The 115,343-nt window shown below is 72.4% G+C and carries 98 protein-coding genes and 1 tRNA gene (2 of these 99 running past the window's edge); 51 read left to right on the plus strand and 48 right to left on the minus strand.

Annotation, left to right across the window (positions count from 1 at the left end; genetic code table 11):
* On the minus strand, nucleotides 1–409 hold the 5' portion of the coding sequence (locus ACQPXD_RS03760) for a hypothetical protein (RefSeq protein WP_432834824.1). It extends 1,400 nt beyond the left edge of the window; only the first 409 of its 1,809 coding nucleotides appear in the window; the start codon lies at nucleotides 407–409; its stop codon lies beyond the left edge, outside the window.
* Between the two features lie 190 nt (nucleotides 410–599).
* On the opposite strand from ACQPXD_RS03760, the gene ACQPXD_RS03765 reads away from it, so the two are divergent.
* The 3 genes from ACQPXD_RS03765 (at nucleotide 600) to ACQPXD_RS03775 (ending at nucleotide 4,756) form a co-directional block, all read left to right on the plus strand.
* Nucleotides 600–1,301 carry a glycosyltransferase family 2 protein gene (locus ACQPXD_RS03765; protein ID WP_432834826.1) on the plus strand — a complete coding sequence of 234 codons (702 nt, stop codon included), beginning with the start codon at nucleotides 600–602 and terminating at the stop codon, nucleotides 1,299–1,301.
* 178 nt (nucleotides 1,302–1,479) lie between these two features.
* Entirely contained in the window at nucleotides 1,480–3,597 is a 2,118-nt protein-coding gene (locus ACQPXD_RS03770) for a S8 family serine peptidase (protein WP_432834828.1), read from the plus strand.
* 58 nt (nucleotides 3,598–3,655) lie between these two features.
* Nucleotides 3,656–4,756, plus strand: coding sequence for a Clp protease N-terminal domain-containing protein (locus ACQPXD_RS03775; RefSeq protein WP_432834830.1), 1,101 nt, complete (start codon nucleotides 3,656–3,658; stop codon nucleotides 4,754–4,756).
* A gap of 14 nt (nucleotides 4,757–4,770) precedes the next feature.
* Here the strand turns inward: ACQPXD_RS03775 and ACQPXD_RS03780 are convergent, their stop codons facing one another.
* From ACQPXD_RS03780 to ACQPXD_RS03825, 10 genes are all read right to left on the minus strand, one after another.
* Nucleotides 4,771–5,232, minus strand: a complete 462-nt coding sequence (locus ACQPXD_RS03780) for a hypothetical protein (protein WP_432834831.1) — start codon at nucleotides 5,230–5,232, stop codon at nucleotides 4,771–4,773.
* Between the two features lie 117 nt (nucleotides 5,233–5,349).
* Nucleotides 5,350–6,780, minus strand: coding sequence for a S28 family serine protease (locus ACQPXD_RS03785; RefSeq protein ID WP_432834833.1), 1,431 nt, complete (start codon nucleotides 6,778–6,780; stop codon nucleotides 5,350–5,352).
* Between the two features lie 42 nt (nucleotides 6,781–6,822).
* Nucleotides 6,823–7,932, minus strand: coding sequence for an aromatic ring-hydroxylating oxygenase subunit alpha (locus tag ACQPXD_RS03790; RefSeq protein WP_432834835.1), 1,110 nt, complete (start codon nucleotides 7,930–7,932; stop codon nucleotides 6,823–6,825).
* Nucleotides 7,933–7,948: 16 nt separating this feature from the next.
* Complete coding sequence (solA, locus tag ACQPXD_RS03795) at nucleotides 7,949–9,085, minus strand: N-methyl-L-tryptophan oxidase (RefSeq protein WP_432834837.1); 1,137 nt, start codon at nucleotides 9,083–9,085, stop codon at nucleotides 7,949–7,951.
* A 12-nt stretch (nucleotides 9,086–9,097) separates the two neighbouring features.
* Nucleotides 9,098–11,404 carry a GcvT family protein gene (locus ACQPXD_RS03800; protein ID WP_432834839.1) on the minus strand — a complete coding sequence of 769 codons (2,307 nt, stop codon included), beginning with the start codon at nucleotides 11,402–11,404 and terminating at the stop codon, nucleotides 9,098–9,100.
* Nucleotides 11,401–12,348, minus strand: a complete 948-nt coding sequence (locus ACQPXD_RS03805) for an ABC transporter substrate-binding protein (protein WP_432834841.1) — start codon at nucleotides 12,346–12,348, stop codon at nucleotides 11,401–11,403. Before ACQPXD_RS03805 ends, ACQPXD_RS03800 begins: the two co-directional genes overlap by 4 nt.
* Nucleotides 12,345–14,210, minus strand: a complete 1,866-nt coding sequence (locus tag ACQPXD_RS03810) for an ABC transporter permease (protein ID WP_432834843.1) — start codon at nucleotides 14,208–14,210, stop codon at nucleotides 12,345–12,347. The genes ACQPXD_RS03805 and ACQPXD_RS03810 overlap by 4 nt, the downstream gene beginning before the upstream one ends.
* Nucleotides 14,207–15,205 (minus strand): quaternary amine ABC transporter ATP-binding protein, encoded by a 999-nt coding sequence (locus ACQPXD_RS03815; RefSeq protein WP_432834845.1) that lies wholly within the window; start codon nucleotides 15,203–15,205, stop codon nucleotides 14,207–14,209. Before ACQPXD_RS03815 ends, ACQPXD_RS03810 begins: the two co-directional genes overlap by 4 nt.
* A 12-nt stretch (nucleotides 15,206–15,217) precedes the next feature.
* A complete protein-coding gene (locus ACQPXD_RS03820; RefSeq protein ID WP_432834847.1) occupies nucleotides 15,218–16,696 on the minus strand; it encodes a GMC family oxidoreductase in 1,479 nt (492 codons plus the stop codon).
* Between the two features lie 125 nt (nucleotides 16,697–16,821).
* On the minus strand, nucleotides 16,822–17,589 hold the full coding sequence (locus ACQPXD_RS03825; protein WP_432834849.1) for an IclR family transcriptional regulator: 768 nt from the start codon (nucleotides 17,587–17,589) through the stop codon (nucleotides 16,822–16,824).
* A 114-nt stretch (nucleotides 17,590–17,703) separates the two neighbouring features.
* Between ACQPXD_RS03825 and ACQPXD_RS03830 the strand changes: the two genes are divergently transcribed.
* The 4 genes from ACQPXD_RS03830 to ACQPXD_RS03845 all read left to right on the plus strand — a co-directional run bounded on the left by ACQPXD_RS03830 (nucleotide 17,704) and on the right by ACQPXD_RS03845 (nucleotide 22,741).
* Complete coding sequence (locus ACQPXD_RS03830) at nucleotides 17,704–21,033, plus strand: family 78 glycoside hydrolase catalytic domain (protein WP_432834851.1); 3,330 nt, start codon at nucleotides 17,704–17,706, stop codon at nucleotides 21,031–21,033.
* A 362-nt stretch (nucleotides 21,034–21,395) separates the two neighbouring features.
* A complete protein-coding gene (locus tag ACQPXD_RS03835) occupies nucleotides 21,396–21,758 on the plus strand; it encodes a metalloregulator ArsR/SmtB family transcription factor (protein ID WP_432834853.1) in 363 nt (120 codons plus the stop codon).
* Nucleotides 21,755–22,234 (plus strand): SRPBCC family protein, encoded by a 480-nt coding sequence (locus ACQPXD_RS03840; protein ID WP_432834855.1) that lies wholly within the window; start codon nucleotides 21,755–21,757, stop codon nucleotides 22,232–22,234. The genes ACQPXD_RS03835 and ACQPXD_RS03840 overlap by 4 nt, the downstream gene beginning before the upstream one ends.
* A 114-nt stretch (nucleotides 22,235–22,348) precedes the next feature.
* Nucleotides 22,349–22,741, plus strand: a complete 393-nt coding sequence (locus ACQPXD_RS03845; protein WP_432834857.1) for a hypothetical protein — start codon at nucleotides 22,349–22,351, stop codon at nucleotides 22,739–22,741.
* 80 nt (nucleotides 22,742–22,821) lie between these two features.
* Here ACQPXD_RS03845 and ACQPXD_RS03850 read toward each other — a convergent pair whose 3' ends face one another.
* Nucleotides 22,822–23,316: a universal stress protein gene (locus ACQPXD_RS03850; RefSeq protein ID WP_432834859.1), complete on the minus strand. Its 495-nt coding sequence runs from the start codon at nucleotides 23,314–23,316 to the stop codon at nucleotides 22,822–22,824.
* A 98-nt stretch (nucleotides 23,317–23,414) separates the two neighbouring features.
* Between ACQPXD_RS03850 and ACQPXD_RS03855 the strand changes: the two genes are divergently transcribed.
* Both ACQPXD_RS03855 and ACQPXD_RS03860 read left to right on the plus strand, forming a co-directional pair.
* The gene (locus ACQPXD_RS03855) at nucleotides 23,415–24,170 is read left to right on the plus strand and encodes a DUF2267 domain-containing protein (protein WP_432834861.1); all 756 of its coding nucleotides are present in this window, start codon (nucleotides 23,415–23,417) and stop codon (nucleotides 24,168–24,170) included.
* Between the two features lie 233 nt (nucleotides 24,171–24,403).
* Complete coding sequence (locus ACQPXD_RS03860; RefSeq protein WP_432834863.1) at nucleotides 24,404–25,030, plus strand: hypothetical protein; 627 nt, start codon at nucleotides 24,404–24,406, stop codon at nucleotides 25,028–25,030.
* On the opposite strand, the gene ACQPXD_RS03865 is transcribed toward ACQPXD_RS03860, so the two are convergent.
* Nucleotides 25,021–26,391, minus strand: coding sequence for a serine/threonine-protein kinase (locus tag ACQPXD_RS03865; protein WP_432834865.1), 1,371 nt, complete (start codon nucleotides 26,389–26,391; stop codon nucleotides 25,021–25,023). The two genes, ACQPXD_RS03860 and ACQPXD_RS03865, sit on opposite strands and share 10 nt — an antisense overlap.
* A gap of 17 nt (nucleotides 26,392–26,408) precedes the next feature.
* On the opposite strand from ACQPXD_RS03865, the gene ACQPXD_RS03870 reads away from it, so the two are divergent.
* Nucleotides 26,409–26,957 (plus strand): RNA polymerase sigma factor, encoded by a 549-nt coding sequence (locus tag ACQPXD_RS03870; protein ID WP_432834867.1) that lies wholly within the window; start codon nucleotides 26,409–26,411, stop codon nucleotides 26,955–26,957.
* Between the two features lie 9 nt (nucleotides 26,958–26,966).
* Here ACQPXD_RS03870 and rpsD read toward each other — a convergent pair whose 3' ends face one another.
* Nucleotides 26,967–27,575, minus strand: coding sequence for a 30S ribosomal protein S4 (gene rpsD, locus ACQPXD_RS03875; RefSeq protein WP_432834869.1), 609 nt, complete (start codon nucleotides 27,573–27,575; stop codon nucleotides 26,967–26,969).
* Nucleotides 27,576–27,618: 43 nt separating this feature from the next.
* On the opposite strand from rpsD, the gene ACQPXD_RS03880 reads away from it, so the two are divergent.
* The gene (locus tag ACQPXD_RS03880; protein ID WP_432834871.1) at nucleotides 27,619–28,281 is read left to right on the plus strand and encodes a DUF2470 domain-containing protein; all 663 of its coding nucleotides are present in this window, start codon (nucleotides 27,619–27,621) and stop codon (nucleotides 28,279–28,281) included.
* Nucleotides 28,282–28,346: 65 nt separating this feature from the next.
* Here ACQPXD_RS03880 and ACQPXD_RS03885 read toward each other — a convergent pair whose 3' ends face one another.
* The 4 genes from ACQPXD_RS03885 to ACQPXD_RS03900 all read right to left on the minus strand — a co-directional run bounded on the left by ACQPXD_RS03885 (nucleotide 28,347) and on the right by ACQPXD_RS03900 (nucleotide 33,136).
* On the minus strand, nucleotides 28,347–29,738 hold the full coding sequence (locus tag ACQPXD_RS03885; protein ID WP_432834873.1) for a chitinase: 1,392 nt from the start codon (nucleotides 29,736–29,738) through the stop codon (nucleotides 28,347–28,349).
* Nucleotides 29,739–29,827: 89 nt separating this feature from the next.
* On the minus strand, nucleotides 29,828–30,325 hold the full coding sequence (locus ACQPXD_RS03890; protein WP_432834875.1) for an endonuclease V: 498 nt from the start codon (nucleotides 30,323–30,325) through the stop codon (nucleotides 29,828–29,830).
* Nucleotides 30,322–32,859, minus strand: coding sequence for an ATP-binding protein (locus ACQPXD_RS03895; protein ID WP_432834877.1), 2,538 nt, complete (start codon nucleotides 32,857–32,859; stop codon nucleotides 30,322–30,324). Before ACQPXD_RS03895 ends, ACQPXD_RS03890 begins: the two co-directional genes overlap by 4 nt.
* 4 nt (nucleotides 32,860–32,863) lie before the next feature.
* A complete protein-coding gene (locus tag ACQPXD_RS03900; RefSeq protein ID WP_432834879.1) occupies nucleotides 32,864–33,136 on the minus strand; it encodes a helix-turn-helix domain-containing protein in 273 nt (90 codons plus the stop codon).
* Between the two features lie 36 nt (nucleotides 33,137–33,172).
* Here ACQPXD_RS03900 and map point away from each other — a divergent pair, with 36 nt between their 5' ends.
* Nucleotides 33,173–33,940: a type I methionyl aminopeptidase gene (gene map / locus ACQPXD_RS03905; RefSeq protein ID WP_432834881.1), complete on the plus strand. Its 768-nt coding sequence runs from the start codon at nucleotides 33,173–33,175 to the stop codon at nucleotides 33,938–33,940.
* Here the strand turns inward: map and ACQPXD_RS03910 are convergent.
* The gene (locus ACQPXD_RS03910; RefSeq protein ID WP_432834883.1) at nucleotides 33,921–34,493 is read right to left on the minus strand and encodes a TetR family transcriptional regulator; all 573 of its coding nucleotides are present in this window, start codon (nucleotides 34,491–34,493) and stop codon (nucleotides 33,921–33,923) included. The two genes, map and ACQPXD_RS03910, sit on opposite strands and share 20 nt — an antisense overlap.
* A gap of 75 nt (nucleotides 34,494–34,568) precedes the next feature.
* On the opposite strand from ACQPXD_RS03910, the gene ACQPXD_RS03915 reads away from it, so the two are divergent.
* Nucleotides 34,569–35,552, plus strand: a complete 984-nt coding sequence (locus ACQPXD_RS03915) for an amidohydrolase family protein (protein ID WP_432834885.1) — start codon at nucleotides 34,569–34,571, stop codon at nucleotides 35,550–35,552.
* Between the two features lie 81 nt (nucleotides 35,553–35,633).
* On the opposite strand, the gene ACQPXD_RS03920 is transcribed toward ACQPXD_RS03915, so the two are convergent.
* From ACQPXD_RS03920 to ACQPXD_RS03960, 9 genes are all read right to left on the minus strand, one after another.
* Nucleotides 35,634–36,026 (minus strand): hypothetical protein, encoded by a 393-nt coding sequence (locus ACQPXD_RS03920; RefSeq protein WP_432834857.1) that lies wholly within the window; start codon nucleotides 36,024–36,026, stop codon nucleotides 35,634–35,636.
* Nucleotides 36,027–36,338: 312 nt separating this feature from the next.
* A complete protein-coding gene (locus ACQPXD_RS03925) occupies nucleotides 36,339–36,764 on the minus strand; it encodes a DUF4259 domain-containing protein (protein ID WP_432834887.1) in 426 nt (141 codons plus the stop codon).
* A 68-nt stretch (nucleotides 36,765–36,832) separates the two neighbouring features.
* The gene (locus tag ACQPXD_RS03930) at nucleotides 36,833–37,402 is read right to left on the minus strand and encodes a hypothetical protein (RefSeq protein WP_432834889.1); all 570 of its coding nucleotides are present in this window, start codon (nucleotides 37,400–37,402) and stop codon (nucleotides 36,833–36,835) included.
* A 59-nt stretch (nucleotides 37,403–37,461) separates the two neighbouring features.
* Complete coding sequence (locus tag ACQPXD_RS03935) at nucleotides 37,462–39,300, minus strand: sensor histidine kinase (protein ID WP_432834891.1); 1,839 nt, start codon at nucleotides 39,298–39,300, stop codon at nucleotides 37,462–37,464.
* A gap of 86 nt (nucleotides 39,301–39,386) precedes the next feature.
* Nucleotides 39,387–41,126, minus strand: a complete 1,740-nt coding sequence (locus ACQPXD_RS03940) for a potassium channel family protein (protein WP_432834893.1) — start codon at nucleotides 41,124–41,126, stop codon at nucleotides 39,387–39,389.
* A gap of 27 nt (nucleotides 41,127–41,153) precedes the next feature.
* Nucleotides 41,154–42,704, minus strand: coding sequence for a hypothetical protein (locus ACQPXD_RS03945; RefSeq protein WP_432834895.1), 1,551 nt, complete (start codon nucleotides 42,702–42,704; stop codon nucleotides 41,154–41,156).
* 27 nt (nucleotides 42,705–42,731) lie between these two features.
* Nucleotides 42,732–43,571: a hypothetical protein gene (locus tag ACQPXD_RS03950; RefSeq protein WP_432834897.1), complete on the minus strand. Its 840-nt coding sequence runs from the start codon at nucleotides 43,569–43,571 to the stop codon at nucleotides 42,732–42,734.
* Entirely contained in the window at nucleotides 43,568–44,047 is a 480-nt protein-coding gene (locus tag ACQPXD_RS03955; RefSeq protein ID WP_432834899.1) for a hypothetical protein, read from the minus strand. Before ACQPXD_RS03955 ends, ACQPXD_RS03950 begins: the two co-directional genes overlap by 4 nt.
* 20 nt (nucleotides 44,048–44,067) lie before the next feature.
* Nucleotides 44,068–46,653, minus strand: coding sequence for a LuxR C-terminal-related transcriptional regulator (locus ACQPXD_RS03960; protein ID WP_432834901.1), 2,586 nt, complete (start codon nucleotides 46,651–46,653; stop codon nucleotides 44,068–44,070).
* A 306-nt stretch (nucleotides 46,654–46,959) separates the two neighbouring features.
* Here ACQPXD_RS03960 and ACQPXD_RS03965 point away from each other — a divergent pair, with 306 nt between their 5' ends.
* Nucleotides 46,960–47,601 (plus strand): DivIVA domain-containing protein, encoded by a 642-nt coding sequence (locus ACQPXD_RS03965; protein ID WP_432834903.1) that lies wholly within the window; start codon nucleotides 46,960–46,962, stop codon nucleotides 47,599–47,601.
* Nucleotides 47,602–48,127: 526 nt separating this feature from the next.
* On the opposite strand, the gene ACQPXD_RS03970 is transcribed toward ACQPXD_RS03965, so the two are convergent.
* The gene (locus ACQPXD_RS03970) at nucleotides 48,128–48,688 is read right to left on the minus strand and encodes a DUF7144 family membrane protein (RefSeq protein ID WP_432834904.1); all 561 of its coding nucleotides are present in this window, start codon (nucleotides 48,686–48,688) and stop codon (nucleotides 48,128–48,130) included.
* A gap of 394 nt (nucleotides 48,689–49,082) precedes the next feature.
* On the opposite strand from ACQPXD_RS03970, the gene ACQPXD_RS03975 reads away from it, so the two are divergent.
* Both ACQPXD_RS03975 and ACQPXD_RS03980 read left to right on the plus strand, forming a co-directional pair.
* The gene (locus tag ACQPXD_RS03975) at nucleotides 49,083–49,946 is read left to right on the plus strand and encodes a formylglycine-generating enzyme family protein (protein WP_432843622.1); all 864 of its coding nucleotides are present in this window, start codon (nucleotides 49,083–49,085) and stop codon (nucleotides 49,944–49,946) included.
* Between the two features lie 229 nt (nucleotides 49,947–50,175).
* The gene (locus tag ACQPXD_RS03980; protein WP_432834906.1) at nucleotides 50,176–52,689 is read left to right on the plus strand and encodes a LuxR C-terminal-related transcriptional regulator; all 2,514 of its coding nucleotides are present in this window, start codon (nucleotides 50,176–50,178) and stop codon (nucleotides 52,687–52,689) included.
* Nucleotides 52,690–53,302: 613 nt separating this feature from the next.
* Here ACQPXD_RS03980 and ACQPXD_RS03985 read toward each other — a convergent pair.
* The 6 genes from ACQPXD_RS03985 to ACQPXD_RS04010 form a co-directional block, all read right to left on the minus strand.
* Nucleotides 53,303–54,175, minus strand: a complete 873-nt coding sequence (locus ACQPXD_RS03985; RefSeq protein ID WP_432834908.1) for a DUF7144 family membrane protein — start codon at nucleotides 54,173–54,175, stop codon at nucleotides 53,303–53,305.
* Nucleotides 54,176–54,655: 480 nt separating this feature from the next.
* A complete protein-coding gene (locus ACQPXD_RS03990) occupies nucleotides 54,656–55,330 on the minus strand; it encodes a PP2C family protein-serine/threonine phosphatase (protein WP_432834910.1) in 675 nt (224 codons plus the stop codon).
* Between the two features lie 74 nt (nucleotides 55,331–55,404).
* Nucleotides 55,405–58,125: a LuxR C-terminal-related transcriptional regulator gene (locus ACQPXD_RS03995; protein WP_432834912.1), complete on the minus strand. Its 2,721-nt coding sequence runs from the start codon at nucleotides 58,123–58,125 to the stop codon at nucleotides 55,405–55,407.
* A gap of 1,197 nt (nucleotides 58,126–59,322) precedes the next feature.
* On the minus strand, nucleotides 59,323–59,817 hold the full coding sequence (locus ACQPXD_RS04000; RefSeq protein ID WP_432834914.1) for a MarR family winged helix-turn-helix transcriptional regulator: 495 nt from the start codon (nucleotides 59,815–59,817) through the stop codon (nucleotides 59,323–59,325).
* 24 nt (nucleotides 59,818–59,841) lie between these two features.
* Nucleotides 59,842–60,969 (minus strand): PP2C family protein-serine/threonine phosphatase, encoded by a 1,128-nt coding sequence (locus tag ACQPXD_RS04005; protein ID WP_432834916.1) that lies wholly within the window; start codon nucleotides 60,967–60,969, stop codon nucleotides 59,842–59,844.
* A 145-nt stretch (nucleotides 60,970–61,114) separates the two neighbouring features.
* Nucleotides 61,115–62,716, minus strand: coding sequence for a dolichyl-phosphate-mannose--protein mannosyltransferase (locus ACQPXD_RS04010; protein WP_432834918.1), 1,602 nt, complete (start codon nucleotides 62,714–62,716; stop codon nucleotides 61,115–61,117).
* Here ACQPXD_RS04010 and rsmI point away from each other — a divergent pair.
* Nucleotides 62,671–63,537, plus strand: coding sequence for a 16S rRNA (cytidine(1402)-2'-O)-methyltransferase (gene rsmI / locus ACQPXD_RS04015; RefSeq protein ID WP_432834920.1), 867 nt, complete (start codon nucleotides 62,671–62,673; stop codon nucleotides 63,535–63,537). The two genes, ACQPXD_RS04010 and rsmI, sit on opposite strands and share 46 nt — an antisense overlap.
* Nucleotides 63,538–63,636: 99 nt before the next feature.
* Here the strand turns inward: rsmI and ACQPXD_RS04020 are convergent, their stop codons facing one another.
* Nucleotides 63,637–64,434, minus strand: coding sequence for a hypothetical protein (locus tag ACQPXD_RS04020; protein ID WP_432834922.1), 798 nt, complete (start codon nucleotides 64,432–64,434; stop codon nucleotides 63,637–63,639).
* Nucleotides 64,435–64,541: 107 nt separating this feature from the next.
* Between ACQPXD_RS04020 and metG the strand changes: the two genes are divergently transcribed.
* A complete protein-coding gene (gene metG, locus ACQPXD_RS04025; RefSeq protein ID WP_432834924.1) occupies nucleotides 64,542–66,305 on the plus strand; it encodes a methionine--tRNA ligase in 1,764 nt (587 codons plus the stop codon).
* 1,001 nt (nucleotides 66,306–67,306) lie between these two features.
* On the opposite strand, the gene ACQPXD_RS04030 is transcribed toward metG, so the two are convergent.
* Nucleotides 67,307–68,488, minus strand: a complete 1,182-nt coding sequence (locus tag ACQPXD_RS04030) for a hypothetical protein (protein WP_432834926.1) — start codon at nucleotides 68,486–68,488, stop codon at nucleotides 67,307–67,309.
* An 81-nt stretch (nucleotides 68,489–68,569) separates the two neighbouring features.
* Between ACQPXD_RS04030 and ACQPXD_RS04035 the strand changes: the two genes are divergently transcribed.
* Genes ACQPXD_RS04035 through ACQPXD_RS04060 form a run of 6 tightly spaced genes read left to right on the plus strand, consistent with a single transcriptional unit; the run spans nucleotide 68,570 to nucleotide 74,613 of the window.
* Nucleotides 68,570–69,430, plus strand: coding sequence for a TatD family hydrolase (locus ACQPXD_RS04035; protein WP_432834928.1), 861 nt, complete (start codon nucleotides 68,570–68,572; stop codon nucleotides 69,428–69,430).
* Nucleotides 69,427–70,275 carry a 16S rRNA (adenine(1518)-N(6)/adenine(1519)-N(6))-dimethyltransferase RsmA gene (gene rsmA, locus ACQPXD_RS04040; protein WP_432834930.1) on the plus strand — a complete coding sequence of 283 codons (849 nt, stop codon included), beginning with the start codon at nucleotides 69,427–69,429 and terminating at the stop codon, nucleotides 70,273–70,275. Before ACQPXD_RS04035 ends, rsmA begins: the two co-directional genes overlap by 4 nt.
* A 9-nt stretch (nucleotides 70,276–70,284) precedes the next feature.
* Complete coding sequence (locus tag ACQPXD_RS04045) at nucleotides 70,285–71,232, plus strand: 4-(cytidine 5'-diphospho)-2-C-methyl-D-erythritol kinase (RefSeq protein WP_432834933.1); 948 nt, start codon at nucleotides 70,285–70,287, stop codon at nucleotides 71,230–71,232.
* On the plus strand, nucleotides 71,232–73,028 hold the full coding sequence (locus ACQPXD_RS04050; RefSeq protein ID WP_432834935.1) for an ABC-F family ATP-binding cassette domain-containing protein: 1,797 nt from the start codon (nucleotides 71,232–71,234) through the stop codon (nucleotides 73,026–73,028). The genes ACQPXD_RS04045 and ACQPXD_RS04050 overlap by 1 nt, the downstream gene beginning before the upstream one ends.
* Nucleotides 73,029–73,049: 21 nt before the next feature.
* Nucleotides 73,050–73,502 carry a DUF4383 domain-containing protein gene (locus ACQPXD_RS04055; RefSeq protein ID WP_432834937.1) on the plus strand — a complete coding sequence of 151 codons (453 nt, stop codon included), beginning with the start codon at nucleotides 73,050–73,052 and terminating at the stop codon, nucleotides 73,500–73,502.
* Between the two features lie 16 nt (nucleotides 73,503–73,518).
* Complete coding sequence (locus ACQPXD_RS04060) at nucleotides 73,519–74,613, plus strand: CehA/McbA family metallohydrolase (protein WP_432834939.1); 1,095 nt, start codon at nucleotides 73,519–73,521, stop codon at nucleotides 74,611–74,613.
* On the opposite strand, the gene ACQPXD_RS04065 is transcribed toward ACQPXD_RS04060, so the two are convergent.
* Together ACQPXD_RS04065 and ACQPXD_RS04070 are read right to left on the minus strand one after the other, a co-directional pair.
* Nucleotides 74,594–75,235, minus strand: coding sequence for a TetR family transcriptional regulator (locus ACQPXD_RS04065; RefSeq protein ID WP_432843624.1), 642 nt, complete (start codon nucleotides 75,233–75,235; stop codon nucleotides 74,594–74,596). The genes ACQPXD_RS04060 and ACQPXD_RS04065 overlap by 20 nt on opposite strands.
* Nucleotides 75,236–75,273: 38 nt before the next feature.
* Entirely contained in the window at nucleotides 75,274–76,251 is a 978-nt protein-coding gene (locus ACQPXD_RS04070; protein ID WP_432834941.1) for an acyl-CoA desaturase, read from the minus strand.
* A gap of 229 nt (nucleotides 76,252–76,480) precedes the next feature.
* Between ACQPXD_RS04070 and ACQPXD_RS04075 the strand changes: the two genes are divergently transcribed.
* From ACQPXD_RS04075 to cysN, 9 genes are all read left to right on the plus strand, one after another.
* Nucleotides 76,481–76,555 (plus strand) — tRNA-Gln (locus ACQPXD_RS04075).
* A gap of 13 nt (nucleotides 76,556–76,568) precedes the next feature.
* Nucleotides 76,569–78,080: a bifunctional UDP-N-acetylglucosamine diphosphorylase/glucosamine-1-phosphate N-acetyltransferase GlmU gene (gene glmU, locus ACQPXD_RS04080; RefSeq protein ID WP_432843626.1), complete on the plus strand. Its 1,512-nt coding sequence runs from the start codon at nucleotides 76,569–76,571 to the stop codon at nucleotides 78,078–78,080.
* 32 nt (nucleotides 78,081–78,112) lie between these two features.
* Entirely contained in the window at nucleotides 78,113–79,093 is a 981-nt protein-coding gene (locus ACQPXD_RS04085) for a ribose-phosphate diphosphokinase (protein WP_432834943.1), read from the plus strand.
* 366 nt (nucleotides 79,094–79,459) lie between these two features.
* Nucleotides 79,460–80,071, plus strand: coding sequence for a 50S ribosomal protein L25/general stress protein Ctc (locus ACQPXD_RS04090; RefSeq protein WP_432834945.1), 612 nt, complete (start codon nucleotides 79,460–79,462; stop codon nucleotides 80,069–80,071).
* Between the two features lie 81 nt (nucleotides 80,072–80,152).
* Nucleotides 80,153–80,740, plus strand: coding sequence for an aminoacyl-tRNA hydrolase (gene pth / locus ACQPXD_RS04095; protein ID WP_432834947.1), 588 nt, complete (start codon nucleotides 80,153–80,155; stop codon nucleotides 80,738–80,740).
* Between the two features lie 135 nt (nucleotides 80,741–80,875).
* Nucleotides 80,876–82,906, plus strand: coding sequence for an exopolysaccharide biosynthesis polyprenyl glycosylphosphotransferase (locus ACQPXD_RS04100; protein ID WP_432834949.1), 2,031 nt, complete (start codon nucleotides 80,876–80,878; stop codon nucleotides 82,904–82,906).
* 1 nt (nucleotide 82,907) lies between these two features.
* Entirely contained in the window at nucleotides 82,908–83,666 is a 759-nt protein-coding gene (locus ACQPXD_RS04105; RefSeq protein WP_432834951.1) for a 3'(2'),5'-bisphosphate nucleotidase CysQ, read from the plus strand.
* Between the two features lie 15 nt (nucleotides 83,667–83,681).
* Entirely contained in the window at nucleotides 83,682–84,590 is a 909-nt protein-coding gene (gene cysD / locus ACQPXD_RS04110) for a sulfate adenylyltransferase subunit CysD (RefSeq protein WP_432834953.1), read from the plus strand.
* On the plus strand, nucleotides 84,590–85,867 hold the full coding sequence (gene cysN, locus ACQPXD_RS04115; protein WP_432834955.1) for a sulfate adenylyltransferase subunit CysN: 1,278 nt from the start codon (nucleotides 84,590–84,592) through the stop codon (nucleotides 85,865–85,867). The genes cysD and cysN overlap by 1 nt, the downstream gene beginning before the upstream one ends.
* An 8-nt stretch (nucleotides 85,868–85,875) precedes the next feature.
* Here the strand turns inward: cysN and ACQPXD_RS04120 are convergent, their stop codons facing one another.
* Nucleotides 85,876–86,637 (minus strand): hemolysin family protein, encoded by a 762-nt coding sequence (locus tag ACQPXD_RS04120; RefSeq protein WP_432834957.1) that lies wholly within the window; start codon nucleotides 86,635–86,637, stop codon nucleotides 85,876–85,878.
* Nucleotides 86,638–86,802: 165 nt separating this feature from the next.
* Between ACQPXD_RS04120 and galE the strand changes: the two genes are divergently transcribed.
* Complete coding sequence (galE, locus tag ACQPXD_RS04125) at nucleotides 86,803–87,774, plus strand: UDP-glucose 4-epimerase GalE (protein WP_432834959.1); 972 nt, start codon at nucleotides 86,803–86,805, stop codon at nucleotides 87,772–87,774.
* A 34-nt stretch (nucleotides 87,775–87,808) separates the two neighbouring features.
* Here the strand turns inward: galE and ACQPXD_RS04130 are convergent, their stop codons facing one another.
* The 4 genes from ACQPXD_RS04130 to ACQPXD_RS04145 are packed head-to-tail and all read right to left on the minus strand — an operon-like array spanning nucleotide 87,809 to nucleotide 91,449.
* Nucleotides 87,809–89,026: a sialidase family protein gene (locus ACQPXD_RS04130; RefSeq protein WP_432834961.1), complete on the minus strand. Its 1,218-nt coding sequence runs from the start codon at nucleotides 89,024–89,026 to the stop codon at nucleotides 87,809–87,811.
* A gap of 38 nt (nucleotides 89,027–89,064) precedes the next feature.
* Nucleotides 89,065–89,556, minus strand: coding sequence for an RNA polymerase sigma factor (locus ACQPXD_RS04135; protein WP_432834963.1), 492 nt, complete (start codon nucleotides 89,554–89,556; stop codon nucleotides 89,065–89,067).
* A gap of 47 nt (nucleotides 89,557–89,603) precedes the next feature.
* Nucleotides 89,604–90,884, minus strand: a complete 1,281-nt coding sequence (locus tag ACQPXD_RS04140) for a hypothetical protein (RefSeq protein WP_432834965.1) — start codon at nucleotides 90,882–90,884, stop codon at nucleotides 89,604–89,606.
* Entirely contained in the window at nucleotides 90,874–91,449 is a 576-nt protein-coding gene (locus ACQPXD_RS04145; RefSeq protein ID WP_432834967.1) for an RNA polymerase sigma factor, read from the minus strand. The genes ACQPXD_RS04140 and ACQPXD_RS04145 overlap by 11 nt, the downstream gene beginning before the upstream one ends.
* A gap of 84 nt (nucleotides 91,450–91,533) precedes the next feature.
* Between ACQPXD_RS04145 and trpS the strand changes: the two genes are divergently transcribed.
* Genes trpS through ACQPXD_RS04165 form a run of 4 tightly spaced genes read left to right on the plus strand, consistent with a single transcriptional unit; the run spans nucleotide 91,534 to nucleotide 94,587 of the window.
* On the plus strand, nucleotides 91,534–92,559 hold the full coding sequence (trpS, locus tag ACQPXD_RS04150; protein ID WP_432834969.1) for a tryptophan--tRNA ligase: 1,026 nt from the start codon (nucleotides 91,534–91,536) through the stop codon (nucleotides 92,557–92,559).
* A 1-nt stretch (nucleotide 92,560) separates the two neighbouring features.
* Nucleotides 92,561–93,091, plus strand: coding sequence for a 2'-5' RNA ligase family protein (locus ACQPXD_RS04155; RefSeq protein WP_432834971.1), 531 nt, complete (start codon nucleotides 92,561–92,563; stop codon nucleotides 93,089–93,091).
* A gap of 3 nt (nucleotides 93,092–93,094) precedes the next feature.
* On the plus strand, nucleotides 93,095–94,159 hold the full coding sequence (locus tag ACQPXD_RS04160; protein ID WP_432834973.1) for a YihY/virulence factor BrkB family protein: 1,065 nt from the start codon (nucleotides 93,095–93,097) through the stop codon (nucleotides 94,157–94,159).
* Between the two features lie 8 nt (nucleotides 94,160–94,167).
* Nucleotides 94,168–94,587 (plus strand): hypothetical protein, encoded by a 420-nt coding sequence (locus ACQPXD_RS04165; protein ID WP_432834975.1) that lies wholly within the window; start codon nucleotides 94,168–94,170, stop codon nucleotides 94,585–94,587.
* Between the two features lie 175 nt (nucleotides 94,588–94,762).
* Here the strand turns inward: ACQPXD_RS04165 and ACQPXD_RS04170 are convergent, their stop codons facing one another.
* Together ACQPXD_RS04170 and ACQPXD_RS04175 are read right to left on the minus strand one after the other, a co-directional pair.
* Complete coding sequence (locus ACQPXD_RS04170; RefSeq protein WP_432834977.1) at nucleotides 94,763–96,226, minus strand: glycoside hydrolase family 13 protein; 1,464 nt, start codon at nucleotides 96,224–96,226, stop codon at nucleotides 94,763–94,765.
* A 1-nt stretch (nucleotide 96,227) separates the two neighbouring features.
* On the minus strand, nucleotides 96,228–97,160 hold the full coding sequence (locus tag ACQPXD_RS04175) for a MerR family transcriptional regulator (protein ID WP_432834979.1): 933 nt from the start codon (nucleotides 97,158–97,160) through the stop codon (nucleotides 96,228–96,230).
* Between the two features lie 57 nt (nucleotides 97,161–97,217).
* On the opposite strand from ACQPXD_RS04175, the gene ACQPXD_RS04180 reads away from it, so the two are divergent.
* The 8 genes from ACQPXD_RS04180 to ACQPXD_RS04215 all read left to right on the plus strand — a co-directional run bounded on the left by ACQPXD_RS04180 (nucleotide 97,218) and on the right by ACQPXD_RS04215 (nucleotide 105,540).
* A complete protein-coding gene (locus ACQPXD_RS04180) occupies nucleotides 97,218–97,565 on the plus strand; it encodes a hypothetical protein (RefSeq protein ID WP_432834981.1) in 348 nt (115 codons plus the stop codon).
* A 192-nt stretch (nucleotides 97,566–97,757) separates the two neighbouring features.
* The gene (locus ACQPXD_RS04185) at nucleotides 97,758–98,813 is read left to right on the plus strand and encodes a BMP family lipoprotein (protein ID WP_432834983.1); all 1,056 of its coding nucleotides are present in this window, start codon (nucleotides 97,758–97,760) and stop codon (nucleotides 98,811–98,813) included.
* A 68-nt stretch (nucleotides 98,814–98,881) separates the two neighbouring features.
* Nucleotides 98,882–100,405, plus strand: a complete 1,524-nt coding sequence (locus tag ACQPXD_RS04190; protein ID WP_432834985.1) for an ABC transporter ATP-binding protein — start codon at nucleotides 98,882–98,884, stop codon at nucleotides 100,403–100,405.
* Nucleotides 100,402–101,574, plus strand: a complete 1,173-nt coding sequence (locus tag ACQPXD_RS04195; protein WP_432834987.1) for an ABC transporter permease — start codon at nucleotides 100,402–100,404, stop codon at nucleotides 101,572–101,574. Before ACQPXD_RS04190 ends, ACQPXD_RS04195 begins: the two co-directional genes overlap by 4 nt.
* Nucleotides 101,571–102,830: an ABC transporter permease gene (locus ACQPXD_RS04200; protein WP_432834989.1), complete on the plus strand. Its 1,260-nt coding sequence runs from the start codon at nucleotides 101,571–101,573 to the stop codon at nucleotides 102,828–102,830. The genes ACQPXD_RS04195 and ACQPXD_RS04200 overlap by 4 nt, the downstream gene beginning before the upstream one ends.
* Nucleotides 102,831–102,852: 22 nt before the next feature.
* The gene (locus ACQPXD_RS04205) at nucleotides 102,853–103,560 is read left to right on the plus strand and encodes a cytidine deaminase (protein ID WP_432834991.1); all 708 of its coding nucleotides are present in this window, start codon (nucleotides 102,853–102,855) and stop codon (nucleotides 103,558–103,560) included.
* Nucleotides 103,557–104,834: a thymidine phosphorylase gene (locus tag ACQPXD_RS04210; protein WP_432834993.1), complete on the plus strand. Its 1,278-nt coding sequence runs from the start codon at nucleotides 103,557–103,559 to the stop codon at nucleotides 104,832–104,834. Before ACQPXD_RS04205 ends, ACQPXD_RS04210 begins: the two co-directional genes overlap by 4 nt.
* 37 nt (nucleotides 104,835–104,871) lie before the next feature.
* Nucleotides 104,872–105,540 carry a DUF4272 domain-containing protein gene (locus tag ACQPXD_RS04215; RefSeq protein WP_432834995.1) on the plus strand — a complete coding sequence of 223 codons (669 nt, stop codon included), beginning with the start codon at nucleotides 104,872–104,874 and terminating at the stop codon, nucleotides 105,538–105,540.
* Between the two features lie 2 nt (nucleotides 105,541–105,542).
* Here the strand turns inward: ACQPXD_RS04215 and ACQPXD_RS04220 are convergent, their stop codons facing one another.
* Entirely contained in the window at nucleotides 105,543–106,376 is an 834-nt protein-coding gene (locus ACQPXD_RS04220; RefSeq protein ID WP_432834997.1) for a putative RNA methyltransferase, read from the minus strand.
* 17 nt (nucleotides 106,377–106,393) lie between these two features.
* Here ACQPXD_RS04220 and ACQPXD_RS04225 point away from each other — a divergent pair, with 17 nt between their 5' ends.
* The 5 genes from ACQPXD_RS04225 (at nucleotide 106,394) to ACQPXD_RS04245 (ending at nucleotide 112,764) form a co-directional block, all read left to right on the plus strand.
* Nucleotides 106,394–107,461 carry an adenosine deaminase gene (locus ACQPXD_RS04225; RefSeq protein ID WP_432834999.1) on the plus strand — a complete coding sequence of 356 codons (1,068 nt, stop codon included), beginning with the start codon at nucleotides 106,394–106,396 and terminating at the stop codon, nucleotides 107,459–107,461.
* A gap of 243 nt (nucleotides 107,462–107,704) precedes the next feature.
* Nucleotides 107,705–111,310: a sensor histidine kinase gene (locus ACQPXD_RS04230; protein WP_432835001.1), complete on the plus strand. Its 3,606-nt coding sequence runs from the start codon at nucleotides 107,705–107,707 to the stop codon at nucleotides 111,308–111,310.
* Nucleotides 111,307–111,711 (plus strand): roadblock/LC7 domain-containing protein, encoded by a 405-nt coding sequence (locus tag ACQPXD_RS04235; protein ID WP_033358336.1) that lies wholly within the window; start codon nucleotides 111,307–111,309, stop codon nucleotides 111,709–111,711. The genes ACQPXD_RS04230 and ACQPXD_RS04235 overlap by 4 nt, the downstream gene beginning before the upstream one ends.
* A gap of 92 nt (nucleotides 111,712–111,803) precedes the next feature.
* Entirely contained in the window at nucleotides 111,804–112,181 is a 378-nt protein-coding gene (locus ACQPXD_RS04240) for a DUF742 domain-containing protein (RefSeq protein ID WP_432835003.1), read from the plus strand.
* Complete coding sequence (locus ACQPXD_RS04245; RefSeq protein ID WP_432835005.1) at nucleotides 112,162–112,764, plus strand: GTP-binding protein; 603 nt, start codon at nucleotides 112,162–112,164, stop codon at nucleotides 112,762–112,764. The genes ACQPXD_RS04240 and ACQPXD_RS04245 overlap by 20 nt, the downstream gene beginning before the upstream one ends.
* A 655-nt stretch (nucleotides 112,765–113,419) precedes the next feature.
* Here the strand turns inward: ACQPXD_RS04245 and ACQPXD_RS04250 are convergent.
* Nucleotides 113,420–115,343 carry the 3' portion of a hypothetical protein gene (locus ACQPXD_RS04250; RefSeq protein ID WP_432835007.1) on the minus strand. It continues 1,511 nt past the right edge of the window, so only the last 1,924 of its 3,435 coding nucleotides appear in the window; its start codon lies off the right edge, out of view; the stop codon is at nucleotides 113,420–113,422.

Raw genomic sequence — 115,343 nt, forward strand, 5'->3', positions numbered from 1 at the left:
GCGCCCACCGCGCGCCGTAGACGAGCCGGGCCAGCAGGTAGCTGCTGACCAGGAAGGCCGCGAACATCAGGACCAGGCCGAAGCGCAGCATGAACAGCGACTCGCCGAACAGCCGGAACAGGACCGCACCCACCACGGCCTCGTGGGGGCCCATGTAGTTCTGGCCCGGGTAGAAGATCGGGCGCTCGTGGCGGTAGGCGATGTGCCGGGCCATCACGCCCAGGAAGCCCTCGTCGCTGTTGGTGGCCGGCCAGCCCTGGCCGATGAGGCCGATGCGGATCAGGCAGCCCAGCACGACCAGCCCGGCGGCCGTCCAGATGGAGGTGGCGCCGGCGAATCTGCCCCGCCGTGCTCCCGGAGCGGCGGACGGCGCCTCCCGAGCGGGATCCGCGACGGTGTCGGTCTGCAACTCTGCCCCTCCGATGACTACCGGCGGAATATATACCGAGCCCGGGCGACCGGCCGAAAGGGACGTCATCCTACCTGACGGAAGCGGCCCGGGGGCCGATTCGATGGAATTGGATGCCGGGCGCGGGTGACCCCGGCGTTGGAACAGCGTAGTGTGAGCCGGACTTTGTCACCAACCGCTGGAGTTCCCCGTGAAGCTCTCCATCCTCATGCCGGTGTACAACGAGGAGGCGCGGCTCCCTGATGCCCTGAAGCAGGCGCTGGCCGTCGACTACCCGTGCGAGATCGAGCTCGTGGTTGTCGACGACGGCAGCAAGGACCGCACGCCGGAGATCCTGGCCGGGGCGGACGACGCCCGGCTGCGCCCGGTGACGCATCCGCGAAACCAGGGCAAGGGCGCGGCGATCAAGACCGCCGTCGCCTCGGCGACCGGCGACTACATGGTGATCCTGGACGCGGACCTCGAGTACGACCCCAACGACATCCCCCGGCTGCTGGACCCGGTGCTCGACGGGCGCGCCGAGGTGGTCTACGGCAACCGCACGTTCGGTTCGCACAGCTCCTTCTCGTTCTGGTATGTGATGGGCAACAAGGCCGTCACCACCGCGGCCAACATGCTCTACAACTGCTACCTCGGTGACCTGGAGACCTGCTTCAAGCTCATGCCCCTGGAGCTGTACCGCTCGCTGGACGTCCGTTCGCGCGGGTTCGGCATGGAGGCGGAGGTCACCGGCAAGCTGCTGCGCCGGCGGGTGCGCCCGTTCGAGGTGCCGATCAGCTACCGGGCCCGGTCCCGCGAGGAAGGCAAGAAGATCACGTGGAAGGACGGCGTCGAGGCGCTGTGGATCCTGACCCGCGAGCGCATCCGGAAGCCCCCCGTGTCCGCCCGGTGACTCTGGAGCGAACGGTCCACATAGGACTTACGTGGCTCGGCGACCCGGGTCACAAAATCTGACGGATCGATTGAGTTTCGGGGGAAAACCGTTGAGGATCATAACTGTGTTGTGACCCATCCCTCGTCCGCTTCGGACCTGGGTCTCACTCAACGGGGAGAAGTAAACAGTGACTGCAATGCGCCCGTTCGGGCGCACCACCACCGTGCGCCTCGCCGCTATCGGCGTCGCCGCAACCGCTCTGATCGCCGCCTTCGCCACTCCGGCGCTCGCCGGGCCGGGCGGCTCCTCCGGCCGATCGGCCGACTCGCTCCTCCACCGGCCCCTCGCCTTCGACGCCGCGCCCGGCAAGTTCCGGGCCGCCGCCGCGGGTGCGGTGGCGAACAGCTACATCGTCGTCCTGAAGGACACCAAGGCGACGCCGACCGACGTCACCGACAGCGCCGACCGCCTCACGAGGGCGCACCGCGGCAAGGTCGGCAAGGTCTACTCGAAGGCGCTGCGCGGTTTCACGGCCACCCTGACCGAGGCCGACGCGAAGCAACTGGCCGCCGATCCCGGCGTCGCCTACGTCGAGCAGAACCGCTACGTCACCGCGGCCGAAACGCAGAACACCGTCACCACCTCGGCCAACGGGCTCAACCTGTGGGCTCTGGACCGGCTCGACCAGCCGTTCCTGCCGCTCAACCACCGGTACAGCTACCCGGTCAACACGACGAACGTCAACGTCTACGTGCTCGACACCGGTATCAACGCCGGCGCGGCCGATCTTCAGGGCAACCCCGGCCTGAAGCACGGCTGGTCCGCGACATTCCCGGCGGACCCGTCGTGCGCGCCCAACACCGACGGCCATGACGACAACGGCCACGGCACCTTCGTCGCCGCCGAGATCGCCGGCACCACCTACGGCGTGGCGAAGCAGGCGCCGCTCGAGTCGGTGAAGGTCCTCGACTGCAACGGCACCGGCACCGACGCCGAGGTCATCGAGGGCATCGAGCATGTCACCGCGACCGCGGTGAAGCCGGCCGTGGCCAACATGAGCCTCGGCGGTTCGGTCAGCACGGCGATCGACGATGCGGTCAAGGCGTCCATCGCCAGCGGCATCACCTACGTCGTCGCCGCGGGCAACGAGGGCGTCGACGCCTGTACCGTGTCGCCGGCCCGGGTGCCCCAGGCGATCACCGTGGGTGCCACCGATCACACCGACTTCCGGGCCAGCTTCTCCAACTACGGCACCTGCCTCGACATCTTCGCGCCGGGCGTGGATGTCCAGGGCTCGTACCAGGGGGGATACGCGTACGCCAGCGGTACCTCGATGGCCGCGCCGCTCGCCGCCGGGGACGCGGTGCTGCTGCTGCACGCTCACCCCACCTGGACACCGGCACAGGTCCAGGACGCGATCGTCAGGGTCGGCATCACCGGCACCGTGCACAACGCCGGCGCCGGATCGACCAGCAAGCTGCTGCGCGCCGGCGAGCCCACGCCCCCGAACACCTTCGGGCTGCGCTCGCACGCCAACAACCTCATCGTCACCGCCGATGGGGGCGGCGCCCGCCCGTTGATCGCCAACCGGTACAACGTCGGCGGCTGGGAGAACCTCACCGTCGTGGACGCCGGCGACGGCAGCCACGTGGCGCTTCGCTCCAGCTCCAACAACCTGTATGTCACCGCTGACAACGCCGGTGCCTCCCCGCTGATCGCCAGCCGCACCACGATCGGCGCCTGGGAGAAGTTCACGCTCATCCGCAACGCCGACGGCAGCGTCAGCCTGCAGGCGGCGATCAACGGCAAGTATGTGACGGCCGACAACGGCGGCAGCTCGGCGCTGATCGCCAACCGCGCGACCATCGGCCCGTGGGAAGAGTTCGACCTGACCGGCCAGGCGGCCGCCATCTTCCTGATCTCGCTGGCCAACGGGGAAATCGTCACCGCCGACAACGGCGGCAACTCCCCGCTCATCGCCAACCGGGACGATATCGGCGCCTGGGAGCAGTTCGACATCGTCGACGCGGGCGGCGGCTACGCGGCCATCGTCGCGCACGCCAACGGCAAGTTCGTCACCGCCGACAACGGTGGCGCATCGCCGCTGATCGCCAACCGCACCTCGGTCGGCCCCTGGGAGAAGTTCAAGCTCGTCAACAACCCCGACCTGACCCTGAGCTTCCTCGCCAACGCCAACAACCGGTATGTCACCGCTGACAACGCCGGTGCCTCCCCGCTGATCGCCAACCGCACGGTCATCGGCGGCGACTGGGAAGAGTTCGTCTACGCCACCACCGACGAGCTGAACCCGTAGCTCCGGCGCCGTCCCCTGCCGGTCGGGTGACCGGCAGGGGACGCGTACGGTGGGCTGCGTGGGGTCGCGGTGTGTGCTGGCGTCGCTGGAGGTCGTGGTCGGGCTGGCCGAGGCGGCCAGCCGGGCGTGGCGGCGGCAGGATGGGCTGATCAGCGCCGAGTGCGTGGCCGGCGTGCTGCTCGAGCGGCTCGGCGCCGAGCGCGTCCGCTGGGAGGCGGCGCCCGGGTTCGGGGCCTCCGGCGAAGGGGTGCCGGACGAGGTCGAGGACGAGGTCGAGGCCACGGTCCGGCAGGCGTCCTGGACCGCGCGGCGGTGGCTGCACCAGGACGGCTACGTCCCCGGGCCGATGTGGGACCAGCGGGTGCGGGTGGCGGTCGGCCGGGCGCTGGCCGCGGCCGAGGCCGGGCCCGAGATCCGGTATCTGGGGTTCAAGCTGTTCCTGCGGGCCCTGCTGGCCGAGTGCGCCTCACCCGGGGAGTGGATGGAGTTCGTGCGCCGCTTTCACCTGCGGCCCGACGCGGAGTTCCTGGCCGACGGCACGCCCGACGCGGCGGTCTCCCTCGCCATGCTGCGGACCTTCAAGGTGGTCGATGGCGGCGAGGCGGGCGGGCTCGCCGCGCTGGCCGCGAGGTCCCTGGTGCGGGCCGAGCGCGGCCGGGACGACGGGCCCATGGTGCCCGTGCTGCGGGCCGAGGCGACCCGGCAGGCGGTGCGCGGCGGCTGCGCGCTGGTCGGGCAGGCGCACCTGGTGATGGCCGTGTGCGCGGTCGACTTCGCTCTGGCGCAGACCGGGAGCCGGCTCAACGCCGCCGCCGCGCCGGTCAACGCCGCCGCCGGGGTGCTGGCCGAGCTCGGCATCTCCTACCCCGTGATCAAGGACTTCGCGGAGGACCTGGCGGCCGTGCCGGGCGATCCGCCGCCGGGCGAGCGCTCCTGGCGCCAGGACCGGGCCGACCCGCCGTGGGGCGCCGACCTGGTGCAGGCCTTCACCGAGGCGAAGCGGCTCGCGGTGGACCTCGGCCACCGGTTCCCCGGCACCTCGCACGTGCTCTACGCGGTGGCCGCCGACGGGGCCGGCACCGGCGCCCGGATGCTGCGCGCCTACGGCGTCGACCCGGCCGCCCTCGCCGTCCGGCTGGGCCGGCAGCTGGCGCCGTAACCGGCCGGCCGGCGCTACGCGTCGTAGCGGTGGATCCAGCCCTCCAGGCGCTTGACCAGCGGGGCCAGGCCGGGCAGATCGGCCACGTCGTTCGTGGTGACCTTGTGGCCGCCGTAGTGCACGACATACGTCTGCAGGTCGGCACCCGGCTGCATCCGGTGGGCCGGCAGGTGATCGAAGTCGGCCGAGCGCAGCTCCGCGCGCAGCGCCGCCAGCTCGTCGGCGGCCAGCGTGGCCCGCACCGTGCCGTGCTTGCGGGTCTCGATGCGCAGGCCGCCGTCGTCGCCGACCTCGACCCGCACCGTGCCGCCCGCCACCCCGCCGCTGCGCTCCATCGTGACGAGCCCGCCCCCGACCGCCCGCCAGACCAGCCAGCCGGCGACGAGCACGACGACCAGGGCGGCGGCCCCCACCCCGATCCGGACCCGCGGCGACATCCGCGCCAGCGCGGGCGGCACCCGCAGCGACCTCGACATGCCCCGGGACGATAGCCGAGCCGCGCAACGCCGCAAAGACACCCGCCGCGCATCGGGTGCCCCCACGCCCGCCCGGGCGGCCGGGGCCCGGGTGATCGGGCCCCGGCCGCGCCGGGACTAGCGGTTGAAGCGGCGGTCGAGGGCCAGGTTGTGGTCGTCGAGCGACGGGATGTAGGACGGCGCCGCCGAGGCGGTGAGCGCCGCCGCGGGGGTGGGCACGCCGGCCCAGCGCTGCACGGCCGCCGTGGCGGTCGCGGTCTCGGCGGGTTTGAGCAGGCCGATGTTCGCGCCGTGGTTGGCGCCGGCGGCGACATACCACAGCGAGTCGCGGGTGCCCGGCCCGAGGCGGAACGGCTCCGCGCCCCACGGGTCGTTCTGGCCGTAGACGAACAGCAGTTGCCGGCCGGCGAACTTCACCCAGGCGTCGACGTCCAGCATGGCCAGCGGCTGGAAGTGCGGCACCAGCTCGCGCGGGATGTAGGATTGCGCCCGGTCCTGGCCGCGGTAGTGCTGCAGCCGGGCGATGTTGGGCAGCTTGATGTCGGGGTAGCCCAGCTGGTAGGAGGCCTGGAAGTAGTACGGGAAGTATGGCTCCAGGCCCTGGTCGGTGTTGGAGTCCAGGCCGTAGATCAGGTCGATCCACGCCCAGATCTCGTCGCTGGACGCCGAGGCCGGCGGCACGTCCGCGCAGTCGCTCTCGTCGCTGTACTGCCAGAATGCCCACGTCGTGCCGTTGACCATGAACTCGAAGGCCCGGTCGGCATTGCCCACGATGGTGAAGGTCCGGCCGTTCTCGCTCGCCCACGCCTGGTAGCGCGCGACGAACTCCTTCCGCCGGTGCAGCGCCTCGACCTGGATGCCGTCCAGGGCCGCCCGGCACTGCGGCCCCCCAACCTTGGTGAAGAAGCGGTCGTAGGCCGAGTCCTCGTCGTTGACCACGTCCTGCGGCGCCACGTAGGCGACCGTGCCGGCCACGTCGTCGGGGTAGAAGCGGCGGTGGTAGATCGAGGTCATGCCGCCCTTGCTCGCCCCGGTGGAGATCCACTTCTGCGAGTAGATCGGTTTGAGGGCCTGCACGATCCGGTGGTGGTCGGTCGCCGCCTGCCAGATGGTGAGCTGCTGGTCCCAGTTCGGGGCCGCGGGCCGCGACGGGGTGAAGAAGCGCTGCTCGACCGAGATCTGGTTGCCGTCGACGAGCCGGGTCGGCTCGGACCGGAAGGCGTACTCCGGCACGTTGTAGCCGGTGGTGTGCAGCACCATCGGCCGGTCGGTGCCGCGGTGCAGCAGCGTGAACCGCTGCTGGAAGGTGCCCTTGCGCGGGTTGGTGTGGTCGACCGGCTGAGTGATGCTGAGGATGAAGAACCGGTACGGCGCGGCGACCGGCTGCTCGGAGAGCACGGTCAGCCCGGGCACCGCCTCCAACCGGGCCAGGATGTCGGTGCCGGTCGCGGTGGCCGCCGCGGCGGGCCCGGCCACCCCCACGGCGCCAGCGGTGGCTATGCCGGCCGTCAGCGCCACCGCGAGCAGCGCCCGTCGGAGTCGGATCATGCGGTACCTCCCCATTGAGACCTGTATCTGTCTCGATGGAACCTACCGGAGGTCCTGCATGCGCCGCACCCAGTCGTGGAAGCCGCGGATGTGGTGCTCGCTGGGCACCAGCACGCCGCCCGCGGCGTAGGCGCGCGAGGCCATCGCCGGCTGGCAGCGCTCGCACGCGTCGAAGTCCTGGCGGTTGACCCGGTCGAACAGCTCCACCGAGCGGTCGATGTCCGGGTCGCCGGCCAGCACCGAGGGCAGGTAGAGCCAGTCGCACTCGACCAGCGTGCGGTCGGCCGCGATCGGGAACATCCGGTGCAGGATGACGTGGTCCGGCACCAGGTTGATGAACACCTGCGGGCGGATGGTGATCGCGAAGTAGCGGCGGTCCTGGGCGTCGGCCAGGCCGGGCAGGCGCTCGACCCCGGCGGAGCCGTCGACGGTGAAGCCCTGCACGTCCGGGCCGAACTCGGCGCCGTGGCCGACGTAGTACTGCGCCGCGTAGCCCAGCGCGAACTCGGGCAGCACCCGGACCAGCTCCGGGTGGATCGTGGCGCAGTGGTAGCACTCCATGAAGTTCTCGACGATGAGCTTCCAGTTGGCCTTGACGTCATAGGAGATCCGCCGGCCGATGTGGAGGCCTTCGATGTGGTACCGCTCGATCGCCGCCGGATCGCCGAGGCGCTCGGTGGCCGCGCCGATCACGGTCTCGGTGAACGACGGCGGCTCGGCCGCCAGGCACACCCAGACGTAGCCGAGCCACTCCCGCACGTGCACCCGGTGCAGCCCGTAGCCGGCCCGGTCCACGTCGGGCAGGTCCTTGAGGTTCGGCGCCGCCACCAGCGAGCCGTCCAGCGCGTACGTCCACGCGTGGTACGGGCAGCGCAGGTTGCGCCGGGTCCGCCCGGCCGGCTCCGTGCACAGCAGCGCCCCGCGGTGCCGGCACACGTTGAGGAGGGCGTGGACCGCCCCGTCGAGATCCCGGGTGATCAGCACGCTCTCCCGGCCGATCGGCACGGTGCGGAACTGCCCGGGCTCGGCGATCTCGGAGGCGTGGACCGCGCAGAACCACAGCCGCTCGAAGATGCGCTCCTGCTCGACGGCGAACCGCTCCGCCGAGGTGTACGCCTCCCCGGGCAGCGTGGGTAGCAGGCTCGACGTCATCGGGGTACCACCTTTTCTACCAGGCCCGCGCCGGGTCGAACAGCGCGATGGGATGGCCGGTCGCGCCGGTCAGCACGAGGTCGGCGAGGATCTCCCCGACGACGGGGACGAACTTGAAGCCGTGCCCGGAGAACCCGCACGCGACGGTGACCCGCTCGTGCGCCGGGTGCCGGGCGATGACGAAGTGCTCGTCGGGCGTGTTGGTGTACAGGCACGTCTTGCCGCGCAGGAAGCGCCCCGCCCCGGCCGGCACCCGGGTGGCCAGGTGCGCGGCGATGACCTCGACCTCCTCCGCCCGGATGCTCCGGTCGATCGTGTCGGCGGTGGTCGGCTCGCCGCGGCGGAAGAACGCGAACTTGACCCCGTCGTCCGCCCCGTCCAGCGCGGGGAAGCCGTACACCTGCGTGCCGGGCGGCCCCTCCCAGATGAAGATCGGCTGCCGGTCCGGCCGGAACGGCTCGATGCCGCCGGTCGGGGCGAACCAGAACTGCACCTGCCGCTCCACGACCAGCGGCACGCCCAGATCGGCGAGCAGCTGCGGGGCCCAGGCGCCCGGGCAGATCACGAGCGCGTCCGCGCGGTACGTCCCGGCCTCGGTGCGGACCGTGACCCCGTCGCCGCCGGCCGACCACTCGGCGACCGGCTCGTGGAAGCGCAGCTCGGCGCCGAGCCGGGTGGCCAGGCCCAGGTTCGCCCCGACCGTTTTCTCCGGGCGCACCAGCCCGGCCTTGGCCTCGTAGAGCGCCACCTCGTCGTCGCGGGGCGTGAACAGCGGGAAGCGCCGGCGGATCTCGGCCGCGTCGAGCATCTCGTGCGGCAGCCCCCACCGCTCGGCGCTGCGCCGGCTGCCGTCGACGGTCCGCGAGTCCGGGGTGCCCATCATCAGCCCGCCGGTGAGCGTGATCAGGTCCTGGCCGGAGTCGTGGGCGAGCTTGTCCCACAGCTCGTAGGCGCGCAGCAGCAGTGGCACGTAGGCCGGGTCCTCGAAGTAGGACTGCCGGGTGATCCGCGAGCCGCCGTGGCTCGCCCCCAGGTCGTGGGCGGGGCCGAACCGCTCCAGGCCGAGCACCCGCTGCCCGCGGGCGGCCAGGTGGTAGGCGGCCGAGCTGCCCATGCCGCCCAGCCCGGCCACGATCACGTCGTAGGACTCCACTGCGAACCTCGCTTACCGTCGGATTCTGGTGCCTTTCGGGTCGAACAGCGGATCCGCCCGTACCGTCGCGGCAACCCGTTGATCGAAATAGGCAATGTCCACCCGTTCGCCCGGCGTGGCAAGAGCCGCCGGCAGCCACGCATACGCGATCGGGGTCCCGACGGTGTACCCATAGGCGGCGCTCGTCACGTAGCCGACCGCCGTCCCGGCCGACAGCACCGGCTCGCGGCCCATGGGCACGGTCCGGCCGTCGTCGACGGTGAGGCAGGCGAGGCGGCGCTCGGTGCCCCGGCGCAGCGCGGGCCGGCCGAAGAAGTCGCCGTGGTCGGCGTTGACCGCGAAGCCCAGCCCGGCCGAGTAGGGGTCGTCCTCGGCGGTCATGTCCACGCCCCAGGCCCGGTAGCCCTTCTCCAGGCGCAGGCTGTTGAAGGCGCTGCGCCCGGCGGCCACCGCGCCGTGCGGCCGGCCCGCCGCCCACAGCGTGTCCCACAGCCGCAGGCCCAGCTCGGCGCTCGTGTAGACCTCCCAGCCGAGCTCGCCGACGTAGGAGACGCGCAGCATGGTGACCGGCACGGTGTCCAGGTAGGTGCGGCGGGCCTTGAAGTAGCCGAACGCCTCGTGCGACAGGTCGAGCCCGGTCAGCGGCCGCAGCAGGTCGCGGGCGGCCGGCCCCCACACCCCGACGCAGCAGGTGCCGCCGGTGATGTCGGCGACGTGGACGCCGGCCGGCGCGTGGGCGCGCAGCCAGGCCAGGTCGAGGTTGCCGTTGACGCCGACCTGGAACTCCTCGGGGCCGAGCCGGGCCACCGTGACGTCGCTGCGCACCCCGCCGCCCGCGTCGAGCAGCAGCGCGTAGACCACGCTGCCCACCGGCCGGTCGACGTGGTTGGAGCACATGCGCTGCAGGAACGCGGCCGCGCCCGGGCCGGTCACCGACAGCCGCTTGAGCGGCGTCATGTCGAACAGCCCGGCCCGCTCCCGGGTGGCCAGGGCCTCGGCGGCCGCGATCGGCGACCAGTGCCGGGCCGCCCAGGCGTCCCGGGGCGGCAGGTCCGGCATCGGCAGGCCCGCGTTGGCCTCGAACCACAGCGGCCGCTCCCACCCGGCGCCCTCGGTGAACCGGGCGCCCAGCTGCAGCTGCCGGGCGTAGAACGGGCTCACCCGCAGCGGCCGCGGGTCGCGGACCGGATCGAGCGGGTGGATGATGTCGTACACCTCGACGAACGCGCGCTGCCCGCGGGCGTCCACATAGGACGGCGAGAGCTGCGCCTCCTCGAAGCGCTGCGCGTCGCACTCGTGCAGGTCCACTGTGGAGTGTCCGTCGACCAGCCACTGCGCGACCGCGCGGGCGACGCCGGCGGAGTGGGTGACCCAGACCGCCTCGGCCAGCCACAGCCCGGGCCGGCCGGCGGCCGGGCCGAGCAGCGGGAAGCCGTCTGGGGTGAACGAGAAGATGCCGTTGAGGCCGTGCTCGACGTCCGGCAGGCCGGGCAGCAGCGCGCGGGCGTCGGCGAGCGACGCGGCGAACTGGCCGGGCTCGAACGGCGGCTCGACCGCGGTCGGCATCGGGTCGTGCGAGTACGAGCCGATGCCGATGCCGCCGGCGGTCTGCCGGAAGTACAGATCCCGATCCTGATGGCGCAGGATGGGCATCCCCGCCGGCAGCCCGGCCAGCTCGCCGGTGACCGCGTACTGGTGCGCCAGCGGCAGCAGGGGGACCGGCGCCAGCCGGGGCCCCCAGTAGCCGGCGCAGCAGACGACGACGTCGGCCGGGACCTCCCGCCCGTTGACGTGGACCCGGCCGTCCTCGATCGCGGTCACCTCCTGGTGGCCGTGGAACACCGCGCCGCGGGCGATCGCCGCCTGCGCCTGGGCCTGGGCGGCGTCCACGGCCCGGGCCAGGCCGTCGGTGGGCACGTGCAGGCCGCCCAGCACGACGTCCGGGTCCAGCAGCGGGAACCGCTCCCGGCACTCCCGCGGGGTCAGGATCGACGCCCCGATGCCCCACGCGGTGGCGAAGCCGTGCCGCCGGTGCAGCTCGGCCAGCCGCTCGGGGCTCGTCGCCACCTCGATGCTCCCGACCTGGTCGAAGCAGCCGAGGCGCAGATATTTTTCGACGGTGTACCGCGCGAAGCCGGCCATGGTCTTCGACGGGTTCACCTGGAACACCAGCCCGGGCGCGTGCGACGTCGAGCCACCGGTGCGAAACAGCGGGCCGCGGTCGAACACGGTCACGTCCGTCCAGCCGCGCCCGGTCAGCTCGTCGGCCAGCGCGCACCCGACGATGCCCGCACCGATGATCACGACGCGCGGGCTCATGCCGGGATCCACGCCTTCCAGGTCGCCTCGTGCTCCTTGGCCCACTTCTCGGCGGCCTTGTCCGCGGCCATGCCGTCGACCGAGATGTAGGCCGAGACCGTGTTCTGGTCGTCGTTGGTCCAGGTGAAGTTCTTGATCAGCTGGTAGGCCTTGCCGCCGGTGTCGGCGAACTTCTTGCTGGCGATCTTGTCCAGCACGTAGTCCGGGTAGTCGCAGGCGACCTGCTTGGGGTCGGCGTCGCAGCCGGCGGTGTAGGCCGGGAGCTTGACCCGCACGTACTTCTCCTTGGCGAACAGCCACTGCGGCTCGTAGAAGTAGAACAGCAGCGGCGCCTTCTGCGCCGTGGCCTGCTGGGCGGCCTTGATCAGCGCCGCCTCGCTGCCGGAGTAGACCACCTTGTAGTCCAGCTTCAGGTTGCCGACCAGCGCCTCGTCGTTGGTGACGTAGGACGGGTCGCCGTCCAGCAACTGGCCCTTGCCGCCGGACTCGGAGGTCTTGAACAGGTTGGCGTACTTGTTGAGGTTGGCGCTGTCGGTGATGTCCGGGTACTGCTCGGTCATCCACTGCGGGACGTACCACCCGATGACGCCCTTGTTCCCGGTCGGGCCGACCTCGACGGCGACCTTCTTGTCCTTGATGTAGGTCTGCTTCAGGTCGTCGTGGCCCCAGTTCTCCACGATGACGTCGACCTCGCCGGTCTCGAAGCCCTGCCAGGAGACCTCCTCCTTGAGGTTCTTCTCCTCGACGTCGTAGTGCAGCTCGTTCTTGAGCAGGTAGGCGAGCACGGCCGCGTTGGCCTCGTAGCCGACCCACGGGTTGATGGCGAGCTTCACCGTGCCCGCCTTCGCCGCGCCGCCGGTACCGGCGTCGGACTTGACTCCGCCGCAGGCCGCGGTCGTGAGCAGCGTCAGGGCGAGACAGGCGGCGATGGATCTGGTTCTCATGACGCAGACTCCCTCCAGGTGTGCCTCCGCCGGCCAGCGCCCTGCGTGAGGCGGTCCAGCACCACGCCGAGCAGCACGATGGCGATGCCGGCGGCGAAGCCCTTGCCGAAGTCCTCCCGCTGGGAGAACCCGGCGACCACGTCGTAGCCGAGCGCGCCGGCCCCGACCAGGCCGCCCACCACGACCATCGCCAAGACCATGACGATGCCCTGGTTGGCGGCGAGCAGCAGGCCCTCGCGGGCCACCGGCAGCTGCACCTTCCACAGCAGCTGCCGGGACGTGGAGCCGGCCGAGACGGCCGCCTCGACGACGTCGGCCGGCACGGCGCGCACGCCGTCCTGGACCAGGCGGACCACCGGCGGGGTGGCGTAGATGACGGCGGCGGCGATGGCGGTGAACCGGCTCGCGCCGAACAGGGCGACGGCCGGCAGCAGGTAGACGAACGACGGCATGGTCTGGGCCGCGTCCAGCAGCGGGCGCAGCACGGCGGCGAAGCGCGCGTGCCGGGCGGCGAGCACGCCCAGCACGATCCCGGCCAGCACCGACAGGGCGGTCGCGACGAGCACCGTGCCGAGGGTCTCCATGGCGTGCTCCCACAGGCCGAGGGCGGCGACGCCCAGCAGCGCGGCCCCGGCGACGGCGGCCGCCCGCACCCCGCTGACCGCCGCCCCGGCCAGCACCACGAGCGCCACGATCAGCCACCACGGCGCCGCCGTGAGCCCGTCCTGCAGCGGGTTGAGCACGGCGGTGGTGACGGCGTTCTTGAGCGGGTCGGTGAACTGGTAGAGATTGAGCTCCATCCAGTGCACCAGCTGGTTTACCGGCCGGGCGAACGCGTAGTGGACGCCTTCCGGGAAGTCTTTGCCCCATGGCAGAAAGGCCGCTACAGCCGAGATAACTAGACTTACCGCGATAAGTCCGATTCCTGGGCGTCTCGTGGCGTTGGTGGTCAGGCGGTCCAAGGCGATGGCCAGGATCACGATGGCGAGGCCGGCGTCGAAGGCGGCGCCGACGTTCACCCGCTCCAGCGCCCGGACGATGGTCTCGCCCAGCCCGGGTGCGTCGATGAGCGCGGTGACCACCACCATCGACAGCGCCATCATCAGCGTCTGGTTCGCCGCCAGCCGCAGGGCGGAGCGGGCCATCGGCAGCCGGACCTTGCGCAGCGTCTGCCAGCGGGTGGAGCCCAGCGAGCGGGCCGCCTCGACGGTCTCCACCGGCACCTCGCGGATGCCCAGCGCGGTGATGCGGATCGCCGGCGGGATCGCGTAGACGAGGGTGGCGATCGTCGCCGACGGCGCGCCGATGAGGAACAGCAGGGTCATCGGCGCCAGGTACGCGAACGTCGGCATGATCTGCATGACGTCCAGCAGCGGGTTGAGCGCCGCGCGGACCCAGCGCACCGAGCCGGCCAGCACGCCCAGCGGCACCCCGATCAGCAGCACCAGCAGGACGGCGGCGACGGTGAGCGCGAGCGTGTCGGCGCTCTCGGGCCACAGTCCCAGCACCCCGAGCGCGGCGAATGCCACCGCGACGCCGAGCGCGGTGCGCCAGCCGGCGAAGGCGAGCCCGGCCGTGCTCAGCACGCCGGTCACGCCCAGCCAGCCGAGCGCGGCGACGGCGGCCTGCACGGCGCCGACGACCAGGGCCACGACGTAGCGGACGTAGTTCGCGCCGTAGGTGAACAGCGGGCTGGTGTCGCGGTGGTCGTCGACCCAGCCGCGGGCGTCGTTCAGCGCGGTGAAGACCCCGGTGCCGTGCGGGTCGACGAACGCCAGGCCGGCGGCCAGCACGAGCGCCCCGCCGATGAGCGCGATCAGCCGACCGGGGGAGCGGGGGACGGCCGCGGCCAGCGTCGTCATCGGCCGAGCACCTCCAGCAGGCGGTCCCGGTCGACCACGCCGAGCGCGGTGTCGCCGTCGGCCACGCCGACCGGTTTGTCGCTGCCCAGCACCGCGCGCACCGCGTCGCGGATGACCGTGCCCGCGCTCAGCGGCTCGCCCTCGAACTCCCCGGGCGCGGTCACCCAGCGCAGCGTCAGCACGTCGGCCTTCGGCACGTCCCGGACGAAGTCGCGCACGTAGTCGTCGGCGGGGTCGCCGACCACCTCGTCCGGCCGGCCCACCTGGACCACCGCGCCCTCGCGCATGACCGCGATCCGGTCGCCGAGCTTGAGCGCCTCGCCCAGGTCGTGGGTGATGAACACCATCGTCTTGCCCAGCTCCCGGTGCAGGCGCATGACCTCGGCCTGCATGTCCCGGCGGATCAGCGGGTCCAGCGCGCTGAACGGCTCGTCGAACAGCAGCAGCCCCGGGTCGACGGCCAGCGCCCGGGCCAGCCCGACCCGCTGCTGCATGCCGCCGGAGAGCTGGCCCGGGTGGCGGTCGCCGAAGCCGCTGAGCCCGACGAGCTCGAGCAGCTCGCCGGCCCGGCGGTGCCGGACGGCCTTCGGCACGCCCTGGATCTCCAGGCCGTAGGCGATGTTGTCCACCACCCGCCGGTGCGGCAGCAGCCCGAAGTGCTGGAACACCATGGCGACCTCGTGCCGCCGCAGCCGGCGCAGCCGCCCGGCGGACATCTCGTGCACCGCCTCGCCGCCCAGGTACACCTCGCCCGCGGTCGGCTCGACCAGCCGGGTCAGGCAGCGCACCAGCGTCGACTTGCCGCTGCCGGACAGCCCCATGACCACGAACACCTCGCCGTCGGTGACGTCGAACGTCACGTCGCGGACGGCGGCCAGGCAGCCGGTGCGCTCGTAGAGCTCGCGCATCGGCAGCTCCGCGGCCGGCGTGCCGAGAATCTTGTGTGCCTTCGGGCCGAAGATCTTCCAGAGGTGGCGTACCGACAGGGCCGGCATCTCGTCCTCGCTCTACTGGGTCGTCATGAGGTCGGCGCAGCGCTCGGCGATCAGCAGGACGGCGACCATCGGGTTGACCGAGGTCATCGTCGGGAACACCGACGCGTCGGCGATCCGCACATTGGTCAGGCCGCGCACGCGCAGCCCCGGATCGACCACCGCGAGCGGGTCGTCGGGCGCGCCCATGCGGCAGGTGCCGGCCGGGTGGTAGACGGTGTGGTGGGCGGCCCGGCCGTACACCGAAAGCTCCTCGTCGGTCGTGAGCCCCGGGCCCGGCGCGATCTCGCGGGCGATCCAGTCCCGCAGCGGGGCCGACGCGGCCACCTCGCGGGCGATGCGCAGGCCGTCGACGATCGTGCGCTCGTCGTGGCCGCCCTCGTCGGTGAAGTACCGGAAATCGAGCAGCGGCTTGGTCTCCGGCCGGTCGTCGGCCAGGGTGAGCCGCCCGCGGCTGCGCGGCCGGGGCACGTTCGGGGTCATGCCGAAGCCATGCTCGGGCACGTCGTAGCCGAGCGGCTCGGTGTTGTAGGTGAACGGCAGCTGGTAGATGTGGAACATCAGGTCCGGCCGGTCCTGCGCCCGGTCTCGCCGCACGAACAGCGCCGCGTCGGCGTCCATCGCGGACTCCTGCGGCAGCGGCCTGGCCGACTCCCACAGGATGATCGACTCGGGGTGGTCGAGGAGGTTCTCCCCGACACCCGGTATCCGGATCTTCGCGTGCTTGGCGGGGCCGATGCCCGACAGCAGCATGAGCCTGGGCGTGTCGATCGCCCCGGCGCAGAGGACATACTGCTCGCCGCGGATCGCGCCGGCGCTCGTCGCGATGCCGGTGACGCGGTCGCCGCTGATTTCGATGTGGTACGCCCAGGTGCCGGTCAGCAGCGTGAGGTTCGGGTCCGCCAGGATCGGGTGGAGGTACGCCACCGAGGAGGACGACCGCACCCCGGTCTGCGGGTAGTAGCCGACCGGGACGAATCCGGCGCCGTCGGTGAACGGCTCGGCGTTGAAGTCCTCGATGACCGGCACGCCCAGCGCCTGCGCGCAGGCGGCCACGAAGTCCTCGGTCAGCGCGTTCCGGTGCCGCGGGGCGACCGGCACGATGTTCGTGCGCAGCCGGTGGAAGAGCGGGAGCATCGCCTCGAAGGTCCACCCGTCCGCCCCGGCGGCGACCCAGTCGGCGAAGTCGCCCGGCGGCGGCAGGAAGCTGATCATCGTGTTGTGCGACGAGCAGCCGCCCAGCACCTTCGCCCGCGCGTGCCGGATCCGGCCGTTGCCGCGCGGCTGGGGCACGATCGGGTAGTCGTAGTCCAGGTCGGACTCGAGCAGGTTGAGCCAGTTGCGCAGCTGCAGCACCCGCTCGTCGCCGACGTCGCTCGGCCCGCCCTCGATCAGGCAGACCCGAGCGCCGCGCTCCACCAGCCGGGCCGCGACCACCGCCCCGGCGGTGCCGCCGCCCACGATCACCACGTCGTACGAGCCGTGCGCCTCCATTGGCAGCCCCCCGGTGTGACCCATGGGTGTTGCAGATGACACAACTTCAACTCTGTGTCGCAACAGAATCGAGCGGCGCCGCGGGCCGGTCAATGGGCGGCGGGAGGTATTTACCGCCGTGAAACCTAGGCGAGATGTCCGACTATGGCATCGATGTCAGCCGCTGCCTTGCGGACCGTCGTGGCCACGTCGGCGAAGCTCTCCTTGGGCAGCCGGTACGTCGGCCCGGACACGCTGACGGCGGCCCGCAGGCTGCCCGACCAGCCGCGGATCGGCGCCGCCACGGCGTTCAGCCCGATTTCGAGCTCCTCGGCGGTGCTGGCCCAGCCGCGTTCCGAAATTTCCGACAATTCTGACCTGAGGGCGATTGGGTCGATGATCGTGTGCGGCGTGAAGCGCTCTAACGGATTTTTCAGGATATTGTCGCGTTCGTCGGCCGGCAGGGCATTGAGCAGGATCTTGCCGCTCGACGTGGCGTGCAGCGGCGTGCGCTGCCCGACCCAGTTGTGACTGGCCACGGCCGCCCGCCCGCGGACCTGGCTGATGTTGATGGCATACCCGTGGTCGACGATGGCGACGTTGACCGTCTCGCCGAGCTCCTCGGCCAGCCGCTCGCACACGCCCCGGCTCTCCCGGGCCAGGTCGAACTGCGCGGTCACGGCCCCCGCCAGCCGCACGATGCCGAGCCCGAGCCGGTATTTCCCCCGGCCCCGCGGCTGCTCCACGAGCCCCCGCTGCTCCAGCGCCCCGACCAGCCGAAACGCGGTCGACTTGTGCACCCCGAGCTCGGCCGCGATCTCGGTGACGCCGGCCTCCCCGCGCCGCGCCAAGATCTCGAGCACGGTAACCGCCCGATCGACGGACTGCACCAGCGCCGTCTCACTGTTGCTCATGGCGCAACTGTAATTCGTCCCCCGGTGCCGACGGCTTGATCCCCTCTGCCATATATCGCTATCGTTAAATGTCTGGGACTTGAAACGTTCAAAGGACTCGTGAAGGACACCGCCATGTTCGTTCACATCCGCCCCGCCCGCCGCCGTCTCGCGCGCTTCGCCGTCATCGTGGGTCTCGTCGCCGCGGCCGCCGCCGTCCCGCCCGTCTCCTCGGCGGCGGCCATCGCGCCCGTCTCCTCGGCGGCCGCTCCCGCCGCGACCGGCGAGGTCGCCGCGGGCGCCCTGCGGGTGGACAACGCCACCGATCCGCTCGGCATCGACGATCCCCGTCCGGCCCTCGGCTGGAGGCTGACCTCGTCCGTCGGCAACGAGCGCCAGACGGCCTACCGGGTGCTCGTGGCGAGCAGCGCCGACCGGCTGACCCCGGGCAACGCGGACGTCTGGGACAGCGGCAAGGTCACCTCGGGCGAGTCCGTCTCGGTGGCGTACGGCGGGCCGGCGCTGCGATCGGCGCAGCCCTACTACTGGGCCGTGCAGGTGTGGGACGTCCACGACGCGCCGTCGGCCTGGAGCGCGGCCGCCCGCTGGGAGACCGGGCTGCTGAGCGCCCAGGACTGGCAGGGCGCCCAGTGGATCAGCACCGACACCGCGCCGACGGCCGCGCCGATGCTGCGTTCCACGTTCACCCTGCCCGCCAAGACGGTGGCCTCGGCCCGCGCCTACGTCGACGGGCTCGGCTTCGCCGAGTTGCGCCTCAACGGCGGCAAGGTCGGTGACCAGGTGCTCGCGCCGGCGAACACGCCCTACGCGCAACGCAGCCTCTACACCACCTACGACGTGACCACCGCCGTCCAACCGGGCGCCAACACCGTCGGCGTGTGGCTCGGCAACGGCTACGGCCCGCGGTTCAGCCAGTACGGCTTCCGCTGGACGGGCCCGCGCCAGGCGGTCGTGCTCCTGACCGTCGCGTTCACCGACGGCAGCCGGCAGACCGTCGTGAGCGACGCCTCGTGGAAGTGGTCGACGGGCCCGATCGTCGCCGACGACATCTACGCCGGGGAGAGCTACGACGCCCGGCTGGAGCAGCCCGGCTGGGACCGGCCCGGCTTCCCGGACGCGAGCTGGCGTCCGGTGCGGGTCGTCGCCGCCCCGTCGCCCACGCTCACCGCGGCCGCGCTGCCGCCGATCCGGGTGGCGGGCACGCTGCAGCCCGTCCGGCTCAGCCAGCCGCAGCCGGGCGTGTACGTGTACGACTTCGGGCAGAACATCGCCGGCTGGGCGCGGCTGCGCGTGCAGGGTCCGGCCGGGACCACCGTCCGGATGCGGACCGCCGAGGAGATCGGCGCGGGCGGCATGCTCGACACGACCACGAACCGCAACGCCGCGTCGACCGACACCTACACCCTCGCCGGCACCGGGTCGACCGAGACCTACGAGCCCCGGTTCACCTACCACGGCTTCCGCTACGTCGAGGTCACCGGATATCCGGGAACACCGGCCACGAGCAGCCTCGACGCGCGCGTGGTGCACGCGGACGTGGCGTCCACCGGCACGTTCGCCTCATCGGACGCGCTGCTGAACCAGATCTGGCAGAACAACCGGCGGACCATCCTGAACAACTCGATGAGCATCCCCACCGACAACCCGGTCCGCGACGAACGGACCCCGCCCGGCATGGACGTGCAGGCCTACCGCGACGCCTCCGTGCGCGAGTTCGGCATGAACGGCTTCTACGCCAACTACCTGCTGGACATGCCGCCCGGCACGGCGCTGCCGAGTGACGCCGGCAACGCCCAGCAGCCGGACATGGGCGGCAACCAGGTCGGGCTCGCCTGGACGCTCTACGAGCAGTACGGCGACCGGGCCACCCTAGCGGCCACCTACCCGGCCATGAAGCGGTTCGTCGACACCAACGCCGCCAACGTGCCCGGGTACATCTGGACCACCGGATTCGGCGACTGGTGCCCGCCGGACCTCAGCGGCAACGCCAACGGCGGGGCGGGCAGCCCCAGCGCGGGCAACTGCGGCAGCGAGGTGTCCGTGGTCAACACCGCGCTGTCCTACCAGCAGGCCCGCGACGTCGCCCGGGCGGCGACCGCGTTGGGCCAGACCGCCGACGCGACCCGCTACACGCAGCTGGCCGAGAGCATCAAGCAGGCGTTCAACGCCCGCTTCCTCAACCCCGACGGCGCGAGCTACGGCGACGGCCGCCAGGTGACCAGCGTGCTGCCGCTGGCCTTCGGCCTGGTGCCCGACGCGAACGTCCCGGCGGTCGGGGCGCGGCTCGTCGACACCATCCTCAACCGCAACGGCGGTCACCTGGACACCGGCATCTTCGGTACCCGCTATCTCATGGACGCCCTGGCCCGCATCGGCCGCATCGACGTCGCGATGACGGTGCTGGACCAGACCACGTATCCGGGGTTCGGGTACGAGATCAGCCGCGGCGCGACGACCGCCTGGGAGGAGTGGACGTACGCCTCCTCGATGGAGACCCACGACCACGCCATGTTCGCCGGCATCAACGCGTCCCTCTACACCCAGCTCGCCGGCATCCAGCCGGCCGCACCCGGCTACGGCGCCGTGACCATCGCGCCGCAGGTGCCCACCGGCCTGCAGCACGTGGCCGCGTCCATCGACACCGTGCGCGGCGCGGTCTCCACCTCCTGGACCGTCACCGGCCAGCAACTCGCCCTCGACGTCACGATCCCGGTCGGCACCACGGCGACCGTCCACGTCCCGAACTTCGGCCGCGGCGACACCACCGTGACCCCGACCGGCGCCACCGTGCAGGCCGCCACCGGCACGGAGACGGTCTATGCGGTGGGCTCCGGCACCTGGCACTTCACCGGAGCCGTGACACCCGCCGCCGCCTCCGCACTGCCCGGCACCTGGCCCAGGTGCGCCACGGAGACCGGAACCTGTTCCTTCACGGGTACGAACACCGTCGCCTTCGGCGCGCAGGGCCGCTACGCCTACGCCACACCCACCAACGGCACGGCGTGTTCGAACGGCGTCTTCGGCGACCCGGCCCCGAACATCGGCAAGGCCTGCTACTTCATGTCCGCCCCGCCGTGGGCCCAATGTGCCACCGAGACCGGCACGTGCTCCTTCGCGGGCACGCTCACCGTCGCCTTCGGCGCGCAGGGCCGCTACGCCTACGCCACGATCACCGGCGGCACCGCGTGCACCAATGCGGTGTTCGGCGACCCGGCGCCGAACGTCGGCAAGGCCTGCTACCTCACCTCCGCACCCCCGGACGTCACCACCTGGACCCCGTGCGCCGCGGAGACCAGGACGTGCGCGTTCACGGGCACGCACGAGGTCGCATACGGCGCGTCCGGCCGGTACACCTACGCCCGGCTCACCAACGGCACCCCCTGCGACAACACGATCTTCGGCGACCCGATCCCCGGCACCGTCAAGGCCTGCTACGTCCAGTGACCTGCCCGCGCATCAGCGGGCACGATCGGTTGTCACGTCCCACCCGTCGGGCGCTGCGCTCCGCGGGGCACGGCGCAGCGACCGGAAGTCTCCGTGATCATGCGCAACCGGCATTGGCACCAACGGTTTTTCATGATCGCGGAGCGCTGATGTACCCCCGTGTACCGAAAGGCTCCGGGATCATGGCAAACCCGTGGTGCGGTCGGCTCGGGGTTCATGATCACGGAGACTTTCATCCGCCAACCGGGCCGCGCGAATCGGACGTCGCGCCCGGCGGGTGCGACATCCGCACCGGTCCGCCGCGCCGCGTTGCCCCCCATGCGGCGTTGCCAGACGTGTAACCTGTTGGTTACGCTTCCGGCGTGGACGAGGTAGTCGGTGCGATCGCCGATCCGGTGCGGCGGGAGATCCTGCTGATGCTGCGCGACGAGCCGCTCTCGGCCGGGCAGATCGCCGACCGGTTTGTGATCAGCCGCCCGGCCGTCAGCCGTCACCTGCGCGTGTTGCGCGAGGCCGGCCTGGTGCGCGACACGGTCGACGGACGCCGGCGTGTCTACACACTGGTCACCGCGCCGCTCGACGAGCTGGCCGGGTGGCTGGGACAGCTGATGCGCCCGTCCGGCTGGCAGCACCACCTCGACGCCTTGGAGACCGAGGTCTACCGCGCCCGCCGCGAGCGGCACACGGCCGCCGGGCGGCACCCATCCCAGAAGGAGACCGCATGAGCCCGATACCCACCGGCCGACTATTCGGCGACGACCTCGTGCTGACCCGCACGTTCCGCGCTCCCATCGCCGACGTCTGGGCGAGCCTGACCGAGTCCGAACGCACGGCCCGCTGGTTCGGCCCGTGGCAGGGCGACGCCGCGCCGGGGAGCACGATCAAGGTCCAGATGGTGCAGGAGGAGGGCAAGCCCTGGGTGGAGATGACCATCGACGCGTGCGAGCCACCGCGCCGGCTCGCGATCTCCGCCGGCGGCGAGGACGGCGGCTGGCACCTGGACCTGGTGCTGGCCGAGCACGCGGGCGTGACCGAGCTGCGGTTCACGCAACACCTGACCGGCACGGAGGGCATCGGCGAGGTCGGCCCGGGCTGGGAGTACTACCTGGACGCGCTGGTCGCCTCGCGCGACGACCAGCCCGCCCCGAACTTCGACGACTACTACCCGGCGATGAAGGAGCACTTCGAGGCCCAGCGATAGCGCCGCCCGGTCTGGCCGGCGGATCGGGTGGCACGTTTCCGGGATTCGGGTGGATCTCGGGGTCCGTAGTGTCGTTGTCATCAGCGGAACGCAAGAGGTCAGGGAGATAGAGCGATGAGTGACGTCGACTACGGGCAGTTCGAGTCGGGGCATGAGGCGGAGGGTCTGGACCAGCTGCACCAGGACCACGGCTCGGAGGCGGACTACAACAACCAGTTCGGGGTGTACGAGCAGGATCACCACGCGGCGGAGTCGACGGATTTCTCGCAGGGTCACCACGTGGAGTATGACCAGCCGGCGGCGGTGCACTACGAGTCGGATGACTACACCAACTACAGCCACAACGCCGAGGTCGACGATCACGTGTTCGCGGCGGAGGGGTCGGAGAACTCGCACGTGGCGGAGTTCGACAACCTCGACGCGTTGCAGTCGCGGTTCGAGGGTGACTTCACCTCTGGCACGGTGTTCCACGGTGGCGAGGCCCAGCTCGGCGTCGCCTCCAACTAACAGCCCCCCAGCTGACAGCCCCCGACTGGACAAGCATTCGAGTGGCCGGCACCCCAGGACGGGGGCCGGCCGCTCGGCGTTTAGGGGCGGTGCGGGCCGGTGACGACGACCGGGCAGGGGGCGTGGTCGACCAGAGAGCGCGAGGTGCTGCCGAGCAGGAACTCGGAGAGCCGGCCGTGGCCGTGGGAGCCGACGATCAGGCCGGGGCTGTGGCGTTCGGCGGCGACGCGGATCAGGGTGTCGGCGATCGACGTGTCCTCGGCCACCGCCAGGCCGGTCGCCGAGGTGAAGCCGGCGTCGCGGGCCAGTTGGGCGCCGCGCTGGGCGGTGTGCACCATCAGGTCGCGTTGCTGGGCCTCGGCCTCGGCGGCGGTGCGCATGTCCAGCGCCACCGGCGGGGGCTCCAGCATGCCGATCGGCAGGGTGGTCAGGTCGTAGGCGCGGCCCGCCTCCCACACCGTGACGACGAGGGCCGGGTAGTCGTGCAGCAGCGGCGCCGACTCGCGGATGGCGCGCTCGGCGGCGGGTGAGCCGTCGAAGCCGATGACGACCGGGCCTGCCGCAGCGGTGGTCACGAGCACCGACAATATCGCCGCCGGGAGCGCGGGCCGGGTGAGGCGGAGGGTGGTCCCGGCGGGGGCATGAAGGGCGGCGCGGGGGGTACCCACCCCGGATGAACGAGGACCGGTTCATGGCGATCGTGCGGCGGGAGGCGGGCGGCGACCCGGAGCGGCCCACCCGCGCGGTGCTGGAGACGCTGTCGGAGCGGCTGATGCCGGGGCTCGTGCGGGCGGTCCGCGACCGGCTGCCGGGTGGCATCGCGCGCAGGTTGCTCGTCGGGGTGGCGCACGAGGCGTTCGACGCGGAGGAGTTCGTGCGGCGGGTCGCGGTGCGGGCGGGCGCCAACCGCGAGACGGCCGCGCAGGACGCGCGGGCGGTGTTCGTCGCGCTCGGGCGGGCGCTGGAGCCGGCGGACTTCGCGGTCGTGCTGTCCGATCTGCCGCGCGACTACCGGCGGCTCACCGAGCCGGCCACGCGCTCCGCCCGCGAGCTGCCGGAGTTTCTGGCCCGGGCGGCCGACCGGGGCGGGGTGATGCCGCACCAGGCGCTGGCGGCGGGTGAGGCGGTGCTGGAGACGCTCGCGGAGCGGATCAGCGCCGACGAGGTCCAGGACCTGGTCGAGGAGCTGCCGGCGGAGCTGCGCGTGGTGCTGGAGCGGGGCAGCCGGCGCTCCGGGGGCCGAGGCCGGCGGATGAACCTGGACGAGTTCCTGCGCCTGGTCGCCGAGCGGGCGGAGCTGAGCCCCGAGCAGGCCCGCGACCTGACCCGGGCGGTGCTGACCACGGTCCACGACGCGGTCACCGAGCGCCGCTTCGGCGACCTGCTGGCGCAGCTGCCGAGGGAGTACGCCGAGCTGGCGAGAGTGTGACCAGGGATACTCAAAAATCGTGATATGTCCGATAAGTCGTGGCGCGGAGCGCCCGACTTATCGTTGGCGCCGCGGGCGTGGCAGGGAGGGCCGTCAAGGCCCGACCGGTGTCTGGCGGGAGCAACGGTCCGCAAGTGACGCGGACCCGAGTCAAAAAAAGGTCGAACGAACTTCCGGGTCGGTGCATCAAACTGTACGACCGCAACCCGAACGAACTTCCCGGGAGTCGATACATGCGCACCATGCCCCTGGCCGGAGCCCTCGCCGGCCTGCTGCTCACCGCCGCCTGCTCGCCATCCGTGCAGCACCAGGACGGCGCGGCGGCGCCAGCCGGGTCGCCGGCGCAGGTGACCAGCGCGCCGGCCGGCACGTCGCCCGCCTCGCCGCCGCCGCCGTCCGTCCCGGGCTCCGCGCCGGCGACCGGCGGTGCCCCGGCCGGAGCGCTCGTGCTGGGGCCGAACGGCCTCGGCGCGCTGCGGCTCGGCATGACCCGGCAGCAGGCCACGGCGACCGGGCTGCTGTCCGCGTTCGACGACAGCGCGGGCGGCGGCTGCGCCCCGGCGAGCCTGCGGGCCGCCCCGGCCGACCAGGGCACCGTCATGCTGTCGCCGACGCTCGGCATCGCCACCATCGACGCCTACGGCACCATCAAGACGCCGGAGGGGCTGCACATCGGCAGTTCGAGCGCCGACATGCTGCGGCTCTACCCGACCTGGCAGATGGCCGACGGCACCGCGACCAACGGGCGCGGCCACGCGAAGACGCCCGGCAACGACAAGGCCGTCTACCGCCTCGCGACGAAGAGCGGCGTGGTCACCGAGATCACGCTGCAGTTCGTGAACCAGAACTGCTACGAGTAGTCGGACAGCCGCAGTCCGGCCAGGAGCTCCTTGGTCAGGTCGGCGCCGCCGACCTGCTTGATCTGCACGTAGACGCCGAAGCCGCGCGGCGCCACGGCGAACACCACCTCGCTGAAGGAGGCCGAGGCGCCGCACGCCCACCGCCGCACGGCCGTCGGGGCGCCGTTGACGAGCAGCGTCCGGTCGGGCTGCCGGGCACACGCGTCGTGGTCCGGCAGCGCGGGGGCCGGGCCGCCGGCGACCAGGTCTCTGCTCGCGCCGACGAACAGGCCGGGCGTGCCGCCGGCCGGGTCGGACCAGGTCGCCAGGTCCGGTGCGACGACGAGGCCCGGCGCCCGGCCGGCGGGCAGGCGCAGCACCGCCGGGTCCCAGCCGGCGTCCCTCAGCTGCCCGGCCCAGCCCGGCGGCACCGCGACCGACAGGGTGCCGGAGGCGTCGCGGACCCGGACCCAGCCCGACCGGGCGGGCAGTTCGGCGCTCGCGGCCGCCGTGGACAGGACCGCGGCGAGCGCGACCGCGGCGCCGGCGGTCAGGCCCAGCCGCCGCCGGAGCCGGCCGGGGCGCTCGGCCGGCTCGAGCGAGGCGGTGGCCCGCCGCAGCGCCTCGATCAGCGCCTCCGCGGACGCCCAGCGCTGCCGGGGCTCGGGCTGCAGCGCGCGGCGCACCAGATCGTCCACCGTGGACGGGAGATCGGGGCGCAGCCGGGACGGCCGGGGGATCGGCCGGCCGGCCGGTGGGCGGCCGGTCAGCATGTGGTAGAGGATCGCGCCGATCGCGTAGACGTCGGCGCGCGCGTCCAGGCCGCCGCCGATCGTGGCCTGCTCGGGCGCCATGTAGCCGGGGGTGCCGGCGGCGATGGTGAAGCCGGAGGCGTTGGCGAGGGCCTTGGCCAGGCCGAGGTCGGCGACGAGGACCCGGTCGTGGTCCGCGGCCGGCTGGAACAGCACGTTGGAGGGCTTGAGGTCGCGGTGCAGCACGCCGGCCTCGTGCAGCACGGCGACGGCGCCGGCGATGTCGGTCGCCACGCGCAGGGCCTCGCGCACCGGCAGCGGCCCGGCGGCGAGCCGGTCCGCCAGGGTGCCACCGGCGGCGTAGGGCATCACCAGATACGGCCGCCCGTCGGGCAGTTCGCCGATGTCGAGCACCCGCACGAGCAGGCTCGAATCGGCCCGGCGCATGATCCGCGCCTCCTGCTCGAAGCGCATCCGCAGATCGGCATGGTACGACCAGTTGTCGGCCAGCACCTTGATCGCCACCGATGCGTCCAGGGCGTCATCGGCGCCGAGCCACACCGTGGCGAACGCTCCGGCGCCGATGCGCCGCACGATGCGGTATCGGCCGATCTTGTCCGGTACTGGCACGGCCGTATTATGCGGGCGTGCTGGAGGATCTCGACATCGAGGCGCTCGCCGATCGCGCCGCGACGGGCGACGCCGCCGCGCTCGACGCGCTGCTGATCCGGATCGGCCCGCAGGTGCTGCGGCAGTGCCAGCGCTTCCTGCCGTGCCACCAGGACGCCGAGGAGGCCTGCCAGGACACCCTGCTGCAGGTCGCGCGCAACATCGCCGGCTTCGCGGGGCGGTCGAGGTTCAGCACCTGGCTCTACTCGGTCACCGCCAACTGCGCCCGGCAGACCTACCGCAGCCTCAAGCGCCGGGCCGCCGAGCAGGCCACGCCGGTGCTGCCCATCGACGCCGCCGACCCGCGCACGACGAGCGTGATCGCGGGCTCCCGGCTGGATCTGCTCGACGCCCTGGAGCGGCTGGAGGCCCACCGGCCGGAGCTGGTCGCCCCGCTGGTGCTGCGCGACCTGTGCCAGCTGACCTACGACGAGATCGCCGAGCACCTGGCCGTGCCGGTGGGCACGCTCAAGTCCCGCATCCACGACGCGCGGCGGCACGTGCGGGCCTCGCTGCAGGCCGCCTGACGCGCGGTTTCAGCGGCTGTAGAACTCCACGATCAGCTGCTCGTCACACAGCACGGGGATCTCGTGGCGCAGCGGCAGCCGGATGAGCCGGGTGCGCAGGCCGGGCAGGTCGGTGTCGAGGTACGGCGCGGTCCGCTCGCCGGCGTGGGCGCCCGCCGCGGCGATCTGGAACGGCGTCTTGGCCCGGCTGCGCTCGGCGATCTCGATGACGTCGCCGGGGCGCAGGCGGGCCGAGGGGCGGTCCAGCCGCCGCCCGTTGACCAGCACGTGCTGGTGGGTCACGACCTGGCGGGACTGGTAGATGGTGCGGGCGAAGCCGGCCCGCAGGACCAGCGCGTCGAGCCGGGTCTCCAGGTCGGCGATGAGCTCCTCGCCGGTCTTGCCGGGGCGGCGCACGGCCCGGTCGAACGCGGCGCGCAGCTGGCCCTCCCGGAGGTTGTACTGCGCCTTCAGCCGCTGCTTCTCCAGCAGCCGGACCTTGTAGTCGCTGACCTTCGGCCGGGCGCGGCCGTGCTGGCCGGGCGGGAAGGGGCGGCGCTCGAAGTACTTGACGTCCTTGGGGGTCAGCGGGATGCCCAGCGCGCGGGCGCGCCGGACCTTGGGTCGCGACTGGTTCACAGCTCTCCTTTCGACTAAGGTAAGCCTAACCTTAGGAGGTCGGATGTCCAAGCTGCCCACCCCGGCCGAGCGCCTGCGCTCCCTGCTGGCCGCCGCCGGCTCGCTGACCCTGCACGTGCCCGGGCGCCAGTGCGACCTGGTGGGCGCCCATCGCGTGGAGGGCGGCCGGATCCATTTGGAAATCCCGGATGGGGTACCCGTGGAGCCGGACATCGCCGCCGTGCTGGAGCTCACCGACATCGCGCCGACCCCGGTCCGCTCGCGGATCCGCGCCCGGGCCACCCTCGGCGGCTGGCTGAGCGTGCCGCCCGCGGGCACGGCCGTGCTCGACCTGGCCGAGGCCACGCTCTACGACCCCGCCTACGGCCGCGACGCGGAGATCTCCGTCGACCCCGACGACTTCGCCGCGGCGGTGCCCGATCCGCTGGCCGAGTCCGAGGCGGACCTGCTGTGCCACCTGCACTCGGCGCACCCGGACGCGATCGACCGGCTGGCCCGGCTCGTACCCCCGCATCACCTGCACGGGGTGCACCGCATCCTGCCGGTCGGGCTCGACCGCTACGGCGTGGTCCTGCGGCTCGAGTTCGCCGGGCGGGCCCGCGACGTCCGGCTCCCGTTTCAGCAGCCGCTGCACCGGGCCGCGGAGGCCGGCGAGCGCATGCAGGAGCTCTACGCCCGGGCGCGCTGCTGCCACGGCGGGCACTGACCCGCACGGAAAAGGGCCGCCGCCCGACTGACCTTCGGGCGGCGGCCCTCGCTACCGGTGCCGGCTCAGCAGGCGCCGTTGTCCGTCCAGACACCCTGGCCGTTGTTGCCGGGGATGTCCCCCTGGGTCCACCACTTCGCGGTCCACTTGTGGCCGCCGTAGGAGACCGTGGCCCCGCCGTTGTAGGCCGTCGTCGACACCCAGGCGGGCGGGCAGCCACCCGGCTGCGTCGTGCCGCCGCCGCAGGTGCCCTGGTCGACCCACACGCCGGAGGAGGAGGCGCCGGGCACCTCGTTCTGCGTCCACCACTGGGCCCGCCAGGTGTGGCCGTTGTACGACACGATCGCCCCGCCGTTGTACGCCGTCGTGGCCACCCAGGCCGGTGCGCTGCAGGCGCCGGTGGTCGGCGACGGGCCGCCGGTGGTCGGCGGGGGCGGCGGGACGGTGGTGGGCGGCGTGGCGCCGGCGAAGCGGGCGGTGTACTTCGTGAACTCCCACGCCGTCTGCGGCACGCTGCTGCAGGTGCCCGACGTCGTGCTCTGGTTGGGGTCGGCGCACTGGCGGTCGCGGTTGACCGACCAGTAGGTGTACCGCGCCAGGTGGTGCGAGGTCGCGTAGTCGAGCACGGTCTGGAAGTCGGCCTGGCGGAAGTACTCGCCGGCGTCGCTGCGGCCGTTCATCATCGACACGCCCTCGCGGGCGTAGGCGGTCGCGCTGTCCCAGCCGAACGTGCTCGTCAGGATGCCGTGGAACGCCTCCAGGGCGGTGACCTGCGACGACGCGCCGTTGAAGCCGCCGTCGAAGGGCATGATCGAGTAGTTGTTCGGGGTGAAGCCCAGGCTCTTGGCGTCGTTGAGCATCTGGGTGCCGAACCAGCCGGTGCCCGCCGCGGTGCCGGCCGTGGTCACCGAGACATACAGCCCGGGGTTGTTGCGCTGCAGGATCTGCGCGGCGCCGAGCTCGTTGTGCACGGCCGCCGCGTTCTCGTACTCCGGCTCCTCGAGGTCGAAGTCGATCGCCTTGAGCGCGTACTTGGTGACGACCTGCTGATATGCGGCGGCGGTCGCGTCCGGCGAGCCGCAGGTCTGGCCGAGCTTGGTGCCGCCGTAACCGCCGATCGAGACGCTCACGTCGCCGCCGTTGGCGCGGATGCGCGAGATCAGGTTGGCCGCGTCGGTGTCGGCGGAGACCGCGCGGGTGCCGTCCCAGGTCGGGGTGCAGCCGCCGCCGTTGGGCGCCAGGATGAACGCGAGCTGGAAGGCCTTCTGGCCGGTCGCGTTCATGACCTCGACGGCGTCGGGCGGGCTGTTGTCGAACGGCATCAGGTACGGCGCCGAGGCGTACCAGTTGCTGGTGAGTGCGGCCGATGCGGTCTGCGCGTTGATCACGCCGATGGTCGTCGCACCCAGCGTTGCGGCGGCGGTCAGCGCGAGGGGGATCAGTGTTTTGCGTTTCATGGACCCCTCCACGGACTTCGCTAACTGTTAACAAAGTTTAGCGTTGTGGTGGAAGTTACAACCTCATCGATGTGTCCGCAAGTGCTTGTTCACTGTCTGCCCCGCGCGAGCGCGTCCACCCGCCGCAGCGCGTCGGGCAGCCGGTACGGCCCGCTCATCTCCCGCACGTAAGCCACGGCGGTGTCGAGAGGCAGGCCGGCGGCCGTGACGTAGAGCGGCTTCTCGGCGCCGCCCCGCCGGACCGCGACGGCGTGGGTCGCGGTGCGGAACGCGGTCTTGGCCACCCCGATGACCGGCAGGCCCAGCGCCGCGTGGACATGCGCGCCGAGGCCGGGGCGGCCGTCGGGGTCGAGGTCGACGTACCCGTCCACGATCAGCAGCGACAGCGGCGCCACGCCGGCCAGCACGGCGCGGATCGCGGGCAGCTCGCGCTTGTAGAAGGCGCCCGGCTCGTAGGGCGCCGCCGCTTCCAGCCAGCAGACCCGCTCCTGCACGATCGCCGGGAACGTGGGCGCGTCACCGACCACCAGCGCGGCCCGCGCGCCGCCGGTCGCCGGGTAGTCGACGTCGACCGCCCCGGTCCTCACGGGACCAGCCCGAGCCGGCGTGCCGCCGCGGCGGCCTGGGTGCGCGAGGCCGCCGACAGCTTCGCGAGGATCGCCGAGACGTGGTGCTGGACGGTCTTCTCCGACAGCGTGAGCCGGGCGGCGATGTCGGCGTTGGACAGCCCGTCGGCGAGCAGCCGGACCACCTCCGCCTGCCGCGCGGTCAGCCCGGCGGCGTTGGCCGCGGTCGCCGGGCGCGGCCCGCGCGGCACCCCGGTCACGCCCCGGCGGCGCAGGTCGCCGCGCATCCACTCGGCGGTCCGCCGCGCGCCGAGCGCGTCCAGCACGGCCAGCGCCTCGCCCGCGGCGGCGGCGTCGCCCAGCGCCAGCGCGTGCACCCTGGTCAGCACCCGCCCGCCGCGCCGCCACGCCTCCGCGGCCGCGCGCCAGTCGCCCGCGACGAGTGCGGCGAAGGGGCCGTGCGCGTGGCCGGGCGGTTCGCCGGTGGCACGCCACAGGCGATGTTCGATTTCCGAGGTGTACCGCATGTGCCCGCTCCGAATCGCCGGCTCCAGCCCACGGCGCGCCTCGTCGGCGGCCCGGTCCGGCGCCCCGTTGACCAGGAAGTGCTCGGCCCGGGCGATCGCGACCGGTCCGATGCGCTGCAGCTCGCCGGTGCGCAGCGCCAGCTCGAGGGCGCGGTCCAGGGTCTCCGGCGCGGCCGGGTCGCCGCGGCCGGACTCGACCCGCCCCTTCGTCACGTAGGCCGGCACGACCGCCACGCCGATCAGGTTCGGCCGGGCCAGGGCCTCGCCGGCGTCGGCGAGCGCCCCGTCCCAGTCGCCGCGCTCGTATCGCACGCAGGCCCGCACGCCGAACAGGTACTGCACGTAGCCGTCCAGGTCGTGCGCGGTGGCGTACCGCAGCGCGTCCTCGACCGCCGCCGCGGCCATGGCCAGGTCGTCGGCGAGCCACACGTCGTTGGCCGCCCGGTTGACCAGTGCCCGGGCCGCGTGGTCGACCAGCCCGGCCGCGGCCGCCCGCCCGTGCAGGCGCACCAGCTCGCCGGCCGCGCCGGGGTCGCCCTCGGTGAGCCGCGCGGTGGCGACGTTGGTCGCGGCGTGCAGCTCGGTCTCGACGTCGCCGAGCCGCCCGGCCAGCTCGGCCGCGCGGGTGCCCCACTCGACGGCCGGCCCGAGCTCGTTGGCGAGCATGTGCAGCTGGGAGCGGTTGCTGTAGGCCATCGCCAGCTCCCGCCCGGGCGGCAGCCGGCGCAACGTTTCCACCGCCCGCTCGGCGGCCGAGCGGGCCAGCGCCGCGTCGCCGCTCCACCAGGCCAGCCGGGAGATCCAGCGTTCGTTCTCGCCGACCCGCTCCCACTCGCCCCGGCCGCGGCGCAGCTCGACCGCCTCCTGCCGGGCGGCGAGCGCCTCGGTGGACAGCCCGGCCAGGTAGGCCTGGAACGCGAACGCCTCCAGCAGCTCCGCGCCGGCCGGGGGCGCGGTGGCGAGGATCGCGCGGTAGTGGGCGGCGGCCTCGCGGTGGGCGCCCTGGGCGGCGGCGGCCTCGGCGGCGATCCGGGAGTACCGCCGCAGCATGGGAATGTCCTCGGCGAGCCCGGCGTGGTGGGTCAGGCGGGCCGGGTCGGCTCCCGTCCTGGTCGTGAGGTGCTGCAGGGCGCGCCGGTGCAGGGCGCGGCGCCGGGCCGGTGGCAGGGCGTCCTCGACGACCCTGCGGAAGAGCTCGTGGCGGTACCCGACGCCGCCGTCGACCGCGACCAGGACGCCCCCGGCCACGCAGCGGTCGATCGCCTCCGCGTCCGGTCCCTCGGCCGGCACGTCGAGGCGCTGCAGGACGGCGGCGAGCTCGGCGAGATCGCACGCCTCGGACGGCAGGCGGCGCAGGCGGGCCAGGACGAGGTCCTGCACCGCACCACCGCCGACGGCCGGGTCGTCGCCGGCCAGCGCCTCGGTGACCAGCAGCGGGTTGCCGCCGGTGAGCGCGAAGACGGCGGCCGGGTCGCGGCCGGCCCGGGCCGCCTGCTCGGCCACGCACTCGCGGGAGAGGCGGCGCAGCGCGATGCGGCGCACGACGTCGCGCGGGAACGCGGCGAGCGCGGCGTGCAGCGGGTGGCCGGCGGTCTCGTCGTCGCGGTACGTCAGGATCAGCAGCGCCCGCAGCCGGTCGATCCGCCGGGCGAGCAGCACGAGCAGGTCCAGCGTCGCCGCGTCGGCCCAGTGCAGGTCCTCGACGACGATGACCGGCGCCGGCCCGGGCCGCTCGAGCGCGTCGAGCAGCGCCGCGAACAGCCGGCCCGGCGGCTCCTGCGCGGCCAGCGCCGCGGCGAGCGCCCCGCCGGCTTCGCGGCCGATGTCGTGCAGCGGGCCGAGCGGGCGCGGCGTGACCAGCGGGTCGCAGGCGCCCTGCCAGACCCGGCCGCGCCGGTCCGCGGCGAACGCGCGGACCAGGCTGGACTTGCCGATCCCGGCCTCGCCGGCGACGAGCGCGATCCGCCCGCCCGCGCGGCACAGCCCGTCGAGCTCGGCCAGCGCGCCGGCGCGCTCCCACAGCGCCATCGGGCTACGCCACGCGGCCCGCGGCCCGCTTCTTGTCCTCGGCGACCGACTCGGCCAGGTCGGACAGGTTGAGGCCGAGCACCCGGGCGAGCGCGGCGACCGTGAAGAACGCCGGGGTGGCGATCGCCCCGCGCTCGATCTTGCGCAGCGTGTCGAGGGAGATCCCGGCCTCGAACGCGACCGCCGCCGCGCTGCGCGCCCCGCGCGCCTGCTGCAGCAGCCGCCCCAGCACCAGCCCGCGGTGGCGCTCGTCATCGGTCAGCGGGTTGCGCACCATGTGGACGATGATAATCCTGGTATTAGAATATCCGACATGGTGGTGCTGAAGAGTGCGGCGGAGATCGCGACCATGCGCGAGGTCGGCCGGGTGGTGGCGCAGACCCTGCGGGCCGTGAGCGAGGCGGCGGTCCCCGGCGTGACGCTGCTCGAGCTGGACGAACTGGCCCGCACGATGCTCGCCGAGCACGGCGCGAAGTCGTCGTTCCTGCACTACCACCCGTCCTTCGCCCCGGTGCCGTATCCGGGCGTGCTGTGCCTGTCCGTCAACGACGCGATCGTCCACGGCATCCCGGACCGCCGCCGGCTCGAGCCCGGCGACCTGCTGTCCATCGACTTCGGCGCCCACATCGACGGCTACCACGGCGACGCCGCCGTGACGGTCGGCGTCGGCGAGATCGACGCCGCCGCGCAACGCCTCTCCGACACCTGCCGCGAGGCCCTCGACGCCGGCATCGCCGCCGCCCGCCCGGGCAACCGCCTCGGCGACATCTCCCACGCCGTGCAGACCGTCTGCCGCGCCGCCCGCTACGGCATGCCGACCGGCTACGGCGGCCACGGCATCGGCACCGCCATGCACGAGGACCCGCACCTGCCCAACGAGGGCCGCCCCGGCCGCGGCCTGCCGCTGCGCCCGGGCCTGGTGCTGGCCATCGAGCCGATGGTGGTGGAGAGCGGCTCCGACCGGCACCGCCTGCAGCGCGACGGCTGGACGGTGTCCACGGTGGACGGCTCCCGGGCCGCGCACTGGGAGCACTCGGTCGCCATCACCGACGACGGCCCGGTCATCCTGACCGCTCTGTAGCCGGCGGCGCGGCGGCGGGATCGACGCCGGTGGTGACCCATGGCCGGGCGACGCGGGCGATCTCCGCGTCGGAGGCGTGGACGAACGCGTCGAGCTTCAGGAAGTGCCGGGCGATGGTGAGCCCGAGGATGCTGCTGACGATGAGCGCGGCCCGCAGGTCGGCATCGTCGCCGCCCATGGCGTGACTCAGGTTGGCGACCCGCTCGTTGAGGAACGCGCTCATCGAGGCCGCCGCCTCGGGCGCGGTGAGCATGGACCGGACGAGGGCTCTGGTCTGCGGGGGCAACTCCGCGAGCCGGACGTCGAGCACGTCGTGCAGATGGGCCTCGATCTCGCCCGGGCCCGTTTCCTCCAACTGGATGGCGACGGCGAAGAGGGCCGCCTTCGACCCGTAGTGCTGCATGACCAGGGACGGGTCGACGTTCGCCCGCTGGGCGATGCGGCGGATGGTGCTCGTCTCGAGGCCGTGCTCGCCGAACTCCGCCCGCGCCGCGTCGAGGATGCGCTGCGCGGTGGCCGCCCGCTTGGCCGCTCTGCTCTGTGGTGCGCTCACCGCTTCACTCTACCGTTGTTGAGCGAATCGTGTATGGTTGGCTCAACAAGCGATGAGCGAGGAGCGGACAACAGCGTGAAGATCATCGCGATCGAAGAACACTGGAACAGCGTCAGCATCCGGGACGCGCTCGACCGCCTGCCGGACGAGGCCCGTGACGAAAGCGTCGCCTTCAACACCATGGGCGACAACCAGGCCCGGCTCGAGGACATCGGCCAGGGCCGGATCGAGGCGATGGACGCCGCCGGGATCGACGTCTCGATCCTGTCCGTCGTCACCCCGGCCACCCAGGCCCTCCCGGCCCGGGAGGCCGTCGCGCTGGCCCGGGACGCGAACGACGAGGCCACCGACGCCGTCCGCGCGCACCCGGCGCGCTTGCGCGCCTTCGCGACCCTGCCGACCGGCGACCCGCAGTCCGCCGCCGCGGAGCTCGAGCGATGCGCCACGCGGCTGGGTCACGTCGGCGCCATGCTGCACGGACGCACCGGCGCCCGCCCGCTGGACGACCCCGCCTACGACGACCTGCTCGCCACCGCGGCCCGCTTGCGCCTGCCCATCTTCATTCACCCGCAGATCCCGTCGAACGAGCTGCGCGATGCCGCTTACCGGGGCCTCGATCCGCTGGTCGACCTCGGCCTGGCGACGTTCGGCTGGGGCTGGCACCTGGACGCGGGCCTGTCCGCGCTGCGGCTGATCCTGCGGGGCACCTTCGACCGCCACCCCGACCTTCAGCTGGTGCTCGGCCACTGGGGCGAGATGCTGTTGTTCTGGATGGACCGGGCCGACAGCCTCTCCGGCATCGCGAAGCACCTCGAACGCCGGGTCTCGGACTACATCAGGACCAACATGCACATCACCAGCAGCGGGATGCTGCAGGAGCGCCTGCTGCGCCACACCCTCGACTTCACCGCCGCCGACCGGGTGCTGTTCTCGACCGACTACCCGTTCCACCGCCCCGACGCGGCGGCGGTCGGGCAGTTCTTCGACGCCATCCCCGACCCTGCGGACCGCTCCAGGATCGCCGCCGGCAACGCGGAAGCCCTGTTCCACCTGGCCTGACGCCAACGCCGAGCGGCCGGCCCCCGTCCTGGGGTGCCGGCCGCTCGAATGCTTGTCAGCCGGGGCTGTCAGCTGGGGTGGTTAGTTGGAGGCGACGCCGAGCTGGGCCTCGCCACCGTGGAACACCGTGCCAGAGGTGAAGTCACCCTCGAACCGCGACTGCAACGCGTCGAGGTTGTCGAACTCCGCCACGTGCGAGTTCTCCGACCCCTCCGCCGCGAACACGTGATCGTCGACCTCGGCGTTGTGGCTGTAGTTGGTGTAGTCATCCGACTCGTAGTGCACCGCCGCCGGCTGGTCATACTCCACGTGGTGACCCTGCGAGAAATCCGTCGACTCCGCCGCGTGGTGATCCTGCTCGTACACCCCGAACTGGTTGTTGTAGTCCGCCTCCGAGCCGTGGTCCTGGTGCAGCTGGTCCAGACCCTCCGCCTCATGCCCCGACTCGAACTGCCCGTAGTCGACGTCACTCATCGCTCTATCTCCCTGACCTCTTGCGTTCCGCTGATGACAACGACACTACGGACCCCGAGATCCACCCGAATCCCGGAAACGTGCCACCGCACCAACCACGTTTCGGCCCCCGACCACCCGCCCAAACCGAGGCGGTGACGCCATTTCTCTCCGCGATCACGCACGACGTCCGTCGACACCACCGCTTTTCCATGATCGCGGAGACATATGGTACGTATAGGTACATAAATCTTCCGCGATCACGGAAAACGCGTGACCCGGACGGTGGCGGCAGCATGATCGCGGAGGGTTTTGTCCGGCACGACGGCCCCGCTACAGCTCGAAGAGCGTTTCGGTCTGCGGTGGGTCGAGGACGTTGCGAAGTTCGCTGATGGTGGCACGCCACACCGGGTCGTCCCTCCAGCCGTCGGCGAGCCAGGACGGTGCCGTCACCAAGCGGTCCAGGGCGTCGACGGCCAGTTGCCTGAGGTAGCCCGGGAACCGCGGCATTGGCATGGCTGGACCGTAGGTGGAGCGTACCGGCGCGCCAGCGGGACACTGGGCTGCGACCAGCGCGGCCGCTGCCACGGCGCGGGGCGCGTCACCACCGTCGAGGTCTTCGGTGATACCGGTGGTAGCAATGCGTTCCAGCACGGCGCCGATCATCGCGATGCGTCCCTGCGCCGTCGCTTCGTCCAGCTCGTCGGCGAAATCCGCGGCGTCGTCGTTGCCGAACGGACCGGAGTCCCAGAAGCCCATGGCTCACACCTCCCGCACCACCCACGGCGGCCGGCCGCCGTGGGGGCCGGCCGCTTGTGGCGGGTGGGTCAGTTCGGCAGGGTCAGGGGCAGGGGGACGACGCGGGACAGCTGGGCCAGCGGGGCGTCGGCCAGGATCGGGGCGATCAGGGTCCGCATCCGCTCCGCCGACGGGCCGTAGAGATACAGGGCCGTTTCGGTCGGGCCCTCCCAGTACGACTGCATCTCGCCCTCCTCGCCGAGGGCGTCCAGCAGGTCCGTGACGAGATCGTTCGGGTCCGCGGCGGTGTAGACCTCGTCCGGCAGGTCGGTGCCGTTGAGGTACAACGCCAGGCCCTCCGTCACGCCGAACTCGACCGGTGGCCGCTCGTCCAGCCGGGCCCGCGAGCCCTTCGGCGCCCCCTGCGCCTCCAGGGCGGCGATGACCAGGGCCAGCACCGCGCTCGGGTCGCCCTCCAGGTCGAGGTCGATGTCGCTGGAGCTCGGCTCGTGCTCGGCGGTCAGCATGGTGCCGCCGCCGGTGACCTTGCAGCCGGGGGCGTGGGTGTCCAGGGCGTCCTGCAGCGGGTCCTCGTACTGCTCGCCGCGGTCCAGCGGGCGGAGTCGGGCATTCAGGGTGATCAAAAGACGGCTCGGCACGCCCGGCACCCTACCGTATCGGCCGGTCGGCGTAGGTCGCCGTCGGTCCCCTACGGCCGCTACGCGGGGGTGCACGGGATGGTGGCCGACAGCAGGGTGCCGCCGCCGGTGGGGCTGGTGATGGTGAGGTGTCCGCCGAGTGCCTCGACGCGGTCCTGGAGGCTGGTGAGGCCGGTTCCGCGGTTTGGGTCGGCGCCGCCGGCGCCGTCGTCGCGGACCGACAGGTGCAGGGTGTCGTCCCGGGTTGCCGCCTGCACGTGGGCGACCGTGGCGTGGGCGTGCCTGGCCGCGTTGGTCAGTGCTTCGGACACGACGTGGTAGGCGGCTACCTCGACCACCGGGGGCATGCGCGGGCAGGTGTGGAGGTCGAGGTCGACCGGTACCGGCGATCTGCGGGCGAGTGCTTTGAGCGCGGGTGGCAGGCCGCCCGCGGCAAGCAATGCCGGATGGATGCCTTGCGCGATCTCCCGCAGGCTGTCCACGGCGTTGTTCAGGTCGCACAGGGCGCGCGACAGTTCCGCCTTGGTCGGCTCCAGTTCCGGCGGCAGGCCGGCCCGCGTGGCACCGAGCTGTATCGCGACGGCGAGGAGATGCTGCAATGCGCTGTCGTGCAGGTTGCGTTCGATGTTCTGGCGAGCCTGGTCCGTGGCGGCGACGAGCCGGGACCGGGACGCGGCGAGCTTGGCCTGGCTGTCGGCGTTGACGATGGCGGTGGCGGCGAGGCCCACGAAGGCCGCGACGCGGGCCTCGGTGTGGGGCGGCAGCGGCTCGGGCCGGGCAGACACCACGGCCGCCACACCCCACAGCCGCCCGTCGACCACGATCGGCGCCCCGACCCCGGAGTGGACGCCCAGCTCACGAGCGAGTGCGGCGGCCGGGCCGGCGGCGGCGTCGTAGCTGTCTATCCGGGCGGGGCGGCCGGTCCGGCGTACCAGCGCCGTGACGGTGTCGCCCCCGACCGGCCAGCGCATCTGTTCCGCGCGCAGGTCGGACAGGCTGGTCGAGACGAGGCTGGCCGTGCGGTCAGGTTCGTAGCGATACAGCCACGTGCTGTGCTCGCCGAGTAACCCGTGCAGCTCTGTCGTGATGGCGTCGAAGACCTCGGGCGGACGGCCACCAGACGCCACGAGCTTCGCCACCCGCCCCACCGCGGCTTGTTCGGCGGCGAGCCGGCGCAGGCGCTCCCGGCTCGCGTCCAGCGAGTCCAGCACGGCGGCACGTTCGCAGCCGGCGTGCAGCAGCGACGCCAACGACGGCACGATGCGCTCCCGCAGCCGCCGCATCGTGCGTTCGGACACGTCGACCGGCGCCACCAGGGTCCCGAGCGGGGTGTGACCGGCCCGCAGCGGGAACGCTGCGTGCCGGTCATCGCTGGGGACGGCGGCGAGGTGGATCGCCGCGTACGGCAGTTCGACGGATCGTGCGATCCGCTGTGCGACCGCGGGCAGCACCGCGGGCAGGTCGTCCGCGTGCAGCAGCAGCCGGGCCAGTTCGGCGGTGAGATCGGACTCCTCGGCCTGGACGGTGCGCAGCCGGGACAGGTCCGCCACCGCGCTCGTGGCCACCGCGACGATGAGCAGGACCGCCAGCCCGACGATCTGCCGTATGTCGGGGACGGCGAACCTGTTGACGGGCGGGAGGTGAAAAAAGACGAACGCCACCATGCTGGCCGCCGCGGTGGCCATCCCCAGCCGCATTCCCCACACCACCGAGGTCACCAGCACGCCGGCGATGTAGATGACGATGTAGACCAAGCCCGGGAAGAACGGTGCCATGACCGCCCGGAGTGGATAGACCAGGAGGGTCTCCACCACGATCAGCAAGGAGGCGACCGCGATCCCCAGACTGAGGGGCGGGGGTGTCGGTCGCACCAGCCGTGACAGCGAACCGACAGGCACTTGGGCCATTTTAGTCCGATATTCCGGTCACGTCGCACGCTTGCTGCGGACGGCCGCGCTCGACCGGCCATCACGAAGATCGCCAACTAGCCGCGCGGTTGAGGAGTGAGCAGCGGCGGCGCCGACGGCGGGTGGAACGGCGGGGGGTTCTCCACGCCCGCGGCCCGCTCCAGCAGCGCCACCAGGCCCGCCCGGGTCGCCACCACGACCATCGTGTGCGTGCGGTCCAGGGTCCGCCAGCGGTTCTGCTCGGGCGCCCAGAAGGTCTGCACGCCCACGCCGCGCCCGGCCCGGCCGGTCTGCACCGCGACCAGGCGGACCAGGCCGGGCTCGCTGACCTCGCGGAAGTAGTGGCCCTCCAGCTGTGAGCCGGCCCCGACCGGCACCTCGGCGACGAGCAGCACCCGGCGGCCGACCGGGATCGTGTCGATGACCTCGCTGCCGACCATCGAGGCGGCGAAGGCGGGCGCGGCGAGGTACGACACGCTGCGGGACAGGTCCATGTCGAACGCCGTCTTGATCCGCCGCGCGAAGTCCTCCTCGAACAGCCGCAGCACGACCCGCAGCTTGGCGTCCGGGTCGGCGCGGCGGGCCAGGTCGCGGCCCAGCAGCGCGGCCTCCAGGTTGGTCACGTCGGCGGTGGTGACCAGCACCAGGCAGCGCGCGGTGGCCACCGAGGCGGCCAGCAGCGTGTCCGGGTTGGTGACGTTGCCGATGATGACCGGCAGGCCGAGGTCGCGGGAGACCTGCACGCCGCGGGCCCCCTCGTCGCGGTCGACGGCGACCACCTCGATGCCCAGGTCGTGCAGCTCGCGCACCACCCGGGTGCCGACGTTGCCCAGCCCGACCACCACGACGTGGCCGGCGACCGGCTCGGTGAGCCCGCCGGCGGCGATCGCCAGCCGGGCCTTGACCACGATGCCGACGACGGCCGCGGTGAGCGCCGGGATGAGCGCCACGCCGGCCACCACCAGCACCAGGTCGACGGCCTGGGCCACGACCGGGTCGCCGACCTCCGGGTTGGCGCCGCCGAGGGCGGTGAGGACGGCGAGGTACATCGCCTTCCAGGCCCCGACGTGCCGCGCCGCCGCCACCGCGACGGTACCCAGGGCCAGCACGGCGACGGCGGTGCCCAGGATGCGGCGGAGACCGCCGCCCAGCAGCAGCCGCGACGCGCGCAGCGGATGCCGGCGGGGGCGGCGGCGCTCCACCACGCGCTGCCCGTAGACGCTGGTCAGCACCAGGTCCGCGGCGTCCTCGTCGGCGGGCAGGCTGATCCCCTCGGCGGTGATCGACAGCCCGCAGCGGATGTCGCCCGGGTTGGCCTGCGACCGGTCGACGGCCAGCAACTGCTGGCCGTCGGAGAGCCGGATCGGGCGCGGGTTGGTGTCGCCGAGCGCGGCGGCGACGAAGGCGGGCGCGGCGATCTCCGACGCCGACAGCACCGCGCAGTTGGACAGCCGCTCCACCACGCCCGCGCCGAGCACGGTGTTGAACATCCGCAGCACGACCCGGATCGTCGGGTCGACCTCGCGGGCGATGAGCGCGGCGTCGACGTTGGCCACGTCGTCGGTGTCGACGAACGCGATCGCCTCGGCGTCGGTCAGGTCGGCCGCCTCGAAGACGGCCCTGGTCAGCTTGCGCGCCGCGATCACCACGGGCCCGATGGCCGGGTCGTCGTCGGCGCGGATGTCGGCGATCTCCGGAGCCTGGTTGGCGGTCAGGTCGGGCAGAATGACCGTCACCTGGGCGGAGTAGGTGTTGATCAGCTCGCCGACCAGCCGGCGGGCGAGCGCGTTGTCACCCCAGACGACGAACTTGCGCACGGTGGCGATCGTATCGACGGCGCGCCACTAACAGAGTGGGGGGAAGCCGTCGAGAAGGTTGACGTTGTACACCAGGATCGCGAAGTCGCCGACGTCCTGGCGCTCCACCGGCTGGCCCCACACGTGGACGGCCTGCTCCGGGCTGCCGTAGATCGTCCGCTTCTTCTCGAACACGACGAACCGGGCGTCGTGGGCCTTCGCGTCGTACATGCTCCGCTCCGCCTGCCAGCAGTAGGGGCCCAGCCCCTGGCCGTTGCCGGCGACCGGGACCACGGTGACCCGCCGCCCGGTGGTGACCGTGATGTTGTTCGACACCCAGTAGGTGCCCAGCCCGTAGGACAGGTTGCGCGCGCGGAGGAAGTCGGCGACCTCCTGCGCCTCGGCCGCCGGTGCCCGCGGCGGCGTGTAGGCGACCAGCCCCACGACGAAGATCGCGAGCACCCCGGCCAGCACGCCCCGCCCGATCCGCCGCAGCCGGCGCGCCCCGCCCGCGGCGAGCCACGGGCCGGCCAGGCGGGCGGCGAGGACCGCGCTCATCGGCAGCACCGGGGAGATCTCGCGGGCCGCGTAGAGGTCGCTGGAGAGCGTGGAGACCACCTCCGCGCCCAGGTCGGCGGCGATCGCGGCGATCAGGATCGTGTCCACCCGGTCGGCGGTGCCGCGCACCGCCCGGACCAGCGTGACGACGAACGCGGCCACCGCGACGAGGGCCCCGATCACGTGCAGCACCGCCAGGCCCTGCTCGACGACCGGCGGCTGCCAGCCCGGGCTGTGCGCGCCGAAGATGATGCCGGCCATGTGCGCGGTCGTGTATGCCCGATCCGGCCAGTCCGACACCTTCGACAGCTCGACCGGCGGGTGCGGGAACTGGTATGCCCCGAGCCGGTCCAGCAGCAGGCGGGAGCCGCGGGAAATGGCCACCGAGACGACGCCGGCCAGGGCCAGCGCCAGCTCGTGGCGCAGCTCCGGTCCGCGCGAGCGCACGGCCCGGTAGGCGCAGACGGCGATGAGCGGCACGGCCCCGACGAAGGTGACCAGCACGTCGCCCATGGCGCCCCAGCCGAGCAGGACCGCGACCAGGATCGGGGCCCAGACCCGGTGCCGCAGGCGGTCGACCGTGAGCCAGGCGAGCAGCAGCGGCACCGCCGAGCCGGTGTGGTTGGGGTTGGACAGCAGGGTCACGTAGCCGATGCCGGGCGCGGGCAGCAGCAGGATCGTGACCGCCACGCCGACGCGCAGCCACGCCTCGAGGCCGGTGGCCCGCCCCTTGGCCAGGACCGCCGCCAGGAACACGATCATCGTGTAGGTGATCGCCGCCGTGATGTGGATCTGGTCCGCGGTGATGCCGGTGACCCACTGGACCATGCCGTACTGGATCAGCTCGGTCGGGTAGAACGACACGTCGGAGAGTGCCCAGCCGCGCAGCAGCGGGTTGCCGTGGAAGATGTCCCAGGCCTGCAGCGCGTTGCTGGCCCCGTCGGCGTTGACCGGGACGGCCCGGGCCATCCGCAGGTACGCCAGGAACAGCCCGACGGCCGCCAGCGCGCACCCGATGCCGATCATCACCCGTTGCCGCACTGGGGCAGGGTAGCTGATCTCCTCCGATCACTCGTAATCGTCGGCGAGCTCGCGATATGCGGCCAGTACCACCTCCGTCCGCTCGACCAGGTCCGGCTCCGGCCGGGAGCGCAGCGAGCCCAGCAGCGCGTCGGCGGTGGTGACCCGCAGCCGGGCCCGGGTCTGCGCGGAGCGGTACTCGAGGAAGTCCTGGCAGAGCACGGCCAGCCGGCGCAGCTGCGCGGACCGGCGGCGCACCTCCGCGTCGACCTCGGTGAGCCGGCGGGCGATCTCCGCCTGCCGGTCGGTGACCGCGCTGAACAGGCTGCCGGCGCCGATCGGCTCGCCGACCGAGGCGCGCAGGTCGCGGTCGGCGGCGCGCAGCTCGCCGCGCTCGGCGAGGGCGTGCGCGAGTTCCCACAGCGCCCGCTCCAGCGTCGGCGTCGGGTCGGCCGGCTCGGCCATCCGCTCCAGGGCCGGCCAGGTGAGCCGGATCCGGTCGGCGTTGGCCGCGGCGGTCTCGAAGTCGGTGCGATCGCGGGGATCGGTGAGGTACCGCCGCATCGCCTGCCCCCGCCGGGTCGGCGTGCGCACCAGCAGATACCCCACGAGCAGGAACATCGTCGCGGCGACCAGGGCCAGGAAGGTGCGGATCACGGCCGGCGGGGCCAGCCAGTTGATCGCCAGGGCCACCGCGGCGGCGGCGGTGAGGCCCGCCGCATAGAGCGCGTGGACCCACTTGTCGGCAGGCCAGAAAGGCCCGGCGGGGGTACCGCGGGAGCCACGGCCGGCCGGCGCCTCGTCCCCGATCGCCGCCAGGCTGCGCTCCACCCCGCTGCCGCCCCGGCGCAGCACCCCGACCCGGAAGCCCCGCAGATACTCGATCATCGCGCGGGCCGTTGCCGCAGGTGCGCCACGGTGCTCGCGGCGAGCAGCGCGACCAGCGCGCCGTAGATGCCCCACCCCACCCCGCCGAGCAGGGCCGCCGCCGCGGCCGCCGGGATCGACAGCGGGCCGAGCCAGCCGGGCAGGTGGTGCGCCGGCCCGGCGGCGAGTGCCACCAGCGCGGCGGCGGCCAGGCCGAACAGCGGCGCGTAGGGCTGCGGCACCATCCCGGCGAGCACGCCGGCCAGCGCGATGCCCAGCAGCGGCCCCAGCCACGGCAGGACCGTCAGCAGGCCGACCGCCACCGCGGCGGCCTCCGCGTGCGTGACGCCGCACATGGACAGCGCGGGCCAGGCCACGGCGGCCGCCAGCGCGCCCCACAGGCAACGGTGGGTGGCGGCGGTCGCGGTGCCGGCCCGGCGTCCCGGCCGCCTTCCGGGCCGGGGCCGCGGCTCCGGCCCGGCGTCGACGGCCTTCACCAGAGTCGCCGACGCGTGGCTCACAGCAGCCGCAGTTCCCGGGCTCGCTCGACGGCCTCGCGCCGGCGGCCGGCGTGCAGCTTGCGGTAGATGTTCTTCACGTGGGTCTTCACCGTGTTGACCGACACGTAGAGCGTCGAGGCGATCTCCAGGTTGGACATGGTGCCCTGCAGGTAGCGCAGCACGGTGAGCTCGCGCTCGGTGAGCGGCTCGACGAGGTTGCCCTCGCCGCCGCCGCGGGAGCCGCCGGCCAGCGGCGACGAGCCGGCGGCCAGCTCCGCGGCGAGCGGGTGGTACACGGGCAGCAGCGGCGCGAAGTTGGCCAGCAGGTCGCGCACCGGGTGCCCGCCGACCAGGAACGGGCGGCGGAAGCTCTCCTCCTCGGCGATCTCCAGGGCCACCTCCAGGCCGCGCAGCACCCGGTTGCGGTCGCCGAGCGCCCGCCCGGCGAGGCTGGTCAGGATGGCGGCGTGCACGGTCCAGGTCAGCGCGCTGTCCACCGACGGGGTGGCGAACTGCGCCGCCGTCGTCGCCGCGGCCGCCGCCTTGCCCTCGATGAGCGCGGCCGAGGCGTCCACGTAGGCGGCCCAGCCCGGGAACACGTCCGAGTCGCCGCCGGTGGCCACCAGCCGCCGGGCCGCGCCCAGGTCGCCGCCGCTGATGCGCAGCTCCGCCTCGGTCAGCGCGAGCGCCCGCTCGACCGCCGGGGCCAGCGGCGCGCCGCCGAGCTCGCGGCGGGCGGTGTGCAGCACCTCCAGCGCGGCCGCGAGCCGGCCCGAGCCGTGGCGCAGCTTCGCCCGCACGGTCGCGATCGACACCAGCAGGTCGGGGTCGCCGGCGGCCAGGTCCAGGCCCTCGTCCAGCAGGCGGTCGGCCTCCGCGATGCGGTCCCACTCGCCGTAGACGCCGGCCAGGGCCATCCGCACCCAGCCGAGGTCGGTGGCGTCGGTGATGCCGAACCGGTCGGCGGTGACCAGGGCCTGGCGGCCCAGCCGGGCGGCGGCGCGCAGCCGGCCGCGCAGTGACTCGAGCACCGCGAGCTGGGCGGCCGCGCAGACCTGGGCCTGGGCCATGCCGGCCCGCTGCGCCAGCACCAGCGCGCCGTGCAGCGGGGCGCCGGCCGCGCCCAGTTCGCCGAGACGGAGCCGGGCCTCGCCCTCGTCGAGCAGCGTCAAGGCCCGGACCTCGTCGGTAGATTGATTGTTATTGGCCGATATTTCGGACATCTCGGAGAGCGTCCGGCGCGGGTCGCCGGCCAGCCACGCCTCGGCGGCGCCGAACGCGCGGTGCATCGGCGCGTCGCGGTCCCCGCCGCAGCGGCGCAGGAAGTCGCGGGTGCCCTCCAGGTCGCCGACGCGCAGCCGCTCGGCCGCGAAGGCCAGCGACAGCCGCGGGTCGCTGGCGTCCTCCGACGCCGGCGCGTGCGGCGCGGCCTCGTGCGGGCGGTCGTAGCGGACCCCGCCGAGGATGTCCGGCCAGTACTTGTCGAGCGTCTCCACCGCGCCGGACCAGTCCTCGGCCAGCAGCGCGTGGCGCATCGCCTCGGCCGGGATGCCGTAGGTGCCGTGCCAGGCGGCCGCCCGCCGGTGCAGCTCGGCGACCCGCTCCGGGTTGCGCCGCAGCAGCTCCGCGTGCAGGGTGCGGGCGAAGAGCGGGTGGAAGCGGTACCAGCCGCCCGGGCCGGCGTTGCGGGTCAGGAACGCGTTGGAGCCCTTGAGCTCGGCGAGCACCCGCGCGCCGTCGTCGCGGCCGGTGATCGCCTCCACCAGGCCCGCGTTGAGCCGCGGCGCGATCGCGGTCTCCAGCAGCAGCCGGCGCGTCTCGGCCGGCAGCGGGTCGATCACCTCGCCGGTGAGGAAGTCGCCGACCGCGGTGCTGAACGCGCCGCCGTCGTCGAGCACCCGCTCCGGCTCCGGGTGCCCGCGCATCGCCATCGCGGCGAGGCGGACCCCGGCCGGCCAGCCCTCGGTGATCGAGTGCAGCGCGTACAGCGTCGCGCTCGGCAGCACCACGTCGTGGGCGGCCAGCAGCTGCGCGGTCTCGGCGATGGTCAGCGAGAGGTCGTTCGTGCGCATCTCCGTCAGCGAGCCGTTGACCCGCCAGCGGTACAGCGGCAACGAGGGGTCGCGCCGGCAGGACAGCACGAGCCGCAGGCGGCCCATGCCGTGCCGTACCAGGGACTCCAGCTCGGCCAGGGCGGCCTCGTCGCTGATCTCGCGCACGTCGTCGACCACGACGATGTGCGGCTGCTGCAGCGCGTCGACCGCGCGCAGCAGGTCGTCGCCGTCGCTCTTCTCGGTGTGCGCGGACAGCGCGCCGAGCAGCAGGCCCGGCACGTCCGCGCCGTGTTCGGAGTGGGCCGTCACCCAGCGCACCACCGGTGGCTCGGTGCCCTCGCCGAGGCGGACGCTGCGCGCCCACGCCACGAGCGCGGCGGTCTTGCCCCAGCCGGCCGGCGCCGTCACCAGCGTCAGCGGCGCGCGTACCGCGGCGTCCAACTGGGCGATCACCCGCTCCCGCACCACGTATCCCGGCGGGAGATCCGGCACCGCCAGCGATTGCGGTGCGTATCCTCGGCGATCCTGCTGTACCAACGCTTGTGACACCCGTGCCCCCCGAAATCGCTTTCCCGGCCGTGCTTGTCGCGGTTTTTCCACTGGTCTTTCATCCGGGTCAAACGTGACGAGCAAAGCACCGCCATACGCTGCGGCGCCTCACCCTGCCTGGGTGGTCTGCCGGTGCCGGGCACGGCGATTTCCCTTACGTGCCAACGGTTCCATCGACACCATTGCACCGCCGCGCGGGCCGCCGGAGGCTCACCCGCAGAGGATGAAGCGTGGTCACCATTCTCGTCGGCAGCGTTCGCGCTGTCGCCCGTCGCGTGAACGGGCCGGGGAGGGGGATGAGCCAGCATGAGCGCGGTTGTGGGCGAGATCGAGCTGCGCCCCGAGAATGGCTTCGAGCTGAGCCTGCGGGGCTATCATCGCGCCCAGGTCGACCGGTACATCGCCACGTTGCAGATGCGCCTGACCACGGCGGAGACCGAGCTCGCCTCGGCCCGCTACCGCGAGCAGCAGCTCGCCGGCCGGGTGGAGCGGCTCAGCACCGAGCTGAAGTCGTGCAAGTGTGGCGAGGAGTCCTCGAAGGTCGTCGGTGGGCGCATTCAGCGGATGATCGAGCTCGCCGAGGAGGAGGCCGGCGCCCTGCGCGCCCAGGCCCAGCAGGACCTCGAGAATGCCCGGGCGGCCGCGGAGGCACTGCTCTCCGATGCCCGCAAGCACGCCGAGGATGCGATGCGGGACTTCCAACTGGCCCTGTCGCAGCGCCGCGCGGAGGAAGCCCGCGCCGAGGCGAGCCGGCGGGCCCAGTGGGACGCCCGCCGCCAGCGCCAGCGCGAGGCGGCCGAGAACCTGCTGGCAACCACGCGGTCGGTCGGCTCCGACAGCGTGCAAGTGACCCGGCGGCTGCTGGACGCCCTGATCGAAGGGCACACCAAGCTGCTGGCCGAGGTGGAGATGGCCGAGAAGGAGATGGCCAACCTCTCGTCCGCATGATGTCGATCCGGCAGGTGCTTCACCCGAACCGGGTGACGACGGGTCACTCCGCAGCACGACAGGATTCCTAATGTGACAAGGCAAACGACGGACGGATCTGAGACGGTGACTGCTGCACCGTCCACAGTGGTCCGTCCGGTCCCGCCAGCCGCGGGCGTCGCGCCGTCGGTGGTCCCCGGCGCGACGGACCCAGCTGGGTCGTTCGGTGAAAACCGTTGAGCAGGGGGTACTCAACGGTCCAGGAGTCAGCGGTGAACATGGCCCGCGTCCTGAGCACCGGCCGGCCTTCAGCGAGGGCGGCGGGAGCCGATGGGTGGGCGGCTGATCCGGAGGAGGCCGCCCACCCATCGCTAGTCCTTTCCTAGACTGTCCTGCTCCACCAGGACGGCGCTTCGGCGCCGGCGCGCTCCCAGGCCCGCGCCGGCGCCACACGCGTCTCCGCGTTTTGCCGTTCTTCCGCAAAAGAGAGGCGGGGCACCAGCTCGGTGCCCCGCCTCGACGGCGGCCACGGTCTTTGCTGAGTCAGTCAGATCGCGCCCGTTCCCGGCCCGGAGGACTGCTCGCTGCGCCGCTGGCCCTGGTACTCCTCTTCGGGCCGCCCCGTCGCCTCTGGACGCTCCTCAGCGGCCGCGTGCGCCGGCGGCGCGGTGCGGGGAGGCTGGTTCATCGGGAACGCGCCCTCGCGCTGTTGCAGATCCCGGTCGGCCCGATGGACGCCGCCGGCGGTGGCCGGGGCGTAATCGATCTCGCGCGGCACGTCGCCCCAGCGCACGGTGAGGGCGTACAGGATGACCACGTCCAGGGCGATCATCAGCAGCGACCACACCGGGTACGCCCCGAGCGAGCCGATCTGTGCCAACACGTGCAGAGAGACGACCACGATGGCCGCTATACGCGCCACCGGGCTGCGCGTCAGCAGCCCGATCCCGCAGATGACCAGTAGCGCGCCGAAAGCGATCATCACCACGCCCAGCCCGGTCACGTTCACCACGACCAGGCTGCCCCCGTCGATGAAAGCGACCTGGCGTTGCAGCAGCGCCACCAGCCCCTCGAGGATGTTGAGCACCCCGAGCACGGCCAGCAGCACGCCCGCGAATGTGATCCATCCGGACCAGACGCCGCTCCTGCGGGTGGTACCGGTCTCAGCCATGACCTCTGTCTCCCTTCCGCTGTACGACGGACGTATTTCGGGAGGGGGGTCACAGTTTCGCCGATCGGCCGCGGCGGACAAGAGAGGAGGCGCCGCGGCCGAATCCGGCGAAGCTCGTGTGGCGACCTCCCTCCCTCGCAAATGCGGTTACCGGTGCTTTTGGATGCGATCGTTCGACCGTCTCGGATGACCGGGCATCACCCTGCCCGTGTGAATGCCCCGGTAACCGCCCGCCCATCCCCCGGTGGCCGGCGCTGCGGGGACCCCGCCCCTCACCCGAGCCGGGTGAGGACTACTCACCCGCGACCGTCCGCACAATGCGCTCGTGGAGATGGCCTGGATCCCCGGTGGCACCTTCGCCATGGGTGCCGAGGGCTTCTATCCGGAAGAAGCTCCCGTTCGCAAGGTCGCCGTCGATGGGTTCTGGATCGACTCGCACCCCGTGACGAACGCGGAGTACGCCTTGTTTGTGCAGGAGACCGGCTATCGGACGGTCGCCGAGTGCCCGACCGACCAGGGTCCGCCCGGGTCGATGGTGTTCGTGCAGCCGCCCGGTCCGGTGCCGCTGCGCGACTGGCGCGTGTGGTGGGAACTGCGCCCCGGCGCCTCCTGGCGGCACCCCTTCGGGCCGGAGTCGGACATCCGCAAGCGCTCCGCCCACCCCGTCGTCCACGTCGCCTACGAGGACGCCGCCGCCTATGCGACCTGGGCCGGCAAGGACCTGCCCACCGAGGCGGAATGGGAGTTCGCCGCGCGCGGCGGCCTCGATGGAGCACCCTACCCGTGGGGCGAGGATCCCGAGCCGGGACGCGCCAACATCTGGCAGGGGATTTTCCCCTGGCTCGACCGCAGCGAGGGCGGGCACGGAACCAGCCCGGTCGGCGCATTCGCGGCCAACGGCTACGGACTCTTCGACGTGGTCGGCAACGTGTGGGAATGGACGTCGGACTACTATCGATCGGGGAACGCGCGCTTCGGAGAGGTCGACGCCGAGATGCCGCACAACCCGCGGGTAGACTCTCCACCCGCGGCCACGGTGTTCGCCAGCCGGGTGCTCAAAGGCGGGTCGTATCTGTGCTCAACCGGCTACGACCACCGCTTCCGACCTGCGGCTCGGCAGCCCGAAGCGATCGACAACGGTAGTTGTCACGTCGGCTTCAGATGCGTGCGGAGGCAAGCCCAGAAAGCCGGGTGACCACGCACCGTCATTTGTTCACCCCCTACGGGTGAGGCGACATCACCTCATGTCGCCTCACAATCCCGTGGTCATCCGCCGTGCTGCGGTGGGTGGGAGGGGGCGAAATACGTTGGGGCAGAAAACGCTCATTGACACCATCACCCGTCCCGCACTGCACTTCGCAGTGCCCGAGCCGCCCCGCTATCACGTACCGCGACCGCGTCTGCTGGACGCTCTGGATCGCGCCGTGGCGGGGCCTTTGACGTTGATCTCCGCTCCGGCGGGGTGGGGCAAGACCACTTTGCTGGCCGAATGGGTGGCGGCCGGGCGAGCACCCTGGCCGCTGGCATGGCTGCCGGTCGAGGCGCACCACGGCCCACGCTTTTGGGAGCACGTGCTCGACGCCGTGGAGCAGGCGACCGGGGAGCACCCGGCCGCGGAATCCGGTGAGGGTCCGGGTGAGGCCCTCGAGCAGCTCGTCACCCTGCTGCGCGGGCCCGGCACGCCGGTGGTCCTGATCCTCGACGACCTGCAGGAGCTCTCGGTGCCGCGGGTGTGGGGGGAACTGGAGACGCTGCTTTCCCAGGCGGGTGAACGCCTGCGTCTCATCATCGCGTGCCGCACCGATCCGGCGCTCACGCTGTACCGCTTCCGGATCCGCGGCGCGCTGAGCGAGCTGCGGACCGGACCGCTCGGGTTCACGCTCGACGAGACCGCCCAGATGCTCAACGCGCACGGGGTACGGCTCGCCGAGTCCGCGCTCGTCGAGCTGCACGCGGTGATGAAGGGCTGGGCCGCCGGCCTGCGCCTGGCCGCGCTGGCGGTGCAGGGCCACCCGGAGCCGGACAGCCTCGTGCCGCGCTTCGCATTGCAGGACCGGGCACTGGGGGAGTACCTGGTCGGCGAGGTCTTCGACACGCTGCCGGAGGACGTCCGCGAAGTCGTCCTCTGCACGTCGGTCCTGGACCAGGTCAGCGCCGAGCTCGTCGAGGCGCTCACCGGCCGGGTGGACGGCGCCCGCATCCTGGCGCAGTTGGAGCACTCCAACCTCTTCGTGGTGCAGGGCAGCGGCAACGCCGGGATGTACCGCTGTCACCCGCTGTTCGGGCTGATGCTGTACGACGAGCTCCGGCACCGCCGGCCCGAGCAGGTGCGCCAGTTGCACCGGCGGGCGGCGGACTGGTTCGCCGCGCACGACCAGGCGGCCGACGCGCTGCGTCACGCCCTGGCCGCGCGCAACTGGGGCCAGGCCTCGGACCTGCTCGCCGCGAGCTGGCAGGAGCTGGTGCCCGGGGCCCGGTTGCGCACCATCAAGGAGCTGGTGCCGCCGCCTCCGCAGGAGGTGCGCAACGACCCGAAGCTCGCCCTGGCCTTCGCGGCCGAGCGGCTCGACGCGAGCGACCCGCAGGGCACGGAGACGTTCCTGCACCTGGTCGACCGCTCGCAGCACACGCTGGTGGACTCGGCGAGGGCCGCGCTGCGCCCGATCGTGGACAGCTTCCGGATGGCCGAGGCGCATCAGAGCCAGAAGCCCGATCTGGTACTGGCCACCGCCCCGCTCCTGCTGCGTGAGGACACCGGCCTCGACGACCAGGACGCCGCCCGCATGCGGGCGCTGGCCCTCGTCGCCGTCGGCGGCGCGCGGCTCATCCAGGGTGACCTCGGCGCGGCCGAGACCGCGCTGCAAGAGTCGCTGAGCCTGGCCCGCCGCTGCGGCGGAGTCCAGTCCCAGCTGGCCGCGCTGCGCCAGCTCGCCCAGCTCAACGCGGCCCGGGGCCGGCTCACTGCGGCGATGCGCTACGGCAAGGAGACGCTCGCCCTGGCCGACCGCGAGGGCCAGACGCAGGGCAGCGACGTCGTGTGGGCGCAGCTCACCGTCGCCGAGGTCTGCTACCTGCAGGCCCGCGTCCGCGCCGCCGAGCACTACCTCGACCGGGCGCTGGACGGCGGCGGCCTGGCCGACCCGGCGCTGGTCGCTACGGCGACCATGACGCGCGCGCACATCCGCGCCGCGGCCGGCGACGCGCGGGCCGCGTGCACGGAGCTGTCGGCGATCCGGCGGCAGCTGGCCGACTGGCGGTACACGCCGCGCATGCAGCACTGCGTCACCCTCGCCGAGGCCGAGCTGCGCCTGGCCGCCGGCGACGTCGAGGCGGCCAAGCGGCTGCTCAGCCTGGAACCGGTGGAGATGCTGGCGCCGTGGCTCGGCGTCGTGCGCGCCAAGGCCCACCTTGCCGAGCGCCGCCCGGCCGCGGCCCTGGGCGCGGTACAACCGTTCCTGGAGCACACCACCGGTTCGCTGGTGTGGACGGTCGACGCCAACCTCACCAGCGCCCGCGCCCTGCGCGCGCTGGGCGACCGCTCGAAGGCGGGCCGCGCCTTGGAGCAGGCGCTGCGCTTCGCCGACGACGAGACGATCCGCTGGCCGTTCGTCGCCGGCGGGCAGCCGGTGCGCGAGCTGCTCGTCACCTACCTGCCCGCGGGCAGCGGCTATCGTGGCTTGGCCGAGGACATCGCGCAGGAGCTCAACGGATTCGGCCGCCCTTCCGCGGCGGCGGGGGAGCTGGCCGAGCCGCTGACGGAGCGGGAGCTGGCCGTGCTGCGCTACCTGCAGGGCACCCTCTCGGCGGGCGAGATCGCCTCGATGCTCTACGTGTCGGTCAACACGGTGAAGACCCACATGAAGAACATCTACCGCAAGCTGGGCGTGGGACGGCGGCGGGAGGTGATTGAGCGCGCTCGTGAGCTCAATCTGTTGTAGCTGCCGCACGTACGCCTAGGAGCGCGGACCCACGCCGGGCCGCGCTCCTCTTCTTTCTCCTTGCCTTGCGCCCTCCCCGCTGCTTTGCGCCCTCCCCGCGCCACCGTCTCCATCATGCGGCCGCATCTCGGCGTTGGTCGCGATCGCGGTGGTTGTCGCGCGCCCGCGCTCGATGCGCATTGCGTCCGTCGTCTGGCCGCCCCGCCCACGCCGCTCACCGGGCCCCGCCTACGCCGCGCCGCGCTGGGCTGCGCCGGCTGGGCTGGGCTGCGCCGGCTGGGCTGCGGAGCGCAGCGCAGCGACCAGAAGTCTCCGTGATCATGCGGCACACGCCACCGACACCAAGGGTTTTTCATGATCACGGAGTGGTGATGTACACCCGCGTACCAAAAGTCTCCGGGATCCTGGCAAACCCGTGGTGCCGCTACGGCGGGGAGCATGATCACGGAGACATTCGTTCGCCCCTGCCGCGTCGGCCGGGGTCGGCGCCGATCCGTGACTCGGCCGTGTCCGCCGATCCGTGACTCGGCCGTGTTCCCGGTAAAGCCAGGGCAGCAACGCGAAGCGGCGGCGTCCTCGTGGGACGCCGCCGCTTCCGGCGGGGTGGGTGGCCTCAGCGGTTCACGTACGGGCGGGCGCCGATCGCGGCCAGCTCCTCGGGTTCCCCGTCGTCCACCGTGGACTTCGCCAGGGCGGCCTCCTCGGCGAGGACCACCGGGAGCGGGTCGATCAGCGGGTCCAAGGAGTCCAGGGAAGCGCGCTGGATCGGGACGGGGTTCTCGACCGGTGCGGGGACCGAGGCCTGGCCGATCGCGCGGACCCAGGTGGTCGGCGGGTCGAAGACGAGCTCCGCCTCCACCGTCTCCTGGGCCAGCGCGGCCGAGACCGGGGCGCCGACCGAGGCCATGACGGTGACGGGCTCCTGCGGCTCCTCGTGGGACGGGTCGACGGTGGCGTGGGCCTGGAACGCCGTATCGTCGTCCGGGTCCTGGGTGGCGATCAGGTCGATGAGGATGATGTCGTCGCGGTCGGCGCTGTGGCGGACCACCGGGCGGCCCGCCTTGTGCCGGCCGCGGTACGTGTCCGAGCGGCTGTTGCGGCGCAGCGCCAGCTTGGCCGTGGGAATCGGCCGGGCCGGTTGCGGCTCCGGTTCGTCCTCGGCGGCCACGACACTGCCGCGCGGTACCGTCAAGATGAACAGAATGATCACGTCCAGTGTGACCATCAGCAGTGACCATGCGGGGTAGGCCCGCAGCATGGCCAGCTGTGAGATCGCGTGCAGCGCCACCACGCTCGCCGCGGCCAGCTTGCCGCTGGGCTTTCGAGTGCGCAGCGCGAAGCCGGTGACCACGAGCAGCACACCGAGCGTCACCGTGGCCGCGGCCCAGGTGCCGGCGCTGGTGAATGCGACGTCGTCGCGATCGAACCCCACCCCGCCGCTGGCGAAAGCCACCAGCAGCCCCTGCGAGACGTTCAGCGTGCCCACCAGTGCGAGCATCGTCCTGCCGAACGCCCGAAATTCCTTACCCCGCATCCGCGCGTCTTCTCCCTTGACTTCGCAGCATGTGATCGGCGGCTGGATCGGTTGGCTTTCCAGCTGAACCGCTTGATTTTCGGCGGAAAATGCGTGAGGCCGTGCCGGTCCCCGGTCACAAACCGAAGACCGGCACGGCCTATATCCCCCGTTACTTGTTCCCCCCGGAACAGGCCCGACCCGTGGTGTCCGGTCCCGCCGCCCGCGGTACCGGACACCGGCGCAGACCCCTCCGCGCCGGGTTGGCGAGGGATGCCGGTTGACCCCTCCCGCGGACATGGGTGGGTCCCCCGGCCTCCCCAGCTCCCGGACATCGGCGCCTGCCTCAGTCGGCAACGTGTCGTGCCTGGGGACATGATTCGAGCGATGTGGGTGAACAGGGATCACCCTCTATGGGTGATCGGCCGGGTGGCGAATCGGCGTCCCGCCCCGCTACACCGGCTCGGCGGCCAGCAGGCAGGCGTCGTCGTCGGGGTTGCGCCGGTGCGCGTAGTCGAGCGCGGTGCGCAGCCGCTCGCCCGGGGCCGAGACGCGCAGGGCGAGCCGGACGTCGTCCACGAGGCCCTGCACGCCCTGGTCGATGGCGCGGTCGCGCTGTTCGACGACGCCGTCGGTGTACATCAGCAGCAGGTCACCCGCCTCGACCACGATGCGCGCGGAGGCATAACGGGCCCCCGGGTCGACCCCCAGCGCCATGCCCGACGGCTGGGCCAGCACGTTCACCCGGCCGTGGGTGGCCCGCAGGATCGGCAGGTGCCCGGCGCGGGACCAGGTCAGCGAGTGGTCGGCGGGGCGGAACCGGCCGCAGACGGCGGTGGCCAGGGTGGTGACCGGCCGGCGGCACAGCATGCGGTTGAGCGCGGCCAGGATCGTGCCCGGGTCGTCGCCGGCCAGCGCCAGGCGGGTCATCGCGGCGCGTAGCTGCACCATGGTGGTGGCGGCGGGGCGGCCGTGGCCCATCACGTCGCCGACCGCGAGCATCACGTCCCCGCCGGGCAGCGGGGTGCAGAGGTACCAGTCGCCGCCGAGCTCGCCGGCGTGGTCCGCGACGGCGTACCGCACGCCCACCCGCACGCCGTTGACCTGCTCCCGCACCGCCATAGCCATGCCGCATATCGTGTCTCCGCCGGGGCACTGGGCGGCTCGCCTGCCGAGGGTGAGCCCCGAGGTGGGCGTTCAACTTAGATGAGGCTGAGTTCCCTTCCCCGCCGGACGGCGTCGCGGCGGCGGCTGACGCCGAGCTTGCGGTACACGTGCCGCACGTGCGTCTTGACCGTGTTGGACGACACGCTCAGCACCGTGGCGATCTCGGCGAGGGAGAGCATGCTGCGCAGGTACTGCAGCACCAGCGTCTCGCGCTCGGTCAGCGGATCGGTGATGTGCCCGGCGATCGTCTCGAGGGTCTCCGCCGCCGCCCCGCCGGCGCCTGGGTCCGCGGTCCGCGCCGGCCCCGGATCCGGCGCTGGGACGGCCCCGGACAGCGGCCCGGGCGCGGCCTCCAGCGACGGTACCGCTGGCTCGAGCAGCTCCGCGATCCAGGCACCCTGCCCCAGGAAGGGCCCGCGGATGCCTTCCGGTGCGGCCAGCCGCAGCGCCTGCTCGATGTGCTCCGTGCCGCCGGCGAGGTCGCCGAGCTGCCGCAGGGACTGTGCCAGCAGTACCGTCGCGGAAACCGTCAGCACCAGCGAGGCCGGCTGCGCGGCGAGGACCTCCCGCAGCGCGCGCTCGGCCGCCTCCGGCCGGCCCAGCGCGATGTCGAGCCGGGCCGCGGCCAGGGCCACCGCCGGCGCCGTCGGCCACTGGCGGGCGAGATCCCGCAGGAGCATCCGCGCCTTGTCCGGGCGGTCCTCGAGCAGGCACAGGTCGGCGTAGAGCACCCGGGTGGCGACCTCGGCATACGGCGGCATGGCACCGGTCCGGTTGCGCAGCAGCGGCTCCAGGGCCTCGGCCGCGCCGGTGAGGTCGTCCTGGTCGCGCAGCAGCTCGGCGAGGGTGAGCGCGCCGCCGATCCAGGCGTGCGGGTCCGAGGGCACCTCGGCGGCGATGCTCTCGTCGAGGTGGTACCACGCCTCGTCCAGCTGCCCGCGCATGCGGCACACCGACGTCAGCGCCAGCCGGGCGAAGCTGATGCTGCGCGACTCGCTGATCCCGGCGTCCCGGCAGCCGTCGAGCACCCGGCGGGCGCAGGCCGCGGCCGCGGAGAGCTGGCCGCGGTGCACGTGGACGATCGACTGGTGCAGGTTGGCCTGCACGATGAGCAGGTTGAAGCCGGCCTTGCGGGCCAGGGTGGCGCCGCGGTCCAGTGCGGCGTCGGCGCCGTCGAGCTGGTCGGTGGCGATGCGCGCCCCGGCCAGCGCGAGGTAGCCGAAGGCGCGCGCGGCGTCGGCGGCGTCGGCGTAGACGTGCTCGCCGGCGGCCTCGTCGACGCGCTGCAGCAGCCGCATCGCGGAGGTGCCGGACCGCTCGGCGTCGCCCGCGGTGACCGCCTCGGCCAGCCGCATCGCGGCCAGGATCTCGGCCTCCACCCGCGTCGGCGTCTCGCCGAGCGCCCGCTCGCCGAGCTTGATGAACGCCGACATCCCGGCCTCGTCGCCCGTATCGCGGCAGCACACGGCCAGCGCGAAGGCGAGCATCGGGCGCTCGGCGACGTCCGCCGGAGGAAGCGGGCCGGTCCGCGGCTCCATGGCGCGCGGCCCCGACCCGGCGAGTTCAGGCCAGTACTGCTGAAATAATCGCTCGGCCGTCACCCAGTCGGCGCCGAGCACGGCGTGCACGACGCCGTCTCCGGGCAGGCCGTTGGCCGCATACCAGCCGGCCGCGGCGCGGTGCAGGCCGCGCTCCTCGGCGGCGAGCGCGGTGCGCACCTCGGCGCGCAGGACCGAGCGCAGCAGGCGGCGGTAGCGGTACCACGAGTGCGAGCCGCCGTAGAACGTCGCCAGCGCGTTGGCGCGGCTGGCCTGGGCCAGCTGGCGGGCGCCGTTGCGGCTGCCGGTGAGCGCCTCGACCAGCCCCGGGCAGACGGTCTCCACGATCGACGTGCGCAGCATCACGTCGTACACGTCGGGGTCCAGGTGCGCCAGGATCTCGCGCTGCACGTACTCGGTCAGCCCGACCTGCTCGTGCAGGCCCGCCTCGCCGGCGATGAGGTCGGTGACGATCCGCTCCGGCTCGTGCCGGCCGACCATCGCCGACAGCGTCACCGCGACCGCCGCCGGCCAGCCCTCGGTGACGTGCCACAGCGCGTACCGCGAGTGCTGGGCCAGCCGCACGTCGTAGCGCTCGGCGAGGCCCGCGATCTCGTCCTGCGTGAAGGAGAGGTGGTCGGTGCGCAGCTCGGTGAGCTGGCCGCGCACCCGCCAGCGGTACAGCGACAGCGGCGGCTCGCTGCGGGCCAGCAGCAGGAAGCTGATGCGCTCGCCGAGGCGGGTGATCAGCCGCTCCAGCCGGCGCAGCACCGTGCGGTTGGTGAGGTTGTGCAGGTCGTCCAGGACGACGACGGCGCGCTCGTGCAGGCGCCCGTTGCTCCATGCGTAGGTGGCCGGGTCCAGCGCGATGCCGGCCGCGGTGAGGGCGGTGGTGAGCTGCCGCCAGGCCGCCGCGCCGCAGTTGGGCTCGAACCGCACGTAGGCGGTGCGCCCGGGCGCCCGGCCGGCCCGGATCCAGGAGCCGGCGAGCACCGTCTTGCCCCAGCCCGTCGGCGCGCAGATCAGAGTGACGGGGTGCTCCACCGCCGCGTCGAGGTGATCGAGCAGGCGCGTCCGTTCCAGGTGTACGCCGGGCAGCGGCGGCATCGCGCGGTCCGGGATCGCCGCGACCGGCGCCGGTCGCACCTCCAGGGGCCGGACCGTCGCGGCCCAGCCGGACGAGCCGAGGAAGCGCTCGGCAGCGTCGTTGTGCGCCAATCTGTCAAGCGTGCTTTCGCCGTGGTGGCTGGTATGCACCGTCACTCCCCGAGGACGCGGGTCTACAACGTGCCCCGTTGGCACCTTTCCCGTGCGTGATTGGCCGTGTGCCGACGTCGAACACCATAGAACTCCGGCGGCGATTCGTGGAGGTCCTCATTCAGGATGGTCGATTTTTTGAGGCGTGGAGAAGGCCCCGTTTTCATTGATTGAGCGTCGGAGGATTAGATATCCATCAATCTTATGCGGGTTTGCGGCCAACACCGAGTGCGCACGCTGGCGGGTGATGGGCGAGTTTTGTCCGGTTTTGCTGTCCGCGTGACTTATCACCGAGTGGCAACCGATTACGCTCCGTGAACCCGGGCGCGACCCGCTCCGAAGGCCTTTTGGGCGTCGGGCCCCCGCGCATACCGCCAAGGTCTTGCTATTCGGCCGTATGGGTCTTAACTACCGACAGTCTCGGCGCGTCGCATCGCCAACTACTTAGGTTGGCAAGTTTCAATACTTAAATGATCGATAAGTTGGCGGATTTTCTACCCATAATTACAAGCTTGTCATCAGTGAAATTCCTCTGAGATTTATCCGCCATTGCTCAAAGTCGTGCCAAAGTGCAATTTGCACTTTGGAAGAACCGGCAAACCCGAACATATCCGTCAGTCGGGCAGGGTCTCGGGCGATCTCCCGCGGGAGGTGCCCGGATGCCCCCGACGTATGCATGGTTCACCCGTCGAGTGTGCGAATCCCGCGCACATTTCGGCGGTCGAGGGGTCACGTCCGCGCCCGATTGCGCTAGTTGATGAGGCGGCCAACGCGGCGGGGTAGACGGTGCGGATGTCGCACCCGGCGGGCGCCCCCGCCGGTCTACGCGGCCATGGGCGGATGTATGTCTCCGTGATCATGGTGTCCGCGGTGTCCGCGTCACGGGTTTGCCATGATCCCGGAGACTTTCGGTACACGGGGGTACATCAGCACTCCGCGATCATGAAAAACCGTTGGTGTCGATGCCGAGTTGCGCATGATCACGGAGACTTCCGGTCGCGGTGCTGCGCGGTGCTGCGCGGTGCTGCGCGGTGGCCGGCGGGTGGGACAGGATCGCCGCTCGCACCCGGCCCGCAGCGCCGGGGCGCGTAGGCCGGGCAGCACGTGGCCGTCGGCGGGCATGGCGGCCGGCGATGCCGGTTCCCGGGCGGCGCGGGTTCAGCTGGCTTGGGCGGCGGAGCCCTCGTCCTCGGCCAGCGGGACCCCCGAGGCCCGGGCGAACGAGGTCAGCCCCTGCAGGAGCGCGGCCCGGTCGTCGGGCGGCATCCGCCGCAGCACCGCCGCGATCGTCTCCTGCCGCTGCCGGCCGAGCCCGTCGAGCAGCCGCCGCGCGGTGGGGGTCAGCACCAGCCACACCTCGCGCCGGTCGCGCTCGTCGGCGGTGCGCCGCAGGAGGTCGGCGGCCTCCAGCCGGTCACACAGCCGGCTCGCCGAGGACGGCGCGGTGTGCAGGGCGACGGCGAGCTGGGTCAGGTTGACCGAGCCGGCCTGGTCGACGACGCCGAGCACCCGCAGCTGAGCCGCGGAGACGCCCGAGTTGTCGTTGGCCGCGCTCGTGGCGAGGACCAACGCCTGGCCGGCCGTGTCGACGAGCGCCGCGGCGGCGGCCGCGTCGTCGGGGCCGGACGGGTGCGGTGAGGGTCTGCTCCGCACGATGTCCTCCGTGTCTTGCGGGGGTCACGGGTTGGCTCGGGGCGACCAGTCCAGGCAAATGATCAATGCGTCGTCCGCAAGCTCGGCGCCCGCGTGATAGTCACGAAGGCCGCGCATGACGCTGCTGATCGCCTCGGCCGGAGGCTGCAACCGGGTCGATCGTATGGCACGACTCAACTCTCGCTCACCGAACGTCGGCTCGTTCGGCCGTACGGCCGCATGTACGCCGTCGCTGACCACGAAGAGCCGATCGCCGGGTTGCAGCTGGGTGGCCTCCTCGACGTACCGCGTGTCGCCGAACATGCCCAGCGGGAGCTGCGGGTCCAGCACCATGTCGCGCAGCTGGCCGCCGCGCACGAGCAGCATCCGGGGCGACCCGGCGTCGATCATGCGCAGCTGCCCGGTGGCCGTGTTGAGCGACAGCAGCAGGGTCGCCACGTGCCGGGCCCCGCCGTACTGCGAGAAGATCGCGTCGGCGGCCAGCACCGCCTGGTCGGCCAGGTCCCCGGGGCTGCTCTGCCCGGCCGGGATGGAGCGGCGCGCGTTGCGCATCGCGTTGACCGCGAGCGTGGTCAGCAGCGCCGCGTCGAGGCCGGTGCCCATGCCGTTGAGGGCGGTCACGGTGAGCCAGTCGCCGTTGACCGACCAGTCGAAGTGGTCGCCGCAGACCGCATACGCCGGCTCCAGCTGGCCGGCGAACCGCACGCCGGGGTGGTCGTAGCCGCGGGCCGGCAGCAGGTCCCACTGCATCTCCGCGGCCATGGTCAGCCGGCCGGTGCGGCGCCGGTCCAGGTGGTACCGGTCGGTCCGCCGGTAGGCGGCGGCCAGCGCCACCGCGAACGTCTCCGCGATCTCCTCCAGCTGCGGCCGCTCGGAGGGCAGCCGTTCGGCCTCCAGCCCGACGCTGAGCACCCCGACCCGCTCGCCCCAGGCGGTCACCGGCAGGTGCAGCCGGGCCATCGCCTGCCCTTCGCGGGTCTCCAGCACCGGTGTCTGGCTCGCGAACGCCCGCGTCGCCGGGCCGAGCTGGTCGCCGACGCCCTCGGGCTCGGCGCCGGACGGCGACAGCGTCGTGGTGCGATAGTCGGCGAGCCACACGGTGCTGCTCTTGGTGCCGTGGATCGCGCTGAGGTATGCGTCGAGCGTCTCCACCAGGTGATCCGGTGGAGCCGTGCGCAGAGCCTTGTCAATGGAGCCAACGCCGGACATGCTTGCCTTTCGCCAGCCTTTGCTTGCCGTGCGGCAAATAATATAAGGCAGGTTTCTGGCTCTCCACGTACCCACTACCTGGCGTCGGTTACACCCATCGGGATCCCAACCACATGCGGGCGAACCAGTCCGTGTACGGAATGTCCACCCCCGCGTAGATTGGATAGAAATACGCGAAACAGGCGGCGACCAGCAGGATGTACGCCCCGGCGATGATGGATCCGATGAGCCGCTGGTCGCTGGCCGGCCGCAGCCGCCGCGGCGGCCCGATGATCGCGCCCAGCACGTAGACCACGGCCAGCACCAGGAACGGCTCGGCCGGCAGGGCGTAGAAGTAGAACATCGTGCGGTGCTCGGGCATCTCGTTGAACCACGGCACGATGCCGGTCAGCGCGCTCACCAGGATCAGCCAGGCCCGGCCGTCGCGGCGGGCGATGCCCAGCCAGACCAGCGCGACCAGCGCGGGCAGGAACGACCACCACAGCAGCGGCGTGCCCAGCAGCAGGATCTCCGAGGCGCAACTGCTCGCCCCGCACCCCCCGGCCTGGTCCCAGTAGAAAGCCACCGGGCGGCCCAGCAGCAGCCATTGCCAGGGCCAGGACTGGTACTGGTGGGTCGAGGTCAGGGTGGTGTGGAAGTGGTACGCCTCGCGGTGGTAGTGCCACAGGTTCACCAGCGGGTCGATCAGCCGGTCGTGCGGCAGCCCGTTGGTCTCGGCGTACCAGTGGCGGAAGTACCCGTCGTCCGACAGGAACCAGCCCCACCAGCAGTTGATGTAGACGAACGCGGCGATGGCGAAGGTCGCCACGAACCAGCCGGCGCCGTCGCTCCACAGGCCCTCGCTGATCCAGTGCTTGAACCCGGCGCTGCGCCGGGCGCCCATGTCGAACAGGACCATGGCGATGGCGAAGATCGCCACGTAGTAGACCCCGCTCCACTTCACCCCGCAGGCGAGGCCGAGCGAGATCGCGCACAACAGGCGGTACCACCGGAAACCAAGCTGCGGCCGCAAGCCCGGCCGCAGCGGATCGAAGCCGTCCTCCAGCAGCCGCAGCCAGCGCTGTCGCCGCTGCTCGCGGTCGAGCACCAGGAACCAGAACGCGACGACGATCCAGAACATCAGGAAGATGTCGAGCAGGGCCACCCGCGAGAGCACGAAATGCATACCGTCGAGCGACATCAGCAGCCCGGCCGCGCCGGCCAGGATGGTGGACCGGAAGAGCTTGTAGGCGGCCATGACGATGAGCAAGATCGAGATCGCGCCGACGGCGACCGCCGAGATCCGCCAGCCGAAGGAGTTGTACCCGAAGAGCTGCTCCCCGACCCCGATCATCCACTTGCCCAGCGGGGGATGGACCACATACTGCGGCGTGTTGTCCTCGGGGTTCCACTCCACCCCGTGCTGGAGGAGGTCCTGCGCCTCGTTGGCGTAGTAGACCTCGTCGAAGATCGTCTCCTTCGGGTGGGCCAGGTTCACCAGGCGCACGAGCAGCCCGATGCCGGTGATCAGGATCGCGACGAGCCAGAAGTTCGCTGTGAAGGCGGGCCCGGCGAGCCGGCGGCGGACGATGTCGGGCACCGCCCGCATCGGTCCGGCGGCTTCGGTCTCCGGCTCGCTCGCTTCGGTCAGCACACCCGAGGTCATTGGGCGATCGTAGGGCGCGGGATGCCACCATCGCACATGTGCCATTGATTCTGCTCGGAGCGCCGCTGGGAAATCCCGACGACGCGTCGGCCCGCCTGCGCGAGACGCTCGCCACCGCCGACGTGATCGCCGCCGAGGACACCCGCCGGCTGGGCCGCCTGGCCCAGCACCTGGGTGTCGAGATCACCGGGCGGCTGGTGAGCTACTTCGAGGGCAACGAGGAGCGGCGTACCCCCGAGCTCGCCGACCTGCTCGCCGAGGGCCGCACGGTCGCCGTGGTGACCGACGGCGGCATGCCCAGCGTCTCGGACCCCGGCTTCCGCCTGGTGCGGGCCGCGATCGCCCGCGGCGTGCCGGTGACCGCCGCCCCCGGCCCGAGCGCGGTCGTCACCGCGCTCGCGGTCTCCGGCCTGCCGTGCGACCGCTTCTGTTTCGAGGGGTTCCCCCCGCGGCGGCCGGGGGAGCGGCGCACATACCTCGCCTCCCTCGCCGACGAGCCGCGCACCCTGGTCTTCTTCGAGTCCCCGCACCGCATCGCCGACACCCTCGCGGACATGGCGCTGGCCTTCGGCGAGGACCGCCCGGCGGCGCTGTGCCGCGAGCTGACCAAGACCTACGAGGAGATCCGCCGCGGCACCCTGGGCTCCCTCCTGGCGGATGAGGAGCCACCCCGCGGCGAAATCACCCTGGTGGTCGCCGGCGCGCCGCCGGCCTCGGCCGAGCGCCCGTCCGCCGCGGCGCTGGCGGCGGAGGTGGCGGCGCTGGTCGCGGCGGGCGCCGACCGCAAGGAGGCGACCCTGGAGGTGGCCAAGCGGCACGACCTGCCCAAGCGCGACGTCTACGCGGCCGTGATCGCCCACAAGTAGCGGTCAGTACCGCGCTTCGCGCTTCGCGCTTCGCGCTTCGCGCTTCGCGCTTCGCGCGAACCCGGTCAGTGCCGCGCTTCGCGCTTCGCGCGAACCCGGTCAGTAGGCCGCCAGCACGATGCCGACGCCCAGGACCAGCGGGGCGGCGGCGGTCAGCAGCCAGGCCGTCAGCCGGTCGCGCAGCCGGGGCAGGCGCCAGGCGCCGGTGAGCCAGGCCAGGGCCAGGCCGCAGAGCGTCAGCAGGCCCAGGCCGGCCGCCCAGCGCACGCGCAGGCCCGCGGGGTTGCCGGCGTAGGCGATGCGGCCGCCCGGGACCATCGCGGCCGGTACCGACGCGCCGGGCGGCTCGTCCAGGCCCACGAGACTGGTGCCGTCCACCGGCTCGCGCCCCGGCGCGGCGAAGGAGGCCAGGCAGCGGCGCAGCACGCCGGTGCCCTTGCAGGAGGTGATCTCCGCCGTGCCGCGCACGGCGTGGCCCATGTCGAGCCAGAACGGCTCCGCGCTGGTCCAGGCGAAGAACCCGGCCAGCAGCCCGGTGAGCAGCATCGCGGTCAGCCCGGCCAGCGGGCCGCGCGGCGGCCGGGTGCGCCGGACGCGGCGCTTGCCCGGCGGCGGCGCGGACCGGCGCTCGTCGCGGGGGCCGCGCATGGCCCGCAGGGCCGGCGGCGGCCACGGCTCCGGGCGCCCGGCCAGGCGGTCGAGCACCGCGGTCCGGCCCGCCTCGCGGCCCGCGCGGTCGGCGGCGGCCTCGTGCAGCGCCACCGTGCTCGTTGCCGGCCACAGCGGGAACTCGTCGGGCGACCCGGCGGGTACGGCGGCCGCCGGGACCAGCGCGCGCACCGGTGGAATGCCCGCGGCCTCGCCCCGCCAGGCCGTCCGAGCTGGATGTTCGCTCACTTTCTCATTGGACACCGGGCGATCGCGTACCTTTCGGACGTCGGTCGCGTGTCGGGAGAAAGTATCCGTTCGCCGAACAGCGGGGCGGGTCACTACGCTTGCAGGTCATGAGTCGTGTTCTCGCCGCGGTCGCCTGGCCTTATGCCAACGGGCCGCGCCACATCGGTCACGTGTCCGGGTTCGGGGTGCCTTCCGACGTCTTCAGCCGCTACATGCGGATGGCCGGTCACGACGTGCTGATGGTGTCGGGCACCGACGAGCACGGCACGCCGATCCAGGTCCAGGCCGACGCCGAGGGAGTGACCCCGCGGGAGCTCGTGGATCGGTACAACCGGGTCATCGTCGAGGATCTGCACGGCCTCGGCCTGTCGTATGACCTGTTCACCCGCACCACCACCGGCAACCACTACGAGGTCGTCCAGGAACTGTTCACGGGGCTCTACGACAACGGGTACATCATCGCCAAGACCACGCTGGGGGCGATCTCGCCGTCGACCGGGCGCACGCTGCCCGACCGCTACATCGAGGGCACCTGCCCGATCTGCGGCTACGACAGCGCGCGCGGCGACCAGTGCGACAACTGCGGCAACCAGCTGGACCCCGACCAGCTGATCAACCCGCGGTCGAAGATCAACGGCGAGACGCCGGAGTTCGTGGAGACCGAGCACTTCTTCCTCGACCTGCCGGCCTTCGCCGATCAGCTCAACGCGTGGCTCGACACCCGCGAGGGCTGGCGCCCCAACGTGCTCAAGTTCTCCCGCAACCTCATCGACGATCTGCAGCCCCGGGCCATCACCCGCGACCTGGAGTGGGGCGTGCCGATCCCGCTGGAGGGCTGGAAGGACCGCGACGACAAGCGGATCTACGTCTGGTTCGACGCCGTCATCGGCTACCTCTCGGCGTCCATCGAGTGGGCCCGCCGCTCCGGCGACCCCGAGGCGTGGCGCCAGTGGTGGCAGGACCCGCAGGCCGAGGCCTACTACTTCATGGGCAAGGACAACATCGTCTTCCACTCGGTCATCTGGCCGTCGATCCTGCTCGGGTACTCCGGCCCGAAACCGCAGGCCCTGGGCGCGCTCAACCTGCCCACCGAGGTGGTCTCGTCGGAGTACCTGACGATGGAGGGCAAGAAGTTCTCCTCCTCCCGCCGGGTGGTCATCTACGTGCGAGACTTCCTGGCGCGCTACGACGCCGACGCCCTGCGCTACTTCATCGCCGTCGCCGGCCCGGAGGCCACCGACACCGACTTCACCTGGTCGGAGTTCCGCCGCCGCAACAACGACGAGCTCGTCGCGGGCTGGGGCAACCTGGTCAACCGCTCGATCTCGATGGCCGCGAAGAACTTCGGCGAGATCCCGCCGGCCGGCGAGCTGACCGACGAGGACCGCACACTGCTGGCCGCGGTCCGCGCAGGCTTCGACACGGTCGGCGCCCTGCTGGCCAAGCACCGCCAGAAGGCCGCCATCATCGAGGCGATGCGCGTCGTCGGCGAGGTCAACAAGTACTTCTCCGACCAGGCCCCGTGGAAGCTCAAGGACGACAAGCCCCGCATGGCCACGGTCCTGCACGTAGCGCTCCAGGCGGTCCGAGACTGCAACACCTTGCTGACCCCGTTCCTCCCACACGCCGCCCAGCGCATCCACGAGCTCCTGGGCGGCACCGGCATCCACGCCCCCATGCCCGAAATCCGCGAGGTCGAAGACCTGGACAACGGCCGCACCTACCCAGTCCTGACCGGCGACTACACCGTGGGCGCCAAGTGGCAGCCAACCCCCATCAACGCCGGCACCAAACTGGCCGCCCCAACCCCGGTCTTCCGCAAACTGGACGAGTCCATCATCGAGGAAGAACTAGCCCGCCTACAGCCCTAGCCCCACCCCGGGGCCGGCCCCAGGCCGGCCCCACCGAGCCATCGCGCCGGGAGGCGCGCAACAAGAAGCCAAGCCCATGCGCCGGAGGCGCAACAAAGAAACCGCACCCAGGACGTTAGGGGCGCGCAGCGCAGAAAAGAGTGGCCGCGCAGCGGCCATGGGGGGTCTGGGGTGGGAACCCCCCCAGGCTAGCGCCGCGACGGAGTCGCGCGTGGCTAGAATTTCGGACCCCAACCACTGCGCCAAAGGCGCAACAAGAAACCCCAGCCCGTGCGCCGGAGGCGCAACAGGGAACCTGAGCCATTGCGCCGGGAGGCGCGCAACAAGAAGCCGAGCCCGTGCGCCGGAGGCGCAACAAAGAAACCGCAACCAGGACGTTAGGGGCGCGCAGCGCGGAAAAGAGTGGCCGCGCAGCGGCCATGGGGGGTCTGGGGTGGGAACCCCCCAGGTTAGCGCCGCGACGGAGTCGCGCGTGGCTAGAATTTCGGACCCCAACCACTGCGCCAAAGGCGCAACAAGAAACCCCAGCCACCGCGCCGGAGGCGCAATAAGGTGCCGCAACCACTGCGCCGAAGGCGCAACAAGAAAGCACCAACCGGGGTCATGCCCACCGGGCGGACGTATGTCTCCGTGATCATGATACCCACAGTGGCCGCACCACGGGTTTGCCATGATCCCGGAGACTTTCGGTACACGGGTGTACATAGACACTCCGTGATCATGAAAAACCGTTGGTGTCGGTGCCCGGTGCAGCATGATCACGGAGACTTCTGGCCGCTGCGCTGTGTTCCGCGGCGTGCAGCGCCCGCCGTGCTCCGCCCGCCGTGCAAGGACCTGATCGGCACAGCCCGGACGCGCAGGCCGGCAGACGCGCGGGCTGGCAGACGCGCGGGCTGGCAGACGCGCGGGCTGGCAGACGCGCGGGCTGGCAGACGCGCGGGCTGGCAGACGCGCGGGCTGGGCATTCGCGCTGGCCGGCGGGAGAACAGCGCCGTGGAAACCTAGAGCTTGTACCAGTGATCGCTCTCGTGAACGTCAGTCACCTCACCGGCCGGCGCCCAAGCCTCGTACAAGCCGCGCTCCACGCAATGCGCCCCCAGCCGCGCCACCTGGTCCCCGTCCGGCCGGGAGAGTCGAAGCCGAAGCCAGTCTCCCTCCTGCCGAATCACCGTGCACCGAGCATCCCGCCAAGTAGCCCGAGGCACCCGCCGGGCCAGGGTCTCCAGCGGATACCGGGCGGCCCGAGTCTTGGCCGCGACCCGGAACTCCCCGGGTGGGTCGACGATCGCCTCGAAGACGTTGTCGCGGTAGGAGCCGATGTAGCGGGTCAGCGGCGGGTTGACCGGGAAATACTCCTGGTCGGACTGGTCGGGGAGCAGATGCCGCCACTGCGGGCCGTGCATCCGGCTCCATGCCCGCTGCTCGGGCAGGTAGGTGTAGAGCGTGACCTCGGTGCCGTCGCCGGTGTAGGCCACGAGCGAGGTGTTCGCCGGCACCGGTAGCTCGGCCAGGTCGGCGGTGACGAACTCGGGGACGATGTGCCGGCCGCTGGGCGCGAAGCCGGTGCCGATCACCGGCGGGCCGAGCCGGTCGTGCGGTGGCATGGTGACCAGGCCCGCGTAGGTGTCGGCCAGGGGCACGTCGTAGTCGTGGGCGTCGACGGCCCGCCAGCGCACCGCGAAGACCACGTTGCCGCTGGACTCGCCGGACAGGATGGCCAGGTCCTCCGGGGTGCGCAGGTGGGCCACGTCGAAGGCGCGGTAGCAGAAGCCGCTGATCGGCCAGCCCTTGAGGTACCCCTGCAGCTGCCGGCCGGAGAGGAACTTGATCATGCGGGTGCCCCGGCGCACGGTGGCGGTGCGGCGGATCGGGGCCAGCGCGGTGGTGGCGGCCGGGGTCTGGCTGAGCCGGTGGACGGTCGCCCAGTCCAGCGCGCGGGTGACGGGCATCAGCAGGGGCTCGTCCTCCAGGCCGCCGAGCGCGGAGGTGACCTCCGTGGCGTGGACGAAGCGGCGGTACGGCCAGCGCGCGCCCGGCCGCGGGTTGGGCAGGAAGCCGGGGGCCGGATGCGTCGCGTACACCTCGTACGCCGCGCCCTGTGCGATCTCCTCGGCCGGATAGGCGACCCCGTCGATCGTCACGCTGTGGGTCGCGGACCCTTCCGCGTGTCCGATTACCGTCACTTCCGCGACGCTAGGGCCGGGTGGTTTTCTGGCGGTTAACGATCGGTAAACAGAGCACCGAGGGTGGCATGCTTAACGCCGATGAGTGCGAGAAAACACAGTCGCCAGGGGACCTTCCCGCCCGCGCCCGAGCCGTTGCCGGTCGCCGTCCTGGACAGCCACACCCATATCGACATCACCCTCGAGAGTGACCCCGAGACCGGCGGGCCGCGCAGCGTCGAGGAGGCGATCGCGCGCGCGAGCGAGGCCGGGGTCGATCGGCTCGTCCAGGTCGGCGTGGACGTCCAGTCGTCCCGGTGGGGTGTGGAGGTGGCGCGCCGCCACCCGGCGGTCGTGGCCACCGTGGCCCTGCACCCCAACGACGCGCCGCGCCAGGCCGACCTCGACGGCGCGCTGCGCGAGATCGAGCGGCTGGCCGCCGACCCGCGGGTGCGCGGCATCGGCGAGACCGGCCTGGACTACTTCCGCACCGGCGAGGAGGGGCGCAAGGCGCAGCACGAGAGCTTCCGGGCGCACATCGCGATCGCCAAGCGCCACGGCAAGACGCTGGTCATCCACGACCGCGACGCGCACGAGGACATCCTGGCCGCCATCGACGAGGAGGGCGCGCCCGACCAGGTCGTCATGCACTGCTTCTCCGGCGACGAGGAGTTCGCCCGGGAGTGCCTCGACCGCGGGTTCCTGCTGAGCTTCGCCGGCACGGTCACCTTCGGCAACGCCGCCGACCTGCGCCGGGCCGCGGCGATCACGCCGCTGGACGGGCTGCTGGTGGAGACCGACGCGCCGTTCCTCACGCCGATGCCGTTCCGCGGCCGGCCCAATGCCTCCTACCTCATCCCGCTGACCGTGCGCGCGCTGGCCGAGGTCACCGGCCACGACCTCGACGCGCTGTGCGCAGCGATCTCCGCCAACGGGGAGCGAGCCTTCGGACGCTGGACGTGACCCTGCTCGGGCCGGCCGACGTGCGGCAGCTCGCCGAGGAGCTCGGCATCCGCCCGACCAAGCAGCTCGGGCAGAACTTCGTCCACGATCCCAACACCGTGCGGCGGATCGTGCGCGCCGCCGAGCTGTCGGCCGACGACGTGGTGCTCGAGGTCGGGCCGGGGCTGGGCTCGCTGACCCTGGCGCTGCTCGACGCCGGGCTCGAGGTCTGCGCCGTCGAGATCGACCCGCCGCTGGCCGCCGCCCTGCCGCAGACGGTGCGGCGGTACTCCCCGGAGCACGCCGACCGCCTGACCGTCGTGGCCGGAGACGCGCTGAAGGTACCCCTGGCGGAACACAAGCCGACGGCGCTCGTGGCGAACCTGCCCTACAACATCGCCGTGCCCGTGGTCCTGCACCTGCTGGCCACCGTCCCCACGCTGCGGCGGGGGTTGGTGATGGTGCAGAAGGAGGTGGCCGACCGGCTGACCGCGGGTCCGGGCAGCCGGGTGTACGGCGTGCCGAGCGTGAAACTCGCCTGGTACGCGACGGCCCGCCAGGCCGGACGGGTCCCGCCGAGCGTCTTCTGGCCGGTCCCCAACGTCGAGTCCGGTTTGGTGGCGTTCGACGTACAAACGCCGAAAAATAGTGACAAGAGGGAAACTTTCGGGGTCGTGGATGCGGCCTTCGCGCAGCGGCGCAAGACTCTGCGCGCGGCGCTGGCCGGCTGGGCCGGCGGTCCGCAGGAGGCCGAGCGCGCGCTGCGGGCCGCCGGCGTCGACCCCGGCCTGCGCGGAGAGCAGCTGACGGTGGAGGACTTCACGCGGATCGCGAGCCAGCGACGCCGCGCCGAGGCGTCCGGGTAGGGTGCAGCAGTGACCGAGCCGCTCTTCTCCGAGGACGAGGAGTACGACCGGCCCCGCCTGGCCGCCCACGGACCGGTCCGGGTCCGCGTGCCCGCGAAGATCAACCTGCACCTGCGCGTCGGCCCGACCCGCTCGGACGGCTACCACGAGCTGACCACGGTGTATCACGCGATCGGCCTCTACGACGAGATCACCGCGCGCCGCGGCGACACGCTGACGCTGACCATGGAGGGCGAAGGCACCGGCGTGCTCGACCTCGGCGAGGACAACCTCGTCGTGCGGGCCGCCCGGGCGCTGGCCACCGAGACCGGTCACGACGCGCACGCCCGGCTGCACCTGAAGAAGCAGATCCCGGTCGCGGCCGGGCTGGCCGGCGGCAGCGCCGACGCCGCCGCCGCGCTGGTCGCCTGCGACCAGCTGTGGGGCACCGGGCTGTCCCGCGACGACCTGGCCGCGATCGCCGCGACGCTCGGCTCCGACATCCCGTTCCTGGTCCTGGGCGGCACCGCGCTCGGCACCGGCCGGGGCGAGCTGGTCAGCCCGGTGCTCACCGGCGGGCACGCCTGGCACTGGGTGCTCGCGGTGGCCGAGGAGGGGCTGTCCACGCCGACGGTCTACAAGGCGTTCGACGCGCTGGGCGGGCACGGCAACGCCGGGCCGCCGGACGGGCTGCTGGCCGCGCTGCGCCAGCGCGACCCCGAGGTGCTCGCCGCCGAGCTGGCCAACGACCTGCAGGCGGCCGCCCTGCACCTGCGCCCCGAGCTCGAGCAGGTGCTCGACGCCGGGCTCGACTGCGGCGCGCTGGCCGGGCTGGTCTCCGGCTCCGGGCCGACCTGCGTGTTCCTGGCCGAGGACGCCCGGCACGCCGCGCTGGTCGCCGCCGATCTGGAGGAGCGAGACTGCTGCCGGGCGGTGCGCACCGCCGTCGGCCCGGTCCCCGGGGCGCGGGTGCTGTAGTGGCGAACATCGTCAGCCTGGACAAGGTCTCCAAGACGTACCCGGCCGGCCGGATCTTCGACGAGGTCTCGCTCGGCATCGACGACAGCGACCGGATCGGCATTGTCGGGCTCAACGGCGCCGGCAAGACCACGCTGCTGCGCATGCTCACCAAGGCCGAGGAGCCCGACGCCGGGCGGGTCACGCACCGGCGGGACCTGCGCGTGGCGGCGCTTCCGCAGCGCCTCGACCTGCCGCCTTCGGCGTCAGTTCGAGATGTCGTGGTGGGTACCGCCTGGCTGCCGGCCGGATTCGCGGCCGAGCACGAGTGGGCCGGCGACGCCGGCGTGCGCACGGTGCTGAGCGGGCTCGGCATGCCGCATCTCGGCCTGGACCAGCCGGTCGGGCCGATGTCCGGCGGCGAGCGGCGCCGCGTCGCGCTCGCCGCGCTGCTGGTGCGCCCGGCCGACCTGCTGATCCTCGACGAGCCCACCAACCACCTCGACGTGGCCGGCATCGCCTGGCTGGCCCGGCACCTACTGCAGCGCCGCGGCGCGCTCATCGTCGTCACGCACGACCGCTGGTTCCTCGACGCGGTGTGCACCGCCACCTGGGAGGTCGCCGACGCGACCGTCCGCGCCTACGAGGGCGGCTACGCGGCCTGGACCCTGGCCCGGGCCGAGCGGGTCCGGGTGGCCGCCGAGACCGAGGCCCGCCGGCAGAACCTGCTGCGCAAGGAGATCGCCTGGCTGCGCCGAGGCCCACCGGCCCGGACCAGCAAGCCGAAGTTCCGCATCGACGCGGCCAACGCGCTCATCGCCGACGTCCCGCCGGCCCGCGATACCGTGTCGCTGCAGCGCCTCGCCGTGACCCGGCTGGGCAAGCAGGTGTTCGAGCTGCAGGGCGTGCGCCTGCGGGGCGGCGAGCGGACCCTGCTCGACGCCACCGACTGGATCGTCGGCCCGGGCGACCGGATCGCCGTGCTCGGCGCCAACGGCGCCGGCAAGACCACGCTGCTGCGCGTGCTGGCCGGGGTCCGCGAGCCCGACGGCGGGCGGGTGCTGCGCGGCACCACGGTCCGCCCGGCTTTTCTCTCCCAGGAGCTGCACGAGCTGCCCGACAACCTGCGCCTGCTGGAGGCGGTCGAGGAGGTCGCGAAGCGGGTGCGCCTCGGCGACCGCGAGCTGTCCGCGGCGCAGCTGGCCGAGGTCTTCGGCTTCACCGGCGCCCGGGTCTGGACGCCGGTCGCCGATCTCTCCGGCGGCGAGCGGCGCCGGCTGCAACTGCTGCGGCTGCTCGCCACCGAGCCCAACGTGCTGCTGCTCGACGAGCCCACCAACGACCTGGACATCGACACGCTGGCCGCGCTGGAGGACCTGCTCGACACCTGGCCGGGCACGCTCGTGGTGGCCAGCCACGACCGCTACCTGGTCGAGCGGGTCGCCGACACGGTGTACGGCATGTACGGCGACGGCCGGCTCGTGCACCTGCCGGGCGGCGTGGAGGAGTACCTCGCGCACGTGACGGTGTCGGAGGGCTTCGGCGTCGCGCCCAAGGCCCCGGCACCCGCCGCCGACCGGGCGCCCGACCTGCGCGCGAGCGACAAGGACCAGCGGGCGGCGAAGAAGGAGCTGGCCAAGCTGGAGCGCAGCATCGACCGGCTGACGCAGAGGGAGACGACCCTGCACGCGCAACTGGCCGAGCACGCCACCGACTACGCCAAGATCACCGAGCTGGACGCCCAGCTGCGCGCGGTACAGCAGGAGAAGGCCGAGATCGAGGAGCAATGGCTCGCCCTGGCCGAGATCGCCGGTTGAGGTCACCTTAGGATTGCCCCCATGGCCGCTCACTTTCCGATCAACCACCACCTCCGGCCGCTCTACCGGTTCCTGGCCGGGCTCGTGGGCCTCTACATGCTGGTCTTCGGCGTGGTCGGCTTCGTGCAGACCTCGGGCGCTCCGTTCTTCACCCGCGACGAGGCCGAGTGGGTGCTGGGCCTGCGCACCAACCCGGCGTTCGCCCTGCTGTCCATCATCGCCGGCGTGGTCGTGCTCGGCGCCAACCTCGTCGGGCGCAACGTGGCCCACGTCTTCAACCAGCTGGCCGGCATCGTCCTGACCGTGGTCGGTATGGGGTCGCTGGCGGTGCTGCAGACCGAGGCGAACGTGTTCGCCTTCTCGATGGTCAACGTGATCGTCACGTTCATCATGGCGGGCGTCATCGGCACGGCGAGCCTCTACGACCGGGTCGGCCCGGTCACCGAAAACCGCGCCGAGGGGGCGCACGCCTAGCTCCGGCCGGTTCGGTATGAGCGACGCGCTGCTGGTCGCCGGCGACGGCGTGGCGCGCGGCCCCGAGCTGCTGCACGCCGACCTGCACAACCACACCCTGCTCTCCGACGGGGCGGGCGCGCCCGAGGCCGCGTTCGCCTCGATGCGGGCGGCGGGCCTCGACGTCGCGGCGGTGACCGACCACGCCTTCGGCCCGAGCGAGCCGAACAAGACGATCGACGACGAGGCCTGGCGCCGGCTGGGCAAGTGCGCCGACACGGCCGACGAGCCGGGCGCGTTCGTGGCCGTGCGCGGGTTCGAGTGGTCCAGCCCCACGCTCGGGCACATCAACGTCTGGGGCGGGGACCGCTACGTGCACCCGCAGGGCCCGCGGGTCCCCGCGGTGCTCGCGTTCTACGACTGGCTGGCCGCCGGGGCAGAGCTGGCCGGCTTCAACCATCCGGGCCGGGAGCCGGGGCGCTTCGGGCTCTTCCGCTACGACCCCCGCCTGGCCGACCGGCTGGTCACGCTGGAGCTGTTCAACCGCGAGCAGGACTACCTCTTCGAGGGCGTCGACGCGGGCGCCGCCTCGCCGCTGGTGACCTGCCTCGACGCGGGCTGGCGGGTCGGGCTGATCGGGGTCACCGACGAGCACCGCGAGGGCTGGGGGTCGCATCCGGACCTCGGCCGGACCGGGCTGTGGGCGCCGTCGCGGGACCGGGCCGGGGTCCGGGCGGCGCTGCTGGGCCGGCGGGCGTTCGCCACCCGGGAGCGGGGCCTGCGCGTCGACGCCACGCTCGGCGGCGTGCCCATGGGCGGCCGGGCGGCGGCCGGCGAGGTGGCGGAGTTCGTGCTGGACTTCGGCGCGCCGCCGGACTGGACCGGGCACACGCTGCGGCTGCAGGTGCTGCAGTCCGGGTCACCGCTGCCGGCGGTCGTGGCCGAGTGCGACTTCGCCGTCGGCCGGCCCGTCACCCTGCGGGCCCGGCTCGACGCCGGGGACTGGGCGGTGCTGCGGATCACCGACCCGGGCCGACCGGCCGACCCGCGCGCCGCGGATTTCCCCGGCTACCGGTCGGCGGGGCGGAGCGTGGCCTACCTGAGCCCGTTCTTCATTTCGCCGGGCGGGTGACGAGCGTCGGCTTGCCGTGCATGTTCGACAGGCCGTTCCAGGCCAGGTTCACCAGGTGCGCGGCCACGACCTCCTTCTTGGGCTTGCGCACCTCCAGCCACCAGCGGCCGGTCAGCGCGACCATGCCGACGAGGGCCTGGGAGTAGAGCTCGGCGAGCTTGGGGTCGAAGCCGCGGCGCTTGAACTCCGCGCCGAGGATGTGCTCCGCCTGGTGCGCCACGTCGTTGAGCACGCTCATGAAGTTGCCGGTGGGGGACATGACCGGCGACTCGCGGACCAGGACCCGGAAGCCGTCGGTCTCCGTCTCGATGTAGTCGAGCAGGGCCAGGGCCGCCTGTTCCAGCAGCTCGTGCGGGTGGCCGGCGGTCAGCGCGGTGGAGATCCGGTCCAGCAGCGAGCGGACCTCCCGATCGACCACCACCGCGTAGAGGCCCTCCTTGCCGCCGAAGTGCTCGTACACCACCGGCTTGGAGACCTTGGCCCGCGACGCCACCTCCTCGATGGAGGTGGCGTCGAAGCCCCGCTCGGCGAACAGCGCGCGGCCGATCGAGATGAGCTGCTCGCGGCGCTGGGCCGAGGACATCCGCACCCGTGACTTGCCCGAGATGGCTGGCGGCGGCATGGGCGGCCGCGGCTGTTCGTCGTCCTCCGGGCGCTCGGTCACCCGCTTATCGTGCCAGCCGGCACGCGCTTGGCGTCCAGCCGGTCCTGCTTGGGCCACTTGACGTTGCTGACCCAGCCGAGCTTCTCGAAGATCCAGATCAGCCGCGCGTTGATGTCGATCTGGCCCTTGTCCACGCCGTGGCGGGCGCAGGTCGGGTCGGAGTGGTGCAGGTTGTGCCAGCTCTCGCCGAACGACAGGATCGCCAGCGGCCAGAAGTTGCTGGCCCGGTCGCCCTCGCGGGTCTCGAACGGGCGCTCGCCGTAGACGTGGCAGATCGAGTTGATCGACCACGTGACGTGGTGCAGCAGGCCGATGCGGACCAGACCGGCCCAGAAGAACGCGGACAGCGCGCCCTGCCACGACCAGGTGACCAGCCCGGCGATGATCGCGGGCAGCGTGACCGAGAGGGTGACGATCACCGGGAACAGCTTGTCGATGCGGCGGATGTCCTTGTCGGCCATCAGGTCCGGGGCGAAGCGCTCCCGGTTGCTCAGGTCGCGGAAGAACAGCCAGCCCACGTGGGCGTAGAACAGGCCCTTGACCAGGCCGCCGAAGCTCTCTCCGAAGCGCCACGGCGAGTGCGGGTCGCCCTCGCGGTCGGAGAAGGCGTGGTGGCGGCGGTGGTCGGCGACCCACTGCGTCGGGTCACCCTCGATCGCCGTGCTGCCGGCGATCGTCAGCGCGATGCGCAGGCCGCGCTTGGCCTTGAACGAGCCGTGGGTGAGGTAGCGGTGGAAACCGGTCCCGATACCCAGGCCGCCGACAACGTAGAAGACCAGGCCGAGGACGACGTCGAGCCAGTTCAGCCCCCAGCCCCAGGCGACCGGGACGGCGGCGACCAACGCGACGAACGGCACGACCACGAAGCCCCACAGGGCCACGATGATGCCGGGTCGCTGCCTGCCTTCGGTGAGCGGTTTCGGAGAGCGCTCGGGGGTCTCGTTGGGTGCTGGATCAAGGACCGATACGGACATGGCACCTCTCAAGGGCATCGTCGGGGCGGCGGCTACGCCTACGTCACCGTAACTTACGGGGGCGTAGGGTGGCCATACGAAGCTCGTGTCAAGTCGATTACCCGGGGTTTCGTGTGATCTTCATCGGAGCTTTCCCCGACACGATCGGGGGAAACCGGTCCCGTACGGGTGAACGTGCCCTGCAGGCAAAAGGGATCGACGCGTTGGTTAGGCTTCAGATGCGGCGTTTTGGGGTGTGGGGTAACGGCAGCCCGCAGGCCTTTGGAGCCTTGCAGTCCTGGTTCGAATCCAGGCACCCCAGCCACCTGACTACGATGATGCGCACCGACACCGTCGAGGAGCGCTCCGTGAGAAACGTGATCATCCTGGCCGCCGGCGAAGGCAAGCGGATGAAGTCGGCGATCCCCAAGGTCCTGCACCCCCTGCTCGGCCGCACGCTGCTCGGGCACGTGCTGGCCGCCGCGGAGCCGGTGCTGGAGGGCGCCGAGGGCGGCGCCGTGACCGTCGTGGTCGGGCACGGCGGCGACCAGGTCCGCGAGCACCTGGCCGGGATCGCGCCCGCGGCCGTGCCGGTCACCCAGACCGAGCGGCGCGGCACCGGCCACGCGGTGCGCATCGCCCTGGAGGCCACCCCGCGGCTGTCCGGCACCGTCGTCGTGCTCAACGGCGACATCCCGCTGCTGCGCGCCGAGACGCTCGCCGCGCTCGTGCACACCCACGAGAACACGAAGGCGGCGGCCACCGTGCTGACCGCCGAGGTCGAGGACCCGACCGGCCTCGGGCGCATCGTGCGCAACCGGGGCGGCGAGTTCTCCGCGATCGTCGAGGAGCGCGACGCGACGCCGGCCCAGCGGGCGATCCGGGAGATCAACTCGGGCGCCTACGTGTTCGAGGCCGCGGCGCTGCGCGAGATGCTGGGCAAGCTCTCCACCGACAACGACCAGGGTGAGGAATACCTCACCGACGTCATCGGCCTGCTGGCCGGGGCCGGCGCCCCGGTCGTCGCGCACCGCGCGCCGGACGCCACCGAGACCCTCGGCGCCAACGACCGCGCCGAGCTGGCCGGACTGCGGGCGCTGCTGCGGGACCGGATCAACGACGAGTGGATGCGGGCCGGGGTGTCGATCATCGACCCGGCCACCACCTGGATCGACGTGACCGTGACGCTCGAGCGCGACGCGATGATCGAGCCCAACACCCACCTGCGCGGCGCGACCAGCATCGGCGAGGGCGCCGTCGTCGGCCCGGACACCTCGCTCATCGACGTGGTGGTCGGGGCCGGCGCCGCCGTCGTGCGCACCCACGCCGTGTCCTCCGAGATCGGCCCGCAGGCGTCGGTCGGGCCGTTCGCCTACCTGCGCCCCGGCACCCTGCTCGGGCGCAAGTCGAAGGTGGGCACGTTCGTGGAGACCAAGGCCGCCGAGCTCGGCGAGGGTGCCAAGGTGCCGCACCTGTCGTATGTCGGCGACGCCACCATCGGCGAGCACACCAACATCGGCGCGGCCACGGTCTTCGTCAACTACGACGGGGTGCGCAAGCAGCGCTCGGTGATCGGTGCGCACGCCCGCACCGGGGCGGACAACATGTTCGTCGCGCCCGTCCACGTCGGCGACGGCGCCTACACGGCCGCCGGCAGCGTCATCGTCAAGGATGTCCCGCCGGGTGCGCTCGGTGTCTCCCGCGCTACGCAGCGCAACGTCGAGGGCTGGGTGGAGCGAAAGCGGTCCGGCACGGCCGCGGCGGAGGCCGCCAAGGTGGCGCTGGCGCGTGAAGAAAACCACGTCGAGGCTGGTCCGGTGGCCGAAACGAGTCCGCGCGACGAACAATGAGCGCAACGACGAGATCGGGAGCGGACGACCCCATGGCCGGCATCACTTCGGAGAACCGCAAGAACCTCATGCTCTTCTCCGGCCGGGGGTACCCCGCCCTGGCCGAGGAGATCGCCGCGGTGCTCGGGGTCGACCCGACGCCGATGGACGCATACGACTTCGCCAGCGGCGAGATCTTCGTGCGGTACCGCGAATCCGTCCGCGGCTCGGACGCCTTCGTGGTGCAGTCGATGGTCTCGCCGATCAACGACTGGCTGATGGAGACCCTGATCATGGTCGACGCGCTCAAGCGCGGGTCGGCCAAGCGCACCACGGTCGTGCTGCCGTTCTACCCGTATGCGCGGCAGGACAAGAAGCACCGCGGCCGGGAGCCGATCTCGGCCCGCCTGGTCGCCGACCTGCTCAAGACCGCCGGCGCCAACCGGATCCTCACCGTCGACCTGCACACCGCCCAGATCCAGGGCTTCTTCGACGGCCCGGTCGACCACCTGTTCGCGATGAACACGCTGGCCGATCACATCGACGCGAAGTACGCGGGCCGCCCGATCACCGTGGTCGCCCCCGACTCCGGCCGGGTGCGGGTCGCCGAGCGCTGGACCGACCGGCTGGGTGGCTGCCCGCTGGCCTTCATCCACAAGACCCGCGACCCGCTCAAGCCCAACCAGGTGGTCGCCAACCGGGTCGTCGGCGAGGTCGAGGGCCGGGTCTGCCTCATCGTCGACGACATGATCGACACCGGCGGCACGATCGTCAGCGCCGCCGACATCCTGTTCAACGAGGGCGCCGCCGACGTCGTGGTCGCCGCGACCCACGCGGTGCTGTCCGACCCGGCCTGCGAGCGGCTCGACGGCAGCCGGATCAGCGAGGTCGTGGTGACCAACACGCTGCCGCTGCCGCCCGACCGCAAGGTGGAGAAGATCACCCAGCTGTCCATCGCTCCGCTGCTGGCCCGGGCCATCCGCGAGGTCTTCGACGACGGGTCCGTGACCACCCTCTTCGGCGGCCTGAGCTGAGCGCTTCCGGCGGCCGCCGGGCGGAGCGGGTGAGCTGACCGGACCGCCATTCGGGTGAGGCCGGCTCGTGATCTGCACAACCGGGCGGGGAGGGTGTTAGAGGCGCCGCCCGCCTCGGGTAAGCTAGTGCGGTTGCCACGGCGAGGGTGCTCCCACGGGCCGGGCATGCGGTTCCTGTGTGACCGGCGGGTGTTCTCCACCCCGACGGCCACACAGGAACCGGCATGACGGCCGAGCGGGCTCCGTGATCGACGCGGCGCTCCGGGCTTGTGCCCCGTGCGCCCCCTCGCCCGAGCGCCGCACCAGACAACTGTGAACCGGTCGCGCCGGCCGGTGCCCGTCGCACAACGCTTCAGGAGTTCTGTCGTGTCCGAGGTAAAGATCAGCGCCGAGCCCCGCACCGAGTTCGGCAAGGGTGGTGCCCGCCGCACGCGCCGGGCCGGCAAGGTGCCCGCCGTGCTGTACGGCCACGGCGAGAAGCCCCGCCACATCGCCCTCCCCGCCCGTGAGTTCGCCGCGGCCATTCGCCACGGCGGCATGACCCAGGTCTTCAACATCGAGATCTCCGACGGCAGCAGCGCCCTCGCCCTGCCCAAGGCCATCCAGCGCGACCCGATCAAGGACACCTTCGACCACGTGGACCTGCTCGTGGTCCGCCGCGGCGAGAAGGTCACCGTCGACATCCCGGTCCAGCTGACCGGCGAGGCGGCCCGCGAGACCTTGATCATGGTCGAGAGCGCCACCGTCTCCGTGCTGGCCGACGCGACCAAGCTGCCCGAGCGCCTCGAGGCCTCCATCGAGGGCCTCGCGGCGGGCAGCCACGTCACCGCGGCCAACGTGGTGCTGCCGGCCGGCGTCGAGCTGGCCGCCGACCCCGAGTTCGTCATCGCGGTCATCACCGTCTCGCCGACCCAGGCCGTCGAGCCCGAGGGCGCCGAGGCGGCCGAGGAGCCGGCCCCGGCGGCCGCCGAGGCCTGACCGTCCCGTTTCCCGTTCCCGCAGAGGTCGCGGATCGCCGTTCACCGGCGGCCCGCGGCCTCTGCCGTGTGAGGAGGCCCAGTGCCGGACGACGCACCCTGGCTCGTGGTCGGGCTGGGCAACCCCGGCCCGGAGTACGCCCGCCACCGCCACAACGTCGGGTTCATGGTCGCCGACCTGCTCGCCCAGCGCACGGGCCTGCGCTTCGGCCGGCACCGGCGGTTCGTCGCCGAGGTCGCCGAGGGCCGGCTGCGCGTCGGCGGCCCGCGCCTGGTCCTGGTCAAGCCGCTGACCTTCATGAACCTCTCCGGCGGCCCGGTCGCCGGGCTGGCCCAGTTCTACAAGGTGCCGCTCGGGCAGATCATCGCCGTGCACGACGAGCTCGACATCCCGTGGACCGAGCTGCGCCTCAAGCAGGGCGGCGGCGAGGGCGGCCACAACGGCCTGCGCTCGATGTCGAGCTCGCTGGGCGGCAAGGACTACCTCCGGGTCCGCTTCGGCATCGGCCGCCCGCCGGGCCGGCAGAACCCGGCCGACTTCGTCCTGTCCGACTTCTCGGCGGTCGAGCGCAAGGAGCTCGACTACTTCGTCGACCGCGCCGCCGACGCCGTCGAGACGGTCATCGACCAGGGCCTGGAGCCCGCCCAGAATCGCTACCACGCTGGCTGAACGTCCGGTTCGTCCATCGACCGAAGGTACTGTTCCACCCGTCCCGTTCCGCGGGTCGCCGTGACGATTGTCCGAGTTGCACGTTGTACTCCGGGTTGCACCTTTTGCAGGTAGCGGTCCCTTGGAGGAGGCGGCGTGGCGATCGACGGCGGACGTACCCGGGATGGCTTCCATCGCCCGGCCCACCTCCGCCGCGACGACCGCCCGCTGCGCGCCGACCGGCCCGAGAGCCCCGACGGCCCGCAACCTCCGGCCCGGGAGGGCGGAGGGGGCCGCACGCCGCCGGTCGCCAACCCCGTGGCGCCCATCCTCCACGGATCGGTGCCGGTCTACGGCCGGCCCGCGGGTCCGGCCCGGGGCCGGCGGCCCAGGCCCGCTCGCGATGCGGTGCGCCGCGCCAACGTGGTCAACGGCACCGACGCCCGGGGCCGGTCCGGCCGGAGCCCCGATACGCCCGAGCAACCCGATACGCCGGAAAAATCGGCATATACCGGGCCAGCGCTGGTGGTCATGGCGCCGGTCTCGCCGGCGCCCGGGGCGGTGGTGCCGCCGGCCGACGTGGACCCACACCTGGCCGCCCAGATCGAGGATGCCGTCCGGGGCGGCGGCACGCCCTACACGCGAACCACGGCCCGGGCGGCCGCCCCGGCCGTCGCCGCGCCACCGCAAGCCGTCCCGAAAGCGGCCCCCCGCAGCGTTGCCGCCGCGCCCGCGCGGGCCGGGAAGCGGGCCGAGGAGGGCGCCGGCGCCGGGCGGTCCGCGCGGCACTACGCACGGTGGGCGTGGGAAGGCAGATATCTGCGCACCCTGCTCCTGCTCGACCTCGGCATCGGCCTGCTGGCCGGCGGTATCGCGTTCGAGGCGCGGTTCTCGCAGGGACTCACGACGTACAACAGCCGATATGCGCTGCTATCCGCGCTCCTGCCGCTCGCGTTCGTGGCCAGCCTCGCGGCAAATCGGGCATATGAGAAGCGTCATCTGTTCGTCGGTACCGATGAATATCAACGCGTATTGCGGGCCGGCCTGGCGCTGACCGCGGCCACGGTGTTCGTGGCATATGCGACGGAGACCCGGATCGCCCGCGGGTGGTTCGTCGTCGCGCTGCCCCTGGTGACGTTCGCGTGCCTGCTCGCCCGGTTTGTCCTGCGCCAGGCCCTGCACCGGGCCCGCAAGCGGCGCGGGGCCTGCATGCGGCGGGTCGTCGTGGTCGGGCACGAACTGGCCGTCGAGGCCATGGCCCGCCAGCTGTGCCGGGAGCGGTACCACGGCCTCAAGGTGGTCGGCGCCTGCCTGCCCGCCCCCGGCACCGTCGCCGACGTACCGATCCTGGGCACGTTCGACGAGATCGCGGGGGCGGTCCGCCGGGCCCGCGCCGACACCGTGCTCGTCCTGTCCTGTCCGGAGCTGGACGGTCACGCGCTGCGACGGCTGGCCTGGCACCTGGAGCGCGACGACATCGATCTCATCGTGGCCAGCACCCTGATCGACGTGGCCGGCAGCCGCACGACGATCCGCCCGGTGGACGGCCTGCCGATGCTGCACGTCGAACACCCGACCCTGTCCGGGGCCCGCCGTCTGGTCAAGGCCCTCGTCGATCGGGTGGGCGCGGTGGTACTCCTGGTTCTCACCACGCCCTTGTTGGCCCTCCTGGCGCTAGCGGTTCGCATGGACTCCACCGGACCGGTACTGTTCCGACAGGTAAGAGTGGGCAAGGACGGTCACGAGTTCGTGATCTTCAAGTTCCGCACCATGCACATCGACGCCGAAGCCCGCCTCGCCGAGCTGCGGCACCTCAACGAAGTCGACGGCGCGCTGTTCAAACTGCGCAACGATCCGCGGGTGACCCGCGTCGGGCGGCTTCTGCGCAAGTTTTCGCTCGACGAGCTGCCGCAGCTGCTCAACGTGATCGGCGGCAGCATGTCGCTGGTCGGGCCGCGCCCGCCGTTGCCGGAGGAGGTCGCCGTGTATCCGGACGACGCTCGCCGTCGGCTGGCCGTGCGGCCCGGGATGACCGGCCTCTGGCAGGTGTCCGGCCGGTCGGACCTATCGTGGGACGAAGCGGTCCGCCTCGACCTGCAGTATGTGGAGAACTGGTCGCTCTCGCTCGACCTGGTGATCCTGCTGCGGACCTTGAGCGCGGTGACCCGAGGGGCTGGAGCGTACTGAAATGGCCGACCTACCACCCGCCACCGACGGCGGGTTCGCCCGCTGGCTCGCCCAGCGCGCCGGCGACCTGCTGCTGAAGCTGCGCGAGGAGATGGGCTACGCCGATCCCGACGCACTGCGCAAGGCCGGTGACCGGCTGTCACACGAGCTGCTCGTCGAGCAGCTGGAGCGCTGGCGCCCGGCCGACGCGGTGCTCTCCGAGGAGGGCGCCGACAGCACCGCCCGGCTGAGCGCCGAGCGCGTCTGGATCGTCGACCCGCTGGACGGCACCCGGGAGTTCGGCGAGGAGGGCCGGGCCGACTGGGCCGTGCACGTGGCGTTGCACGCCGGGCGCCTGGTCGCCGGCGCCGTGGCCCTGCCCGCCCAGCACTGCGTGCTCGGCACCGACGCGCCGCCGCCGTTCCCGCCGATGCCCGGCGTGCAGGGCGAGCCGATCCGGCTGGCCGCCAGCCGCACCCGCCCGCCCGCGCTGCTCAGCGCGCTGGCCGAGAAGCTGCCGATCGAGCTGGTGCCGATGGGCTCGGCCGGCGCCAAGATCGCCGCGGTGATCGACGGGGCGGTCGACGCCTACGTGCACGCCGGCGGCCAGTACGAGTGGGACTCGGCCGCGCCGGTCGCTGTGGCTCTCGCCACGGGCCTGCATGCTTCCCGTATCGACGGGACTACGTTGGAATACAACCAGCCCGACCCCCGCCTGCCCGACCTGGTGGTGTGTCGGAAGGCATTGGCGCCGCAACTGCTGGCCGCGATCAACAGCTGAAAGGTCCCGCCAACCGTGAGCCGCCCGCCCTACCGCGTCTCCCATCTGGATGCTCTCGAGGCCGAGAGCCTGTTCGTCATGCGCGAGGTGGTCGCCGAGTTCGAGCGGCCGGTGCTGCTGTTCTCCGGCGGCAAGGACTCGATCGTGATGCTGCGGCTGGCCGAGAAGGCGTTCGCGCCCGCCCGCGTCCCGTTCCCGGTCATGCACGTGGACACCGGGCACAACTTCCCCGAGGTCCTGGCCTACCGGGACCGGCGGGTGAACGAGCTCAACGTGCAGCTGATCGTGGCTAGCGTGCAGGAGGCGATCGACTCGGGCCTGGTCCGGGAGTCCGGCGACGGGATGCGCAACCGCATTCAGACGCCGGTGCTGCTGGGCGCGGTGGAGAAGTACCGCTTCGACGCGTTGTTCGGTGGTGCGCGGCGGGATGAGGAGAAGGCGCGGGCGAAGGAGCGGGTGTTCTCGTTCCGGGACGACTTCGGGCAGTGGGATCCGCGCAACCAGCGGCCGGAGCTGTGGGCGCTGTACAACGCCCGGATCGCGCCGGGCGAGTCGATCCGGGTGTTCCCGCTGTCCAACTGGACCGAGCTGGACGTGTGGCACTACATCGCCCGCGAAGGCATCGACCTGCCCGGCATCTACTACGCCCACGACCGCGAGGTCGTCGACCGGGGCGGGATGCTCTACGCGATCAACGAGTTCCTGCCGCTGCGGGCCGGTGAGTCCCCGTTCGTGGAGCGGGTGCGCTACCGCACCGTCGGTGACGCGTCGTGCACCGCCGCCGTGCGCAGCGACGCCGACACCATCGACAAGGTGATCGACGAGGTGGCGGCGACCCGGATCACCGAGCGCGGCGCGACCCGCGGGGACGACAAGGTCAGCGAGGCGGCCATGGAAGACCGCAAGCGGGAGGGGTACTTCTGATGACCGCCGTGATCGAACGCCAGATGGACCTGTTGCGTTTCGCAACGGCGGGCTCGGTGGACGACGGGAAGTCGACGCTGATCGGCCGGCTGCTCTACGACTCGAAGGCGATCTTCACCGACCAGCTGGAGGCGGTCGAGGCCACCTCCCGCTCCCGCGGCGACGAATACACCAACCTCGCCCTGCTCACCGACGGCCTGCGGGCGGAGCGGGAGCAGGGGATCACCATCGACGTGGCCTACCGCTACTTCGCCACCCCACGCCGCAAGTTCATCATCGCCGACACGCCCGGGCACATCCAGTACACCCGCAACATGGTCACCGGCGCCTCGACGGCCGACCTGGCGCTGATCCTCGTCGACGCCCGCAAGGGCCTGGTCGAGCAGTCCCGCCGCCACGCCTTCCTCTGCTCGCTGCTGCGGGTGCCGCACCTGGTGCTGTGCGTCAACAAGATGGATCTGGTCGACTACGACCAGGCCGTCTTCGAGCGGATCGCCGACGAGTTCACCTCGTTCGCCGCCAAGCTCGAGGCGCCGGACCTGACCGTGATCCCGATCTCGGCGCTGCACGGCGACAACCTGGTCTCCCGCAGCGAGCGCATGCCGTGGTACGACGGCCCGTCCCTGCTCCACCACCTCGAACACGTGCACATCGCCTCCGACCGCAACCTGGTCGACGTGCGCTTCCCGGTGCAATACGTGATCCGTCCCCAGTCCACCACCGTGTCGGACTACCGCGGCTACGCGGGCCAGATCGCGTCGGGCGTGATGAAGCCCGGCGACGAGATCATGGTGCTGCCGTCGGGGTTCACCACCCGGATCACGCACATCGAGACCGCCGACGGGCCGCTGTCGGAGGCGTATCCGCCCATGTCGGTGACGATCCGGCTGGCCGACGAGATCGACATCGCCCGCGGCGACCTGATCTGCCGGCCCAACAACGCGCCGGCGGTGGCCCAGGACATCGAGGCGATGGTCTGCTGGATGGACGAGACCCGCCCGCTGACCGTCGGCGGCAAGTATGCGATCAAGCACACCACCCGCTCGGCGCGCACGGTGATCCGCGGGCTGCAGTATCGCCTCGACGTCAACACCCTGCACCGCGACGAGTCCGCGACGCAGCTCGGGCTCAACGAGATCGGCCGGGTCAGGCTGCGCACCACCGTGCCGCTGCTCGCCGACGAGTACCGCCGCAACCGCACCACCGGCGGGTTCATCATCATCGACGAGACCACCAACCGCACGGTCGGCGCCGGCATGATCATCGAGGCCGGCTGAGCGTCGCTCTACGAGGGCAGGCGCGGCGGGGGCACCGGCCGCGCCACCGAGATCCGCGCGACCCGGCGGCCCTCCACGGTGCTGACCTGCAGATGCCACCCGTCGTGGCGCACGTCGTCGCCGACCGCCGGCACCCGGCCCAGCCGGGCCATGAGGAAGCCCGCCACCGTCTCATAAGGCCCGGTCGGCAGCGTGAGCCCGGTGCGTTCGGCGAGGTCGGCCAGGTTGAGCCGGCCGTCGACCTCGTCCACGCGCGGCGGGCCGGGCGGCGCGTCGTACTCATCGTGGATCTCCCCGACGAGCTCCTCGATGAGGTCCTCGAGCGTGACGATGCCGGCCGTGCCGCCGTACTCGTCGACGACGACCGCCAGGTGGTGGCCCTCCCGGCGCATCTCGGACAGCGCGGCGAGCACGCGCTTGCTGGCCGGCAGCCGCTTCACGTCGCGGGTGAGGTGGCGCAGGGTGCGGCCGGGGTCGACGGCGGGCAGCAGCGTCAGGTCGCGGATGTGGACGAAGCCGAGCACGTCGTCCGGGTCGGCGTCGATGACCGGGAAGCGGGAGTGGCGGGCCTGGCCCACCGCATGCACGGCATCGGCGACGGTGAGCGACGCGTCGAGGAAGACCACCTCGGTCCGCGGCACCATCACCTCGCGCACGTGGCCGGTGCCGGAGTTGACCGTGATGAGCGTGCGCAGCTGGGCTTCGGACACCCGGGCGCTGGCGGGCGTGGCGTCGAGGCGCTCCGCCCAGCGGCTCAACAGGTCGGCCACGGCCTGCCGTATGGTTCCGGGGCCAGTCTTATGGCCGGGCTCCGGCATGTCACAAAGTGTAGGCGCCGCACGAACCGCCGGCGTCCCGCTCTCGCCCGTTCACCGGGAGCGTGTAAATTTGTTGAATCGCGATGACTTTTGGGGTTTCCCCTTGAGGAGGGCACAGTGAAGCTGCTCGTCACCGGCGGTGCGGGCTACATCGGCAGCGTCGTCACCGCACTGCTGCTGGACGCCGGCCACGAGGTGGTGGTGCTCGACGACCTGTCCACCGGGCACGCCGAGGCGGTGCCGGAGGGCGCCCGGCTGGTGCGCGGCCGGGTCCACGACGCGATCGACGACCTGCTGACCGCCGACGCCGGCTTCGACGGAGTGCTGCACTTCGCCGCCTTCATCGCGGCCGGGGAGAGCGTGCAGCGGCCGGAGAAGTACTGGGAGAACAACGCGATCGGCACGCTGCGCCTGCTCGAGGCGATGCGCGCGGCCGGGGTGCGCCGCCTGGTGTTCTCCTCCACCGCCAACGTCTACGGCGACCCCGACGCGGTGCCGATCCCGGAGACGGCCGCGGTGCGCCCGCCGAACCCGTACGCCACGTCCAAGCTCGCCGCCGACCACGCGCTCACCGGCTACGCCGTGGCGCACGGGCTGTCCGCGGTCAGCCTGCGGTATTTCAACGTGGCCGGCGCCCTGCGCCGCCCCGACGGCTCGATGATCGGCGAGCGGCACGACCCGGAGACGCACCTGATCCCGATCGCGCTGCAGGTCGCCGCCGGCCGCCGGGAGAAGCTGCAGATCTTCGGCGACGACTACGACACCCCCGACGGCACCAACGTCCGCGACTACATCCACGTCGCCGACCTGGGCGAGGCCCACCTGCTGGCGCTGGGCACGATGGACGGGCCCGGCCACCGCGTCTACAACCTCGGCAACGGCACCGGCTTCTCCAACCGGCAGGTGGTCGAGGTGGTCCGTGCCGTCACCGGCCACCCGGTCCCGGTCGAGATGGCCCCGCGCCGCCCGGGCGACCCGGCCCAGCTCGTCGCGTCGTCGGACAAGGCCAAGCGCGAGCTGGCCTGGGCCCCGAGCCACCCCGAGCTGGCCACGATGGTGGCCGACGCCTGGGACTTCCTGCGCCGCTGACGCCGGCGCCGGCGCTGGCGCTACGTGAGGCCGGTCACTGAGCGTCGAGCTTCTGCCAGGTGAGGCCGTCCACGGAGAAGGCCGTGTAGATGTCCGCCATTTGGTACGCCAGGTAGCCGGCCTCGGTGCGGGCCAGCCGCATGGTCGCGTGCAGGCCCTCCACCCGGTGCCATGAGGCGCCGCGGTCGGCCGACACCAGCCAGTGGCCGTAGCCGTCGACGATCAGCAGGCGCCCGTCCAGCAGCGGGACCAGGTCACCGCCGATGGTGGCCTGGCCCGCCGTCGGGTGCGCCGGGCCGAAGGTGACGCCGCCGTCCGCCGACGCCGCCACCGCCAGCAGGCGCTCCGGCGCGCCGGCCGAGTCCGGGGCCGCCACGACGGTGACGTAGACGTCCCGGCCCAGCATCGCCGCCCGGGCGTAGGCGGTGGCCGGGAACCCCGGGAAGGCGGTCACCGACCAGTGCTCGCCGCCGTCGCGGGACACCGACACGGCCGGGGTGCCGTCCGCGGTGCGGCCGCCGACCCACCACGCCCCGTCGCCGGCCCGGACCGGCGACCACCAGCAGGCGGTGATGCCCGGCGGCCCGGGCGGCTCGGCCAGGACCGTCCCGGCCAGGCTGCCGGTCCGGGCGCCGCACCCGGCGGCGTCCAGCGGCACGAGCCGCGCATCGCCGCCGAGCGCCGCCGCGGCCCCGGGCGGGGACGCGGCGCTCGTCCAGTGCTCGCCGTCGGTGGTGCTCGCCCGCGGGTAGTCCGGGGCGTCGCCGATCAGCGTCACCCAGCCGGTGCCGGCGACCAGCGTTTGCCGCCCGGCCATCGGCGATGGCGCCGTCGTCCACGTGCGGCCGCCGTCGGTGGTGGCGCTGATCCAGGCCGCGCCGGAGTCGCCCGGGTCGCCGGTGAGCAGGAAGCCCCGGTCGCCGTCGAGGAACTCGGCGGAGCGCACCGAGCCCGGCAGGTCCGCGGGCAGGTGCGGCAGGCCCTGGATGGTGATCCCGTCGGCGGTCCAGATCGGCGCCGCGGTGGAGGCGGCGGCGGTCGGGGCCGGCGGCGTCCCACCGGCGCGCAGCGCCGCGACCGCGGCCCCCATCCCGGCCAGCGCCACGGCGGCCAGCGCGGCTACGGCTGCCCGGGCGGCCCGCCGGCGCCGGCGCAGGGCCGCGGCCCGGACCGCGATGGCCGACAGCGGCGGCAGGTCGATGTCGAGGCGTTCGCGCTCGGCGCGCAGCCGCGCCTCCAACTGGTCAGGCACTCGCTACCTCACAACCGCGCACGCGCGACTTCGGCTGGTCAGGCACGGGCCACCTCGTAACCGCGCAGCCGTGCCGCGAGGGCGGTGCGGCCCCGCGACAGCCGCGACTTCACGGTCCCGGCGGGGACGTTCAGCGCGGCGGCGATCTCGTCCACGCTGAGGTCGGCGTAGTAATGCAGCACGATGACCTCCCGGTAGCTGCGTGGGATGGCGTTCAGGGCCCTGGTCAGGTCGGTCGCGATGTCGGAGCCGGAGTCTGGTCCGGCGGCGTCGTGGAGCGGGCGTTCCTTGAGCAGGATCAGGTCGAGGATCCGGCGGCGGCGCCACCGGCGGCGGACGATGTTGAGCGCGACGGTGCGCAGCCAGGCCTCGGGGTTGTCGATGCCGGCGAAGCCGCGCGGGCGGGCGACGGCCCGCGCGAACGCCTCCTGCACGACGTCCTGCGCCTCGGTCAGGTCGGTGGTGAACGCGAAGAGCTGCACGACCAGCCTGCGGTAACAGGCGTGGTACACCTCCGCGACGTCGCCCACGCCAGCAACGATCCCCGATCGGGCCGGCGGGTTCCCGCGGATTTCGGTCAGTTCGGCAACACGGTGGCGGACAGGTCGGCCTCCTGCCATGCGTGGGCGTCCTGGGAGATCTGGGCCCGGTCGCCCAGCGCCACGAAGCCGTTGTCGACCGGGGCGATGGCGCCGCCCGGGCCGGCCGCGACCACGAAGTGCTCGCCGTCGTTGCTGGCCAGGTAGACGGTGTCGGCGCCGGCCTGGAACCACAGCAGCAGCGAGCGGTCCGGCCGCTGCAGCGCGCCGAAGGGGCGGTTGTCCAGCGTCTTCAGCGACGCCGGGAGCTCGATCGGGGTGTGGACCTCGCGCCAGTTCACCCCGGCGTCGCTCGTGCGGAAGAACTTGATCGAGTGGGTGTACCGCACGAAGGCCCACGCGTTGCGCCCGTCCACGGTCACCACGGTCGGCACGTCGAGGCCCGGCGGTGCGTCGAGCGTGCGCGCCGTCCAGCTCGTGCCCTGGTTGACGCTCACGGCGACGGCCGGCGCCCCGGTGTGCAGGTCGGCCCCGGCCACCCACCAGCCGGCCGCGGCCGGCAGGCCGGCGACGACGGTGCGCCGGGCCATCGCCGGCTGCCCGACGAGGCTCAGCGCGCCGTCGCTGTGCCGGAAGCCGAACAGGTCGCCGTACTGCACCAGCTGCAGGACCCCGTCGCCGGCCCCCAGCGGCAGGTGCTCGCCGGGCCCGATCACCGGCGTGCCGGCCGGCTCGGACGGCTGCGGCCGGGCCTCCTCGGTGGTCCGGAAGCGCACGCTGGAGCGGGAGGCGCCGCTCACCTCGCCGCTGAGCATGTAGGTGTCGGGGGAGAGCCGGGTCAGCTGGACGTTGGCGACCTTGTCCAGCGGGCTGTTGCGCAGCGCGTCGAGCACGAACGACATCCGCCGCCCGGTCTGCCCGCCCAGCGTGGTGACCTGCAGGCTGCAGCGGCGGGCCTGCGGCACCTCGACGCAGACGTCGACGGCGGCGACCAGGTCGGGCAGGTCGCCGGCGGTGGCCAGGACGGTCACCGTGGACGGATACCGCCCGGTGGCGCTGGGGTCGACCGAGGGCGAGACGCTCCACACCTCGCCGATGTCCGGGTTGGGGCCGAGCGCGACCGGGGCCGGCCGGCCGAACACGCCGGCCAGCGCGACCGGGGCGAGGACACCCAGGGTGCCCACCAGGGCGCCGAGCACGGTCATCCGGTCGCGCAGCCTGACCCGGCCGGCCCGCCGGTAGAGCGTGCTGAAGTCGGGCACCCAGGTGGCCGCCTCCACCTGCGCACGGAGGGTGCGAAAGTCCAGCTCAGGGCGCATCTCGCACCTCCTGGGGCTGGATCGCGGGCGGCCCGGCCGGTCGGCGGCGCGGCGCGTCCTCGTCGTGGTCGGCGTCGCTGAGCAGGGTGGCGAGCATCGCGCGGCCGCGGGACAGGCGGGCCTTGACCGTGCCGACCGGTACCCCCAAGGCATCGGCAACCTCGTGGACCGACATGTCCGCCAGATGGTGCAGCACGATCGTCTCCCGGGTGGCCTGCGACAGCTGTTGCAAGGCGGCGACCAGCGCGACCCGGTTGGGGTCGATCCCGGGCACGCTCTCCACCGGCCGGGAGACCCGGCCGCTGCGCACCAGTGTGTCGAACAGGCGGCGGCGCCGCCAGCGGGTGCGGGCCAGGTTCATCGCCACGGTGCGCAGCCAGGCCTCGGGGTCGGCGACGTCGAGGAACTGCCGGGGCCGGGCCAGGGCGCGCGCGTAGGCCTCCTGGACCAGGTCCTGTGCCTCCGCGTGGTCGCCGGTGAGGGCGTAGAGCGCGGCCACCAGGCGCCGGTAATGCGCCTGATAGGCGTCGCGAACGGCCTCGCGCGCCTCCAGCTCCTCGCCCACAAGCCACCTCCCCGGCCTCGCCCGTCACGCTATCCAGACAGACGCCTGTGTGGACCGTCCGGTTGCGCCTGACAGAATGGCGGCATGTCGTCTCCCGCCCGGCCCCGGGTGCTCTCCGGGATTCAACCCACCGCCGACTCGTTCCACCTGGGCAACTATCTGGGTGCCCTGCGCAACTGGGTGGCGATGCAGGAGACCCACGACACCTTCTACTGCGTGGTCGATCTGCACGCGATCACCGCCGGCCACGACCCGGCCCTCCTGCGCCGCCGCACCCGGGTCAGCGCCGCCCAGCTGCTCGCCGTGGGCCTCGACCCGGAGCGCTGCACGCTGTTCGTGCAGAGCCACGTGCCCGAGCACGCCCAACTGGGCTGGGTGCTCAGCTGCATCACCGGCTTCGGCGAGGCCAGCCGGATGACGCAGTTCAAGGACAAGTCGCAGAAGCAGGGCGCCGACCGCTCCAGCGTCGGCCTGTTCACCTACCCGATCCTGCAGGCCGCCGACATCCTGCTCTACCAGGCCGACGCCGTGCCCGTCGGCGAGGACCAGCGCCAGCACCTGGAGCTGACCCGCGACCTGGCGCAGCGGTTCAACACCACGTTCGGGCCGACCTTCACCGTGCCCGCGCCGTACATCATCAAGGACACGGCGAAGATCACCGACCTGCAGGAGCCGACCGCGAAGATGTCGAAGTCGGCCTCGACCACGAGCGGCCTGATCGAGCTGCTGGAGGACCCGGCGAAGGCGGCCAAGAAGATCCGCTCCGCGGTCACCGACACCGGCCGCGAGATCATCTTCGACCAGGCCGGCAAGCCCGGCGTCTCCAACCTGCTCACCATCTACGCGGCGCTCACCGGCCGCACGATCGACGAGCTGGTCGAGGCGTACGACGGCAAGGGCTACGGCGACCTGAAGAAGGACCTCGCCGAGGTCGTGGTCGAGTTCATCCGGCCGATCCAGCAGCGCACCAACGCCTACCTCGACGACCCCGACCAGCTCGACAAGCTGCTCGCGGTCGGCGCGGAGAAGGCCCGCGCGGTGGCCGGCCCGACGCTGCGGACGGTGTACGAGCGCATCGGCTTCCTCGCCCCCGGCGCGGCCGCACACTGAGGTGGACGACAAGACCACCATCGGCGTCGCGATCGACATCCCGCAGCCGTGGGGCGGCGAGCTGACCGCCGCCCGGCTGGCCGCCGGTGACCCGGTCGGGGAGTACGTGCCGGCCCACGTCACCCTGCTCGGCCCGACCGAGATCGCCGCGGCCGACCTGCCCGGGATCCACCGGCACCTGTGCGAGGTGGCGAAGGCACACCGGTCCTTCACCGTGCAGCTGCGCGGCACCGGCACCTTCCGGCCGGTCACGCAGGTGGTGTTCGTGGCGGTGGCGGCCGGCATCAGCGAGTGTGAGCAGCTGCACGACGCGGTCCTCGCGGCCGACGCGATCCGGGCCGCGGCCCGCTTCCCCTACCACCCGCACGTGACCGTGGCCCACGACGTGAGCCCCGCCCAGCTCGACGCCGCCTTCGCCGGCCTCGCCGGCTACGAGGCGTCCTTCGCGGTCGCCGCGTTCACCCTTTTCGAACACGACGACGGCGGCCGGTGGCGTCGCTATGCGGAGTACCCCCTCGCGTCGGACGATTGAAGGGTGAACCCGCTCGACCGGCTCGAGGCCGGATTCGATCGCATGGTCGCCGCGGCCCGGAGGCGGTCGCGGGTCTTCGATCACGGTTGGCGCGCCCAGGAACGGTACTTCGACGTCAACGCCTCCCGCCTGGCCGCCGCGACCGCCTACTACGGGTTCTTCGCCGTCTTCGCCATGGTCGTCGTGCTGTTCTTCATCCTCAGCCGGGTGCTCGGCGGCAACCGGCTCGTGGTCGACCGGGTGCAGGTCTACCTGCAGGCCAACCTGCCCCAACTGCACACCGACCAGATCTTCGCGGGCAGCCAGCAGATCGGCATCCTGGCGCTGGCCGGCCTGGTCGTCGCCGGCGTCGGCTGGGTGGAGAACCTGCGCTCCTCGCAGCGGGCGCTGTGGCAGCTGCAGGAGAACCCCGGCAACCCGGTGGTCCGCTGGCTGGTCGACCTGAGCGTGCTGCTCGGCCTCGGCCTGCTGATGCTGATCTCGATCGGCATCTTCGCCGGGGTGCAGGAGCTGCTGTACTGGCTGGCCGGGGACGCCGGACAGGACCCGGTGCGGGTCGCGCTGCGGGCCTCCTCGTCGGTGCTCTCCGGCGTGGTCGACGTCTTCCTCGGCGCGGCGCTGCTGGTCGGGGTGCCCCGGCTGCGCATGTCGCTGCGCCGGCTCTGGCCGTCGGCGCTGCTCTTCGCCGTCGGGTTGGGCCTGCTCAAGACGCTCGGGAAGTGGTACATCACGCGGACCGAGCACAACCCGGCCTATCAGCTGGTCGCCGGCACCATCGGGCTGCTGCTGTACATGTACCTGCTGCACCAGCTGCTGCTCTTCGCCGCGTCGCTGGCCGCCACCAGCCCGCACGGCCGGGTCGTCGACCTCGCCGGCGGCCAGCCGCGGGCCGACGTGCAGGCCGCCCGCCGCGCCGCCGAGCTGGTCGAGCAGGCGGCCGCCACCACCGAGCACGCGGCCGAGGTGGCGGCCCACGTCGTGCCGCCCGGCAGTCCGGTCGGTATCGGCGGCGCGCCGGTCGGGCCGTCCGGCGGTTCGCCGAGTGCGGAGCGCCCGGACCCGTCATGATGGGCGCCGTGGGTGCACTCGTGACTTTGGACCTGCCGGCCGACGCGCCGGCGCTGACCCTGCCGTGGATCATCACCTTCGGCCCGATGAACGATGAGGAGGAGTGGGAGCCGGTCGTCTGCGGCCCCTACGAGCGCGCGCACGCGCTCGCCCTCGCCGAGGCCGTGGTGGCCGACGAGGAACTGATGGCGGTCGTGGAGCCGCTCCAGCCGCACGTGACCGTCGAACAGATCCAGGGCGACATCGCCGCCTCCCGGATGGCGGCCGAGAACGAAGACCTGGAGACCGCCGCGCTCGACGCGGAGCTGGCCGGCTACGACGCCGAGCCGCACGACCACGACCATGACGACGACCACGAGCACGAGCCGCCGTCGGTCGACGAGATCCGCGCCGGCTTTGCGCGCATCGCGGCAAAACTCGCCCCCTAGTTCGCGCGACCTTGCAGTTGTGGTGCTTGTCGATCGGGACATTTCCGGGTGACCCGGGCACCACAACTGCTTTCGGCGTTTGGCTCGCGACGCTGGGTAACGCAGTGATTTGTGTCGATGGGGTAGGGTGCGATAAAGACGCTGGGCCAGCACCTCCGAGACCCGCGCGGCTGGTTCATCCTGCCCTCAGCCACACCGTCGTGTCCGGCGGCAGCGTGGCGTCGACCGGGGAGCTGGCCAGCAGCGGCCGTGCCGGCAGGGGGTGGGGTGAGTCGCCGAGGTTGGCCGTCACCAGCAGCCCGCCGTCGGTCTCGAAGCGCAGCACGCCGTCGGGCGCCGCGAGCCACGTCAGCGCCGCGGCCGGCCGGCGCTGCCGCAGCGCGGCCCGGTAGAGGTTGAGCATCGAGTCCGGGTCGGCGCGCTGGGCCGCGGCCGTGCGGCCGGCCCAGTCCGGCGGCATCGGCAGCCAGGAGCGGCCGCCGGGGCCGAAGCCGAACGGCGGTGCGTCGCCCTCCCAGGGCAGCGGCACGCGGCAGCCGTCGCGGCCCAGTTCCGCGCCGCCGGAGCGGAGCCACTGCGGGTCGGTCCGGGCCGCGGCCGGCAGGTCGAGCACCTCGGGCAGGCCCAGCTCCTCGCCCTGGTAGAGGTAGGCCGAGCCGGGCAGGCCGAGCATGAGCAGCGCGGCGGCGCGGGCCCGGCGCTGGCCGGCCGGGCCGCCGCCGAAGCGGGTGACGTGGCGGCGCCGGTCATGGTTGGACAGCACCCAGGTCGGCGGGGCGCCGACCTGCGCGGCGGCCGCGATCGAGGCGTCGATGATCCGCCGCAGGGTTTCCGGCTCCCACGGGGCCTCGAGGAAGTCGAAGTTGAACGCCTGGTGCAGCTCGTCGGCGGCGACGTAGCGGGCGACCCGGGCCGGCTCGGTGTCGAAGACCTCGGCGACGGCCATGCGCTGGCCGGGGTACGAGTCGAGGATCTTGCGCCACCCGCGGTAGATCTCGTGCACGCCATCCTGGTCAAAAACCGATATTTCCGAAAAATCCGGTTTGACCAGACCGTGCGCGACGTCGACGCGGAAGCCGTCCACGCCGCGGTCGAGCCAGAAGCGCAGGATGTCCTCGAACTCGTCGCGGACGTCCGGATTGTCCCAATTCAAGTCGGGCTGGCCCGGGTCGAACAGGTGGAGATACCAGGACTGATCCGGCATCCGGGTCCAGGCCGGGCCGCCGAAGAGGGACTGCCAGTCGTTCGGCGGGGCGTCCCCGCGGCCCGGGGCGAAGACGTACCGATCCCGCAGGCCCGAAACGAACCACGGGTGTGACGACGAGGTGTGGTTGGGCACGATGTCGACGATCACCCGCAGCCGCAGCCGGTGCGCCTCGGCGAGCAACGCGTCGAAGTCGGCCAGCGTGCCGAACACCGGGTCGACGTCGCGATAATCGGCCACGTCGTAGCCGCCGTCGACCATCGGCGAGCGGTAGAACGGCGACAGCCACACGGCGTCGACCCCCAGGTCGGCCAGGTGTGGCAGGCGGGCGGTGATCCCGGGCAGGTCGCCCACCCCGTCGCCGTCGGAGTCGGCGAAGCTGCGCGGATAAATCTGATAGATGACCGCGGTCCGCCACCACTCCACGAGATCCACGCTACCGACCGGCGCCCTCCTTGAGGGCCGAAAGGAACCAGGCCCACCTGTGCATGGTGGCCGGGACCGGCGGCCAGCCGTTGATGACGGCCATCAGCTGCCAGTACCGCTCCGCCCGCGGTTCCACCCCGCCCTCCAGGGCCGCGATGACCTCGGCGCGCAGCGAGGGGCCGTCGGCCCGGCCGGCCATCGAAGCCCAGCGGGCCAGCACCGTGTCGGCCACGGTCGCCGGATCGGGCCGGCCGCGGTCCTGGGCCGCCCCGACCAGGTCGGTGAACCACTTGAGCTCCGCCGGGTCGGTCGGCACGACCCGCGGCGCGCCGGGGGCGAAGCTGCGCCGGCCCATCTCGCGCAGCTTGTCGCGGAAGTCCGGCTGCCGCAGCAGCTCGGCCAGCTCGATCCAGGCGTCGACCTGCTCGTCGGTCGGGTCGTCGGGCAGATCCGCCGTGACGCTGCGCATCCCCCCGGCAAAAGCCTCGCCGCTGCGCGTCCCGTCGGTAGAAGCGGATTCCGCGATGCCGGAGAAGATGCTGTCGAAGAACTCGTCGAGGATCCGGCGGCGCTCGTCGGCGCCGGCCTGGGCGATCTTCGCCAGGCGGTCCAGGTCGGCCGGGCCGGCGTCGCGGGAAGCCACCGCCCGCAGGGCCGCCCGGCGCAGGCGGAGCACCCGGATCTGCGCGCCCAGCGCCTCGGCGTGGGCCGCCGCCACCGCGCCCAGGTCGGCCCCGCGCTCGAGCACCCGGCGGATGGTCGCCAGGTCCAGGCCCAGCTCGCGCAGCGTCCGCACGAACTCCAGCCGGACCAGTGCCGCGTGGTCATAGCGGCGGTACCCGGCCGGCGAGCGCTCGGCCTCCGGCACCAGGCCGACGTCCGAGTAGTACCGGATCGTCTTGACCGGCAGCCCGGTGAGGCGCGACAGCTCGCCGATGTTCATGCCACGATCGTCGACCCTCCAGCAGGGGGAGAGTCAACCGACCGCTACCTTGCGCGCATGCAGACTTTGCGGCTCATCCTCCTCTTCCTCCACCTGATCGGTTTCGCGATGCTGCTGGGCGGTTCGATCGCGCAGTACCTCACCGGAAAACTGCGCATCAACCCGGCCATGCTGTGGGGGTCGGTCGTGCAGGTGGTGACGGGCCTGGCGCTGGCCGCCCCGCTGCGCGGCGGGGGCGATCACGAGCCGCCGACCGCCAAGCTCGCGGTGAAGCTGGTCATCGGCCTGATGATCTTCGTCATGGCGTTCTTTCCGCGCAAGCGCGAGCAGGTCGCCCGGGGGCATTTCCTCGCGTTGGTCGGATTGACGGTTGGTAACGCCGCGGTTGCCGTGTTTTGGAGGTAAAGGGGATGTTACAAGATCGATCCCACGAGGCGGGAGGGACCGCCGACACGTCACGGCCCTATAACGCACTCCTCCCAACCCGGCTGCGAAGCCCGGAATGGGCCCCATGAGGGCGTACGCTCCCGCCGTTGGGTTCACCGCGTTGGGGCGGTGCCATTGGGAAGGGAGACCGTCTTGCGCCGAGTGCGTGGGATGAAGGCTCTCGCGGCCGCCGCCGTGGCGATCGTCGCGATGGGCATGACCGCTTGCGGTGATGACAGCAGCAGCACGGGCAGCGACAGCAGTGCTCCGGCCGCCAAGAAGAACGTCAAGGTTGGCCTCGCCTTCGACATCGGCGGCCGGGGCGACAAGTCCTTCAACGACTCCGCCGCCGCGGGCCTGGACCGGGTCAAGAGCGACCTGAACCTCGAGGTCAAGGACCTGGCCGCGGTCGCCGGCGAGAGCGAGAACGACAAGTACTCACGGCTGAAGCTGCTGTGCACCACCGGCTACAACCCGGTGATCGCGGTCGGCTTCGTCTACGACGGCGCCGACGCCAAGAACGGCCCGCTCGCCCGCGCGGCCAAGGACTGCCCGAGCACCAAGTTCGCGATCGTCGACGGCGCCACCGCGGCCGACAACGTGGCCGACCTGACCTTCGCCGAGGAGCAGGGCTCCTACCTGGTCGGCGTCGCCGCGGCCCTGAAGACGAAGTCCGGCACGGTCGGCTTCATCGGCGGCTGCCAGGTCGACCTGATCAAGAAGTTCGAGGCGGGCTTCACGGCCGGCGCGAAGGCCACCAAGGCCGACATCAAGGTGCTGACCAACTACCTGTCGACCCCGGCCGAGGCCTGCAAGGGCTTCAACGACCCGGCGGGTGGCAAGACGGCCGCCAGCGGCATGTACGACCAGGGCGCGGACATCGTCTACGCGGCGGCCGGCGGCTCCGGCACCGGCGTCTTCGAGGCGGCCAAGGCCAAGTCGAAGCTGGCCATCGGCGTCGACTCGGACCAGTACAACACCGTCACCGACGCCTCGCTCAAGCCGGTGATCATGACCTCGATGCTCAAGCGGGTCGACAACGCGGTGTTCAACTTCGTCAAGGACTACGCCGCCGGCAACTTCAAGGGCGGCCCGACCGTCTTCGACCTCAAGGTCGACGGCGTGGGCTACGCCACCTCCGGCGGGCAGGTCGACGACATCAAGGACAAGCTGGACGCGGCCAAGGCCGACATCGTGTCGGGCAAGGTCACCGTACCCACCAAGTAGCCCATAGACAGCAGGTGGACGGCGGGGGACTGTGATCCGGTCCCCCGCCATCATCTTGAGGAGCCTGGATGACCGCGGAACCACCCGCCGTCGAGCTCAAGGGGATCACCAAACGGTTCCCCGGCGTTGTGGCCAACTCCGACGTCAACCTCACCGTGCGCAAGGGCACGATCCACGCGATCGTCGGTGAGAACGGTGCCGGCAAGTCGACCCTGATGAAGATCCTTTACGGCATGCAGCCGCCCGACGAGGGCGAGATCGTCATCGACGGGAAGCCGGTGCGCTTCTCCTCGCCGCAGGGCGCGATCGAAGCCGGCATCGGCATGGTGCACCAGCACTTCATGCTGGCCGACAACTTCACCGTAACCGAGAACGTGGTGCTCGGGGCCGAGAAGCTGCACGGGATCGGTGCCCGGGCGAAGGCCGCGATCCAGGAGATCTCCCAGCGGTACGGCCTGGGCGTGCGCCCGGACGAGCTGGTGGAGAACCTCGGCGTGGGCGACCGCCAGCGAGTGGAGATCCTCAAGGTGCTCTACCGCGGCGCCCGGATCCTCATCCTCGACGAGCCGACCGCGGTGCTCGTGCCGCAGGAGGTCGACGAGCTCTTCGGCAACCTGCGCGAGCTCATCCGCGAGGGCCTGACCGTGCTGTTCATCTCGCACAAGCTCGACGAGGTGCGCGCGGTCGCCGACGACATCACCGTCATCCGCCGGGGTACCACGGTCGCCTCGGTCAAGCCGGCCGAGGTCACCGCCCGCCAGCTGGCCACCCTCATGGTCGGCAGCGAACTGCCCAGCCCGGAGGCGCGCGAGTCGACCGTGACCGACGAGCCGGCACTGGTCGTGCGGAACCTCACCGTCCTGGGGGCGGAGGGCCGGCCGGTCGTCGACTCGGCGACCTTCACGATCCACCGGGGCGAGGTCGTCGGCATCGCCGGCGTCGAGGGCAACGGCCAGGCGGAGCTCGCCGAGGCGATCCTCGGCATGCGCCCGGCGACCGGCACGATCCTGCTCGGCGACGAGGACGTCTCGGCCTGGCCGACCCGGCGCCGCCGCGAGGCCGGGATCGGCTACGTGCCGGAGGACCGGCACCGCCAGGGCCTGCTGCTGGACGCGCCGCTGTGGGAGAACCGGATCCTCGGCCACCAGACGGAGGCGCCCAACGCGCGCGGCTTCCTCATCGACGTCCGCGGCGCGCGGCGGGACACCCAGCGCATCGTCGAGGAGTACGACGTGCGTACCCCCGGCATCGACGTGGCCGCCCTGGCGCTGTCCGGCGGCAACCAGCAGAAGCTCATCGTCGGCCGGGAGATGAGCCACACGCCGAAGGTGCTCATCGCCGCCCACCCCACCCGCGGCGTTGACGTCGGCGCCCAGGCCGCGATCTGGGACCACATCCGCAACGCCCGCATCGCCGGCATGGGCGTGCTGCTGATCTCGGCCGACCTCGACGAGCTCATCGGCCTGTCCGACGCGCTCAAGGTGATCTACGGCGGGCGGCTGGTGGCCGACGCCGACCCGGCGACCGTCACCCCCGAACAGCTGGGCGTCGCCATGACCGGCGCCACGATCGAGCAGGAGACCACCGAGTGAGCGCCGGAACCGCCGCGCCCGCGCCGCCGGCCGCCTGGCGACGCATCGACCTGGGCAAGCTGCTGCCGCAGCTCATCGCCCCGGTCGCCGCCCTGGTGATCGCCGCGGCGATCTCCTCCATCGCGCTGATCATCAGCGACAAGGACCCGATCCAGGCCTTCACCGACATGTACAAGTTCGGCACCGAGCCCGACTCGCAGGTGGAGATCCTCAACAAGGCCAGCGAGTACTACATCGCCGCCGTCGCGGTCGCCATCGGCTTCAAGATGGGCCTGTTCAACATCGGCGTCGAGGGCCAGTCGAAGATCGCCGCCTTCATGGCGGGCGCGCTGGCCAGCGCCTCGTTCACCAAGTGGATGCCCGGCTCGCTGCGGATCGTGATGATCATCGTGGTGGCGATGCTGGTCGGCGCCGCGTGGGCGGCCATCGCCGCGGTGCTCAAGACCCAGCGCGGGGTCAGCGAGGTCATCTCGACGCTGATGCTCAACTCCATCGGCGCGCTCGTGGTGACCTGGCTGCTCAACGATCACTGGGGCGTGCAGGAGCCCGGCGCGCAGATCAAGACCACCGGCATCCTGCCGGAGAACACCTGGTTCCCCGGTCTGCCGATCGTCTCCGGCACCGACCAGAAGGTGCTGGGCTTCCTGGTCATCTCCGCGGTCCTCGGCGTCGTCTACTGGTTCACCGTCAACCGCACCCGCTTCGGCTTCGACCTGCGCGCGACCGGCTACAACCCGTTCGCCGCGACGGCCAGCGGCGTCGACGCCAAGCGAATGATCATCACCGCGATGCTGATCTCGGGCGCCATCGCCGGCCTGGTCAACCTGCCCCGCATGCTCGGCGAGAGCCACACCTACACGGAGGGCTTCGGCGGCATCGGCTTCACCGGCATCGCGGTCGCCCTGCTCGGGCGCAACCACCCGGTCGGCATGGCGCTGGGCGCGATCCTGTGGGGCTTCCTGGCCCGCTCGCAGCTGATCCTCGACCTCGACGGCATCCCCAAGGAGATCGTGCTGATCATGCAGGGCGTCGCCGTGCTCTCCGTCGTCATCGCCTACGAACTGGCCGCCCGGATCGGCCGGCGCGCCCAGCAGCAGCGCGTCGGCGCCGCGACCGCGGCCCCGGCCGGCTCGGCCCCGCTGGTCGCGAGCTCGGAGGAGTCGAAGTGAGCACCGACACCATGCTCTCCACCGCCGCGGCCGACGTCCCGCCCGCGGCCGGGCGGCGGCGGCTGGGCACCGCGCGGATCCTGCTGATCATCGCCGGCGCGCTCGTCGGCCTGTCGCTGGTGCACCTGCTCACCGGCGCGAACGACGTCACCTCGCAGGGCGCCATCCAGGCCGCGCTGCAGGCGGCGATCCCGCTCGGACTGGCCGGCCTCGGCGGGCTGTGGGCGGAGCGGGCCGGCGTGGTCAATATCGGCCTCGAGGGGCAGATGATCCTGGGCACCTGGTTCGGCGCGTGGGGGAGCCTGCAGTACGGCCCCTGGATCGGCCTGCTGCTGGGCATCCTCGGCGGCGCGGCCGGCGGGCTCATCCACGCCGTGGCCACCGTCACCTTCGGCGTCGACCACATCATCTCCGGCGTGGCGATGACGATCCTGGCGCCCGGGCTCGCGCGGTACCTCTCCTTCCTGGCCTGGAACGGCACGCCCGGCGCCGGCCCGACCCAGTCGCCGACGGTCAAGCCGCTGCCGTCGGTCTCGGTGCCCTTCGTGAACCGGCTGGAGGGGCTGGAGAAGCACCACTGGTTCGTGATCAGCGACCTGGCCGGCGTGCTGCGCGGCCTGCTGGTCGACGTGTCGGTGGTCACGATCCTGGCGGTGGCGCTGATCCCGCTGACCTGGTTCCTGCTGTGGCGGACGTCGTTCGGCCTGCGCGTGCGCTCGGTCGGCGAGGATCCGCGGGCGGCCGAGAGTCTCGGGATCAACGTGTACCTGTACAAGTACTACGGCGTGATCATCTCGGGCGCGATGGCCGGCCTCGGCGGCGTGTTCCTGTCCACGGTCAGCTCGGTGATCTACCGGGAGGGCCAGACCGGCGGCCGCGGGTACATCGGCCTCGCCGCGATGATCTTCGGCAACTGGCGGCCGGGCGGCCTGGCGCTGGGCGCCTCCCTGTTCGGCTACACCGACGCGCTGCAGCTGCGCCGCGGCTCGGAGTCGGTGCACGCGCTGCTGATCCTGGTCGGCGCGTTGCTGCTGGCCCTGGCGGTGTGGGAGCTGCGCCGGCGCAACACGGTCCTGGCGATCTCCTCGGGGGTGCTGGGCATCCTGTCGTACGTCACCTACTTCACGGTCGACAAGATCCCCACGGCCCTGGTCCAGGCCGCGCCCTACATCACGGTGCTGGTCGTGCTCGCCCTGGCCGCCCAGCGGCTGCGCATGCCGGCCGCCGACGGCAAGCCGTATCGCCGTGGCGGCTGACACGGAAGGTCAGACTGGGAGAGTGAACATCGACTGGGCCGCGCTGCGCAGCGCCGCCAACACCGCCATGGAACGCGCCTACGCTCCCTACTCCAAGTTCCCGGTCGGCGCCGCCGCGCTGGTCGACGACGGCCGGGTCGTGGTCGGCTGCAACGTGGAGAACGCCTCCTACGGCCTCGGCCTGTGCGCCGAGTGCGGGCTGGTGTCCAACCTGCAGGTCACCGGCGGCGGCCGGCTGCTCGCACTGGCCTGCGTGGATGCCGACGGCCGCCCGCTCATGCCGTGCGGGCGCTGCCGGCAGCTGCTGTGGGAGCACGGGGGCGCGGCGCTGCTGATCGACCACGCGAGCGGCCCGCTGCCGATGTCGGCGCTGCTGCCGCACGCCTTCGACGACCAGGACCTGGACCGCATCGCCGGTGAGCGGGACCGGCGGCCGGCGGTGCCGGCGGCGCTCGCGCTGAAGGTGGGCAGCGGCACCGTCTTCGTGCACCCGGACATCGCCGGCGGGCGGCAGGTGTGGACGTCGTATTGGGATCGCTCCTCCGGCGGCGACGACGAGCCAGCCGGGATCTTGGAGGAAGGACCGACGTTCGCCACCGACGCCGACGCGGTCGAGTGGGGCCGCATCCGCACCCCGCGGGTGGTGGTCGTGGACGCGCAGGGCACCGCGAGCTGGGCCGGGGACACCCCGCGGCCCGCCGGTATCGAACGAGACTGGAGCAGTCGATGAGCTTCGCCGCAGTGGACGTCATCCGCACCAAGCGCGACCGGGGGGTGCTGAGCGACGCGCAGATCGACTGGGTGATCGCGGCGTACACCCGCGGCGAGGTCGCCGACGAGCAGATGTCGGCCCTCGCGATGGCGATCCTGCTCAACGGCATGACGGCGGGGGAGATCGCCCGCTGGACGGCGGCGATGATCGCCTCCGGCGAGCGGCTGGACCTGTCCAAGGTCGGGCGCCCGACCGTCGACAAGCACTCGACGGGCGGGGTCGGTGACAAGATCACGCTGCCGCTCACGCCCCTGGTGGCCGCTTTGGGTGCGGCGGTACCCCAGCTGTCCGGCCGGGGCCTCGGCCACACCGGCGGCACGCTGGACAAGCTGGAGACCATCCCCGGCTTCGGCACCCGGCTGTCCAACGAGGAGTTCGTCGAGCAGCTGCGCACGGTGGGCGCGGCGATCTGCGCGGCCGGCGACGGCCTGGCCCCGGCCGACCGCAAGCTCTACGCCCTGCGCGACGTCACCGGCACGGTCGAGGCGATCCCGCTGATCGCGAGCTCCATCATGAGCAAGAAGATCGCCGAGGGTACCTCCGCGCTGGTGCTCGACGTGAAGTTCGGCTCGGGCGCCTTCATGCGCGACGTCGCCAATGCCCGCGAGCTGGCCCGGACCATGGTCGAGCTGGGCAAGGCGCACGGCGTGGCCACGGTGGCGCTGCTGACCGACATGGAGACGCCGCTGGGCCGGGCGGTCGGGCACTCGATCGAGGTGGAGGAGTCGCTGGAGGTGCTCGCGGGCGGCGGCCCGGCCGACGTCGTCGCGCTCACCCTGGCCCTGGCCCGGGAGATGCTCGACGCCGTGGGCCTGGGCGACACCGACCCGCAGGACGCGCTCGCCGACGGGCGGGCGATGGACTCGTGGCGCGCGCTGGTGCGCGCGCAGGGCGGCGACCCGGACGCGCCGCTGCCGGTCGCCCGCGAGGTCGAGACGATCCGCGCGGAGGCCGACGGCTTCGTGGCCGCCCTGGACGCCTACGCGGTCGGGGTGGCCGCCTGGCGCCTCGGCGCGGGCCGCGCGCGCAAGGAGGACCCGGTGAGCGCCTCGGCCGGCATCCTGCTGCACAAGAAGCCCGGCGACGCGGTGCGGGCCGGCGACGTGCTCATGGAGCTGCGCGCCGAGGACGCGGCGAAGCTGCCGGCCGCGCTGGAAGTCGCCCGGGATGCGGTACGGATCGCCGAGGCTCCCCTGGCCAAGCGGCCCTTGATCCTCGACCGCATCTCCTGATGCGCGGTGTGTCCGAACGGCCGGTTATTGTGCGCGGGTGAGCAAGACGGCGCCGGATCCGCAGCGGGTGCGGGAGGCGAGCCTCGAGGAGTTGCACCGCCTGCGACTCCCCCTTCCCCCGCCCGACTTCCCGCTGGTCTGGGAGCCCGGTGACCAGGTAGAACTGCGCGCCGGCGGCGAGATTGAGGCGCGCGCCGCGTGCCTCAACGTCGTGCTGTCCCGCGCGCTGGGCATGCCGCCGGAGCTCGCCGTCCAGTGGCTGGCCGAGTCCCGGCTGGTCGACCACCTGACCCCTCCGGAGTGGCAGTTCGTGGCCGAGGGGCAGGGCGACGAGCGCTCGTTCGCGCTGCACCTGGAGGCGCTCTTCGCGCTGTCCTGGCTGCTCGGCATCGCGCTGGACCTGGACCCGATGCGCCCGTGCGCGCTCGACGCCCTGCAGGAGCGGCTGCCGAACCTGGCGCAGGGCGAGAGCTTCGACGCGTGGCGTCGCCGCACGCTGGCCGCCCCGCGCGACGCGATCGCCTCGGCGGAGCAGCTGGACCTGTACTACTGCCTCGACTGGTCGCTGCGCCGGCTGCCGGCGCCGGGCCCGATCGACCTCAACGCGGTGGGCCAGCGGCGCTGGGCGCTGGAGTGGGCGGTGATGTTCGCCGGCCCCTACCACGGCGCGCCGCCGCGCTGGGAGCAGGTGGATCTGTCCACCTGAGCTCAGCGGGGCCGCCAGACGGTCAGGTCGACGTCGAGGGTGGCCGCGATCGGCTCGGGCATGCGCTCCAGCGCTTCGGCCACCGCCGCCGGGTCGGTGTGCCAGGCGCTCGGGCCCATGCCCACCAGCGCGTGGGCGTCGGAGCGGGTCAGCGCGAGCGGGGCGCGGATGCGGCGTTCCGCGGACGGTACGAAATCGGCATCCAGGGTTTTGTGCAACCGCTCCCGTTTGGCCGGGTCCACCCGGATCAGGCCGAGCGCGGCGACCAGCTCCGCGAGGTGACCGGCGGCCGGCGTGGCCACGACCAGGGCGCCGCCGGGGCGCAGCACGCGGGCGAACTCGGCGCCGGAGCGCGGGGCGAAGATGTCCAGGATCACCGCCGCCGCGTGGTCGGCGATCGGCAGGCCCTGCCAGACGTCCGCGCGGATGGCGCCGATGCGCTCGCCGGCCTTGGCCGCGCGCTTGAGGGCGGGCTTCGAGGTGTCGACGGCGATTCCGGCATTTTCGGTGGTACCGATCGATCGGGCCAGGTAGTGGGCCGTTCCCGCGCCGACCTCGACCACCGGGCCCGGCTCCTCGCGCGCCACGACGTCGGCCACGGCCGCGGTCAGGGCCTCGAAGTGACCGGCCGCGAGCAGCGCCGCCCGGGCCGCGACCATCTCCGTCGTGTCGCCGGTGTGGACCGGGCGGCCGGCGGTGAGGTCGGCGTACCCCTGCCGCGCGATGTCGAACGAATGCCCCTGCGCGCACCGCAGCGCCCGCTCGGCGGATGAAGCGGATGAAAAGGGTGCGCGGCAGACCGGACAGCGCAGATGGGTGATGACGGCGGTGTGCACGCTACTAGTGTCGGTGCATGGCTGCACCGACCTATGACGAGATCCGTCGCGCGCCCAAGGCCCTCCTCCACGACCACCTCGACGGCGGGCTGCGGCCCGCCACGATCCTCGACCTCGCCGCCGAGATCGGCCACGAGCTGCCCGCGGCCACGCCGGACGGGCTGGGGGAGTGGTTCGTCGCGGCGGCCGACTCGGGGTCGCTGGAGCGGTACCTCGAAACGTTCGCGCACACCGTCGCGGTGATGCAGACGGCGGAGTCGCTGCACCGGGTCGCCCGGGAGTGCGCGCTCGACCTGGCCGCCGACGGGGTCGTCTACGCCGAGGTGCGCTTCGCGCCCGAGCAGCACCTGGAGCGCGGCCTGACGCTGCCCGAGGTGGTCGAGGCGGTGCTGGACGGCTTCCGGGCCGGCTCGGCCGAGGCGGCGGCGTCGGGCCGCCCGATCCGGGTCGCCACGCTGCTGACCGCGATGCGCCACGCCGCGCGCTCGATGGAGATCGCCGAGCTGTCCGTGCGCTACCGTGACGCCGGCGTGGTCGGGTTCGACATCGCCGGCGCCGAGGCCGGATTTCCGCCCACCCGGCACCTGGACGCGTTCGAGTACCTCCAGCGCGAGAACTCACATTTCACCATTCACGCCGGCGAGGCCTTCGGGCTGCCGTCGATCTGGCAGGCCATCCAGTGGTGCGGGGCGGACCGGCTCGGACACGGTGTGCGCATCGTCGACGACATCGGGCCGGACAATGCCCTCGGCCGGCTCGCCGCCTACGTGCGGGACAAGCGCATCCCGCTGGAGCTCTGCCCGTCTTCCAACGTGCAGACCGGCGCCGCCGCCTCGATCCGGGAACACCCGATCGGGCTGCTGCGTGACCTGCGCTTCCGGGTCACTGTCAACACCGACAACCGGCTGATGAGCGGCACCAGCATGTCCCGCGAGATGGCCCTGCTGGTGGAGGCGTTCGGCTACGGATGGCCGGAATTGCAGTGGTTCACGGTGAACGCCATGAAAAGTGCGTTCATTCCGTTCGATGAGCGGCTGGCATTGATCAACGACGTCATCAAGCCGGCGTATGCCAAGCTGGCCTGATGTCCAGATTTGTCACCAGCGATCATCTGGGTGTATCGGGTAAATCGCCCAGCGTTAGGGGATGATCGGCATAAATCTCCACCAAAGGGACATTTATTTCGTCCTTGTACATAAGGCACAGCGGGAGACCTGGGCTTTCTTCTTGGCACAGGACATGGTGGAATCTCGGAGGTCTGGCCCAGTAGGGTCGGCCGGTCGCGGGTGCCTGCTGTTCCACAAGGCGCCGGTTCGGAGGGCGGTGAAGTGAGCAAACGGCCACAGACGCGGGAGCCGGTCTCGTCGCGTCTGCGTTTTCCGGTCGGCCGGCTCCGAGACCTGCCGATCTGGTCCAAGCTCGGCCTGATCATGATCGTCCCGATCATCGCGACGATCGTGGTCGGCACCAACGGTCTCGTCGGCAACATCGGTGAGGCGAACGACGCAGACCGGGCCCGCACCCTGTCCGGCCTCTCCGCCCAGGCCTCCGCGCTGGTCCACGAGCTGCAGAACGAGCGCGCCAACGCCGGCCTGCTGCTCGGCGTGCTCACCGACCCCGGCCAGAATGCCGTCGTCGAGGCCAAAAGCACCTTCGAGCGGCAGGTGCAGAAGACCGACGACGCCGCCAAGGAATACCGGCTCACCCGGTCCGGCCTGGTCGACCCGCCCGAGGACTTCCGCCGCCAGCTCGCCACGATCGACACCGAGCTCGGCGACCTGGTCGGCATGCGCAAGCAGATCAGCGACGGCGGCAAGGACATCCTCGCCAGCACGGTCGTGAACCGCTACCGCACGCTCATCGACGACCTGCTGGGCATCCGCGACTCGGCGGCCGGCCTGTCGAACAACCCGTCGCTGGGCTCCGACATGCGCGCCGCGGCCGCGATCTCCCAGATGAAGGAGCAGGTCGCCCTCGAGCGGGTCGTCGTGCTGCGGGCGCTCACCACGAAGCAGTTCCCGCCGCAGCTGCGCAAGGAGTTCAGCGCCTCCCTCACCGGCTACGAGCAGGCGCAGGAGCAGTTCCGGGTCAACTCCCAGCCCTGGCACCGCGACCTGTTCGACAAGAAGATCTCCGGGTCCGACCTGCGCGAGGCCAAGAAGTTCGAGGGCGTGCTGACCCCGCTCACCAGCGACCAGCTGCCCGACGACATCTTCACGCCGTCCCAGTGGGACAACGCCATGATCAACCAGGCGAACCTGCTGCGCGGCATCGAGGAAGAGTTCGACGAGCACGACATCGAGACCGCCACCGCGCACCGCAACGACCTGCAGCGCCGGGTGCTCGTCACCGCCGGCCTGCTGATCGGCATGCTCCTGCTGGCGATCCTCTTCGCCTGGATCGTGGCCCGGTCGATGGCCCGCTCGCTGCGCGAGCTGCGGCACGGCGCGCTGACCGTCGCCCAGTTCGGCCTGCCCCAGGCGGTGCAGCGGCTGCGCGACCCGGCGCTGGCCACGCAGATGTCGCCGCACCAGGTCGCCCTGCAGATCGCCGAGCCGCTGCCCATCCGCAGCCGCGACGAGTTCGGTCAGGTGGCCGAGGCGTTCAACGCGGTCCACCTGGAGGCCGTGCGCACCGCCGCCGAGCAGGCGGCCCTGCGGGCCAGCGTCGCGACGATGTTCGTCAACCTCGCCCGCCGCTCCCAGATCCTGGTCGACCGGCTCATCGGTCACCTCGACCGGCTGGAGCGCGGCGAGGAGGACCCGGACCGGCTGGCCGAGCTGTTCCAGCTCGACCACCTGGCCACCCGGATGCGCCGCAACGACGAAAACCTCCTGGTCCTCGCCGGCGCCGACTCCACCCGCATCCAGCGCGAGCCGGCCCCGCTGATGGACGTGCTGCGCGCCGCCCAGTCCGAGGTCGAGCACTACACGCGCATCGAGTTCGGCATGATCGACCGGGACATCGAGATCGCGGCGCACGCGGTCAACGACATGGTCCACCTGGTCGCCGAGCTGCTCGACAACGCGACCGCCTTCTCCCCGCCCGACTCGGCCGTCATCGTCGAGGCCCGCCGCGTCGGCGACCGCTCGGTGCTGCTGGTCGAGGACCACGGCATCGGCGTCTCGCCCGAGCAGCTGGCCGAGCTCAACGACCGGCTCGCCAATCCGCCGATGGTCGACGTGGCCGTCTCCCGGATGATGGGCCTCGTCGTGGTCGCCCGGCTGGCGGCCCGGCACGGCGTCAAGGTCGAGCTGCGGGCGGCCCGCGAGCGCGGCACGATCGCCGACATGACCCTGCCGGCTGGCGTGCTCGTGCCCCGGGCGCTGTCCGGGCGGGCGACCGCCGGGATGCCGACCGCCGGCATGCCCGCCGTGGGCCCAAACGACGTCGTTCAGGCCCGGCCGATCCCGTCGGCCCCCGCGCCGCGCTCCCCGCTCTCCTCGCCGCTGGCGCTGGAGAGCGGCCCGACCCCGGGCGGCCTCGGCGGTGGCCTCAGCGGCGCCGGCACGGGCCCCTCCGGGCCGCGCTTCGGCACCCTCACCAGCAGCGGCCTCTTCGGCTCCGGTCCCAGCACCGGCGAGCGGCCGACGGTCAACGGCTTCGCCAACGGCACCACGCCGCGCCCGGCCCCGCCCGCGCCGCCGTCGCGGCCGACCCTGCCGCCGAGTGGTGGCGGCGGCTTCGACACCGGCGGTTTCGACCGGGGCCGTGGCTTCGAGCCGGAGCGCCCAGAGCCTGGCCGCGGGTCCGACACCGGTGGCTTCGACCGGGGCCGTGGCTTCGATACCGGTGGATTCGACCGGGGTCGTGGCTTCGAGTCGGAGCGCCCGGAATCTGGCCGTGGTTTCGACACCGGTGGCTTCAGCACGGGCGGCTTCCGCACCGGCGCCGGCAATGGGGCGGGCCATGGCCCAGGCGCCGGCGGCCCCGGCACCAACGGCCGCGGCCTGCCGGCCTGGTCCGACCTGACCGGCGTGGGCGACGAGCCGCCACCCAGCGGCCGGCCGAGCCCGCCGGCCGAGCGCGGCCCGCTGCCGCAGCGCCGTGCCAACGAGAGCTGGCCGACCGACGAGGCGGCGGTGACCGACGCCGAAGAGGTCAGCGGCCCGATCCCGCGGCAGCGGCCCGGCTTCCCCGGCGCCTACGACGACGTCCCCGCGGGGCCCGCCTCGAGCCTCTCGATGCCGCCGCCCCCGGCCCCGGCGGCGCCCCCCGCGTGGCCGCCGGCCGACCCGGAGCCCGAGCCGCAGCGCTCCGCGCCGCAGCCCGAGCCCTACGCACCGATCGACATGACGGCCGAGATCCCGCGGGTCCGGCTGGACTGGGACCCCGCGCCGAGCGAGAGCGAGCCTCAGGACTCCCGGCAGCGCTTCGTCGATGAGACGATGGAGCTGCCGATCTTCCGAGAGCTCGAGTCGGCGTGGTTCACGACCAAGCGGCAGCCGCTGGAAGATCCCACACCTCCTCCGGCTCCCGCACCTGCTCCACCCTCCCCGAGCACCCGCCCGGTCGAGGTCACATACAGCGAGGCGCCGCCCCCATACGTCGCGCCGCAGCGATTCGAAACCCGCAGTCCGGGTGAAGCTTCGCGAGGTTCGGCCGACCGGGCGTCGAGTGGTCCGGCAGTAAACTGGCACACTGCGGCAGACGAAGGATGGCAAGCGGCAGCGGCACTCGCCGATGCGCAGGAATTTGCGACGACCGACATGGGTTTGCCCAAGCGGGTGCCGATGTCGCAGCTGGTTCCAGGTGGGGTTGAGAAGAACCCCGCCGCGGCGCACAAGCGGACGCCGGAATCCGTGCGCGGTCTGTTGTCGGCGTATCACCGAGGCGTTCAGCGCGGCCGCACGCGGTCCGACGACTCGAAAACCCCGGAGCCGACTTCGGCCGGGCCTCAAAACTCGCAGGTTGGCAAGGAGCAAGAGGCATGACATCTACGCAGGATCTCGGTTGGCTGCTGGCCAACTTCGCGGACCGAGTGCCGGGGGTCGCCCACGCGGTCGCCGTCTCGGCAGACGGTCTGCTGTTGGCTGCTTCTCGTGACCTGCCCCGCGACCGCGGTGACCAACTCGCCGCGATCGCCTCCGGCCTGGTCAGCCTGACCCAGGGGGCATCCCGCTGTTTCGAGGGCGGGGCCGTGCTGCAGACTGTGGTCGAAATGGATAATGGCTTCCTGTTCCTCATGTCGATCTCCGACGGCTCGTCCTTCGCGGTGCTCGCCGCGCGCGCGTGTGACGTCGGCCAGGTCGGCTACGAAATGGCGCTGCTGGTCGACCGGGTCGGTGACGCACTTACGCCGCCGCCTCGGCCTACGGCATCGATGCTCGGCTGAAGCTGAACTAGGTGACAGAGCAATATCCATTACCTGTAACAGACTCATTGGCTGCTTACGAGGCCCGACGAGTGAGGAGGTGAACGGCGAGCATGGCCGAACGCGATGAGCCAACGGGCGCGCTGGTAAGGCCGTACGCCGTCACCCGAGGTCGCACCCGGCCCAAGCTGGAGATTGCGATCGAGGCGCTGGTCGAGACCACCGTGCGTGGCCGGGCGGCCAACTCCCGGCCGGGTGGTGGTCACGGCCAGGAGCAGCAATACATTTCCACGCTTTGCGACGGGCGACTGCAGTCCCTCGCCGAGATCGCGGCGCGCATGCAGCTCCCGCTGGGTGTCGCCCGCGTCATCGTGGCGGACATGGCTGCCGACGGACTGGTCGCGGTGTACGAGCCGACCTCGCTCGACGAAAACGAGTCGGTGGGCACAGAACTGCTTGAGAGGGTGCTGAGTGGACTTCGGAGGCTCTGACGTGGCGCACCGCCCAGGGCGGGTCACGTCAGCGAAGATCGTCATCGCCGGTGGGTTCGGCGTGGGCAAGACCACACTGGTCGGCTCGGTCTCGGAGATCACGCCGCTGACCACCGAGGCCATCATGACCTCCGCCGGTGTCGGTGTGGATGACACCCGCAATGTGCCCGGCAAGACGACGACCACGGTCGCGATGGACTTCGGTCGTATCTCGATCGACCGCGACCTGATCCTGTACCTGTTCGGCACCCCGGGCCAGACCCGCTTCTGGTTCATGTGGGACGAGCTGGTGCGCGGCGCCATCGGGGCGGTCGTGATGGTGGACACGCGGCGACTCGCCGACTGCTTCGCCGCGATCGACTTCTTCGAGCACCGCCGGCTGCCGTACCTGGTGGCCATCAACTGCTTCGACGGCGTGCAGTACCACAACGCCGACGACGTGCGCGAGGCGCTCGCGGTGTCCCGAGACGTGCCGGTCGTGTCCTGCGACGCGCGCTCCCGGGAGTCGACGAAGAACGTGCTCATCTCGCTGGTCGAGTACGTGCTGTCGATGCGCCGCACCCGCGCCACCGCGCCGGCGTAACCGCACACCGCCGCAAGACACCCCCTCAAGCCGCTACCGCGCACCGAGCAGCCCTCTGGGTCGCCCGGTGCGCGTTCGCGTTACGCCCCCTTACGCAGCGTGCCAGCATGATCGCACCCCGCCTTCGCCGCCTTTGCCGGCCCGCTCTGACCCGTCGTGACCAGAACTCTCCGCGATCATGCTGAACCTGCGTTGACATCGCCGGTTTTTCATGATCGCGGAGTAAAAACGTACCTATAGGTACGTTTTGTCTCCAAGATCATGCAAAACTCGCGAAACGGGTGACGACAGCGCATGATCACGGAGACTTTCGTTCGCCACGATGCGGCCGACGACCGCGGGGCGCCTCGGCCCCGGGCGGGCTCTGACCCTTCGCCGCGCAGACCGCTGGGACGATGGCTCCAGCGGCGCTGTCGGCCCGGTGCGGCCCGGGTTGGCCGCCCAGGGTGCAGGCCGCCCCGTTCGTGGGCGTAGGCGGCCTACAGCGCGCGCTAGGCGGCTCCGTTGCGGGTCGGCTGGCCAGGGGAGCGCACTGTCCTGCGGCCCGGCTCCTGGCCTGTCCTGCGGCCCGGCTCCTGGCCTGTCCTGCGGCCCTGCCCTGCGGCTCGGTGGGACAGTCCGGGGCCGCGGCCCCCGTGAAGGGGCCGCGGTGGGGTTAGCGGCGGGCGGAGCGGTATTCGTACTCGCGCTCTTGGTAGTCCCGGGTCGCCTCGCGGCTGAAGTCCCAGCCGCCGGCTGATTCGCGGCCCGGGCGGCCGCCGACCGAGAAGCCGCCGACCTCCTGGCCGCGGCGCCAGCCGCGGAAGTAGCCGGTCGTGTGGGCGGCGATCTGGGCGGCGTCGCGGACGATCCGCAGCGGGCGCTCCGGGTTGTTGACCGGGGCGCCGGGCACGAGGTTCTGCTGGGGGACGCGGCGCGGCAGGCCCGAGCGGGTCTCGTCGCCGATCTCGGGGGCGCTCGCGCGCTGGGCGGCCTGCCAGGCCGTGTCGTTGGAGTTCTCCCAGCTGGGGGCGGGGCTGGCGGTGTCGCCGGTGGAGTCGGCGTCCCAGTCGGTGAACCAGGCCGAGCGGGCGGCCGCGAAGATCAGCAGGTCGCCGTCGCCCTCGTCGGGGGTGGGCTTGGCGGCCTCGCGCTCCGCGGCGGCGCGGCGGCTGCGGCCGGCGGCGCTGCCGCTGCTGCGGGCCGTCGCGCGCTCGGTGCCGCGGTCCGAGTCGACCAGGCGCAGGGCCGGGGGCTCGAAGCGGAACTCGCCGCTGTACTCACCGCTCAGCTCGTCGGAGTAGCCCGCGCGCAGCGCCGGGTCCGGCACCGGGGCCGGCTCGACGAGGCGCAGGCCCGCGGGCTCGGCCGGCAGGTCGCCGGTCTGCCACGGCGGGGGCACCCGGCCCTCGCGCTGGCGGGGCAGCTCGACGTGCCGCTCGGCGCCGCGGGAACGCTCGCTGCGCGGGATCTCGGTGCGGGTGCGCTCGGAGCGGGGAATCTCGGTGCGGGAGATCTCCGTCCGGGGGATCTCGGTGCGGGGGATCTCGGTGCGGGGGATCTCCGTCCGGGACCGCTCCGACCGCGGGATCTCGGTGCGCGAGCGCTCCGACCGCGGGATCTCCGTGCGGGCCCGCTCGGAACGGGGGATCTCGGTGCGGGACCGCTCGCTGAGGACCGGCTCGGCCTGCTGCTCGGCCTCGGCCCGGATGCGCTCGGCGTGCCGGGACTCCCGGGACTCCGAGCGGGTGGGCTGCTCGGCCCGCTCCGCCCGCTCCCGCTCGGCGCGGTTGCGCTCGGAGCGGGTCATGCCGGTGGTCTCCGCGGACCGGTGCAGCTCGGAAGACCGGGCCAGCTCAGACCGGGCCAGCTCAGACCGGGCCAGCTCAGACCGGGCCAGCTCAGACCGGGCCAACTCAGACCGGGACAGCTCGCTGAGCTCGCCGCGGGTCGACGGGTTGAGCGACGGGAACTCGCCCGAGCCGAAGGTCGGCGTATCGAGAGCGCTGAAGTCCGGCGGCTGCGGGATGTCGCTCAGCTTGGGCAGGCTGCTCAGCTCCGAGGGGGAGGCGAGCGGGTCGGCCCCGAACGCATAGGGCGACGTGCCCGCCGATGCCTTGTCCGGCCCGCTCGGCGGCCAGCCGACGCGTGGATCCGGCACCGAGGTGGTCGGGCCCAGGATCGGGGGCTCTCCGAGCGCGCTGAGGTCGCTGAGCCGCATCGCGTTGCTGTCGAGGCCGGCGCCGGCGGCGTGGGCGGCCGCGGGGGAGACCGACGCGGCCGGCGGCGCCGAGGCCGGGACGGTCAGCGGGTCGTAGCCGAACGAGTCGAAGCGCGGCGGCTCGGATCCGCCGATCAGCGGGGCGATGCCCGGGGGCGGCGGTGGCATCAGGGAGGTGAACTGCGGCTCGGCCGCGGTCGGCTGCGGCGGGATCACCGGCGCCGGTGCGACCGGGGGCGGCGAGATCGGTGCGGGCGCGACCGGCAGCGGCGCGACGGGCACGGGCTGCGGCGGGGCCGGCTGGAGCGGCACCGGGATCGACTGCAGCGACGCCGGGGTCGGCGGCTGGTAGGTCGGCGGGATCGGCGGCGCGGGTGCG

The organism is Dactylosporangium sp. CA-092794 (genome assembly GCF_050948465.1).
Classification (GTDB): Bacteria; Actinomycetota; Actinomycetes; order Mycobacteriales; family Micromonosporaceae; genus Dactylosporangium.

Excerpts from the sequence above, each read along its gene's own strand:
- ACQPXD_RS03770 (WP_432834828.1), top strand. The coding sequence starts at position 1,480 with ATGCGCCCGTTCGGGCGCACCACCACCGTGCGCCTCGCCGCTATCGGC.
- ACQPXD_RS03780 (WP_432834831.1), bottom strand. The coding sequence starts at position 5,232 with ATGTCGAGGTCGCTGCGGGTGCCGCCCGCGCTGGCGCGGATGTCGCCG.
- ACQPXD_RS03785 (WP_432834833.1), bottom strand. The coding sequence starts at position 6,780 with ATGATCCGACTCCGACGGGCGCTGCTCGCGGTGGCGCTGACGGCCGGC.
- ACQPXD_RS03790 (WP_432834835.1), bottom strand. The coding sequence starts at position 7,932 with ATGACGTCGAGCCTGCTACCCACGCTGCCCGGGGAGGCGTACACCTCG.
- ACQPXD_RS03800 (WP_432834839.1), bottom strand. The coding sequence starts at position 11,404 with ATGAGCCCGCGCGTCGTGATCATCGGTGCGGGCATCGTCGGGTGCGCG.
- ACQPXD_RS03805 (WP_432834841.1), bottom strand. The coding sequence starts at position 12,348 with ATGAGAACCAGATCCATCGCCGCCTGTCTCGCCCTGACGCTGCTCACG.
- ACQPXD_RS03810 (WP_432834843.1), bottom strand. The coding sequence starts at position 14,210 with ATGACGACGCTGGCCGCGGCCGTCCCCCGCTCCCCCGGTCGGCTGATC.
- ACQPXD_RS03815 (WP_432834845.1), bottom strand. The coding sequence starts at position 15,205 with ATGCCGGCCCTGTCGGTACGCCACCTCTGGAAGATCTTCGGCCCGAAG.
- ACQPXD_RS03820 (WP_432834847.1), bottom strand. The coding sequence starts at position 16,696 with ATGGAGGCGCACGGCTCGTACGACGTGGTGATCGTGGGCGGCGGCACC.
- ACQPXD_RS03825 (WP_432834849.1), bottom strand. The coding sequence starts at position 17,589 with ATGAGCAACAGTGAGACGGCGCTGGTGCAGTCCGTCGATCGGGCGGTT.
- ACQPXD_RS03830 (WP_432834851.1), top strand. The coding sequence starts at position 17,704 with ATGTTCGTTCACATCCGCCCCGCCCGCCGCCGTCTCGCGCGCTTCGCC.
- ACQPXD_RS03840 (WP_432834855.1), top strand. The coding sequence starts at position 21,755 with ATGAGCCCGATACCCACCGGCCGACTATTCGGCGACGACCTCGTGCTG.
- ACQPXD_RS03845 (WP_432834857.1), top strand. The coding sequence starts at position 22,349 with ATGAGTGACGTCGACTACGGGCAGTTCGAGTCGGGGCATGAGGCGGAG.
- ACQPXD_RS03855 (WP_432834861.1), top strand. The coding sequence starts at position 23,415 with ATGAACGAGGACCGGTTCATGGCGATCGTGCGGCGGGAGGCGGGCGGC.
- ACQPXD_RS03860 (WP_432834863.1), top strand. The coding sequence starts at position 24,404 with ATGCGCACCATGCCCCTGGCCGGAGCCCTCGCCGGCCTGCTGCTCACC.
- ACQPXD_RS03880 (WP_432834871.1), top strand. The coding sequence starts at position 27,619 with ATGTCCAAGCTGCCCACCCCGGCCGAGCGCCTGCGCTCCCTGCTGGCC.
- ACQPXD_RS03885 (WP_432834873.1), bottom strand. The coding sequence starts at position 29,738 with ATGAAACGCAAAACACTGATCCCCCTCGCGCTGACCGCCGCCGCAACG.
- ACQPXD_RS03895 (WP_432834877.1), bottom strand. The coding sequence starts at position 32,859 with ATGGCGCTGTGGGAGCGCGCCGGCGCGCTGGCCGAGCTCGACGGGCTG.
- ACQPXD_RS03900 (WP_432834879.1), bottom strand. The coding sequence starts at position 33,136 with ATGGTGCGCAACCCGCTGACCGATGACGAGCGCCACCGCGGGCTGGTG.
- map (WP_432834881.1), top strand. The coding sequence starts at position 33,173 with ATGGTGGTGCTGAAGAGTGCGGCGGAGATCGCGACCATGCGCGAGGTC.
- ACQPXD_RS03920 (WP_432834857.1), bottom strand. The coding sequence starts at position 36,026 with ATGAGTGACGTCGACTACGGGCAGTTCGAGTCGGGGCATGAGGCGGAG.
- ACQPXD_RS03925 (WP_432834887.1), bottom strand. The coding sequence starts at position 36,764 with ATGGGCTTCTGGGACTCCGGTCCGTTCGGCAACGACGACGCCGCGGAT.
- ACQPXD_RS03950 (WP_432834897.1), bottom strand. The coding sequence starts at position 43,571 with ATGATCGAGTATCTGCGGGGCTTCCGGGTCGGGGTGCTGCGCCGGGGC.
- ACQPXD_RS03965 (WP_432834903.1), top strand. The coding sequence starts at position 46,960 with ATGAGCGCGGTTGTGGGCGAGATCGAGCTGCGCCCCGAGAATGGCTTC.
- ACQPXD_RS03975 (WP_432843622.1), top strand. The coding sequence starts at position 49,083 with ATGGCCTGGATCCCCGGTGGCACCTTCGCCATGGGTGCCGAGGGCTTC.
- ACQPXD_RS03990 (WP_432834910.1), bottom strand. The coding sequence starts at position 55,330 with ATGGCTATGGCGGTGCGGGAGCAGGTCAACGGCGTGCGGGTGGGCGTG.
- ACQPXD_RS04010 (WP_432834918.1), bottom strand. The coding sequence starts at position 62,716 with ATGGCACATGTGCGATGGTGGCATCCCGCGCCCTACGATCGCCCAATG.
- metG (WP_432834924.1), top strand. The coding sequence starts at position 64,542 with ATGAGTCGTGTTCTCGCCGCGGTCGCCTGGCCTTATGCCAACGGGCCG.
- ACQPXD_RS04035 (WP_432834928.1), top strand. The coding sequence starts at position 68,570 with ATGAGTGCGAGAAAACACAGTCGCCAGGGGACCTTCCCGCCCGCGCCC.
- ACQPXD_RS04055 (WP_432834937.1), top strand. The coding sequence starts at position 73,050 with ATGGCCGCTCACTTTCCGATCAACCACCACCTCCGGCCGCTCTACCGG.
- ACQPXD_RS04060 (WP_432834939.1), top strand. The coding sequence starts at position 73,519 with ATGAGCGACGCGCTGCTGGTCGCCGGCGACGGCGTGGCGCGCGGCCCC.
- ACQPXD_RS04065 (WP_432843624.1), bottom strand. The coding sequence starts at position 75,235 with ATGCCGCCGCCAGCCATCTCGGGCAAGTCACGGGTGCGGATGTCCTCG.
- ACQPXD_RS04070 (WP_432834941.1), bottom strand. The coding sequence starts at position 76,251 with ATGTCCGTATCGGTCCTTGATCCAGCACCCAACGAGACCCCCGAGCGC.
- glmU (WP_432843626.1), top strand. The coding sequence starts at position 76,569 with ATGCGCACCGACACCGTCGAGGAGCGCTCCGTGAGAAACGTGATCATC.
- ACQPXD_RS04085 (WP_432834943.1), top strand. The coding sequence starts at position 78,113 with ATGGCCGGCATCACTTCGGAGAACCGCAAGAACCTCATGCTCTTCTCC.
- ACQPXD_RS04105 (WP_432834951.1), top strand. The coding sequence starts at position 82,908 with ATGGCCGACCTACCACCCGCCACCGACGGCGGGTTCGCCCGCTGGCTC.
- cysN (WP_432834955.1), top strand. The coding sequence starts at position 84,590 with ATGACCGCCGTGATCGAACGCCAGATGGACCTGTTGCGTTTCGCAACG.
- ACQPXD_RS04140 (WP_432834965.1), bottom strand. The coding sequence starts at position 90,884 with ATGCGCCCTGAGCTGGACTTTCGCACCCTCCGTGCGCAGGTGGAGGCG.
- trpS (WP_432834969.1), top strand. The coding sequence starts at position 91,534 with ATGTCGTCTCCCGCCCGGCCCCGGGTGCTCTCCGGGATTCAACCCACC.
- ACQPXD_RS04175 (WP_432834979.1), bottom strand. The coding sequence starts at position 97,160 with ATGAACATCGGCGAGCTGTCGCGCCTCACCGGGCTGCCGGTCAAGACG.
- ACQPXD_RS04180 (WP_432834981.1), top strand. The coding sequence starts at position 97,218 with ATGCAGACTTTGCGGCTCATCCTCCTCTTCCTCCACCTGATCGGTTTC.
- ACQPXD_RS04185 (WP_432834983.1), top strand. The coding sequence starts at position 97,758 with ATGAAGGCTCTCGCGGCCGCCGCCGTGGCGATCGTCGCGATGGGCATG.
- ACQPXD_RS04190 (WP_432834985.1), top strand. The coding sequence starts at position 98,882 with ATGACCGCGGAACCACCCGCCGTCGAGCTCAAGGGGATCACCAAACGG.
- ACQPXD_RS04210 (WP_432834993.1), top strand. The coding sequence starts at position 103,557 with ATGAGCTTCGCCGCAGTGGACGTCATCCGCACCAAGCGCGACCGGGGG.
- ACQPXD_RS04225 (WP_432834999.1), top strand. The coding sequence starts at position 106,394 with ATGGCTGCACCGACCTATGACGAGATCCGTCGCGCGCCCAAGGCCCTC.
- ACQPXD_RS04235 (WP_033358336.1), top strand. The coding sequence starts at position 111,307 with ATGACATCTACGCAGGATCTCGGTTGGCTGCTGGCCAACTTCGCGGAC.
- ACQPXD_RS04240 (WP_432835003.1), top strand. The coding sequence starts at position 111,804 with ATGGCCGAACGCGATGAGCCAACGGGCGCGCTGGTAAGGCCGTACGCC.